The sequence below is a fragment of the Bradyrhizobium sp. USDA 241 genome (assembly GCF_049739505.1).
GTDB classification, from domain to species: Bacteria; Pseudomonadota; Alphaproteobacteria; order Rhizobiales; family Xanthobacteraceae; genus Bradyrhizobium; species Bradyrhizobium liaoningense.
Genome location: NZ_JBMGPZ010000004.1, coordinates 339,294 through 453,643 on the forward strand (window position 1 = coordinate 339,294; position 114,350 = coordinate 453,643).

The window sequence follows — 114,350 nt, forward strand, 5'->3', positions numbered from 1 at the left end:
CTCCCGGGCATTTCTGCCTATTTGTCCCGGTGACTTTATCAGCGGCGATCGCCTAAGTGGTCGTTATTGCGCACTGCAAACCGTCGATCAAAGTGAACGAGCAGCGAACGAGCAACACAAAACTGCGGGAAACGCCGCCGCGCGGGACGAATCATCGGTCAAAGGCGCGTTCTCTCCACGAATTTGCAGCCCTGCGATGGTTTACGGGAGATTGATATCACTCCTTCGCTTTGAAACGATGGCACCCAACAAGCAGCCTGTCACGGGCACCAAGCCGAGGGAACGCCATGCCGCGGACGTCTACTATCCCGGTGAGATCGAGGGCTTGCGCGAGCAGCAGCGCCTGCGCGACGGCATCGAGATCGAGGATGCCACATGGGAAAAATTGCGCGCTCTGGCGCGTGAGTACAGGCTCGACGCCGTGCTCGATCTGGCCTGACGGCATCAGGAGGACAGCAGCATGAATCGGCAGATGGTATTGGTCGGCTTCCTCCAGGCGCAGAACTGCACGAACCTGCCGAGCTCCTGGCGGCATCCGGACTCGCGCAGCGATTCGATGTCGGCGGACTATTATCAGGAAATCGCCAGGATCCTGGAAGCCGGCAAGTTCCACATGGCCTTCTTCGACGACCGCCTCGCGATGCCGGACCGTTACGGCAACGACCACGCCCACACCGTCGAATACGGCATCCGCTGCGTGAAGATGGATCCGCTGATCGTGCTGACCACGATGGGCATGGTCACAGAGAAGCTCGGCCTGGGCGCGACCTGCTCGACCACCTACTATGAGCCTTTCGACGTGGCGCGCCGCTTCGCAACGCTCGACCTGATGTCGGGCGGGCGCGCCGGCTGGAACGTCGTCACCTCGCTCAATGACGGCGAGGCACTCAACATGGGCCGCGACTCCCACCCCGAGCATGATTCCCGTTACGACCGCGCCGATGAGTTCATGGAGGTCGTGCTCGGCCATTGGGACACCTGGGAAGACGGCGCGCTGATCATGGACAAGCAAAGCGGTCGCTTCGCCGACCCTACCAAGGTGAAGCGGCTCGACCACAAGGGACCAGCCTTCAGGTCGCGCGGGCCGTTCACCGTTCCGCGTTCGCAACAAGGCCATCCCGTGATCATCCAGGCCGGCGCTTCGGGCCGCGGCCAGCGCTTCGCAGGGCGCTGGGGCGAGGTGATCTTCACCGCCGCGCGCAATCTCGCCGCCGCCAAGGACGGCTATGCCGCTGTGCGCAACGAAGCGGCGACGACCGGCCGCGACCCTGACAAGATGTTCCTGTGCAATCTGACCACGCCGGTCTGCGCTGCAACCAAGGCTGAGGCCGAGGACAAGATGGCGCTGATCGACAAGCTGCCGCTCCAGATCGACGCGCTGTCGCTGCTCGCCGAAGCACTCAACTACGATTTCGCCTCCAAGGATCTCGACGAGCCGCTGACGACGGAGGAACTGAAGAGCATGCAGGGCATCCTGGGCATCCGCGACGGCGTGCTGAAGGCGTCAGGCAAGAGCAACCCGAGCGCCCGCGACTTCGTCACCTTCTCCGGCCGCGGGCAAGTGCAGGACGCGATGGTCGGCGGTCCCAAGGAGATCGCGGACAAGCTGGAGGAGATGTTCGTCGAGCGCGGTTGCGATGGCTTCGTCATCGCCGCAACCTACGTGCCCGGCTCCTACGCCGATTTCGTCAAGCATATCGTACCAGAATTGCAGCGTCGCGGCCTGTTCCAGAAGGACTATCGCGGCAGGACGCTACGGGAAAATCTCGGGCTCGAGCGGCCTGCTGCCGGCGCCTGGAGAGTGCAGCCGCGCGAGGCTGCGGAATAACGGGGACATGACATGCGCTGGCTGAAATTCACCGCTTCGGGCAAGACGTCCTGGGGGATCGTTGAAGGCGACCGGGTGATCGCGGTCGATGGCGATCCCTTCGCCGGATGGCAGCGCACCTCGCGGATGCTGCCGTTGTCCGAGGTCAAGATCGAATTGCCGCTGATCCCGCGCACCTTCTATTGCGTCGGCTTGAACTATCTGAAGCACCTCAAGGAAGCCGCCGACAAGCGCGGCGAGGTGCCGGCCGTCCCGGACAGGCCCGAGATCGGCTATCGCGCGCAGAACGCACTGATCGCACATGACGAGGCGGTCGTGATCCCCTCCTTCGCGACGGACAAGATCCACTACGAGGGCGAACTCGTCGTCGTCATCGGCAGGAAGGTGAAGCATCTCACCGAGCAGAACGCGATGGATTGCGTGTTCGGCTACACCATCGGCAACGACGTCAGCGAGCGCAGCTGGCAAAAGGCGGATCGCAGCCTGTGGCGCTCCAAGAACGCCGACACGTTCAAGCCGATGGGGCCGTGGATCGAGACCGAAGCCGATCTCGAAAAGATGGAAACCATCGTCCGCGTCAACGGCAAGGAGACCAACCGCTTCGCGACCGCCGACATGATCTTCGGCGTGGTGCCCTTCCTGGTCGAGCTGACCAGGTATTTCACGCTATGGCCCGGCGACGTGATCTGGATGGGCACCGACGGCGCCTCGCCGGATATCAAGCACGGCGACGTCGTGGAGGTCGAGATCACGGGCGTCGGGACGTTGCGGAACAGGTTCGTGCGGGAGGAGCGGTAGGCTGACCTCCCCTGCGGCACTTCCCGCAAGTCAGAACGGCAACGCCACGCCCGTCTTGATCTCCTTCAGCACAACATTGCTGCGGACGTAGCGGATGCCGGGGATACGGAACATGAACTCGTCGAGGAAGCGGTTGTAGGCCGCCATGTCCTGCACGACGACGCGCAGATGATAGTCGGCGTCGCCCGTGGTCGCAAAGCACTCCAGCACCTCGCGGCGCGTCGTGACCCTGGCCACGAACTCGTCGACGAACTTCGCGTCATGCCGCTCCAGCGAGACGTGGAGGATGGCCGACATCGCAAAGCCCGCCTGCTCTCGCGCGACCAGCGCCGCATAGCCGCGAATGACGCCGCTTTCCTCCAGTGCCCGCACCCGGCGCCAGCAGGCCGAGGTGGACATGCCGACCTCGTCGGCCAGCTGCTGGTTGGTGGCACGGCCGTCCCTTTGGAGATGGGCGAGAATCCTGGTGTCCTGCTCTTCGATCATGCACATCCTCAAGACGACAGTTTCTACCAGAAACGGGCACCTAGAGCTGGCCCCGGTTGTTTGGACAGCGCCCCGCTGGATTTAAGTGGATTCCTGCCGGGTTATGCTGAACGCGGGGCTTTACGGTTTTGTCGTTGCGTCGGGAGGGCGTAGCCCGACCAGAGCGACGACAAAACCGTCGGCGACGGTCATGCGGCCATCACCATAGCTTGCGTGCCGAAGTAAGCCTCGTCGGGCGTGCGCCCGTCAAGGCTCGAGTGAGGGCGTCCCTGATTGTAGAAGGCCAGATACTTGGCAATTGACGCTCGCGCCTCGGACACGCTGTCGTAGGCGCGGAGATAAACTTCTTCGTATTTGACCGTGCGCCAGAGCCGCTCGACAAACACGTTGTCGCGCCAGGCGCCCTTGCCGTCCATGCTGATGGCGATCTTCGCGTCCAGCAGCACATCGGTGAACTCGAGGCTGGTGAACTGGCTGCCCTGATCCGTGTTGAAAATCTCGGGCCTGCCGTGCTTCGCCAACGCCTCCTGGACCGCTTCGACGCAGAAGGCCGCCTCCATTGTGATCGAGACGCGATGGGCCAGGACCCGTCGGCTGAACACATCGACGACCGCCGCGAGATAGACGAAGCCACGCCGCATCGGAATGTAGGTGATGTCCATTGCCCACGCATGGTCGGGCCGCTCGATCTTCAATCCGCGCAACAGGTACGGGTAGATCTTGTGACCCGGAGCCGGCTTGCTCGTGTTCGGGCGACGATAGACCGCCTCGATCCCCATGCGCTTCATCAGCGTCGCGATGTGGCGGCGACCGGCGTATACGCCCTCCCGCCGCAGCAACGATCGCAGCATACGCGCTCCCGCGAAGGGATAATCGAGATGCAGCTCATCGAGCCGACGCATCAAGGCAAGGTCCTCGGCCGAAACTGGCCGAGGTTCATAGTAGACCGTGCTGCGAGCCAGCTTCAGGACCTTCGCCTGGCGCACGATAGAAAGATCATGATCGCGGTCGATCATCGCTTTGCGCTCAGCAGGCCCGCCTTGGTGAGCGCGCCGGACAAAAAATCGTTTTCCAACGCCAGCTCGCCGATCTTGGCATGTAACGCCTTCAAATCGACCGGCGTCTCGGCCGATGTCTTGTCATGCCCAAACACGCCGGCGGCGCCTTCCAGGAGCTGGTTTTTCCAGATCGTGATCTGGTTCGGATGAACATCAAACAGTTGCGCCAGCTCCGCCAGTGTCTTGTCGCCTTTGACCGCAGCCAAAGCAACCTTCGCCTTGAATGCCGGAGAATGCGTCCGGCGGCTCTTCTTCGTCATCTTCGCTCCTGATTCGCAGCAAGAATCCTCGCCGCTGTCAGGCAGAAAATCCACTCAAGCTACTGTCCGAATTTGCGGGGCCAGCTCTCCTGATGCAAAATTCTACCGAATTATTCATCTGTGTGGGATAAATAGGTAAGACCTACCAGCGGCCTAGGCATAACCTTCCATCATCCGGCAGGATGCCGCGCGAGGTCCGCCATGGACGCCATTCCGTCACTCGACAGTTACGAGCTCTCCGACCGCTACGAGCGCCAGGAGGGCCGCGTCTTCCTCACAGGCACGCAGGCCATCGTCCGCATCGCACTCGATCAGGCGCGTCGAGACCGTACGGCCGGGCTCAATACCGCCGGCTTCATCTCCGGCTATCGCGGCTCTCCGCTCGGCGGCGTTGACCTCGAACTGTGGCGCATCCAGGAACGGCTCAAACGGGACCGCATCGAATTTCTTCCGGCCGTCAATGAAGACCTTGCGGCAACAGCGGTGCTGGGCTCGCAGCAGGTCGAAACGCAAGCCGACCGCGAAGTCGATGGCGTGTTCGGGCTGTGGTACGGCAAGGGCCCCGGCGTCGATCGATCTGGCGATGCGCTCAAGCATGGCAACGCCTATGGCTCCTCGCCGCATGGCGGCGTGCTGGTGGTCGCAGGCGACGACCATGGCTGCGTCTCCTCTTCGATGCCGCACCAGTCCGACGTCGCCTTCATGAGCTGGTTCATGCCGACGCTGCATCCGGCAAGCGTCGGCGAATATCTGGCATTCGGCGAATATGGCTATGCGCTGAGCCGTTTCTCCGGCATGTGGGTCGGCTTCAAGGCGATCTCGGAGATCGTGGAATCAGGCGCCTCGGTCGCGCTGCGCCCGCCGCGCGCTTTTCTCACGCCCGACTTCACGCCGCCGCCCGGCGGCCTGCACTATCGTTGGCCCGACCTGCCGGGCCCGCAGATCGAGGAACGGCTGGAGGCGAAGAAGCACGCGGTCTACGCCTTCGCCAAGGCCAACCCGATCGACAGGCACATCTACGACATTCCGAACGCCACCTACGGCATCGTCACCACTGGCAAGGCGCATCTCGATCTGATGGAAGCACTGCGGCTGATGGGCCTCGACGAAGCAGCCTGCCGCAGCATCGGCATCGACGTCTACAAGGTCGGCATGGTCTGGCCGCTGGCGCTGCATGATGCGATGGACTTCGTGAAGGGCAAGCGCGAGATCCTGGTGGTCGAGGAGAAGCGCGGCATCATCGAGAGCCAGTTCAAGGAGTATTTTTACGACTATCCCGGCAGCAAGCCCGAGCGGATGGTCGGCAAGCACGACGAGACCGGTGCACGGCTAATCTCATGGATCGGCGAATTGTCGCCCCGCGCGCTCGCGAACGTGCTCGCGCGCCGGCTCGATCCGATGTTTCCGGGTCTCAATCTCGCCGCGCGCGCGGCCGCCCTGATGCCGGAAGCGGCGCGCACCATCAACGTCAGCGGCGCGACGCGTACGCCCTATTTCTGCTCGGGATGTCCGCACAACACGTCGACGAAAGTGCCGGAGGGATCCAAGGCCCTCGCCGGCATCGGCTGCCACTTCATGGCGAGCTGGATGGACCGCGAGACCTCCTCGCTCATCCAGATGGGCGGCGAAGGCGTGAACTGGGCGGCATCGTCAAGATTCACCGGCAACAAGCACGTTTTCCAGAATCTCGGTGAAGGCACCTATTATCACTCCGGCTCGATGGCGATCCGGCAGGCGATCGCAGCCGGGGCCAACATCACCTACAAGATCCTGTTCAACGATGCCGTCGCGATGACCGGCGGCCAGCCAGTCGACGGCCCGGTCAGCGTGCGTGCCATCGCCCACAGCGTCCGCGCCGAAGGGGTTGAGCGCATCGCACTGGTTTCGGATGATCCCGCGCAATTCAGCCCGGCCGACTTGCCCAGCGGCGTCACCATCCATCCCCGCGAAGAAATGGACGGCGTGCAGCGCGAGCTGCGCGACGTCTCCGGCGTGTCCGTCCTGATCTATCAGCAGACCTGCGCCACTGAGAAGCGACGCCGTCGCAAGCGCGGGCAGATGGCCGATCCCAAACGTTTCGCCTACATCAACGACCTCGTCTGCGAAGGCTGCGGCGATTGCTCGGTCGAGTCCAACTGCCTCAGCGTCGAGCCGAAGGAGACGCCGTTCGGCCGCAAGCGGCAGATCAACCTGTCGGCCTGCAACAAGGATTTCTCCTGCCTCAACGGCTTCTGCCCGAGTTTCGTCACCGTCGAAGGCGCGACGCGCCGGAAGAAAAGCGCGAACCAGATCGACGCGGTCGGCCGCGCGGCCGCGCTACCCCTGCCCACGCCCGCAACGCTCGAGCGACCCTACGATCTGCTGGTGACCGGCGTCGGCGGCACCGGCGTGATCACGGTCGGCGCGCTGATCGGCATGGCTGCGCATCTCGAACGCCGCGGCGTCTCGGTCCTGGACTTCACCGGCTTCGCGCAGAAATTCGGTCCCGTGCTGAGCTACATCCGCCTCGCCGCCAGCTCCGACACGTTGCATCAGGTCCGCATCGACCAGGGCGCGGCCGACGCGATGATCGGATGCGATCTCGTCGTCAGCTCATCGCCGAAGGCGTCCGGAACCTACCGGAAGGGCACGCGCGCTGCGCTCAACACCGCGGAGATGCCGACCGGCGACGTCGTCCGCTTCCGCGACGCCGATCTCGCCTCGCCAGCCCGCCTGCGTGCGATCGGCCACGTGATCGGCGAGAGCAATCTCGGCGCGATCAATGCCAATGCGCTGGCCGAACGGCTGCTCGGCGATGCCGTCTATGCCAACATCATCATGCTCGGCTACGCCTGGCAACGCGGACTGGTGCCGGTCTCGCTGCAATCCCTATTGCGTGCGATCGAGCTCAACGGCGTCGCGATCGAACGCAACAAGCAGGCCTTCGCCTGGGGCCGGATCGCCTCGGCCGATCCGGATTTTCTGCCGAGCACCGGGGCTGCGCCCGAAGCCGAGACGCTCGACCAGCTCATCGCCCGGCGCGTGGATTTCCTGACCACCTATCAAAGCGCGGCCTATGCGGCGCGCTACCGGAAGATCGTCACAGAGGTCCGCGACGCCGAAGCGAATCTGAACAGCGAGGCGTTGACCGAGGCCGTCGCGCGCGCCCTGTTCAAGCTGATGGCCTACAAGGACGAGTACGAGGTGGCGCGGCTGCACATGCAAAGCGGCTTCCTCGACGAGCTGAAGCGCGAATTCGAGGACGGCTTCAGCATCCAGTATCACCTCGCCCCGCCGTTCCTGCCGTCGCGGCGCGACGCACGTGGACGTCCGCGCAAACGCGCCTTCGGTCAGTGGATCCAGGTGCCTCTGACCGTGCTCGCGCGCTTGAAGGGGTTGCGCGGGACGCGGTTCGATCCGTTCGGCTATGCCGCGGAACGGCGCGTCGAGCGCGAACTGATCGGCTGGTATGAGGGCCTGATCGAGCAAGTGCTCGGCCGGCTGGACACGGCGCCTCTTCCGAACCTGATCGCGATCGCAGGAGCTCCCATGGAGATCCGCGGTTATGGCCCGGTGAAGGATGCCGCGATCGGGAAGGTGAAGTCCAACATCGAGCGGCTGCTCACCGAACTCCCCACGCCGTCGCCGGCAAGGATGCGCGCCACCGGTTGACGCGGCGCCGGCGAGGCTTCAGCCTCTGAACCTGAAGGGACGCCCTGATGGCTCCCGCGATCGGGTGACGCCTCATGAATTACGACGAGTTGACCTTGACCCAGGCCACGGCTGACCTCCGTGCCGGGAAAATCACGAGCACCGCGCTCACGACGGAAGCTCTCGCCCGCGCCAGGGCCAACGCCGATCTCAACGCTTTCATCACGCTGGACGAGGCCGGCGCCATGAAGGCCGCCGCGGCGTTCGACGCCAAGGGCGACAGGAGCAAGCCGCTCGGCGGCATGCCCGTGGTGATCAAGGACAATATCGAGGTGGCCGGGCTGCCCTGTAGCGCCGGCACCCCCGCGCTGAAAGATTACATTCCAGGGGCCGATGCACCTGTCGTGGCAAAGCTGCGCGCCGCGGGAGCGATCATCATCGGCAAGACCAGCATGCACGAGCTGGCCTTCGGCATCTCCGGCTACAACACCGCGTTCAAGACCGGCGCCGAGTTCGGCGTGCGCAATGCCTATGATCGCGCGCGGATCGCCGGCGGCTCCTCGTCCGGGACAGGCGCCGCGATCGGCGCGCGGATCGTCGCGGGCGGGCTCGGCACCGACACCGGCGGATCGGTGCGCGTGCCCGCCGCCCTGAACGGGTGCGCCTCGCTGCGGCCAACAGTCGGGCGCTATCCGCAAGAGGGCATCGCGCCGATCTCGCACACCCGCGATACCGCGGGTCCGATGGCTGCAACCATGGCCGATGTCGCGCTGCTCGACCGCGTCATTGCGGGTGGCGATCCGATCCTGCCTGCGGATCTCAGGCTGGTCCGCATCGGCATCGCCAAGGCGATGCTGGCCAATCTCGACGGCGACACCGAGGCCGCCTTCCATGGGGCAGTCGCGCAGATGAAAGCCCAGGGCACGGTCGTGGTCGAGATCGAAATGCCCCAACTGGCGGAGCTCAATAGCCAGGTCAGCTTTCCAGTCGCGCTATACGAGGCCTATGACGATCTGGTCGCCTATCTCGCACACACCGGCACCGGCCTCAGCATCGAGGCGCTGGCGCAGGAGATCTCCAGCGCCGACGTCAAGGGTACCTATGAGGGCCTCGTGATCCCGCGAAAGCTGCCTGGTCCCGGCGACACGCTTGTCGACGCCAAGCCGATCTACGACGCCGCGGTCAAGACCGCACGGCCCGCGCTTCAGGCGCTCTACGGCAACACGTTCTCCGGAAACAAGCTCGACGCCATCGCCTTTCCGACCACGCCGCGCGTCGCCATCCCCTCCAACCCGGACTCCAGCAGCCTGGAGAATTTCGCGCTGTTCATCCAGAACACCGACCCTGGCAGCAATGCCGGCATTCCCGGCATCCAGATCCCAATCGCACTCGGCGCCAGCAGCAGACTGCCGATCGGGCTTGAACTCGACGGCCCCGCGGGAAGTGATCGTCGTCTGCTGGCGATCGGCATGGCAATGGACAGCGTGTTTGGCCGGTTGCCGCCGCCGCGGCGCTCATGAATAAGGGTTGATCAGCTTCTGCTGCTCGGCGCTGTGGTGCGCGAGCAGGTCGATGAAGGTCCTGACCTTCGCCGACAGATGATGGCGATGCGGATAGACCGCGTTCATGGACAGCTCGACCGTCCGATATTCCGGCAAGAGGCGCACGAGGCGGCCGGTCTCGAGATCGTCCTGAATGAGAAACCCCGCCATCAGGCAGACAGCAGCGCCCTCCAGTGCGACCTTCCGAAGCGCTTCTCCGCTATTGGTGACGAAGCTGCCCGAGATGCGAACGGAGGCTGGAGTGCCTTTGCGGTCAAGGAAGCGCCATTCGTCGCCAAACGGATAGTTCAAGTGCCGGCCGCAATTGTGTCCGGTGAGCTCGTCGAGCTTCTGCACCCGGCCGTGCTTCTCGAGATAGTCGTGCGAGCAGCACAGCACGTGACGCCAGGTGGCAAGTCTCCGCACGATCAGGCTCGAATCCGGCGGCGGGATCATGCGCAGGGCAACGTCGTAGCCCTCCTCGATGAGATCGACATCGGCCTCGCCCATGCGCAGATCGATCCTGAGTTCCGCATAGGTCGACAGCAGCTTCGCCACGATCGGCGCGACAAGCGGCACCATGTGCGTGGCGACGTGAATGCGCAGCGTGCCGCGGGGCACCGACTGCAATTCGCTCGCGATGTCGTCGGCCTGTTCGAGATCTGCGAGAATCTGGGTTGAGCGATCGTAATAGGCCTTGCCGATTTCCGTGAGGCTCACCTTCCGCGTGGTGCGGTTGAGTAGCCGCACGCCGAGCCGGTCCTCCAGCGCCTGGACGTGGTTGCTCACCATGGTCGTCGACATGTTGAGGCGGCGGGCGGCGGCGGAAAAGCCACCGTTCTCGACCACGTGGACGAAGGCGGTGAGGCTGGTGAAGCGATCCATGGCCCAAAGCTCCAATTATCCGCGATTACTGGATAATGCTTCAAATAATTCCGGGATTATCACAGCGGCCGGGACAACGCATCTTCTCCTCGTCAATGCGCGCCCTTCGAACGGGCGACCGGGAATTCCGAGGATGTCATGTCGAACGCTTCTTATGTCTCTGAAACGACTGCAAAAATCGGCCTACGGCTGTCTCGACGGACAATCAATCGGGCGGCCATCGGCCCTGGCGCTGATCCTCGGCGTCGCGGTGGCCGGCGACTATGGCTACGACTATTTGAAGACCGGCCGGTACCTCGAATCCACTGACGACGCCTATGTGAAGGCCGATTCCACGATCGTCGCGCCGAAAGTGTCCGGCTACATCGCCAAGGTGCTGGTCGGTGACAACGAGAAGGTCAAGGCAGGCCAGCTGCTGGCCAAGATCGACGACCGCGATTTCAGGGCGGCGCTCGATCAGGCCCGCGCCGACGTCGCGGCTGCCGAAGCCTCCGTGCGCAACATCGATGCCCAGCTCGAGCTGCAACAGCCGATCATCGAGCAAAGCACGGCTGACGTCGCTGCTGCGGACGCCAACCTGAAATTCGCACAAGAGGAGCGCGCCCGCTACGACGACCTCATGAAGACGGGCTCCGGCACGATCCAGCGCGCGCAGCAGACCGACGCGGCGCTGCGCGCCAGCAGCGCGCAATTGCAGCACGCGAAGTACGGCCTTCTGGCTGCGCAGCGCAAGATCGACGTGCTCACCAGCCAGCGCGCCCAGGCCGCAGCCCAGCTCGAACGTGCCCGTGCGGTCGCGCAGCAGGCGACGCTGAACCTGTCCTATACCGAGATCACCGCGCCGGTGGATGGCACGGTCGGCGCCCGCAGCTTGCGCGTCGGCCAGTACGTGCAAGCCGGCACGCAATTGATGGCTGTGGTGCCGCTCGATGCGGTCTATGTCCTTGCCAACTTCAAGGAGACCCAGCTCACACATGTGCGGCCCGGCCAGCCGGTCGAGCTGTACGTCGACAGTTTCCGCAATCGGGCCCTGCACGGCCATGTCGACAGCCTGTCGCCGGCGAGCGGGCTGGAATTCGCATTGCTGCCGCCCGACAACGCCACGGGCAACTTCACCAAGATCGTGCAGCGCGTTCCGGTGAAGATCGTGCTCGACGACCACAGCCTCACCGGCCTGCTTCGCCCCGGCATGTCCGCGGTGCCGACCATCGACACCAAGGCGACCGTGCTGGCCGAGCGCGAGACGGCCAAGCGTCTCCGACAACATGCTCCGGCCGAACGGCGGCTGACCCTGCGCCGGCAGGTTTGTCAAACCCTGCCGGAAGATCGCTCCAGAACGTCGTCGATTGTCGAAATCATCCGCATCCTGTCTCCGTACCCGAGACGAGGCCTCCATGAGCACGCTTCAACCCACCCTCGACGCCACATCCGCCGCCGCCATTCCCGCACCCGCCGCTCCGTCGGTATCGGCCAAAACCTGGATCGCGGTGATCGGCGCAACGCTTGGCGCCTTCATGGCGGTGCTGAACATCCAGATCGTCAACGCCTCGCTCGCCGACATCCAGGGCGCGATCAGCGCCGGTATCGACGACGGCGGCTGGATCTCGACCTCCTATCTGATCGCCGAGATCGTGGTGATCCCGCTGTCCGGCTGGCTGGCGCAGGTGTTCTCGATCCGCATCTATCTGCTCACCAACGCGATCCTGTTCCTGGTCCTGTCCGCGGCCTGCGCACTGGCGCATGATCTGTCGCAGATGATCGTGCTGCGCGCCATCCAGGGCTTCACCGGCGGCGTGCTGATCCCGATGGCCTTCACGTTGATCATCACCCTGCTGCCGCGCGGAAAGCAGCCGGTGGGCCTTGCGCTGTTCGCGCTGTCGGCGACGTTCGCACCGGCGATCGGCCCGACCATCGGCGGCTATCTCACCGAGAATTTCGGCTGGCAGTACATCTTCTACGTCAACCTCGTGCCGGGCGCGATCATGGTCGGCATGCTCTGGTACGCGCTCGAGGCCAAGCCGATGAAACTCTCGCTGCTGCGCGAGGGCGACTGGGCCGGCATCATCACCATGGCAATCGGCCTGTCGGCGCTGCAGACCGTGCTCGAGGAGGGCAACAAGGACGACTGGTTCGGCTCACCCTTCATCGTCAAGCTGTCGGTGATCGCGGCGGTGGCGCTGACCGCCTTCCTGATCATCGAGCTCACGGTGAAGAAGCCGCTCTTGAACCTGCGCCTGCTGGTACGCCGCAATTTCGGCTTCGGCATGCTCGCGAACTTCCTGCTGGGCATCGCGCTCTACGGCTCGGTGTTCATCCTGCCGCAGTATCTGTCCCGCATCCAGGGTTACAATGCCGAGCAGATCGGCATGGTGCTGGCCTGGACCGGACTGCCGCAGCTGCTGCTGATCCCGCTGGTGCCGCGCCTGATGCAGCGCTTCGACGCGCGGATCATCATCGGCATCGGCTTCGTGCTGTTTGCGGCGTCCAACTTCATGAACATCTACATGACCAACGACTACGCCGCCGACCAGCTGCTGTGGCCCAATGTCGTTCGCGCGATCGGGCAGGCACTGGTCATGGCGCCGCTGTCGGCGGTGGCAACCGCCGGCATCGAAGCCGAGAACGCAGGCTCGGCGTCGGGCCTGTTCAACATGATGCGCAACCTCGGCGGCGCGGTCGGAATTGCGATCTTGCAGACCGTTCTGACCAAGCGCGAGCAGTATCACTCCAACGTGCTGATGCAGTCGGTCTCGATATTCGAGCAGGCGACGCGCACGCGGCTGGAGCAACTCACCCAGTATTTCGTCAATCACGGCGTCCTCGACCAAGCGGATGCCGCGCATCGCGCCTATGTCGCGATCAGCCGCATCGTGCAGAAGCAGGCCTATATCCTCGCTTTCAGCGACACCTTCTATCTGCTCGGCATGGCGCTGATCGTGGCGCTGATCGCCGTCCTCTTCCTGAAGAAGTCCGGCCAGACCTCGGCCGGTGGCGCCCACTGACCTCAACCCAAGAAGCAAGGAGACGATCATGAAGCCTCGCATGAACTACTTCCAGGCCGCGCCCGATACGATGAAAGCGCTGATGGCGCTGGAGGAGCAGATCCAGTCGACCGGCATCGAGAAATCGCTGATCGAGCTGATCAAGATCCGGGCGTCGCAGATCAATGGCTGCGCCTTCTGCATCAACATGCACAGCGAGGACGCGCGCAAGCGCGGCGAGACCGAGCAGCGCATCTACCTGCTCAATGCCTGGCGCGAATCCCCGGCCTATACTGAACGCGAACGCGCCGCGCTCGCCTGGACCGAGTCGGTGACGCTGATCTCGCAGACGCATGCGCCGGACGACGTCTACGAACAGGTCCGCGCGCAGTTCTCCGATGAGGAGACGGTGAACTTGACCATGCTGATCGGCGCCATCAACGCCTGGAACAGGCTCGCGATCGCGTTCCGCGCGGTGCATCCGGTAAAAGTGAAGGCTTCGGTAGCGTGAGGGATCCGCAACTGTCATGCCCCGCGAAGGCGGGGCATCCAGTACGCCGCGGCCCATCGGGCCTATCACTGCCGTCACGGCGTACTGGATCGCCCGGTCAAGCCGGGCGATGACAGCGGTGGGCGTGCCTCAAACCGCCGTCGCCTTGGCGAACTCGACATAGATCTCGCGAAGGCGCGTTGCGATCGGACCGGGCTTGCCGTCGCCGATTGTCTTGCCGTCGATGGCGACCACCGGCTGCACGAACGAGGACGCGCTGGTGATGAACGCCTCCTTGGCAGCGAGCGCCTCGGCGACCGTAAAGGACCGTTCCTCGACGCGGAGCTGGCGCTCCTCGGCAAGCGCGATCACGGCCTTGCGCGTGCAGCCGGGCAGGATCGCGTTGGAATTCTTGCGCGTGACGATGACGTCGTCCTTGGTCAGGATGAACGCCGACGACGAGCCGCCCTCGGTGACGTAGCCATCCTGCAGCATCCAGGCCTCGCCCGCGCCGGCTTCGGCCGCGGCCTGCTTCGCCAGCACCTGCGCCAGCAGCGCCACGCTCTTGATGTCGCGGCGTTCCCAGCGGATGTCGGGCACCGTAATGACATTGATGCCGGTCTTCGCCGCCGCCGCGTTGATGATGTCCTTCTCGGATGTGAACATCACCAGGCTCGACTTGACGTCCTCCTTGGGGAAGGGGAAGTCGCGCCCCTTGTCGGCGCCACGCGTGACCTGGAGATAGACGAGACCGTTCTGGAGCTTGTTGCGCGCGATGAGCTCCTTCTGGAGCGCGGTGATGCGCTCGATCGTCTCCGGCAGCTTCAGCTTGATCTCCCCGACCGAACGCTCCAGCCGGGCCAGATGCGAGGCATTGTCGACCAGCTTGCCGTCCAGCACGGCCGAGACCTCATAGATGCCGTCGGCGAACAGGAAGCCGCGATCGAGCACCGAGATCTTGGCCTCCGAGAGCGGGACGAATGAGCTGTTGACATAGGCGATCGGGTCCAAGGCAGGTCTCCTGGCGAGATGGGGAATTTGGCGCGCTTATACGCCAGTTAGGGGGACGGATCACCCCTCTATTCGTCATTCCGGGGCGGCGCGAAGCGACGAGCCCGGAATCCATTTCGCCCCGCGTTACGCCGCCTGATGGATCCCGGACTCGCGCTACGCGCGCCCCGGGATGACGACCGGTTAGTGGGAGAGAATCTTCGACAAGAACTTCTGCGCGCGGTCGCTGCGCGGCTTGCCGAAAAAGTCCTCCTTCGCCGCGTCCTCGACGATCTCGCCGCGGTCCATGAAGATGACGCGGTTGGCGACCTTGCGGGCAAAACCCATCTCATGGGTGACAACCATCATGGTCATGCCCTCATGAGCGAGATCCACCATGACGTCGAGCACCTCGCTGACCATTTCCGGATCGAGCGCGGAAGTCGGCTCATCGAACAGCATGACGATCGGATCCATGGCGAGCGCACGGGCGATCGCAACGCGCTGCTGTTGGCCGCCGGACAGGTTCGCGGGATACTTTTGCGCCTGTTCCTTGAGGCCGACGCGCTCCAGCAGCTGCATGCCTTTCGCCTTCGCCTTGTCGCGCGACCGGTCGAGCACCTTCTCCTGCGCGAGGCAGAGATTGTCGATGATCTTCAGGTGAGGAAACAGCTCGAAGTGCTGGAACACCATGCCGACGCGCGAACGCAGCTTCGGGAGGTTGGTCTTGGGATCATTGACCTTGATGCCGTCGACCAGGATGTCCCCGCTCTGGAACGGCTCCAGCGCATTGACGCATTTGATCAGCGTCGACTTGCCCGAACCCGAGGGGCCGCAGACGACGACCACCTCGCCCTTGGTGACGTTGGTGGTGCAGTCGGTCAGCACCTGGAAGCTCGGGCTGTACCATTTGTTGACGTGGCTGATTTCGATCATGAGCGGGGAGCCCTAGCGAATGATGGCGATGCGCGCCTGGAGGCGGCGGACGCCATAGGACGCGATACAGGAAATGGTGAAGTAGACGACTGCTGCGAACAGATACATTTCGACGAGGCGCCCGTCGCGCTGCGCCACCTTGCTGGCCGCTCCCAGGAAGTCCGTGATCGACAGGACGTAGACCAGCGAGGTGTCCTGGAACAGCACGATGGTCTGCGTGATCAGAACCGGAAGCATGTTGCGGAAGGCCTGCGGCAGCACGACGTAACGCATGCTCTGGGCGTAGGTCAGCCCCAGCGCGCTCGCCGCGGCCGGCTGTCCGCGCGAGATCGACTGGATGCCGGCGCGCATGATCTCGGAGAAGTACGCCGCCTCGAACATGATGAAGGTGATGAGGGAGGAGGCGAAGGCGCCGACGCTGATCGGCCGCGAGGCGCCGGTCACCCACTGCCCGATATAGGGCACCAGGAAGTAGAACCAGAAGATGACCAGCACCAGCGGCAGCGAGCGCATGAAGTCGACATAAATTCCGGCGATGCGGCCGAGGACCTTGAAGCCGGAGAGCCGCATCAGCGCGAGTGCAGTGCCGAAGACGAGACCGCCAAGGGCCGCGAGCCCCGTCAACGTCAGCGTGAAGGTCATGCCCTCGTAGAATAGATAGGGCAGCGCGCGGCGGATGACGTCGAAATCGAGATTGTCGAACATCGCTTATTTCCCCGTGATGTAGCCGGGGATCGCGACCCAGCGCTCGAGAAAGCGCATTCCGGTCACGACGACGGCGTTGACGAGGAGGTAGAGGATGGTCGCAGCGGTGAAGGCCTCGAACACCTGGAACGAGAATTCCTGCATCGAGCGCGCCTGTCCGGTCAGCTCGAGCAGGCCGATCGTGATCGCGACCGCCGTGTTCTTGATGGTGTTGAGGAATTCAGAGGTCAGCGGCGGCAGGATGATGCGGAAGGCCATCGGCAGCAGCACGTAGCGATAGGCCTGTACCGTGGTCAGGCCCAGCGCGGTTGCGGCCATCTTCTGCCCGCGCGGCAGCGAACCGATGCCGGCCTGCAATTGCACGGCAACGCGGGCCGACATGAAGAAGCCGATACCGATCGCGGCCGTCCAGAACGGCGCGTTCGGGAGCTGCTTCAGCCAGGTGCCGGCAGTTTTTGGCAGCAGCTCCGGCAGCACGAAGTACCACAGGAAGAGCTGCACGAGCAGCGGCATGTTGCGGAAGAATTCGACATAGGCAAAGCCGAACCAGTTCGCCCCCTTCGACGGCAGCGTACGCATCACGCCGACGAGCGAGCCGGTGATCAGCGCGATCACCCAGGCCAGCGCTGCGGTCTTGAGGGTCAGCACCAGGCCCGACAGCAGCATGTCGAGATAGGTGCCGGTCCCCATCGGGTTCGGCTGGAAAAAGATTCCCCAGTTCCAGTTGTAGTTCACGTGTCCCCCGCGCGAACGCGCCAGTCATGGATGTCCTGAGCGCCTATGCAAATGTCTGGCCACCCTGGTGTCAAGAGTGGCCGGACATGATCCCGATCGAAAGATCGAGGTTTTATCTTACTTGTAGTCGTCCGGGTTCGGCGAATCCGTCGGCTTGGCGAACTCGTTCTTCAGCTCGGCCGAGATCGGCGTGTTGAGGTTCAGGCCCTTCGGCGGGATCTTCTGGGTGAACCACTTGTCGTAGATCTTCTGGGCTTCGCCGGACGTATAGAGCGCCGCCGTTGCCGCATCGACCGCCTTCTTGAAGGCGGGGTCGTCCTTGCGCAGCATGATGCCGTAGGGCTCGGGCTTGGAGAACGCATCCTTGGAGATGACGTAGTCGTCGGGGTTCTTCGAGCCGGCGACGAGGCTGGCGAGCAGGATGTCGTCCATGACGAAGGCGACCGCGCGGTCGGTCTCGACCATCAGGAAGGCTTCGGCATGGTCCTTGGCCGGGATGATGTTGGCGCCGAGGTTCTTCGCGACGTTGGCCTCGGTGAGCTGCTTGATGTTGGTGGTGCCGGCGGTCGAGACCACGGTCTTGCCCTTGAGGTCGTCGATCGACTTCAGGCCGCTCGACTTCTTGAAGACATAGCGACTGGCCGTCAGGTAATGGGTGTTGGTGAAGGCGACCTGCTTCTGGCGCTCGGCATTGTTAGTGGTCGAGCCGCATTCGAGGTCGATGGTGCCGTTGGCCATCAGCGGGATACGCGTCGCCGAGGTCACCGGGTTGAGCTTGACCTCGAGCTTGTCGAGCTTGAGCTCCTTCTTCACGGCGTCGACGATCTTGTAGCAGATGTCCATCGCGAACCCGACGGGCTTCTGGTTGTCGTCCAGATAGGAGAACGGAATCGAGGAGTCGCGGAAGCCGAGCGTGATCGCGCCGGTGTCCTTGATGTTCTTTAGCGTGCCGGTCAGCTCCTGGGCCCCGGCCTGGCTGACGACGAAGGTCGCGGCGAGCGCGAGCCCGATGCTACGGAAATGTTTCACTTTCTTCTTCCCCTTTCAGGATGATGCGGCCGGATGCAAGCACAAATCGGGCCGGATTAGAATGTGACTTTCGGCTGGACCGATGCCTCAGGTTAACGGACCTGTCAGTGGTCCTGGCAATTCCCCGAGATCCCAGAACAGCCCGGCCATCACCGTCAAGGCCTCTTCGGTCAAGGGCAGCAGGATGTGCTCATTGGGCGCATGCTGGGAGCAGCCGGGATAGGAGTGCGGCACCCAGATCGTCGGCAGGCCCAGGATCTCGGAAAACACGTCGTTCGGCAACGAACCGCCGAAATTCGGCAGCACGGCCGGCGCCTTTCCCGTGGTCTCCCTGACCGAATCCGCCGCCCATTTGATCCAGGGGCTGTCGAAATCGGTGCGCGATGCAGCAAAGCTCTGCGCCGCCCGCACCTCGACCATGGGAAAACCCTTTGCAACGAGATGCGCGCGGATTGCCTCGATCAGGCCCTCGACCTTCGTCCCGACCACGAAACGCAGTTGCAGCACGGCATTGGCGTGACCGGGAATGGCGTTCGCCGGCTTCTCGATATTGCCCGACGACATCGCCAGCACTTCGAGCGTGTTCCAGGCATAGAGCCGCTCGGCCGCCGACAGCCCCTCCTCGCCCCAGTTCTCCGCGAGCGCCGGCTCGTCCGCGGTCGGCACCACCTGCACGTCAGCGAGATAGCTGCGGATCTGGTTGGTGAGCCGCGGCGGCTTCAAGGCATCGAGCAGGAGACGGCCGTGGCCGTCGACCAAGGTCGAGATCGCGTTGACCAGGATGGTCGCGGGGTTGGCGAGCACGCCGCCCCAATTGCCGGAATGGTGGCCGCCGTCGCGCAAGTTCACGTCGAGATGAATACGGATGCCGCCGCGGCAGCCGAGAAAGAGCGTCGGCCGGTCGGCGGACAGGCGCGGCCCGTCGGAAGCCATGAACAGGTCGGCCTTGAGCGCGTCGCGATTGAGATCGCAGACCTTGCCGAGATCCGGCGAGCCGATCTCCTCGCCCATCTCGACGATGAACTTCGCGTTGAAGCCGAGTTTGCCACCGCGAGCGTCACGCACCGCGCGGAGTGCCGCCATATTGATGCTGTGCTGGCCCTTGTTGTCGGCGGTGCCGCGGCCGTAGAGGCGCGTCCCCGCAACCGCCGTGCGCCAGGGATCGCGCCCCTCGCGCCATTCGCCCTCCATGCCGTCGACGACGTCGCCATGGCCGTAGATCAGCACGGTCGGCGCAGACGTGCTCTCGTGATGTTCGGCCAACAGGAAGGGCGCCTTGCCGCTCGGGGATTCGACGATACGGCTGGAAAAATCGAGCGCGGCGAAGGCCGGCTGCATCTCCTGCTTCAGATAGGCGCGCAGCTCGGTGCCGCGCGACGGATTCTGGCTTTCGGTCTTGAAAGCTACGCGGCGGTCGAGTTCAGCGAGGAACGCGCCGGATTTGAAGTCGTCCCGGGCGCGGGCGATGGCGTCGGCTCTGGTCATTGCTTTCGTTTTCAAGGTTTTCGACGCGGGCGAACGTAGCGGGCTACATAGGCCATCGAAAGTGGCAGGGGGCTTGGGAAGTTTCTTGGAGTTTCTCTTGTGGTTCTCTTGGGATTTCGTTCCTGCTCACTTGAGATTGGCTTGCCAGGCGCGGCCGCACCGCTGATTTGACCTTGCCAATACCAAGACATATGCAAGAACTTCGCCAAGTTGGGGCGCACATCTATCATTCGAAGAGCGCTCAGTACAGGGCGCCGAGGGGACCAGCATGGCCAAAGAGATCAGGCTCAACGCCTTTGCGATGAATTGCGTCGCACACCAGTCACCGGGCCTGTGGACCCATCCGCGCGACCGCACTGCCGACTATAACCGCCTGCCCTACTGGATCGACCTCGCCCGAACCCTGGAACGGGGCCGCTTCGACGGGCTGTTCCTGGCCGACGTGCTCGGAGTTTACGACGTCTATGGCAACAGCCCTGACGCAGCCTTGCGCAATGCGGCACAGACGCCTTCGAACGAGCCGCTGCTGCTGCTGTCGGCGATGGCAGCCGTGACCCAGAATCTCGGTTTTGGCGTCACCAGCAATCTGTCCTTCGAGCCGCCCTACCCGTTCGCGCGGCGGATGTCGACGCTCGATCATCTCACCGAGGGGCGGATCGGCTGGAACGTCGTCACCGGCTATCTCGACAGCGCCGCGCGCGGCGCCGGCAAGGACAAGCAGACCGGCCATGACGACCGCTACGACATCGCCGACGAATATATGGAGGTGGTCTACAAGCTCTGGGAAGGGAGCTGGGAGGACGATGCCGTGCTGCGAGACCGGACGCGCGGCATCTTCACCGATCCTGCAAAGGTTCATCGCGTCAATCATGAAGGCGCGAACTTCCGCATCAACAACACCATTCATCTCAGCGAGCCCTCGCCGCAGCGCACGCCGGTGCTGTACCAGGCCGGCACCTCGCCGCGCGGGCGGCAGTTCGCGGCAAAGCATGCCGAATGCGTGTTCATGTCGGGACCGTCGGCCAAGGTGATCGCGCCGCGCGTCTCCGCGATTCGCCAGGAGGCCGCCGCGCTCGGCCGCAACCCGGCTGAAATCCTGATGTTCTCGATGATGACGATCATCCTTGGGCGGACCGAAGCCGAGGCGAAGGAGAAATACGCCGACTACCGCCGCCACATCAGCCCCGAGGGCGCGCTCGCCCTGATGTCGGGATGGACCGGCGTCGACTTCTCCGGCTACGATCTCGATCAGCAGGTCCGCCACGTCCGGAACGACGCCGGCCGCAGCGCCATGGACAACGTCACCCGCGCCGATCCGGACCGCGTCTGGACCGTGCGCGACGTCATCGAGCATGTCGGCATCGGCGGCGCCGGGCCGGTCGTGGTCGGCACGCCGGAGATGGTCGCGGACAAGATCGAGCAATGGTTCGAGGCAACCGACGTCGACGGGCTCAACGTCGCGTTCGCGATCTCGCCCGGCGATTTCGAGGACATCGCCGACATGCTGGTGCCGGAGCTGACCCGGCGCGGACGGTACAAGAGCGAGTATGCTAAGGGCACACTGCGGGAGAAGCTGTTCGGTCAGGGCCGCGCGCGGTTAGGTGCGCCGCATCCGGCGACGGGATATCGGGTGGGGAAGAAGGGGTAGCTGCCACGCGCTCGCTGTCATGCCCCGGCTTGACCGGGGCATCCAGGGCGGATTCAAGCGGTCGTCGCAACACCAAGAAGTTGGAGGTTGCGATGAAAGTTTTAAGTCGACGTTCGGCCCGGTCAGGACGGGCGCCATTGCCATCGCCAGGCCGGTCGTCTGCGGCTGGACGCGATGAACAGAATAGATTTTGGAAGGCGATTGCCTCAGGGCAAAGCAGCGAAGATGCTGCGCTTGCGGCCGGACTATCGCAACCTGTCGGAAGCAGATTGTTCCGAAAGGCAGGGGGCACGCCACCAGCGATGTTCAGATCTTCGGCCAAGGCTCTCTCCGGGCGCTACCTTTCATTGGCTGAACGCGAGGAAATCGCCCTACTCAGGGTGCAGGACCATTCTATACGGGAGATCGGGCGCCGCTTGGGGCGGGATGCTTCGACGGTCTCCCGTGAACTGCGGCGGAACGCGGCCACCCGCGGCGGTGGGTTGGAGTATCGGGCAACAACTGCCCAATGGCATGCGGATCGATCTGCCCGCCGGCCCAAGTCGACCAAGCTTGCGCTCAATGCAACCTTGCGCACTTATGTAGAGGAGAGACTTGCCGGCGGCGTCGTAGCCCCGAGCGGGGCTCATGTTCCTGGTCCGGCCGTTCCGTGGAACGGCCGCCGACATGGCCGGCGAAAGGATCGACGATGGGCCAAAGCCTGGAGTCCTGAGCAGATTGCCCGACGCTTGCCGATCGACTTCCCGGACGACAAGACGATGCGCATCAGCCACGAAGCTATCTATCAAGCTCTCTTCGTTCAGGGCCGTGGGGCGCTGCGCAGCGAGCTGACCGCCTGCTTGAGAACCGGGCGTGTATTGCGGATGCCCAGGGCGCGCATACGCAGGCGAGGCAAGGGCTTTGTCTCGCCGGAGATCATGATCAGTGAGCGCCCTGCTGAAGCTGCCGATCGAGCAGTGCCGGGACATTGGGAGGGAGACCTCATCCTCGGTCTTGGCAGCTCGGCAATCGGCACGCTGGTCGAGCGCACGACGCGCTTCACGATGCTATTGCACCTTCCCCGATTGGTGGGGCATGGCGAAGCTCCGCGCGTGAAGAACGGACCTGCGCTCGCGGGACACGGAGCCGAAGCCGTGCGCGACGCGATCTCGCGCACCATCATCAATTTGCCCGAAGAACTACGTCGCACGCTGACTTGGGATCAAGGAGCCGAAATGGCTCAGCACGACCGCCTCAAGATCGATGCAGGCATCCAGGTCTACTTCTGCGACCCGCAAAGCCCTTGGCAGCGCGGCACTAACGAGAACACCAACGGGCTGCTGCGGCAGTACTTCCCGAAAGGCACAGACCTGAGCGTCCACAGCGCCGACGAGATATCCGCTATAGCAGCGGCCCTCAATGCCCGACCGAGAAAGACGCTGGGCTGGAAAACGCCGGCAGAAGCGCTTGACGAACTACTGCCTTGAGTGAAAAACAATTTGGTGTTGCGACGACCGCTTGAATCCGCCCAGTACGCCGCAGCGTCTCGACTCGATCACCGCCGCCTCTGGAATACTGGATCGCCCGGTCGAAGCCGGGCGATGACAGCGAGTGTGTGGAAACTCGATCGCGCCTCAGACCTTCCCGTCCACCATCACCTCAATCAGCTTCGTGCCCGGCCGACTGAAGGCCGATGCCAGCGTCGCCTTCAGTTCGCGAGGGTCGCTCACCTTGATCGCCTCGCAGCGTCCAGTGCCTTGGCGACGCCGGCGAAATCGACGGGCGGATCGACGAAGTCCATGCCGACGTAATTGTCGTCGCCATGGAAGGCGAGCAGGCGCTGCTTGATGATGCGGTAACCGCCATTGTTGGCGATGACGACGTTGAGCGGCAGCTTGTGGTGCGCCGCTGTCCAGAGCGACTGGATCGAGTACATCGCGCTCCCATCGCCCGAGAAGCACACGACGGGCCGATCGGGATTGGCGATGCTGGCGCCGACCGAAGCCGGCAGGCCCCAGCCGATGCCGCCGGAGGCAAGGCCGTGGTAGTCGTAGCGATCGCGGTGCGGCCGCAGCGCCGTCACCTGGCGGCTCGACGTGAGGCCTTCGTCGACCAGGATGGCATTGTCAGGCATGGCCTCGACCATTTGCAGCACAAGAAAGTCCGGATCGATCGGCGCGCGGTCCAGTTCTTCGGCGCGAGCTCGGCAAGGCGCCGCTTCGCGCGTCGCGCCAATGCCTCGCCACCCATCTCCTTCAGCACAGGGATCAAAGCGCGCAGCGTTTCCTTGAGATCCGCCTTCAGCGCGATCTCGGCGCCGTAGTTCTTCGCGATCTCCCAATCGGCGAGGCCGACCTGGACGATGCCAAGGCCATCCGGCAACGCATCGACCTCGCTATAGACCGACATCCGCAGGGGGTCGCCGCCGAGCGCGATCAGGAGATCGTAAGGCGCCAGCGTATCGCGCGCGACCTTCTGCACGCGCGCGAGCGTGCCGACGAAACTCGGGCTTTCGGAAAGGAAATGCGCGCCATAGGGCGTGGAGGATTGATAGGCCGCCGCACCCAGCAGCTCTGCGAGCTCCGCCGCTTCCTTCAGCGCGTCGCTCTTGACCACCTCGTCCATGGTGACGATCACGGGACGTTCGGCCTTGAGCAGGCGGGCGGCGAAAGCCTTCAACGATTCATCCGATGGTCTTGTCCGCGCATCGATGCGGGTGGACCGGCCGAGATCGATTCCGGCTTCGCTGTTGAGGATGTCGCCGGGCAGCGAGATGAACACCGGTCCGGTCGGCGGCGTGGTCGCCACCTTGGCGGCGCGGCGGACGATGCGCGGCAGGTCTTCCAGCCGCGTCACTTCGACCGCCCATTTCACCAGCGGCTCGGCCATCCGCACCAACGGGCCATAGAGCACCGGCTCCATCAGGCCATGGCCCTGCTCCTGCTGGCCGGCCGTGAGGATCATCGGCGTGCCCGTGAACTGGGCGTTGTAGAGCGAGCCCATGGCGTTGCCGAGGCCGGGCGCAACGTGCACGTTGCAGGCGACGAGCTTGCCCGAGGCGCGGCTGTAACCGTCGGCAATCGCGACCACCAGGCTCTCCTGCATCGCCATCACATAGGTGAGGTCAGGATGGTCCTTCAGCGCATGCATGATCGGCAGCTCGGTGGTGCCGGGATTGCCGAACAGATGCGTGATGCCCTCGTCCTTGAGCAACGCGAGAAAGGCGGAGCGGCCGGTGATCTTGTTCTTCATGTTTCCTCCAGGAGCGGGCATTGCCGCAAGGACTGAAGGCATGATGGCCGAAGTCCTGGGAGGCACGCAAGGAAGCGCGGTCATGGCTGCGTTGCGCGGGAGAGGCAAACTGCGCTCTCGTGTCCCGGACGCGACGCAACGTGCAACGTTGCGGCGCAGAGCCGGGACCCACCTTTAGCGAGGTTGCCCATGCATGGTCCCGGCTCAGCAGCGCACCGCCGAAGAGGCGCTGCGCTGCGTCCGGGGCACGAGAGCTGAGTGCGCGGCCCGCGCTACATCTCCTCCCGCCCCAGCTCGAACGGATCCTCGCCTCTCGCCCGCTTCTTCTTTTTCGAGCGCTGCCACACCACGCCCGGAAAACCCTTCAGCGGCACCAGCGGCTCGCCGGTATAGGCCCATTCCTGCAGCTCTTCGATGGCGATGTGATAGAGCGGCTGGCGGCCGGTGCGCTCTGTGAACAGGGCGCGGGGGATGTTGACCATGTGCGGACCCCGCGGACGCTCATAGGCGATCGGCGTGCCGCAATGCGAGCAGAAGCTGCGCGTGGTCTTCGTGGCCTTGTCCTCGTAGCGCGTGAGCGCAGTCTTGCCGGATGTGATACGAAAGCGCTTCTTCCAGCTTCCGACATAGGTGGCGTAAGCCGCGCCATGGGCGCGGCGGCTGGCGGCCGAGTGATCGTGCCAGGCCCAGCGCGCGGGAACGTCGATCTCGAAGGCGATCTTGCCGCAGAGGCATTGGCCGGTGGCTATCCCTGCGGCGACTGCGGCTTTGGCCATTGGGGCTCTCTCCGTCGTCATTGCGAGCGCAGCGAAGCAATCCAGAGTGCCTCAGCGGAGAGATACTGGACTGCTTCGCTGCGCAATGACGGAATTTGTGGTGGCGGTCGCGCAACAAATCAACGTCGTCATTCCGGGGCGATGCGAAGCATCGAGCCCGGAATCCATCCCACGTCTAGGTAATGCGGCCCGATGGATTCCGGGTTCGCGACTTCGTCGCGCCCCGGAATGACAGATCAGGCCGGCGTCAGCTCGTCATAGACAGGATAGTCCGTATATCCCTTCTCCTCACCGCTATAGAACGTCGCGCGGTTGTACGGCGTGATTGGATAGTCGTGCTGAAGCCGGCGGGGAAGATCCGGATTGGAGATGAAGATGCGGCCGAACGCGATGATATCCGCATGGCCGTCGGCGATTGCCGCATTTGCGGTCTCGCCGGTGAAGCCGCCGGCGGTCATCAGCACGCCGCTGTAGAGCGGGCGGAACAGCACCATTGCCGAGGGCACGTTGTCCCAGTGGACGTCGGCGCGGCCGGCGCCGCTGGAGCGCGGTTCGATGAAATGCAGGTACGCCAGGCCAAGCTTGTCGAGCGCCTTCACGACATGGGTGTAGAGCGGCATCGGATCGGGCTCGCCGGAATCATTGGCGATGCCGTGCGGCGACAACCGCACGGCGACGCGGTTCGCACCCCAGACGTCGATCGCGGCCTGCGTGACTTCGAGCAGAAGGCGCGCGCGGTTCTCGATCGAGCCGCCATACTGATCGGTGCGCTGGTTGCTGCGCGACTGCAGGAACTGCTCGAGCAGATAGCCGTTGGCGCCGTGGATCTCGACGCCGTCGAAGCCCGCGGCGAGCGCGTTTTTCGCACCCTGCCGGAACGCCTCGACGATGCCCTTGACCTCCTCGGTCTCCAGCGCGCGCGGCGTCTCGTAGTCCGCAATCTTGCCGTCGGCGGTCATCGCTTTCATGCCTTCCGCCTTGATCGGAATCGCCGAGGCCGACACCGGCAGCGCGCCGCCGTGGAAGGAGGAGTGCGAGACGCGGCCGACATGCCAGAGTTGGAGGAAGATGATGCCGCCCTTGGCGTGCACGGCATCCGTCACCTTGCGCCAGCCCGCGATTTGCGCCTCCGAATAGATGCCGGGGGTCGCCGGGTTGCCGCGTCCGTGCGAGAGCACCGGCGAGGCCTCGGCGACGATCAGGCCGCCTTGCGTTGCACGCTGGCCGTAATATTCGGCATTGAGCGGCCGCGGCGCAAAGCTCTCGCGCTCCGCCCGCATGCGCGTGAGCGGCGCCATCGCGACGCGATGCGCGAGCTTGTACGGACCGACCTGCAACGGTTTGAACAACGCCGGAAATTTCATGCTGGCCCCGATTTTCTTTGGAAGGATGCTGATCATATAGCGCGGGGCGGCCACCGGAAAGGCGCCGCCCCATACGAGGCAGATATTCCCCCTCGCGGAACGCGACGAGGGACAGGCCTTACGCCGTCTTGATCCAGACGGCTTTCACGTTGAGATACTCCTCGACGTGCTGCTTGCCGGACTCGCGGCCGTAGCCGCTCATCTTGTAGCCGCCGAACGGCACGGCCGGGTCCATCGCCTGGTAGCAGTTGACCCACACCGAGCCGGCGCGCAGGCGCTTCGCCACCGCATGGGCCTTGCTGACATCGCGCGTCCACAGGCCGGAGCCGAGGCCGAACGTGGTGTTGTTGGCGCGCTTGACCAGCTCATCCATGTCCTTGAACGCGATCGCGGAGATGACGGGACCAAAAATCTCCTCCTGCGCGATGCGCATGTTGTCCTCAACGCACGCGAACACCGTGGGCGAGACGAAGAAGCCCTTCGACAGCGCGCCTTCGGTGACGCGTCCGCCGCCGGCGAGCGCCTTTGCGCCCTCCTTCTGGCCGATGTCGAGATAGCCGGTGACGCGCTCGAGCTGCTGCTCGGAGACGAGCGGTCCGATCTGCACGTTCGGATCGAGGCCGTTGCCGACCTGCAGCTTCTTGCCGAACTCGGCGACGCGGCCGACGAATTCGTCATAAATCGACTGCTCGACGAAAAGGCGCGTACCGGCGCTGCAGATCTGCCCCGAATTGGCGAACACCGCCATCGCCGCACCCGGCACGGCTGCGTCGAGATCGGCATCCGCGAACACGATGTCCGGAGACTTGCCGCCGAGCTCGAGCGAGACGCGCTTGAGGTTGCCGGCGGAGGCACGGATGATCGACTGACCCGTGACATGCGAGCCGGTGAAGGCGACCTTGTCGACGTCGTGATGCGAGGCGAGCGCGGCGCCAGCGGTTTCGCCATAGCCGGGCACGACGTTGATGACGCCGGGCGGCACACCCGCCTCCATCGCCAGCTCGGCAATGCGCAGCGAGGTCAGCGGAGCCTCTTCCGCCGGCTTGAGCACCACGGTGCAGCCGGTCGCGATCGCAGGGCCGATCTTCCAGATCGTCGCGGTCAGCGGCCCGTTCCAGGGAATGATGGCGCCGACGACGCCGATCGGCTCCTTCAGCGTGTAGGAGAAGATCTCGCCGGGCAGCGAGTTCTCGATGGTCTCGCCGTGGATCGCCGTGGTCTGGCCGGCGTAATAGCGCAGCATGCCGACGGCGCGCAGGCGATAGGCGCGAGTGCGGCTGAGCGGCGCGCCCATGTCGAGCGTGTCGAGCTGCGACAATTCGTCGAAATTCTTCTCGACGAGGTCGGCGAGCTTCAGGAGCAGGTTCTGCCGCTCGAACGGCTTGACCTTGCTCCAGGAGCCCTCGAAGGCGCGGCGGGCGGCAGCAACCGCACGATCGATGTCTTCCTTGTCGCCTTCGGCGACGGTCGCGAGCAGCTCGCCTGTGGCGGGATTGTGGGTCTCGAAGCGCTTGCCTGAGGCTGCATCGACCCACTTCCCGTCGATCAGCATCTGCTTGTAGGATCCATTTGCAAACGGATGGCGCGTGATCGGAATAGCTTGCGACACAGCCATGGCTGCACTCCCTGTCAGGTGATTGATTGGTTCGATCTGGGCGGGATCGTTCGATCAAGGATACAGCCGGGCCGGTTGGGCGTAAAGGCAGCGCAGAACGAAGACCTCCCATGCCGACTTGTGCAGGGTCGGACTGCCGCCATGTTATAGCTCGACCGAGGCCCTCCACGGAGACGATCCATGCCACATCCCGCCATCGTCAAAGACAATGTTGCCGTCATCACGGGCGGTGCATCCGGCATCGGATTTGCCGCCGCCACCGCCTTTGCGCGCGCTAGGATGAAGGTATGTGTCGCGGATGTCGACGAGGCACGGTTGGCGGAGGCTGCAACAAAACTGTCATCCGTCACGGCTGCCGCAAACGTGATGACCTCCGCCGTCGATGTCAGCAAGGTCGAGAGCGTGACGAAACTGGAACGCGTGGTGCGCGAGCGGTTTGGCGGCACCGACATCCTCATGAACAATGCCGGCATCCAGCCGGGCAGCACGCTGTTCGGCGAACCCGACAATTGGCAGCGCATCATCGACGTCAACATGTGGGGCATCATCAACGGCTCGCGGATCTTCGCACCCCGCATGATCGCGCGCGGCAAACCGGGCCTCATCATCAACACGGGTTCCAAGCAGGGCATCACCACGCCGCCGGGCGACCCCGCCTATAATGTCTCGAAGGCCGGCGTGAAAGCATTCACCGAGGCGCTCCAACACGAGCTGCGCAACACGAAGGGCTGCCACATCACGGCGCATCTGTTGATCCCGGGCTTCGTCTTCACCGGCCTGACCGCAAAGGGACGCACCGAGAAGCCGGCCGGCGCCTGGACACCGGATGAGACGGTCGATTTCATGCTGGCACGGCTGGAAGCCGGCGATTTCTACATCCTCTGCCCGGACAACGACGTGCCGCGCGCCCTCGACGAGAAGCGCATGCTCTGGGCCATGGGCGACATCGTCGAGAACCGCCCGCCGTTGTCGCGCTGGCACCCGGACTATGCCGATGCGTTCAAGAGGTTCGTGGAAGGACAGTGACTGTGGTGAGAAGCGCGGAAACGCGCTTCTCGGAACCATGCCGGCCCCGCTCATGGGCTCGGCCCACGATCCTTCGAAACGCCGCGCGAAGAGCGCGGCTCCTCATGACGAGGAGCCGGAGCGCGACAGCACGGTGAATCAGGGGGCCCGGCTACAACGTCTCTTGCTTATGTCCACACTGCTTGCAGGCGAACTTGACGCGGGTTTGACCCTTCTCCGCCTGCACCCGGTTCGGCGCGCCGCACTTGCCGCAGACCGCCTCGATGCGGGTCGTGCCCTGCTTGACGACGATGGTCTTCTTTTCCATCGATTCGCGGATCAGGCGTTCAGCCTCCTCGCGCAGGGATTGTTTCGACAAAGCTCGTCTCCGCCTCAGGAAAGCGCGAGAGCCATATCGCACCTGCGTTCGAAGCACAATGCGTGATGAGACGGCTGGCCCCATCGACCGCATGCGAGGGGTCCCACAGCCGCGGGGGAGCGGGGGAGGCCCATTGCTCCGTCGCTACTCTATTGCCGGGACGGGCTCAAGCCGCCCCGCCAGACCAATCTGGAACGAAATCCGAATTTTGAGATGACTAGTACCCGGAATCAGAGCTGAGTGATACGGCGGCCTTTGAAACGGCGTTGACGGACCTTTTTCTTGGTCCAGACGAAGGGCTCGGCTCTGTCGTTGTATGCGTTGACGTAGGCATCGATGTGTTCCTGAAGCTGCTTGAGGCTCGTGAAGGAGGTGCCGCTGAGCGACTGCCCCTGCAAGATGGAAAACCATACTTCGACCTGATTGAGCCATGACGCACTTGTCGGCGTGAAATGAAATTGCACGTTGGGGTGGGCCTTGAGCCAGTCCTCGTTCTTTTTATGGGTGTTGAGGTTGTCGAGGATGACGTGAAGCTTGCGGTTCGGAAAAGCCGCGGTGACGCTGTTCATGAAATCGAGAAACTCGACGCGGCGCCGGCGTTTTGAATGGGTCGCGATGATCTTTCCGGTGGCGACTTCGAGCGCCGCAAACAATGTTGTGGTGCCATGCCGCTTGTAATCGTGGCTTTGGCCGGTCAAGGCGCGGCCATTGGGCAACTTCAGATAACCCTGCGCTCGCTCCAAAGCCTGGATCGAGGGCTTCTCGTCCACGCACAGCACAATGGCCTTCGCCGGCGGCGCGACATAGAGGCCGACAACATCGGCGGCTTTGGCCGTAAAGTTCGGGTCGTTGCTCTCGCACCAGGACTTGCGAGCCACCAGGTCAATCTTGTGGCTGCGCAGGAACCGCCAGACATATTGGACATCGACATCGCCCAGCGCCTCGGCCAGCAGGGGGCCGGTCCAGCGCGCAAACCCTTGCGGTGGCGGCTTATCCAGCAGCTTCAGAATCCGCTTGTCGGTCGTCTTCGTATAGATCGGCTGCTTGCCAGGCCGCGGCTTGTCTTGCAGCCCTTCAAGGCCATGGTCGGCATAGCGATGCCGCCAAAGGCTGACAATCCGCGGCTGGACCCCAACTTCCTTGGCGATCGACCGGGTGCTGCGCCCATCCGCCGCCAACAGAACTATCCGCGCCCGCTTCAAATCGCGCTGCAACGTCACCGGTGAGCGACAGCACGCCTCAAGCACCTTGCGATCTTTCCTCGAAAGGTGGACTTCTCTTGCTTCGGGTATCATCCCGACCTTGAATCACGACTCACGTTCCAAGAAAAGTTGGTACTAGGAACGAACATTCCAAGGGCCCGTTGTCGCCGTAGTTTCCCTCATAGCGCGAGCCGTCCCATGTATCACCACGTCAAGAAGCTGATGTTCACCGTGCGCGTCGACGAACCCGATCCGCGCTTCGGCAATATGCTCCTCGAGCAGTTCGGCGGCGCCAACGGCGAACTTGCGGCCGCGATGCAATACTCGATTCAGGGGCTGAACTGCGAGGATCCCGACCGCAAGGACCTGTTGATGGACATCGGCACCGAAGAGCTCAGCCATCTCGAAGTCGTCGGTTGCCTTGCCCGGATGCACCTCGCGCCTTCGAAGAACGACCGCCAGGCGGCCGAAGCCGATCCGCTGATTGCGATTGCCGGCGGCGGCGGCGTCAATCTGTTCAATTCGCAAGGCAATCCCTGGACTGCCGACTACCTCAAGATCACCGGCGAACTCGACGTCGATCTCCGCAGCAACATCGCCGCCGAAGCACGGGCAAAGATCGTCTACGAACGACTGATCAATTTCTGCGACGACGTCGGCAGCAAGGACGCGCTGCAGTTCCTGATGACACGCGAGATCACGCATATGAAGGCGTTCGCGCGGGCGCTCGAAAGCCTGTCCAAACCAGCCTTCAGCATCGGCCGGATCGCGCCGACGCCGGGCCTCGTGAACCAGTATTTCAATGACTCCACCGGCAGCGGCGACCACGGCGAAATCGACACCCGTGGTCCCTGGAACGAGGGAGAAGACTGGGTGTTCACGGAATCGCCTGCGCTCCAGTCTTCCGATCCAGGCGCACCCCCATCGATCGTCACGGAAAGTTCGCCACTCGTGGACGAGTCCGGTCTGACTGAGCTCCTGCTCCATGAGCTGCGCGACATTCTCCATGCCGAGAAGCAGCTGACCAAGGCGCTTCCCAAGATGGCGCAGGCCGCGCGGTTCGATCAGTTGCGGGAGCTGTTCGAGCAGCATCTGGCGGAGACCGAGGGCCAGGTCGAGCGCATCAACGAATGCTTCGAGCTGCTCGGCGAGAGCGCTCGCGCCAAGCCGTGCAAGGGCATGATGGGCCTGATCGAGGAAGGCCAGGAAGTCATGAAGGAAGGCGAAGAGAAGGAGGACGCAGCGGCCGACCTCGCGCTGATCTCGGCGGCTCAACGCGTCGAGCACTACGAGATGTCCGGCTACACCACCGCGCGCAACCTTGCGCAGCAGCTCCGGCACAGCGCCATCGTCGCGCTGCTTTCGAAGTCGCTCGCGGAAGAGGAGAACGCCGATCTCCTGCTCAATCAGGTGGCGCGGTCGCTGATGTCGGTGGCGAAGATGCCCGCAGCGCTGGAGCAGGCAGAATAGACCGCGCCCGTCACGACGCGCAGACGCGCAGAGATCAACCGCCCCGCGCCATCCAGCGCGGGGCGGAAGGCATAACTATCCCAAGCGTGCTTCCATCAAGTGTGGCGGCTCCGGCCTGCGCGGCCGGCGAGCGCAGTTCCAACCGCGCCGCGCTCGCGCGCAGCATCGCCGCGTCGAGCCTGCCCTGACGCGATGCATCCAGAGCACAGGAAAAGACCCGATAGAATTGCGCGGCGTCATAGGCGACCAGCAACATGTCGACGCCGGCGTTGATCGCCTCCACCACGGCCTTGCAGACGTCGTTCTGGTAGATTGCGCCCATGACGAGATCGTCCGTCATCACCACGCCCTGGTAAGCCCACTTCCCACGAATGATTCCCTCGACCACGGATCGACGGCGGTGAGCGTGACATGGCCGACCATCAGAGCGCTCCGCGAGTGCGACAGCACCTCGCGGAACGGGAGCCAGTCGGTCGCCTCCAGTTCCTTCACCGGCGTATCGAGACTGGCGCTGAAATGATGCGTGTCATCGCGCACACGCCCGATGCCGGGGAAATGCTTGAGCGTGGCACCGACGCCCGACTCTTCCAGCCCCCGGACGTAGGCGCTCGCGATCGTGCTGACGACCGCGGGATCGGCCGCGATCGCGCGCTGGCCGATCAGCGTGTGAAAATCGAGGCGATTGCGGCGAACCGGCGGCTTCAGGTCGAGCACCGGCGCGAGATTGAGGTTGACGCCGAGATCGGCAAGCTCTCGGCCATGGATGCGGCCGAACTCTTCCGCCCTGGCCTGCTGGTCGCCGGGCGCGAGCCCGGTGAGCGTCGCCAGCGCCGGCACCTTAGTCAGCGGCGGCGCGAGATGCCCGACGATGCCGCCCTCCTGATCGGCCGCGACGACCAGCGGCGGCAGGCCTGCGGCGCGCCTCTTGTCCTGAAGCGCCGCGATCTCGGCCCGCAGCGCCTCGACCGTCCGTCCCCGGATGTTGTGCCGGGTGACGTAGACGCCGCCGATCAATCCCTGCTCGGCGAGACGCGCAACCTCCGGAAAGGACGAATATCCGACCATGAAATGTGGTCCGAGCTGGCGAGCCTCAGCGGCGCTGGCGCCGAGGACATCATGCTTGCGCAGCTCGAACCTGACATGCGCGGCCGACATCAGAACCGGCGGCAGGCACCAGAGCAAGACGAGGAGCATGCCCGTAATGCTGCGCCAATGCCCGCGACGCAGCAGGACGATGACGACCAGGATGCTTGCGACGACAAGGGCGATATTTCCGGCGCCACGCAGCACGAGCAGATAGGGATCATTCTTGTTCACAGCCGCGAATGCGGCGAGCGGCGCGGCCAGCCAGAGCAGGACGAAGCAGAGGCGATTGAGGAATTGCATGATGCAGCACACGCGATTGGAGCGATGCTTCGCAACTATCAAAGCGGTTGACGCTGCGCGAGAGACAAACTCGGGTCTGCACGAAAACTGCAAAGGACTCCTGAAACCGTGCTGACGATGATCCCGGCTTCTGCACAAGCGCCGTCCAGAATTCGTGATGTACCCATCACGGAGAATCTTCTGGACATGACGAGCCTGGCTTCGACGTCGACGACGGACATTCCACCGATCAGGCCTTCGGCGCTGTCGGCCAAGCTCGCAATGGCACTGCTGCTCGCCGCACTTGCCGACTTTCTGCTCTACGGCCGGCGGATCGGACTGTCGCTGGTGATCCTGGCCGTCGCGATTGCCTGCGCCTCGCTGCTTGCCAACCGTGCGGCGCTGGACTTTCGCCGCGCAGTGACCGGCGGCGCGATCGTTGCACTCGGTCTCGTGCCGGCCGTAGAAGAGCTCAACGCGCTTTCGTTTCTGATCCTCGTCGCAGCGCTGGCCATCGCCTTGTTGCTCGCAACCAATCCGGAGACGACCAGCCTCGCGGACCGCGTCCGCGCGCTGCGAAACCTTGTCCTGTTCGGTCCCTTCAGATTCTTCCCCGACGCGCTTCAGGTCTTCAGCATGTCGGCGTTCACCCGCAGCATCGCGCTCTGGCTGATGCCGGTGGTGCTGAGCACCGTGTTCGTGGCGCTGTTCGCCGCCGCCAATCCGGTGATCGAGCAATGGGTGTCGCTGCTCAATCCGAAAGTCATCCTCGAATATGTCAGCGTCTGGCGCGTCCTGTTCTGGACCTTGATGCTAGCGCTGGTCTGGCCGTTCATCCATGTGCGCTGGCGGCGCAAGAAGGTTGCCGCCGCCACCGAAACGGACGTCGCGGAGCCGGCGCCGCTCTTCGCGTCGCCGGAGTTTCTGGGCCCCTCCACCATCCTGCGCTCGCTGATCCTGTTCAATCTGCTGTTCGCGGCACAGTCGATTCTCGACGGCATCTATCTCTGGGGCCACGTCGCGCTGCCCGACAATGTAACCTATGCATCCTACGCCCATCGCGGCGCCTACCCGCTGATCGCGACCGCGCTGCTCGCCGCCGCCTTCGTCCTGGTCGCGATGCGACCGGGCGGACCGGCCGAGAAATCGAAGGTGATCCGGCCACTGGTCTATCTCTGGATCGGGCAGAACGTGCTTCTGGTCGCCTCGTCCATCCTCCGCCTCGATCTCTACGTCGACATCTACATGCTGACTTACTGGCGCATCGCGGCCTTCATCTGGATGGGGCTGGTCGCGCTCGGACTGGTCCTGATCGTGACCCGGCATCGCCCTCAACCGGTCCAACCAATGGCTGATCGGCGCCAACCTGATCGCGTTGACGATCGTGCTGTACGGCTGCTCGCTCGTGAACTTCGACGCCTTCATTGCCGACTACAATGTCACCCACAGCCGGGAAGCATCGGGCCAAGGCGTGCAGATCGACATCAACTATCTCCTGACGCTCGGGCCGCAAGCGCTGCCCGCCATCGACAGGGCGATCGCGCTGCGGCCCGGCGCCGGCGAGGGCTGCCTTGTGTCACAGCGAGACAGGCTTGTAGAACAGCAGCGCCAGGACCTGGCCTGGCGGAGTTGGGGCTTCCGAAGCTGGCGGCTCCAGCGCAGGCTGGACGCCCAGGCGGAAGCCAGGTCCGGCAGCCGGTTGGCGGGCTGACGAGGCAACGGAGAATTTCTTGGCGCATCGCATTCTCATCGTCGACGACGAGGGGCACATCCGCGAGGTCATCCGCGTCGCCCTGAAGAAGGCCGGCATGGACGTGATCGAGGCGCGCGACGGCAAGGAGGCGCTCAGCCGCTTTGCCGCCGACAGGCCCGATCTGATCGTGCTCGACATCGGCATGCCCGAGTTCGACGGCCTCGACGTCTGCCGCGAGATCCGCAAGACGTCCGACGTACCGATCCTGTTCCTGTCGGCGCGCGACGAGGAGATCGACCGCATCCTCGGCCTCGAGATCGGCGGCGACGACTACGTGACCAAGCCGTTCAGCCCGCGCGAGCTGGTGGCGCGGGTCAATGTCATCCTGCGCCGCCTCAACCCGCGCAATGGCGAGGCCAAGGCCGTTCCTACAGCGCTGGCGCAAGGGGGCCTCCTGATCGATCCCGAACAGCACGTCGCGTCCTTTGCCGGGACGCCGCTGAAGCTGACCGCGATCGAGTTCGGCATTTTGCGCGCCTTCCTGACGCGACCGACCTCGGTGTTCAACCGCGAGCAGTTGATGCGGGCGGCCTATCAGCTCAACATCCAGGTCTCCGACCGCACCATCGACAGCCACATCCGCAACATTCGCGCCAAGCTCGCGGCGCTGGCCTGCGACAACGTCATCGAGACCATCCACGGCGTCGGCTTCAAGCTCGGGCGCTGCGAGAAAGAGGCATGAGCGCGGCGCCTGACAAATGGCGGCCGTCGCTTGGGCTCGTCATCTTCACGGTGTTGGCCACCGTCGCCATCCTGCCGCTGGTTGGCCTCTTCTTCTTCCGCCTCTACGACAACCAGCTCATCCGCCAGACCCAGGCCGAGCTGATCGCACAGAGCCGCGTACTGGCGACGATCTATGCGCAGGAGGTCACGGCGAGGCTCGACAGCGGCCTGACGCTCGGCGCCGAGGTGCCGCCTGGCGTGCTGCCCGATCCCGGCGACCCGGTCACGCCGATCCGCCCTGGGCTCGACCTCACTGCAAACGATCTGCTGCGGCGGCGGCCGGATGCCCAGGCTGCAGCCCGGCCGGCGCAGCCCGCCTATGTCGAGATCGGCGCAAAACTGACGCCGATCATCCGCGAAACCCAGAAGGTGACGCTGGCGGGCTTCCGCATCCTCGATCCGCGGGGCGTGGTGATCGCCGGCCGGCAGGAGGTCGGGCAATCCCTTGCGCATATCGAGGAGGTCGCGGACGCGCTGCACGGGCAATACCGCGCTACCTTGCGCAACCGCGTGCCGGACAAGCCGCCGCCGCCGATCTATTCCTTCAGCCGCGGCCTCGGCGTGCACGTGTTCTCGGCGATGCCGGTCATCGTCGACAATCGCGTCGCGGGGGTGATCTACGCCACGCGGACACCGAGCAACATCTTCGACCACCTCTACCAGGAGCGGGCCAAGTTCGTGCTGGCGGGGCTTACGGTCATCCTCGGCACGATCGCGATCGGGCTCGTGTTCTCACGCACCATCACGCTGCCGATGCGCGAGCTGATCGATCGCGCCGCGAGAATCGGCCGCGGTGACCGCGAGGCGTTCCGGCCGCTCCGGCACTACGGCACACGGGAGTTCGCCCAGCTCTCGCACAGCTTCCTCGGCATGGCCGAGCAGCTGGCGCGGCGTTCGGACTACATCGCGACGTTCTCGGCACACCTCACCCACGAGCTGAAATCGCCGCTGACCTCGATCAAGGGCGCGGCCGAGCTGTTGCAGGATTCACTTCAGGGCAAGGCCGAGGGCCTGACGCCGGCCGAGCAGAAGACATTCATCGCCAACATCCTGTCCGACACCCAGCGGCTGGAGGCGATGGCGCAGCGGCTCCGCGAGCTCGCCCGCGCCGAAAGCCTGCCGCAGAACGAGCGCACGGAGCTCGCGCCCGTGATCGCCGACCTCAGAAACAGGTTTCCGGCAAGCTCCATCGAAGCCAGCGGCAGCCTCGACCGGCCGATCGGCATGTCCGGCGAGAAGGCGGTGATCGTGCTGTCGCATCTCGTCGACAACGCGGTGCGGCACAAGGCGAGGACCATCAGGCTGGAGGCCGCCGACGAGCGCACGACCCTACGGCTGACAGTGAGCAACGACGGCGAGTTGATCTCGGCGCCCAACCGCGACAGGATTTTCGACGCTTTCTTCACCACCCGCCGCGACCAGGGCGGCACCGGGATGGGGCTGGCGATTGCGCGTGCGGTAATGGCGAGCCATGGCGGCGCGATCAGGCTCAAGCCGGCCGACGACGGCGTCGCCTTCGAGCTCCAATTCCCTGTGGCCTAGATCGCGAACACCCAGGCGGCGACGATGGTGCCGATGGTGACGAGACCAGCGATGGTCCAGCCCGCGGCATATTCAAGCTCAGGATGACCGGTCGCCCGCATGATCTCTATCGGATCGGCGGTATGCTTCTCTGCCATGACAGCCTCGCACGTTTCTTCCCGCGTCATAGATAAGTCGCATCAGCCGCCATTAGGTTCCATCACGGAAATGCGAGGCATGACGCAGCTTGGTTTGTTCGCCGAACCGGAAGCGGGCCCTGCGGGGCTTCGCTATACGGACAACTTCATCGATGCCGCGGTCGAGCGAGGACTTGATCGACCGCATCGCAGCATTGCCGCTGCAGCGCTTTCAGTTCGGCGCCTTCGAAGGCAACCGCCGGGTGGCATCATTCGGCTATCGCTATGACTATTCGCTGCAGCGTCTGGCCGAGGCGGAGCCGATCCCGGACTGGCTGCTGCCCGTCGCGCGGCAGGTCGAGGCATGGGCGCACCTGCCGGCGGGCAGCGTCCGGCAGGTGCTGTGCACCGAATATGAAGTCGGCGTCGGCATCGGCTGGCACCGCGACAAGCCGCACTTCGACAAGGTCCTGGGCCTGTCGCTCGGCTCGCCCTGCAAATTCCGCTTCCGCCGCCGCCACGGCGCCAAGTGGGAGCGCCACACGCTCGAGGCCCTGCCGCGCTCGCTCTACATGATGGAGGGTGAGGCGCGGTCGCAATGGGAGCACAGCATTCCGCCGGTCGAGGCGCACCGCTACTCCATCACATTCCGGACGATGAAGCGGGCCTGACAGGCCGGCCCAACAAAAAATGCGAAAACAACCCCATGCACAGTAGGAAGCCATTTCCGGTGCGGGGCTGGGTGGCGCCGGGCAACGGCTTGACGGACCGACATAAAGTGGGCCGCGCCGCGCAATCGTCGCGCGGCCCGCGAACCTGCGGTCCAATCGCGGCTCCTTGCCAGACTGAGGCCTGCTCCACGCAGGCCGCCTGCCGAGCGAAGGTGCCGTGAATTCGCCTCAACATCATCCAACTAATGAGGCGAATTGAAAAGACAGGCCAAATCGGCAAGCCAATATCGGTCCGCGAGGCCGGCATCACCATGAAGAATTACCTGGCATTTTTCCTGCTTTTGACCATGACCGCGGCCTCCGCACACGGAGTTTTGCCGGCGCGGCTGTCGCCGCCCACCGGGCTCGTCCAGGCGGGCCTCACCGACAACGACACCACCGCCGGCGGCACCGCCCGGCTGTGCGAGCAGGTCACCTTCTCGCGCGGTCTGCGTTATGGCGAGAGCGAGGCCAACGTTCTTGACGTCGCAACCAGCGCGACCAAGGCGGATACGCCGCGGCCTGTGCTGCTGTTCGTGGCGGGCGACACCTTTACCGGCGACCGCGCGGCGCCGGAGCTGTCGCGTCAGATCCAGGACCAGGCCATGTGCTTTGCCGCGCGCAACGACATGATCGGGGTCCGCGTCAACTATCGCCTGGCGCCATCGGCGACCTGGCCCGCCGGCGCGTCCGACGTGGCGGCGGCGCTGTCCTGGGTCCACGGCAATATCGACCTGTTCAACGGCGATGCCCGCGAAATCGTCGCAGTCGGCTACGGCGCCGGCGCCTTCCATGTCGCCACCCTGCTGGCCCATCCCGAGCTGCAGACCGACGGCGCCGACGTCGCCGGCGTCGTGCTGGTGTCCGGGATCTACCGCGTCGGCAAGGAGGCGAGCGACAGCGAGAAGGCCTATCTCGGCACCGACCCCACCCAGTACGACAACCGATCGGTCTTCCCCGGCATCCTCAATGTCGATGTGCCGATCGTGCTGGCCTGGGCCGCGGACGATTCCTCCGGCCTCGTGGCGCAGGGCGAAACCTTGAAGAAGACGCTCTGCGGCGCCGGCCACTGCCCGCGCAGCACGCTGCTGCGGAGCCGCGAAGGTATCGCGAGCGCCTTCGGCCTCGACGGCTCCGGCGAGAGCCTCGCCGAGCCGACGCTGCTGCTGGTGCGTCAGCTCGAGGCGCGCGGGCTGCCGTAGCGGCGTTGCGGCAGCGCGCTTATTACTCCGACCGTTTGCTGGGCCACCCCTTCCCCCACCCTCCCCCTCAAGGGCAGGGCAATCGCATATGAATTTTGCAGAGGTCGTCATGCCCGGGCTTGTCCCGGGCATCCACGTTCTTTGCGCTACGTGGAAAGGCGTGGATGGCCGGGACAAGCCCGGCCATGACGCTGTGGAGACAGTCGGAGCCCATAGCCACATCTCATATGCGATAGCCCTGCCCGCAAGGGGGGGAGGGAGCGCAGCGGCGCGCTCGGCTGCACTGTGGGCTCATCACCGGCACGCTTGATGAATCGAGCCCATTCGCCACAAGGAAAGTGCGTTCCCTCCCCCCTTGCGGGGGAGGGCTAGGGAGAGGGGTGCCACACGGCGCGCGCTCTCGCTCGTCGGCGCGTCAGCACGACTGCCGCTTTCCTACGCGCCAAGAGCTGCACTGCGTCGAAGCGCGCCACCCAGCCATACGATTGACAAACGCTTGACCTAGACGGAGCGGTCTTGGTGTGGGGCCAACGACAAAGGTGTCGAACATGCGCGTCACCGGCAGACTGCTGCTCGTGTTGATCGCCGCCTCCGCCTCGCTCGGCGCGATGTCTCAGCAACGTGCCGAGCAACCGGCAAGCAACGAGGAAATCCGCATCGGCAATGTCATGCCGTATTCGGGACCGCTCTCGGAGTTCGGTGCCATCGGCCAGGCGGAGGCCGCCTATTTCAACATGATCAACGCGCGTGGCGGGATCAACGGCCGCAAGATCCGCTTCATCACGCGCGACGACAATTCCGATCCGGCGACTGCGCTGGAGCTGACGCGCAATCTGGTCGAGACCGAGGATGTGCACCTGATGTTCGGCTCGTTCGGCACGCCCGGTAATCTCACCACGCGCTGGTACCTGAACGAGAAGAAGATTCCGCAGCTCTTCGTCGCCTCCGGCGACGAGGAGCTGAGCCAGCCAAGCGCGTTTCCCTGGACCATGGGCTGGCAGCCGTCGTTCAGGTCCGAAGGGCGCATCTACGCCAACTACATCCAGGCCTACTACCCCGAAAAGAAGATCGTGGTGCTCTGGCAGAACGACCAGTTCGGGCGCATGCTCTACAAGGGCATCCAGGAAGGCCTCGGCGATCTCAACCGTCATGTCCTCGTCGACATCGCCTTCGACATTGCCGATGAGCATCTCGACGGGCACGTCTCGATCCTCAAGCGCGCGGGCGCCGACATCTTCGTCTTTCTCGGCGTGCCGTCGACGGCATCCAAGGTGATCAAGCTGGCGGCGTCTTTCAACTGGCATCCGGTCTTCATCGTCAACGATGCCTCCGCCTCGATCGCCAATGCGATGGCGCCCGCGGGCCTCGAGAACTCCGCCGGCGTGATCTCGGCGGCTTTCCTGAAGGATCCGAGCGATCCCGCCTGGAAGGACGATCCCGCCATGAAGGACTGGTTCGCCTTCATGGACAAATACCATCAGGTCGAAAGCACCAACAACAGCGCCGCACTCTATGGCTACGCCGCGGCCGAGGCGCTGACCCAGGTGCTGAAGCAATGCGGCGACGACTTCTCGCGCGAGAACATCATGCGCCAGGCGGCTTCGCTCAGGGGGTATCCCCCCTCCGTTGCGCTGCCCAACATCCGGATGAATACCTCGCCCAGCAACTACCTGCCGATCAGGCAGATGCGGCTGGTCCAGTTCGACGGCCGTTCCTGGCAGCCGTTTGGCGAGGTGATCGAGACGGCCTTCACCGAAGGCGCGGCGCGGTGAGAGAGCTGGCCCCGGTTGTTTGGACAGCGCCCCGCTGGATTTAAGTGGATTCCTGCCGGGTTATGCTGAACGCGGGGCTTTACGGTTTTGTCGTTGCGTCGGGAGGGCGTAGCCCGACCAGAGCGACGACAAAACCGTCGGCGACGGTCATGCGGCCATCACCATAGCTTGCGTGCCGAAGTAAGCCTCGTCGGGCGTGCGCCCGTCAAGGCTCGAGTGAGGGCGTCCCTGATTGTAGAAGGCCAGATACTTGGCAATTGACGCTCGCGCCTCGGACACGCTGTCGTAGGCGCGGAGATATACTTCTTCGTATTTGACCGTGCGCCAGAGCCGCTCGACAAACACGTTGTCGCGCCAGGCGCCCTTGCCGTCCATGCTGATGGCGATCTTCGCGTCCAGCAGCACATCGGTGAACTCGAGGCTGGTGAACTGGCTGCCCTGATCCGTGTTGAAAATCTCGGGCCTGCCGTGCTTCGCCAACGCCTCCTGGACCGCTTCGACGCAGAAGGCCGCCTCCATTGTGATCGAGACGCGATGGGCCAGGACCCGTCGGCTGAACACATCGACGACCGCCGCGAGATAGACGAAGCCACGCCGCATCGGAATGTAGGTGATGTCCATTGCCCACGCATGGTCGGGCCGCTCGATCTTCAATCCGCGCAACAGGTACGGGTAGATCTTGTGACCCGGAGCCGGCTTGCTCGTGTTCGGGCGACGATAGACCGCCTCGATCCCCATGCGCTTCATCAGCGTCGCGATGTGGCGGCGACCGGCGTATACGCCCTCCCGCCGCAGCAACGATCGCAGCATACGCGCTCCCGCGAAGGGATAATCGAGATGCAGCTCATCGAGCCGACGCATCAAGGCAAGGTCCTCGGCCGAAACTGGCCGAGGTTCATAGTAGACCGTGCTGCGAGCCAGCTTCAGGACCTTCGCCTGGCGCACGATAGAAAGATCATGATCGCGGTCGATCATCGCTTTGCGCTCAGCAGGCCCGCCTTGGTGAGCGCGCCGGACAAAAAATCGTTTTCCAACGCCAGCTCGCCGATCTTGGCATGTAACGCCTTCAAATCGACCGGCGTCTCGGCCGATGTCTTGTCATGCCCAAACACGCCGGCGGCGCCTTCCAGGAGCTGGTTTTTCCAGATCGTGATCTGGTTCGGATGAACATCAAACAGTTGCGCCAGCTCCGCCAGTGTCTTGTCGCCTTTGACCGCAGCCAAAGCAACCTTCGCCTTGAATGCCGGAGAATGCGTCCGGCGGCTCTTCTTCGTCATCTTCGCTCCTGATTCGCAGCAAGAATCCTCGCCGCTGTCAGGCAGAAAATCCACTCAAGCTACTGTCCGAATTTGCGGGGCCAGCTCTGAGAGTTGGGACTCTTACCCTCCCCCTCCAGGGAGGGTCGGCTCATGTTGAGCAAAGCGAGACATGAGACGGGGTGGGGTGACGGTCTCTCCGCACGAAGCACTGCCCGGGTGGAGAGATCACCCCACCCCGCTCGCGCTGCGCGCGATCGACCCTCCCCCTCCAGGGGAGGGTGAGAGAGAGCCCTCACGCCGGCTTGAGCGAGGCCAGCGCGTTTTCCAGCAGCGAGCGCACGCGTGCGGCATCGCCTGACTTCACCACGGCGGGGTCGAGATAGAGTTCGAGGCCCGGGGCGCGCTCGGTGATGATACCGCTGTTCTCCGCCGCCTCGTTCAGCGCGTCCACCGAGTAGGGAATGACCTCCCGGCTGATGCCCTTCATGGTGATCGCCGGCAGCGCATGGGCGCGGACGATATCGCGGACGAGTGCAAAGGTCTCGTAGCTCAGCACGATGCCGCCGGGCTCGGCGATCGATTGCAGGCGCGCAGCGAGGTTCGCCTCCGCACCGATGATGGTGTAGTCCATGCGGTCGGCGCTGCCGAAATTGCCGACATTGCAATAGCCCGAGTTGATGCCCATGCGCGAGCGGAACGGCTGCTCGATGCCGGAGGCGCGCCATTTCGCGTTGAGCTCGGCGAGGCGCTGCTGCATGCGCCAGGCCATCTGCAGGCAGGCCTGCGCGTCGGCGCGGTCGCCCCTGGTCTCGGGGTCGCCGAAGAAGATCAGCATGGCGTCGCCGATGAACTTGTCGATTGTGCCGCCATATTCGTGGGCGATCGCCGACATTTCCGTGAAATATTCGTTGAGGAGCTGCGTCAGTTGCTCCGGCTGCAGCCGCTCGGCGGTCGCAGTAAAATTCTGGATGTCGGAGAAGAAGATGGTGAGCTTCTTGCGCTCGGTGTGAATGGTGACGTCCTTCTGGCCGGAGAAGATGCTCTTGTAGACCTGGGGCGGGATGTAGCGCGAGATCTTCATCGAGAGCGAGGCGAGGAAGTCGTTGGCGGATTCGAGCTCCTTGTTCATGCCCTTGATGCGGCGCGCCTGGCGCCGCTGCAGCGAGAGGAACGACAGGCCGCTGCCGGCGGCGATCACGAAATAGGCCAGCAGGAACTTGAACGAGAAGATGTTGGCCGCGATCGGCTGGGCGATGATCACCTCCTGGATGCCGCGGACATCCCCCACCTTCCAGTCCTTCTTCGGGCTTTCGGGATGGCTGTTGTGGCAGCTCACGCAGGCCGGCCCCATGGTGACGGGGGCGACCAGGCGAACCTTGTCGTTGAACAGCGAGGTCTCGGTCTCCACGATCTTCTGCTCGGGGTCCTTCCGCAGCGCATCGAGAGCGTCCTTCTCGAACTTGTCGAGCTGGTGCGGGGCACGGTTCTGGAACGGGAAGTCCGAGACGAAGCGGTAGGTGATATTCTCCTGCTGCGCTCCGATCACCCGGCCGAGCTCGAGCGACAGCGTTGCCGGAATCGGGATCGCGCCGGGGATGGATTCGTAATTGTGCACCACCCGCGTCGTGCCGTTGGGATTGGCCAGCACCCGCCCGACCACGTTGGTCGCATAGTAGCTGCGCACGCTCGTGATCACCGAGTTGAGATCGATGGCCTGCCGGCGCAGCGCCGACTTGCTGAGCTCGGTCAGGTCCAGCCACACCGCGAGCGGCAGGGCGAGGAGCAGGAATGCGATCACGGCGCCCGTGAGAATGCCGCTCTTGCGCTGATCTTCGGCGATCTCTTGTTCACTCTGTGGCTCCGCTGTGTGCGATTTTGTCGCAAATCCGTCGGGATCTGCGGCAAAGAATGCGGCAGCACAGAGCCAACAATTGCGGGCCCGCGCAACCCCATTTTATGGTGGTCGGGCCAAGCGCCTTTTCGTTTCATCACGGATGTTTAAGATCGGCCGCGTCTGCATCCGCTCCGCCGGGAGATCCCATGACCGAGACCATCCGCATCAAACGCTTCCACGCGCGCCCCGTGATCGTGCCGATGAACCTGCCGCTCCAGACCTCGACCGGGGCAATCGCCAAGGCGCCGCTGGTGCTGATCGACTGCGAGACTGACCAGGGCGCGATGGGCCACGCCTATCTGTTCTCGATCACGCCCTCGGCCTTGAAGCCGCTGACGGCGATGGTCACGGAAATGTCAGACTTGCTCGCCGGCGACGAGCTGCTGCCGGTCGAGATCGAGCGCAAGCTGACCCAGCGCTTCACGCTGCTGGGCCTCGCCGGTCTGCAACGGCTGGCCCAATCCGGCATCGACATGGCGGCCTGGGACGCGCTGGCCCGCACACGCGGCCTGCCGCTGGCCCGCCTGCTCGGTGGCGCGCCGAAGCCGGTCAGGGCCTACAATTCGAAGGGGCTCGGCATCATGCCCGCCGGCGCCGCGGTCGAGGAAGCCCACGGGCTGCTGGCCGAGGGCTTTCGCGCGGCGAAGATCCGCGTCGGTCGGCCCGATGCGCGGGAGGACCTCGCCGTCGTCCGCGCGGTGCGCAAGGCGGTCGGCGACGAGATCACGCTGATGTGCGACTACAACCAGGCCCTGACGGTGACCGAGGCGATCCGCCGCGGCGAGATGCTCGACGATGAGGGCTTGAGCTGGATCGAGGAGCCGATCCGCCATGACGACTATGCCGGCTGCGCCCGCATTGCCGACGCGCTGCGTACGCCGGTTCAGATCGGCGAGAATTTCGACAGCGCCTTCTCGATGCAGGCGGCGCTCTCGGCGGAAGCCTGCGACTACGTGATGCCCGACGTCCAGCGCATCGGTGGCGTGACCGGCTGGCTCCGCGCCGCCGCGCTGGCGCACGCCGCCGGCATCGAGATGTCGACGCACCTGTTCTCGGAAGTCAGCGCGCATCTGCTGTGCGTGACGCCGACCGCGCATTGGCTGGAATATGTCGACTGGGCCGACGCGGTGCTGGCGACGCGGCTGAAGATCAAGGACGGCTTTGCGCTGCCGGGCGAGGAGCCGGGGAATGGCATCGAATGGGACGAGGCGGCGGTGAAGAAATATCTGGTGGCGTGATCACGGGCACAACACGCATCGTTGCATTCAAACGAAACGTGGCGGGAACGGAAAGGGGACTGACGCCCCATGATCACCCGTTCGTCGAGACGCCGACGACTTCGGTTGACAGGCGCGACGCTCTCAAGCAACATTTCGCCAGGTAGATACCGCCTGCCGCTTGCGCCCTTCGGGGTATGGTGAAGTGTATCGGAACGCCGCCCGCTTCCTTTGCTCACGCGAACGGGTCAGTAACGCAAGCCCTGACATTCTCCGTTCATATTGCAAAGGAACAGAGTATGCGCGATTACCGCGACGCCAAAGCCATGGCGCAGACGCTCCGCGAATCCCTGAACACCCGATCGGTCTCCCTCACGGTCAGTGAGAGCCTCGAGCTCGTCGCGAGGTTATTCCGGTTGGCCGATTGGAACGTCCTGGCGGCCCGAATCCGCTCTGCGGAGCGGGCCGGCTCGGGCCGGAGCAACGAGGAAAGCACCAAGACCGATGCTGCGGATCAGGTCCGCTCGAGAGCCAAAGAAATTCAGCTCCCACAGGCAGTGCTGGATCGTTATGCCGGAACATACCAATTCCATAGCGCCGTGTTCACCGTGACGCGTGAACAGGACCACCTCTCCGGACGGCTCAGCGGTCAAAGCTCGGCGCAATATTACGCGGTGGGCGAAACGGAATTCGCCACGCGGGAGATCGATGTCGAGCTACGGTTTACGCTCGGGCCGGATGGGATGCCGACCGCCGTGATCCTGCGCCAGCACGGCAACGATCACACCATGCCGCGCATCGACGCGAGCGCGGCGCAAGAGCCCCAGCGCGCGATCGAGGTTCGCATGAGCAGCCGGTCCGCCAATCCTGGCACCGTAGCGGCGCTTCGCCGCCTGATCGAGAGCGTCGCATCCGGCCGGCCCAATTACGGCGAGATGAGTGCGGATTTGGCCGAGGCGACACACAAGCAATTGCCACGCCTGCAGTCGGGCCTTTCCGAACTGGGTCCGATCACCTCGATGGAATTCCTCGGTGTAGGCGCGCAGGGGCAGGACGTCTATTCCGTCTGGCACCAGGGCGGCGCTTCGCACTGGCACATCACGCTGGGCAATGACGGCACGATCATCTCGGCGTTCGTCACCCCGGGGCCGTGACATTGGACGAGGCCCGAAAATCCGATTAACGATGCGCGATGACCCAGTGGCGCCCGCATCCCCACATCCGCGTCGTCGCGATCGGCCTGCACTGGCGGGACGGGCGCCTGCTCGCGGCCGAGGTCCGCGACGACGCTGGCCGGATCAAGGGCGTGCGGCCGCTCGGCGGCGAGATCGAGTTCGGCGAAAGCTGGCGGGCTGCCCTGGTGCGTGAGTTCAACGAAGAACTCGGCATCGAGGTCAGCCTCAAGGGCGAGCCCTTGATGCTGGAGAACATCTTCGTGCACGAGGGAGCAGCCGGACACGAGGTGATGTTCATCTCGGAGGTCGAGTTTCCCGATGCCGCCTTCCGCGATCAGGAGCGCATCGACTTCAGGGAGGACAACGGCGTCCACATCGTCGCGCGCTGGTTCGACCTCGCCGAGCTCGATGTGGACGGTGCCCCGAGCCTGTTTCCGACCGGGCTGAAGGGCTTGCTGCTGGGCACGGCAAAGCACGGCAGCATGTAGACGACGCTTCATTGCCGGAGGAGACAAGTCGCGCGACGGAAGGCCGCCCACAGCCCGGCTGCCTACTTCATCAGCCTGAAGCGGCCTCCTTCCACCTTGATCAGGAATGCCGAATGCTCGTCGTAGCAGTTGTGATCGGTTGCGCTCATCGTGGACAGGCCGTTGTTCAGATACACGTCCTTGACCCGCTCGGGCTCGTCGCGAAGGGCGGCGCGAAATGCAGCGGTGCCGCGTTTCGCCGTCTTCAATGCGTTCGGTATCGCCTGCTTGAGAAGCGCCATCGAATCCCACAGATGCGCCGCGAAGATGTTCGGCTTCTGCCCGTTCGCCTTCTCGTAGGCGGCCGCGAATTGATCTCGAATCTGGCGGAACGGATCGTCCGCCGGCAGGTCGCCCGGCGCGTGTTCATTGCTTCTGCAACACCGCCGGCAACACCGAACCGTCGTTCAAGATCGAAAGAACCTCCCGGGAGGACAGATGGGCGACGGCCTCCTCGAAAGTATCGCTCGCATCGACCTTCGCACGACCGACCGCCAGGTTCGCGTCGACCGTGTCGGGCCGGACGGCGCGTGGAAGCGGCAGCTGCGCGACATGGAAGGCTAAGAGCCTGGCGTCTTCGCGCAGCTCCAGCAACGCGGGTCTGATCCCTACCTCCGCCGACTCGCTCAATTGGTTCGCTCGACGTAGCACCGAAGGCGGCGCTCCTTCTTCGGGCGTGGCGAACAATTTGCCGGACGCGGGCCTGGCGGTCAGCGCGCCTATGGGAACGGCGAACAGCAGCCCAACGACGACCGGCGACATCCAGAGCAGAAGGGGCAGCGAAACCGCGTACGCGCTTGCCGCCATCGCAACGCCGCACAAGGTTGGGACACCGTATTTCCGATAGAGCTCGCGACGCTCCACTGTGCCGTCGTCCCGCCTTTGCGTCTGCCAGCCCGCATCGCGGCCGGCCAGAATTTCGACCACCGCGATTGACTGAAAGATCATCATCACGGGCGCCATCAACGCGGATACGACGATCTCTGCGAAAACTCCGGCCGAGGCACCCAATGCGCCGCCGAATTGGCGTCGCACCGAGCGCCGCATCCAAAGGAGGACCAGGCTGAGCAGCTTGGGCAACAGCAGCAGCCCCATGGTGGCGACGAACACCCAGATGGCGAGCACGGGATCCTGGGCCGGCCACGTCGGAAACAGGGAGAAGCCCTTCGGAAAATACTCCGGACGCGCGAAGCGGGCCTGCAGCGAGATCAGCATTCCCAGCAGCAGGAACAGCAGCCACAGCGGCGCCGTCAGATACGCTCCGATTCCCACGATGAAATGCAGGCGCGACATCCAATGGAGGCCCCGCGCGGGTACGACAGCGAGATGCTGAAGATTGCCCTGACACCAGCGTCGGTCGCGCGCGGCGAAATCAAGCAGCGAGGGCGGCACCTCTTCGTAGCTTCCGCCGAGCATCGGCAGCATGTAGATGCCCCACCCGGCTCGCCGCATCAGCGCAGCCTCGACGAAATCGTGGCTGAGGATGTGTCCGCCGAAGGGCTTGCGCCCGCGCAGCTGCGGCAGCGCCGCCGCTTCGGCAAACGCCCTCACCCGGATGATCGCGTTGTGGCCCCAGTAGTTGCCTTCGGAGCCGTGCCACCAGGCGACGCCGGCGGCGATCATCGGTCCGTACAGGCGGCCCGCGAATTGCTGGACGCGGCTGAACAGACTTCGCGCGTTGACGATCATGGGGAGCGTCTGGACGAGCCCGGCGCTCGGATTGGTCTCGATGGCATGGACCAATCGGACAACGGTCTGCCCGCTCATGAGACTGTCGGCGTCGAGCACGATCATGAAGTCATAGACGCCGCCGAACCGTGTGATCCATTCGGAAATGTTCCCGGCCTTCCGCTCCGTATTCTCGGCTCGGTGGCGATAGTACAGCCGTGTTCCGACGGCCTGTCGCAGCGCGAGGAGCGCTTTTTCTTCGGCAACCCAGATGTCCGGATCGGTGCTGTCGCTCAGAACGAACCAGTCGAACAGCTTTCCGTGCGAGGTCGTCTCCAAGGATTCGATCATCGCACGGAGCCGCGCCGTCAATCGGTGCGGGTTTTCGTTGTAGATGGGAAGCAGCATGGCGGTGCGGCTTGCGATGGCGGGCAGTTCCGCGCCGGAGGCAAAGGCACCCTCGTCCGGACGATGGTTCAGCAGCACAACAAAGCCTGCCACGGCTGAGGCGAACGAAAACGCGACCCAGGCGAGCAGGACCAGAAAGAGCGCCAGCACCATGCCTTCGAGGACGGTCACGCCGCCGACCTGCAGCACGCGATACATCTCATAGCCGCCCGCCCCCGTGAGCGCCGCCGTCGAGAGCATGATGAGGCCGCGCCGCCAAACCATCGTGGGGGCGACCGGCGCAGGAACACGCTCCGATACCCGGTTCTTTCCGAGGTCGCCAGGCGCCATCGGAAGGGGAGACTCGTGCGGCAGCAGGCGTTGCCTCGCGATTTCGGCGGCAACCGGCCGCGGTGCCGTGCTCAAGGGGCCCATCGGTAGACCCAGACTTCCGACAAGAGCTTGTCGCCTTCGGCCAGAAACGCCCGCAGTTCGATCGGCGCCCCCTTCACCTGGCACTGGAAGCTGAGCCGCCAACCGCCGGTGTAGGGATTGGGTTGCGTGACGATGTTCTTGATCTCGGATTTATCCGCCGTCACCACGCCTTTGACGCCCGCAGGATCAATGCCCTTCAGGTTGTCGCCGAGCAGGTCGAGCACGAAGAGCCGCGCGTCCTCGCCCCTCGCCCCTATCCCGCTTCGCGTGAATCTGGCGCGCGAATGTGCTTTCGGGCTATCCGGCCCCCAGTGCAGCCGATAGGTGTAGTTGTGTTCGCCCTTGGCCTGCAGCGGATTTTTAGGCTGCCAGAATGCGGCGATGTTGTCGTGGACCTCCTCCTTGGTCGGGATCTCGAACAGCTTGACCCCGCCCTCGCCCCAATCGCCGATCGGCTCCATCCAGAGACTTGGGCGTTTTTCGAAGCTGGATTCGATGTCCTGGTAGGCGAAGAAGTTTCTCTCCCGCTGCATCAAGCCGAATCCGCGCGGATTGAGATCCTGGAAGGTGCTGATCTGGAGGTCGCGGGGATTGCTGAGCGGCCGCCAGAGGCTTTCGCCCTTCCCGTTGAAGATCGCAAGACCGTCGGAATCGTGGACCGACGGACGGAAATCGTCGATGTCATTGCGGTCGTTCGGACCGTAGAAGAACATGCTGGTCATGGGCGCGAGTCCGGTCCGCTGCATTTCGACGCGCGGATAGACCGACATTTCGACGTCGAAGACCGTCGTGTCCCCTGGCCGCACCGTGAATCGATAGCTCGCTGCGCAGCTTTTGCTGTCGAGCAGAGCATGGATCACCAACGAGGTCGCACCCGGCGCCGGCCGCTCGAGCCAGAAGGCCTTGAAGAGCGGAAATTCCTCGCCCTTGGCTTCGCCAGTATCGATCGAAAGTCCCCGGGCGGAAAGCCCGTACGTCTGTCCCTTGGCCACGGCGCGGAAGTAGCTCGCGCCCAGGAAGACGCAGACTTCGTCGTAATAGTCGGCGCGGTTCATGGGCGCGTGTATGCGGAAGCCTGCGAACCCAAGATCGACGTCCTCGAACGCCGGAACCTTCTCGCCGAACGAAAAGTCTGCCTTGCGGTACTTGAGCTCGGTTGCCTTTCCGTCCGCGACCTCGAAGATGTTCACTCTGTTCTTGTAGAAGAAGCCGCGATGGAAGAACTGCGCTTCGAATGGAATATTCTTGCCGCGCCAGAGCGCGCGCTCGGGCAAATAGCGGATCGAACGATACTGATCGTAGTCGAGGTCGTGCAATCCACTCGGCAGCTTCTCGTCCGGCGCCTCGTAAGGCTTACCCGCTAGCGTACGGGCAAGGTCCCTCACCGCGGACGACCCGAATGCGTCCTCCGACGTGCGAGCGGCGGCGAAACCGCTTCGCGATGCGAGCAGCAACGCCGGCAGCACTGCCGACCCTTGAACAAGCTGGCGTCGGTTCACGCGCTCTCCTACTCGCTGTTGCTGCCGCGGCCAAGCAACGACCGCCGCGCCCGCGAGTTCCACCGCCCGGCCATCATTGGCGCAGGGGCAAGTGTTGCAGCGGCAATGGACCACAAGACAGACGGAATTTGAGAGCCGCGAGCTTCCTCCGCCGGGCCGGAAACTCCGACCGCCCCCGGAAAGTTTTGGCTTCGAAACGTGCTGTTGACGGAAGAAGCGCTGCGCGTGGACACTGTTCACGCACGCTGTTTCCAGTCGCATCGAGCGCGCTCGATGCGAGATAGAGAAGTGCGGCTACGGCCGAAGCGACGATCGAGAAGAGCAAGCAGCCTTCTGCGTTACCTTCGGAGTAACGCCCGCATTTGGGCACCAGCCCAATCTGGGTGGGGAAACCCGCGCCGAAATGGAAATCTCGGGGAAACCACCCCTTCAACCCTCAGGCACGGGGCGCCTAAATCATTGAAGAAGATGGTGGGCACGACAGGGATCGAACCTGTGACCCCTACCATGTCAAGGTAGTGCTCTCCCGCTGAGCTACGTGCCCTAGAGGTCATTTCATCGGTGGGGTCCCTATAACGGCTCAGGGGACCCGGCGCAAGGACGGAAGGGGGCCGATTTAGGCAGCCAGCATCTTGTTCACTTCGCTGACCAATTCGCGCAGGTGCACGGGCTTGGACAGTACCTTGGCGTTCTTGGGGGCGTCCGAATCCGAGTTCAGGGCGACCGCGGCAAAGCCGGTGATGAACATGATCTTGATGTCGGGATCGAGTTCCGAGGCGCGGCGGGCGAGTTCGATGCCGTCCATCTCCGGCATCACGATGTCGGTGAGCAGCATCTCGAACGGCTCTTCCCGCAACCGCTGATAGGCGGCCATGCCGTTGTCATGGGACGAGACCTGGAAACCGGCGTTTTCCAGCGCCTTGACCAGGAAACGGCGCATGTCGTTGTCGTCTTCGGCGAGCAGGATTTTTGCCATGGCAGGAAACGTCGAATCCCCAGAGGATATCAGCAGAGGTCACTAAGCCCGACAGAGGGTAAATTTGGGGTGAAAATCTTTACCTTGGGCCGGCTGCGCTGCCGGCTCTTGTGAACCGGAACGGGCTCCGAATCAATCGAGCCGGACCGACCGGTCCCCGCCACGATGCCCGCACGGTTAAGACATGTTCCAGCGTCCATCACATCTTTTCGCTTGGCAGAATGGTTGCGATTCCGGACAATGACGACACATAAGAGCCGTTCGACCGGCCGAATCATTGGATCCGGAGCTTGTCCGGATCGTGCGGCGCCAAGGGGGCGAAGCCTGAGTTAGGGACGAAGCTTGAGAAGATGACCCGGTTTGACGGCGACATGTCGCCAGCCTTCGAGATCTTCGAGCCCGCCGAATGGCGCGCGCCTGTCATCTTCAACTCGCCCCATTCGGGCTCGACCTATCCGGACGAATTCCTGGCGGCGTCGCGGATCGACCTGCCGACGCTGCGGCGGTCGGAAGATTCGTTCATGGACGAACTGATCGGCCATCTGAGCGAGCGTGGCTTCCCGACGGTGCGGGTCAGCTTTCCCCGCTCCTATGTCGACGTCAATCGCGAGCCGTATGAGCTCGACCCCCGCATGTTCAGCGGACGGCTGCCGAGCTTTGCCAATACCCGCTCGATGCGGGTCGCAGGTGGCCTCGGCACCATTCCGCGTGTGGTCGGCGACGGCCAGGAGATCTACCGCGACCGCATCCTGGTCGACGATGCGCTCGGGCGGATCGAGACGCTGTACAAGCCCTACCACCGCGCGCTGCGCCGGCTGATCAACAAGGTGCACCAGATGTTCGGCACCGTGGTGCTGGTCGACTGCCACTCGATGCCCTCGGTCGGTGTCAGCAGGGACGAGCCGCGACGGCCCGACGTCGTGATCGGCGACCGCTACGGCACGAGCTGCACGCCGCTGCTTTCAGATCGCGTCGAGGAGACCATGACCGGCCTCGGCTATTCGATCGGCCGCAACAAGCCCTACGCCGGCGGCTTCATCACCGAACATTACGGCAATCCCGCAAGCGGCCTGCACGCGGTACAGCTCGAGCTCAACCGCGCGATCTACATGGACGAGCGGCGGCGCGAGCGGAGCGCACGCTTTGCGCAAGTGGCCTCCGACTTCGGCGTTCTCGCCGACGTGCTGGCCAGCACGATTCCGTTCGCCGATCTCGGCCCGTTCCAGGCCGCGGCGGAATAGGCGAAGGCGCCGGCTCTTCTTCGTACGATCATTACGATCATGTTGTCTGCGATTGGAGGCGAAAGCGCGCTCGCTTCGCTACGCACCTCGAAGCAAAAAAGAGGCGCACAGAAAAAAGGGCCGCTTCTGATGAAGAAGCGGCCCAAGTCTAGGGAGGAAACGCCCAAGGAGGGCAGCGGTAACGCAAAGCGCTACCGCACCGCAACAATATGCGACCGCGCCGCACAAAGTGCAAGGCCTTTTGAGCCATTTCCCATGCAATTCACACATGGCTCAGTTGCTTCTAGAGAAACCCAGATTCAGTTTCTTTGATAAGGAAATTCAATGGGTTGATAGTCATTTGCATACCAACGAGGAAACTTCGGAACGAAGTTTTCAACCTCCGTGATCGATATTTGGCCAGCAGATGACTGGGATGAGGCAGCGGGCCTCGGCATCCAAAATACCAGGGAGCAAATCAAGACAGCGCTGCACGCGGGGGAGGAATTGAGCTAGGCAGGAGGCCAGCTTCACCCAACCTTCGCTTCGAGGATTCCCGTGACGGTGATCGACTTCTCCGCCTTCATCGGACGGCTCGCCACCGCCTCTGGCGAAACCATCCTACCGTTCTTCCGCACCTCGCTGTCGATCGACGACAAGAGCAAGACCAAGGATTTCGACCCCGTGACGGAGGCCGACCGCGCCGCGGAGGCGGTGATGCGGCGGCTGATCAGGGCGAATTTCCCTCAGCACGGCATCGTCGGCGAGGAATTCGGTAATGAGCAGGACGATGCCGACTATGTCTGGGTGCTCGACCCCATCGACGGCACCAAATCCTTCATCGGCGGCTTTCCGATCTGGGGTACGCTGATCGCGCTGCTGCACAAGGGCGCGCCGGTCTACGGCATGATGCACCAGCCCTTCATCGGCGAGCGCTTCTCCGGCGACAACGGCTCGGCCAACTACAAGGGGCCCTCCGGCGAGCGCCGGCTCCAGGTCCGCCGCTGCGCTTCGCTCTCGGAGGCCACGACCTACACCACCAGTCCCCTGCTGATGAACGAGAGCGACCGCGCCATCTTCGGCCGCATCGAGCGGGGCGCGCGGCTGTCGCGCTATGGCGGCGACTGCTACTCCTACTGCATGCTCGCCGCAGGTCATGTCGATCTCGTGGTCGAGACCGAGCTGAAGCCCTATGACATCGCGGCCCTGATCCCGATCGTGACCGGCGCCGGCGGCGTCGTCACCACCTGGGAAGGCAAGCCGGCCCAGGGCGGCGGCCGCATCATCGCGGCCGGCGACGCGCGGGTTCACGAAGAGGCCTTGAGGCTCTTGAACCAATAAACTCTCACACAGGCGACTCCTTGGACGAAGGAGATCAAGCGGGAGAGGGAGCGCACCGCCTGCGTGGAAGCCCTTCACATCGCCTCCGCCCTCAAGTGCTCCACCAGCATCTTGGCCGGGCGCGGCAGCGTCTTGAAGCTTCGCGCGCAAATCACGAGGCGGCGGTTGGCCCAGGCATCGCGCAGGCGGACCATGGCGAGTGGCATGGTCCTGGCGCAGCGCCGCGCGGCGGCTTCCGGCACCAGGGCAATGCCGACATCGGCGGCGACCATCTGGCAGATCGCGTCGAAATCGCGCAGGCGCGCGCGGAAATGCGGGCGCAGGCCGAGCCGCGCGGCGTGCTTGGAGATGTGCACCTGCAGCGCGGTGGCGCTGGTCAGGCCGACGAAGTCGCAGGCCCCGGCCTCCTGGAAGTCGATCTGGCGCCGGCCGGCGAACGGGCCACGGCGCGAGGTCACCAGCGTCAGGCGGTCCTCGCTGAAGATGAAGCGCTCGATATGGTCGGGCAGCGCGTGCTCGGCGGCGAAACCGAGATCGGCGGCGCCCGTCGTGATCGCCGCCGCGATGTCGGTGCTCTCGCGCTCCTCGATGTCGACGGCGACGTCGCGATGCGCGCGCAGGAAGCCGGCGAGCGCCTTCGGCAGATGCTCCGAGAGCCCCGAGGTGTTGGCGAGCAAGTGCACGCTGGCGCGCAAACCGCTGGCAAAGCCGGCAAGATCGCCGCGCATGGCCTCGATCTGGTGGATGACGAGCCTGGCATGATCGAGCAGGCTCTCGCCGGCCGCGGTCAGCTCGACGCCGCGGCGTCCGCGCTTCAGCAGCGCGACGCCGAGCGCATCCTCGAGCCCCTTGATGCGCGCGCTGGCGGAGGCCAGCGCCAGGTGCGAGCGCTCGGCACCGGCCGTGATGCTGCGCTGGTCGGCGACCGCGATGAAGAGCTGGAGGTCGACGAGATCGAAGCGCATGCCGTGTCTCCCAGCCTTCGCTCCAGACGAAGGCTCTCTCCGTAACCTCCAGATTGTGCCGGATCGCAGCTTCGGTCAATGTGCCGACATGATCGCCCCGCTTCTCATCGTGATCGCTGCCGTCTTCCTGCTCGCCGGATTCGTCAAGGGCGTGGTCGGGCTCGGCTTGCCGACGGTGTCCATGGGCCTGCTCGCGGTGAGCATGGCCCCGAGCCGCGCCATCGCCATCGTCATCGTGCCCGCCATCATCACCAACATCTGGCAGACCTTCGTCGGCCCCTATCTGCGCGACATCCTGAGGCGGCTGTGGCCGCTGATGATCGGCACCGTGGTCGGATGCTGGCTGAACGCAGGCGCGCTGACCGGGCCGCATGCGCGCTACGGCACGATCGTGCTCGGCGTGCTCCTCGTCATCTACGCCGTGATCGGCCTGAACAAATTCCAGTTCCGCGTTTCACGCGGGAACGAGAAGTGGGTCGGTGGCGTGGTCGGGGTCGTCACCGGCGTGATCTCGGCTTCGACGGGCGTGCAGGTGATCCCCTCGATGCCGTTCATGCAGGCAATCGGCATGGAAAAGGACGAGCTGATACAGGCGCTCGGCGTGTTCTTCACGACGGCGACGATGGCGCTCGCCTTCAACCTGACCGCCGTCGGATTGTTGACGCCCGCGAATGTCGTGCCCGGCGCCGTGGGCCTCGCCATGGGCTTTGCCGGCATGTTCATCGGCCAGTCGGTCCGCGCGCGGATGCCGGCCGAAGCGTTTCGCCGCTGGTTCCTGATCGCGATGATCCTGCTCGGCCTCTATCTCACCGGCAGCGCGCTGGTGAAGGAGCTGGCCTGAGGGACGCTACCGTGTCTCCAGCATGGCGACGCGGATGCCGAGATAGATGAAGAGGCCGCCAAGCGCGCGATTGACCCAGGCGATGGCGCCCTCGGATTGCCGCAGCCGGTGCGCGGCCTTGGCCGCGAACGCGGCCAGCACCAGGCACCACAGCGTCCCCGTGAAGATGAAGATCAGGCCGAGCGTCAGGAAGGCGAGCGGCTTGTGCGGCGCGTCGGCCGCGACGAATTGCGGCAGGAAGGCCAGGAAGAACAGCGCGACCTTGGGATTGAGCGCGTTGGTGAAGACGCCCTGGAGGAAGACCCGCCGCAATGAGCTCCGCACCGGCTCGTCGATCGCCGACGCCGGCACCGGGCGCGACAACAGCATCTGGAGCCCGGTCACGACGAGATAGGCCGCGCCGACCAGCTTCAGGATCGAGAAGGCGGTCGACGAGGCCATCAGCAGCGCCGAAAGCCCGATCGCCGCGCCCGCGACATGGACAAGGCAGCCGCAACTGATGCCCAAGGCGGCCGCGGCGCCGCCCCGCCAGCCCATCTGCATGCTGCGGCCGATCACATAGACCGAATCCGGCCCCGGCGTGATGTTGAGCAGCACGCCCGACAGGATGAAAAGCCCGATCTCGTGAATGCCCAGCATGCAAGGTCCCCCGCCGCCCGTCCGGGCGTGTTGGTTCCGCTTAGTCGGTTCGCCCCTCCCCGTCCACCGCCGGAATCGCTTAGGATTTGCCTCGAATTTGCAATGCGGATCGGGCTTCCGCTCGGCTTCATCTGCTTTATAAAGGGAGGGTTCTCGAAATGCGGGACTCGAGGCGACTGCCACGCCGTGGCCGGTCCCCTCTCCCTTGGAGCTTCGCGGATATGGAAAGACGTCTGGCCGCCATCGTCTGCGCCGATGTCGCCGGCTATTCGCGCATGATGGGCAGCGACGAGGCCGGCACCCATGCCGCCTTCAAGGCCCATCGCGCGGCGATCCATCCCATCATCCTCAATCACGGCGGCCGCGTCGTGAAGAACACCGGCGACGGCTTCCTGCTCGAGTTCCCCTCGATCGTCGGCGCCACCGAGGCCGCGATCGCGATGCAGACGCTGATGGCGGAGCGCAACCGCCACCTGCCGGCCGACCGCGCCATGCAGTTCCGGATCGGCATCCACATGGGCGACGTCATCGCCGACGAGGACGAGGTCTTCGGTGACGATGTCAACATCGCCGTCCGCCTGGAATCGGTGGCGAGCCCCGGCGGCTTCGCGATCTCGGCCAAGGCCTACCGGGAGGCGAGCAAGCATCTCTCGGTGCCGCTGGTCGATGCCGGCAATCATCGCTTCAAGAACATCAAGGATGCGATCGAGGTCTGGACCTGGACGCCCGACGGCGCGCCGGCGCTTGCCCCCGAGCTCCGGGAGGCTTCGGCGCTGTCGCAGCAGTACCGCACCGCGATCGTCGGCGTGCTGCCCTTCGCCAATCTCAGCGACGCCCAGGACGAATATTTCTCCGACGGCCTCACCGAGGACTTGATCCATGCGCTGTCGCTGCAATCCTTCTATCGGGTGCTGAGCCGCAACTCGACCTTCGCCTTCAAGGGCAAGAACACGAGCACCCGCCTGATCGCGCGCGAGATCGACGCCACCTATCTGATCCAGGGCTCGGTGCGGCGCGCCGGTGCCAAGATCCGCGTCACCGCCGAGCTGATCGCGCCGGAGACCGGCGAGCAGCTCTGGACCGGCCGCTACGACCGCGACATCGGCGACCTCTTTGCGATGCAGGACGAGATCACGACCAGCCTGTCCGCTGCGATCGCGACGGAGATCGTCCGTGCCGAGGCCTCGGCGCCTGCGCGGCTCTCGACCGACGTGAGCGCCTGGGATCGCTTCCTCAAGGGGCTGTCGCACTACTACCGGCAGACCAAGGAGGATCTGGCAGTCGCCGTCGACCTGTTCCGCGAGGCCATCAGGCTCGATCCCAAACTGTCGATCGCACATGCCTATCTGGCCACGATCCAGATTCAGAGCATTCAGTTCGGCTGGGTCAAGGGCACGCGCGAGATGTGGGCCGAGGCGATGAACCTCGCCGAAACCAGTGTCCGGCTCGATCCGCGCTCATCCTTTGCGTTCTCGATCCTGTCCTGGGCCCATGCGATGGAGGGACATCACGAGGCGGCGCTGGACGCCGCCAAGCGCGCGGTCGCGCTCAACCCCTACGACAATGGCGCGCGCGGCGTGCTCGGCATCTGCCATTTCATGATCGGCGAGCACCGCGAGGCGATCGAGCTGTTCTCAATGGCCGCGCAACGCGACAACAGCGACCCACGCTACCAATGGGCCGCGCTGAACGCGTTCAGCCATTATCTGTTGCGCCAATATGACGCGACCCTGTCCTGGGCCCGCGAGCAGCTCTACATCAATCCGAACCACATGCAGGCGCTGGCGATCCGCGCCGCGGCGCTGGCGCAACTGGGCCGGACCGACGAGGCGAGCGAGGCCGCCGGCGTGCTCATGGGCAACTATCCGACCCTCAACGTCGATCGTCACTTGCGCAACTTCCACTGGAAGCGGCCCGAGGACATCGCCCATTATCGGGATGGGCTGCTGAAGGCCGGCGTGCCGCTCGGCAAGCTGACCCTGGTTCAGAGCGGCGTCAAACGCGCCGCCGAATCCTGAGAAACTGCCCGCGCCAGTGCCGTCCGGCACCGGCTTTTATTGACAGGACAGTGAATTCAGCCACACTTCGTGGCACGCTGAAGTAGTATATCCTGCTGTCGTTTTGTTAGGACTTTCCGCGCTCTAACAACTCGCCTGCTTTTTTGCGATTCGCTGCTTTCAGGATTTGGGCCATGCATCACCCCGCTTCGAAGCCGCCCTTCGATCCCTCGATTCCGGTCTCGCCGAACAATCCCTGCCCGTTCCTGCGCGGCCTTGTCGGCGAAGGTTTCGTCGACGGCGGGACCGTCCCGCTCAACACGCTGTCGCAGACCATCGCGAATGCGAGCGGTGAGACGGGGCTGAAGAAGGTCTCGGCCCGCATCCAGGTCCGCGGCGTTGCGCTCATCGCCAATGGTATCGGTCACATCCTGAAGAGCATCTGGTCGGGTGCGCAGCTCGACGCGCTGCGCGGCGGTCCGCTCGACAAGCGCGGTGCCGGCTCGCGCATCCTCGGCGTCGACGGCAAGGTCAACGAGGACGAGATCGCGCGGCTCGCGAGCTTCGGCCGGGCCTACACCGACCCGAACACCGGCGGCAGCGAGCCCGGCCTGAACGCCGCGGAAATCAAGACCTTCATGCGCGACAACCTCAAGCGCGCCGGCAGCGCCGCGCGCTGGTACTACCCGCTGCTGATGAAATTCGAATGGCCCATCCTCTTGAAGATCATGGGCAAGGGCAAGCAGGACGAGGAGCGTTATCTCAGCGTGGCCGACGTGCGCACGCTGTTCGAGGAGCGCAAATTCCCCGAGCGTATCAACCAGCGGATCTTGTCGCAGCCGCTGTTGTCAGCCTGCCAGCTCCGCTTTCGCTGGGCGGTCGCGGTCACGGCGTTGGTCATCGGCCTTGGCCTCGTCGCCCTGGTGGCCGTGGCCGAATTCCCCAATCAGGTCCGCGCCGTTCTGCCCCAGAAGGGCGTGCTCGTGAACCTGCTGCCGCCGCCCTTGCCAGCCGTCCCCGAAACCAAGGCGGCTTACTGGCTCGAGCAGAACTGGTCGCTGAAGGACCGCCACTGGTTTCACCATGCCAGCCAGGGCACCGCGACCTTTCCGGTGCCCTATGAGTGGTTCGTGGCGTTGGAGCAGCCGCAGCTTCGTCTGTTCTCGAAGCCCGGCATGATCAAGGACAGCGCCTATCTCGAGCGCTTCGGCTTCATCCCGAGCCCGCAGACGATCCAGGTCGACACGGCGACGCTGCGCCGCTTCGGCTACGCCAATGTCTACGAGACGACGCAGGTGTCGGACCGGTCGACGAGATGGACGCCGGCGGAGAATGTCGACGGCCTGCCGGTCGGCTTTGCGCGGATGACCGGTGTTGTCGACCCCGCGACGGGCCGCCGCGAAGAGGACAAGATCGGACTGACCTGCGCCGCCTGTCATACCGGCCAGATCCACTACCAGGGCGTCGATGTCCGCTTCGACGGCGGTGCGGCGATGACCGACCTGAAGAAGCTCGAGCTCGCGACCGGCCTGTCGATTGCCTACACCCTGTACGTCCCGTTCCGCTTCCAGCGCTTTGCCGATCGCGTGCTCGGCCCTGAGGCCAGCAAGGCGGACCGCGCCGCGCTCAAGCAGAAGCTCGGCGCGACCGGCAACTTCCTGATCGACTGGGCCAAGAATTACGAGAAGACGATCGAGGGCAAGAAGACCTGGGACGGCAAGCAGCAGCAGGACACGGAGGAAGGGTTCGGCCGCCTCGACGCCCTCAACCGCATCGGCAACCAGGTCTTCTCTCAGGACCTCGCGATGAGCGGCATCAAGGGATTCGAGAAGAACCTGCACGCCCAGGACGCGCCGGTCAGCTACCCCGCGATCTGGACCGTGCCGTGGTTCAAGTTCGCCCAGTACGACGCCTCGATCGAGCAGCCGCTGATCCGCAACGCCGGCGAGGCCCTCGGCGTGACGGCGTTGCTCAACCTGTCCGACGCCTACCCGGAAGACAGGCTGTGGCGCTCCTCGGTGAACATCAGGACGCTCGGCTGGATCGAGGACATGCTGAGAGGCCCCGATCCATTCAAGGCGGCCGATCCGTCCAGCGGTCCGAAGTTCGGGGGCCTGCTCGCGCCGAAATGGCCCTCGCAGATTCTCGGCGACGCATGGAAGCTGAAGCCCGATCGCGTCGAGCGCGGCCGGGCCATCTACACCGAGATGTGCTCCGGATGCCATCTGCCGGCCATCGACACCCCGGCCTTCTGGTCGTCGAAGCATTGGGAGCCGAACGGCGACAGCAAGGTGCTGAACGCGGTGACGATTCCCCTCGACGAAATCAAGACGGATCCCGAGCAGTCCCTTGTTCTCAGCAAGAGGATCGTCGACGTGCCCGGCTTCCTGAAGGTCAACACGGCCGACCTCCAGAAATGGTGGCAATGCGAGGTCCCGACCGCGAGCACTTCGCCCAACGAGATGGTCTATGCGCTCGGCCTCATGACGGTGGTCGATCTCGTCGCCCGCAAATGGATGGACGATGAGAAAATCCCGGCGGCCGAACAGGCGCAGATATGGAATCTCGCGCGCAAGAACTGTCTCAATCCGGCGCCTGATCCGCGCTATCGCGCGCGGCCGCTGAACGGCATCTGGGCCACGGCACCTTACCTGCACAACGGTTCGGTGCCTTCGCTGTACTGGTTGCTGAAGCCAGCGGGCGAGCGCCCACAAAAATTCTGCATGGGCCGCCGCGACTATGATCCTGACACCGTCGGTTTCGCAGTCACCGCCAACGACCGTTGCAAGACGGGCGAGACGGAGTTCTCTGCGACGGGATCTGACGGCAAGCCGATCCAGGGCAACAGCGTGCTCGGCCATTCCTTCGAGCTCAGGGAGGGCGAGCCGAAACGGCCGGGCGTCATCGGCCGCATGTTCAAGGACGATGCCGAGCGCTACGATCTGATCGAGTATCTGAAGACGCTTTGACGCGACCAGAGTTCTTCGTCGTCATGGCCGGGCTTGTCCCGGCCATCCACGAACTTTCCCCCCGCACAAGAACGTGGATGCCCGGGACAAGCCCGGGCATGACGAGTTCGTGGCACGATGCCTCGCTCAAGCGCTCACTTGAACAGCGGCGTGCCCGGGACGAAGGCGTCGAAGGCGGCCCAGAACTGGGAGCGGTAGCGGTCCTGCTCCTGCAGGATCTCGTGCTTGGAGCCGGCGATCACGAGATGGGCGCCGGCGCGCAGGTGATAGGCGAACTCCTCGATCGCCGCGGTCGAGACCACGGTGTCATTGGAGGCCGCCAGCATCAGGATCGGCTGGCGGATCTGGGAGGGGTAGTTCACGCGCTTGAAGGTGTGCATCGCGCGGAAGGCGGTATCGGCCCAGGCGACCGTCGGTGACGCCAGTCCGAGCGTCGGATCCTCCTCCAGGATCGCGGCATTGCGCGCATAGCGCACGGGATCGCTGGTCAGGGGATTGTTGATGAAGGGATCGAGCCCGGTGAGGCGGTCGCTGCCGCCGGGAACGTAGCGGCCGCCCTGCCCGAGCAGGCGCATCGTCTTGAGCAGCGCACGCACCGGGAACGAGGTGGTACGTCCCGGCAGGTCGATCATCGGGGCCGACAGCACCATGCGGTCGAACCAGCGCTTGCCGGCATGCGCCAGCCGCAGCATCACCGTGCCGCCCATGGAGTGGGCGAGCGCGAAGAAGGGCGGCGGGCAATCCGGGAGCACCACCTGCTGCACGAAGGTCTCGACGTCGATCTCGAAATCGGAGAAGTCGCGCACATAGCCCTTGCGCGGATCGCGGAGGCGGCGCGAGGAATGGCCCTGCCCGCGCCAGTCGATCATCGCCACCGCAAAGCCGCGGTCGCGCAGGTCGCGCACGGTCTCGAAATATTTCTCGATCTGCTCGCTGCGCCCGGTGAAGACGCAGACGGTGCCCTTGCGGTTCGCCGGCGGCGCCCACCGCGCAAAGCGCAACTCGGCACCATCGGGGGTCTTGATGGTGCCGCTGACGACGTTTTCGGGAACGGGATTGGACGGGATCGAGACCAGCGTCATAGGCGGGAAGTACTGCAAATCAGGGGGCTAAAGCGCCGAAAAGGCCCAAATGCCGCCCTCTTGAACGCCGTCTCGTTCCACCCATATCATTTTCGTGCAGGCCGCTACCAGTGTTTCGGAACCGGAACATCAGGCTGCACACAGACGAAAGCCCGGCCCGATGGCGGGCGGGTTGCCTAACAGTCGCTCAATGGAGGACTTGACCATGCGTACCTACGATCTCACCCCGTTCTATCGTTCCACCGTCGGCTTCGACCGCCTCTTCAACCTGCTCGACCAGGCCGGTTCGGACGGCAGCCCCGGTTACCCCCCCTACAACATCGAGCGTACCGGCGAGAACGCCTACCGCATCACCGTTGCGGTCTCCGGCTTCTCCAAGGATGAGCTCTCCATCGTCGCGAAGGAAAACACGCTGACGATCAAGGGCGAGAAAGTCGCCAACGAGAACTCGAAGTCCGAAGTGCTCTACCGCGGCATCGCCGCGCGCGCTTTCGAGCGGGCCTTCCAGCTTGCCGACTTCGTGCAGGTGAAGGACGCTTCGCTCGAGAACGGGCTGCTTCACGTCGATCTCGTACGCGAGATTCCCGAGGCGAAGAAGCCGCGCCAGATCGCGATCAACGCGGGCGCCAAGGCGCAGGTGATCGAGAACTCGGCCGCGCAAGCCGCCTAAGCAGAACGCGACTTCCAGGTTGCGAAAGCGCCCCGGTGCCCCGGGGCGCTTTTTCGTCATGCATCGCATCACAGAGCGGTGAAGCCGCGTAACGCCGCCATCGCTCCCTCCGTCCTTCGGGCATCGAACCCAAACAAGATGGAGAAGATCATGTCACTCTGGCGCAGCCTTTTCGTCGCTGCGGGCCTTCTGGCGGCTCCCCTCGGCCTTGCTCATGCGCAGACACCTGCGACGGTCAAGGCGAAGAACGTCGTGCTGGTGCACGGCGCCTGGGCCGACGGGTCGAGTTGGTCGGAGGTGATCCCGATCCTCCAGGCTGCAGGCCTGCATGTCACCGCCGTGCAGAATCCGCTGTCGTCGCTCGCTGACTCCGTCGAGGCGACCAGGCGTGCGCTGGCCGAGCAGGACGGGCCGACCGTGCTGGTCGCGCATTCCTGGGGCGGCACTGTGATCAGCCAGGTCGGCACCGACCCGAAGGTCACCGGGCTCGTCTACGTCGCCGCCCGCGCGCCCGATGCGAACGAGGATTTCGTGGCGCTGTCGAAGCAATTTCCGACCGGGCCCGCGCGCGCCGGCATCGTCGAGCGCGACGGCTACACCAAGCTCTCGGAAGAGGCCTTCCTGAAATACTTCGCCAATGGCGTGAAGCCGAAGCAGGCCAGGGAGCTCTATGCGGTGCAATGGCCGACCGCAGCCTCGATCTTCGCCGGCCGCACCACGGAAGCGGCGTGGCACTCCAAGCCGAGCTGGTACGCAGTGTCGAAGAACGACTACACCATCAACCCCGATTTCGAGCGCTTCCTCGCCAAGCGCATGAACGCCACCACGATCGAGCTCGATGCCGGACACCTCTCGCTGGTATCGCATCCGAAGGAGGTCGCGAATCTGATCCTGGACGCGGCGGGGTATCCGCGAAGCTGAGGTGATTGCTGTGAATGTAAAAGGCGCCTGAGGTCTCAGGCGCCTTTCGTTTTGGCCAACTCTCTCCCCGATGCCGTCCCCGCGAAGGCGGGGACCCATAACCCCAGGGAGCGGTTTGGCGATGACTAGCCCGTCCTATTCGTGAGAGTGCGGCTTTTGGGCCCGATTGATGCGGCCGCACATCTTGTCTGACGAGGCGCACAGGATTGCCTTCGGCTTTTCGCCGCCTGACGACCGGTACTTTACAACGCGCTTGAGGGATGGGTTGGGCGAACGGGGGCGGACGCCCCGCCGGTCAAGGACCGAGCGGCAGCAGCGCGCCGGGCAAGCCGCAGATCAGGTCGGCTTCGGGACATGCCGCGGCAAACGCAAGGCGAATGCGGCTCGTGGTCTCGACGACACGGGCGGCGATTTTCAAGAGCCGAAGACGCAGCGTCGCGAACTCGGCAGCGGCCAATTCCCGGGCTTTGGGAATGGCGTCGCGCACGGTCAGCATCAGCCAATAAGCGGCCGTATGGAGCACGAGACGGACCTGGTTGGCGAGCGCCGAACGGCAGCTGGTGCGATCGGAGGCGAGCTGCGTCTTATGCAGCTTGATCAGATTCTCGGCTTGGCCGCGCGCGCAATACAGGCTGTCGTAGATCCACTCGGCCGAGCCGACATCGAGGCTGGTGACGACGAAGCGGATGTCGAGGCCGAGCATCGTCGCCTCAATACGGGCGACAGTGCGCCGTTCGCGATCCCAGGACTTTGCCTTGTGGCGCGTCTCGGTATAGCCACGCAGAACCGGCAGGTTCTCGATGGCGCGTCGCGTGCGGATGTCGTCGGCGACCTCGTCGACTTTTCTGGCGAGAGGCTTGGTGCCGGACAGACCGAAGATGTAGTCGATGCCGTTGGTCTCGCACCACGCCATTGCCTCCGGCCGGGCATAGTGCCCGTCGCCACGGAACGTAATTTGCGTGTTGTGCCATCGCGTCCGGATATGCCGTACCAGGCGGCGCAGATGGGCACGCACCTCGACGCCGCCCGGCGTCTTGCCGGGCCGCAGCACGACGGCCACGGGCCGGCTCTTCTCCGTGTCGTAGACGTGGATCGGCAGGAAGCAGCGTTCGTCATAATGAGCGTTGAACAGCGAGAGCTGCTGATGGCCGTGGACGACGTCGCAGGTATCATCGATGTCGAGCGTGACGGATGCCGGCTCGCGCGGGTAGCTATCCATCCATGCGTCGACCAAAGTGTAGGTCAGCCGGATCACGTCGCGCAGGCGCGGAGCATTCTCCAGCCGCGACAGCGTCGGCTGGGAACACAAATCCCGGCCCGTGTCCGGTAGGCGACCGCAGGCCAGCTTGAATGCCGGATCGGACCTCAGATGATCGAGGTCGTCGGCGTCCTCGTAGCCGCAGCAGATCGCGAACATGCGAGCGCGGAACATATCGACCAGGCTGTGCACGACCCGCGTCGGATCGCGCCGATCCGGGAACACCCGGGCCAGATTGTTGGCCAAACCGAGACGCCGCTCGGCCATCGCCAGAAGCATCACGCCCCCGTTCGAGGTTAGGCGCCCACCATCGAAGGCAGCTGTGACTTTCTTGGCGTGAACGGCTGGAAACGAGAAGGGCGGAATCGTATCGTCGGTCATGGCGGGCGTGGCGTTCGCGGTTGGAGGTGATGGGGTTGGCTTCGCAACCGAATCCTACGCCGCATCAGCGCTTTACCCCTCAGGCGCACTCTTACGAATAAGACGGGTTAAGTTGAAGAAAGATTGAGTGACTCCCGATCATTTCTGTGCCGAAACGTGGAGTCGCGGTCGTGCCGCGTCCAAAGAAACCGGCGCGAGCGGCCTATTAGACGCGGTAGGTGCTCAGCCTCCGAAACGAGACTATCAAGCATGAAGAGATCGAGCGCGAGGCAGAGGTTTTATTTGTGTTGAATTCTTGCTTCTCGATAGTGGTCTGAAATCGTATCATCGGTCATGGCGGGCGTGGCGTTCGCGGTTGAAGGTGATGGGGTGGCTTCGCAACCGAATCCTACGCCGCATCAGCGCTTTACACCACGCTCGCCAGCCTCTCAGGCGCCCTCTCGCGAATAAGACGGGCTAGGAGTCCGGTACTCGCACCTCATCCCCACCGATAGATCACGCGGTATGGGTCCCCCCGCGGGGACGACAGCGAGGGTGTGATGGGCACTGTCGCGTCAAACTCGCGTCGCCCTAATCCAGCCCCTGCGCGGCGGGCATGTCCTGCGTCGGCAGGATGGTCAAGGCCGGCTTGGCTTGACCCACGGTCGGCACGGCAGCTTGCGGGGCTGCATCGGCGGGCTTGGCCTGCGCGGCGGCCGCTTGCTGCGAAGGCTGGGCCTGCGGTGCTTGAGCCTGCTGCGCGACCGGCTCGGCCGGCTTCGCGGCAGCGACCGGCGTCTCGGCGCGCCGCGGGGCGGCCTTGGGCAGCGGCACGGCGCGGCTTGCCACATGCGGGATCGGAGCCGGCGGGCGCGGCGGGCCACTACGGATTGCGGTCGGCGGCGGCAGCGCGCTTTGCGGTCCGTAAGGCGCGACCGCGCGTTCGTCATAGGCGGGCGCCATGCCGTAGGCGTCAGCGGCGGGCATGAAGCGGATGATCCGCCCGTCGCGGGCGTCGATCACCAGCCGGCCGTCGTCGCCGCGGCGGTCGATCACCGCGATGGTGTAGACGCTGCCGCGCAGGCGCGGGATGCCGAGCGGCAAGAAGCCGTTTTCGCGCAGCACCGCGTAAACCTCGGTTGACGGCAACAATACCGGCGCCGGACCGCGTTCCTCGTAGCCATAGCCGTAACCGTAACGCGGTGGCGGCGGGGCAGCCTCCGGTGCGTAGGGTCCGTCGAAATCCGACACCGCGACGATGGCTCCGCTCGCGATACCGCTGGCGGGAACCTGGGCGTGGCCCGCACTTGCAGCCAACGCCAGCGCGGCGGCGGCCACACATCCTGTGAAAAACTTCATGGTCGAGACGCTCCTGTCAGGCCCCCCGATGGCCGCCCTCTTTCGCTTCTCGCGGCGTGGCGCGCCTTCCGAAGGGTTGATCCGAAGCTTCATTGGGGATTCCGGCGCGCGCGGGGCCGGATCAGGGCGCGTTTGCTTCAAAACCGGGGCCGCGCAACTTTTGGAAAGCGATTGATTGACATATCGGGAATCGGGACTTCCGCGCGCTTGTGTGCTAGACAAAAATTTGGCAAGGTGATGTTTAGGACAGGAAGACTGTCTCAATTTTGCGTGCGGTTCCGGCACAGGGATTGCAGCGAAAACCGGTGCTCTCGAGCGTCGGCAAGGTACCAGGCAAAGCCGTTCTCGGGGACGAAGAGCGCCTAGGCCTGAATCTAAGAAAATGCGGCTCGCAGCGGACGAGCGGTGGCCCAGGAGCGGGTGCCGCGGGACACCCAAGGTGCGCCGAAGTTGGCGGTGAGACAGCTTGCCGCATGGAGAGGACAGAGCAATGAACGGGTCGCAATTCGAGCGCGCAAACATCGTGGCAGAAGAGCTGTCGGCGACGGTCGCCTCGAAAACGACCGACCCGATTCAGGAACACAATTCGCGTCCCAAAGCCGAGGGCCTCTACGATCCGAGCCTGGAGAAGGATTCCTGCGGTGTCGGCTTCATCGCCAACATCAAGGGCAAGAAGTCGCACGAGATCGTCTCGGACGCGCTGAGCATCCTCTGCAATCTCGAGCATCGCGGCGCCGTTGGCGCCGACCCGCGCGCCGGTGACGGCGCCGGCATCCTGGTGCAGATTCCGCACGCCTTCTTCAGCCGCAAGGCCAAGGAGCTCGGCTTTGCGCTGCCGGGTCCCGGCGAATATGCCATCGGCGCGCTGTTCATGCCGCGCGACACCGCCTGGCGCAACGTCATCAAGAGCATCATCGCCGACCAGATCAGGGAAGAGGGCCTGACCCTGCTCGGCTGGCGCGACGTGCCGACCGACAATTCCTCGCTCGGCGTCACCGTGAAGCCGACCGAGCCCGCCTGCATGCAGGTGTTCATCGGCCGCAACGGCACCGCCAAGACCGAGGACGAGTTCGAGCGCCGGCTCTACATCCTGCGCAAGTCGATCTCGCAGGCGATCTACCAGCGCCGCGACCGCGGCCTTGCGGGCTATTATCCCTGCTCGATGTCCTGCCGCACCGTGATCTACAAGGGCATGTTCCTCGCCGACCAGCTCGGCAAGTACTATCCCGACTTGCACGAGCAGGATTTCGAGAGCGCGCTGGCGCTGGTGCATCAGCGCTTCTCGACCAACACCTTCCCGGCCTGGTCGCTGGCGCATCCCTACCGCATGATCGCGCATAACGGCGAGATCAACACGCTGCGCGGCAACGTCAACTGGATGGCAGCGCGGCAGGCCTCGGTGAGCTCCGAGCTGTACGGCAAGGACATCAACCGGCTCTGGCCGATCTCTTATGAGGGCCAGTCCGACACCGCCTGCTTCGACAACGCGCTCGAATTCCTGGTGCAGGGCGGCTATTCGCTGCCGCACGCAGTGATGATGATGATTCCGGAGGCGTGGGCCGGCAATCCCTTGATGGATGAGAAGCGCCGCGCCTTCTACGAATATCATGCCGCGCTGATGGAGCCGTGGGACGGCCCCGCCGCGATCGCCTTCACCGACGGCCGCCAGATCGGCGCCACGCTCGACCGCAACGGCCTCAGGCCCGCGCGCTATCTCGTCACCAAGGACGACCGCATCGTGATGGCGTCCGAGATGGGCGTGCTGACGATTCCCGAGGACCAGATCATCACCAAGTGGCGCTTGCAGCCCGGCAAGATGCTGCTGGTCGACCTCGCGCAGGGCCGCCTGATCCCCGACGACGAGATCAAGGCCGAGCTCGCCAGGAGCCATCCTTACAAGGAGTGGCTGGAGCGAACCCAGATCGTGCTGGAGGAGCTGCCGAAGGTTGCGACCACCGGCGTGCGCTCCAACCTGTCCCTGCTCGACCGCCAGCAGGCGTTCGGCTACAGCCAGGAAGACATCACCATCCTGATGACGCCGATGGCGGCCACCGGCGAGGAAGCCGCGGGCTCGATGGGCAACGACACGCCGATCTCGGCGCTGTCGGACAAGGCCAAGCCGCTGTTCACCTACTTCAAGCAGAACTTCGCGCAGGTCACGAACCCGCCGATCGACCCGATCCGCGAGGAGCTGGTGATGAGCCTCGTCTCGATCATCGGGCCGCGGCCGAACCTGTTCGACCTGCAGGGCATGGCCACGACCAAGCGCCTCGAAGTGCGCCAGCCGATCCTGACCGACGCGGATCTGGAAAAGATCCGCTCGATCTCGGAAGTGGCGGAGTCGCACTTCAAGTCGCGCACGCTGGACACCACCTTCCACGCCGGGCTCGGCGCGGCCGGCATGGACCAGGTGCTGGACGAGCTCTGCGCGCGCGCCGAAAGCGCGGTGCGCGAGGGCGTCAACATCATCATCCTGTCCGACCGCATGGTCGGCACAGACCGCGTGCCGATCCCCTCGCTGCTGGCCTGCGCCGCCGTGCATCATCACCTGATCCGCACCGGCCTGCGCACCTCGGTCGGCCTCGTCGTCGAATCCGGCGAGCCGCGCGAAGTGCATCACTTCGCCTGCCTCGCGGGCTACGGTGCCGAAGCGATCAATCCCTATCTCGCGTTCGAGACCATCATCGCGATGAAGGACCGCCTGCCCGGCTCGCTCGACGACTATGAGATCGTCAAGCGCTACATCAAGTCGATCGGCAAGGGCCTGCTCAAGGTGATGTCCAAGATGGGCATCTCGACCTACCAGTCCTATTGCGGGGCGCAGATCTTCGACGCGGTCGGTCTCAAGGCCGACTTCGTCGGCAAGTTCTTCGCCGGCACGCATACCCGCGTCGAGGGCGTGGGTCTGGCCGAAATCGCGGAAGAAGCGGTGCGGCGCCATGCCGACGCGTTCGGCGAGGCGCTGGTCTACAAGAGCGCGCTCGATGTCGGCGGCGAATACGCCTATCGCAGCCGCGGCGAGGACCATGCATGGACCGCCGAATCCGTGTCGCTGCTCCAGCACGCCGCGCGCGGCAATTCGCAGGAGCGCTATCGCGCCTTCGCCAAGATCCTCAACGAGCAGTCGGAGCGGCTGCTGACGCTGCGCGGCCTGTTCCGGATCAAGAACGCGGAGGAAGAGAAGCGCAAGCCTGTGCCGCTCGACCAGGTCGAGCCGGCCAAGGACATCGTCAAGCGCTTCGCCACCGGCGCGATGAGCTTCGGCTCGATCTCGCGCGAGGCGCACACCACGCTCGCGATCGCCATGAACCGGATCGGCGGCAAGTCGAACACCGGTGAAGGCGGCGAGGAAGCCGACCGCTTCAAGCCGATGCCGAACGGCGATTCCATGCGCTCGGCGATCAAGCAGGTCGCCTCCGGCCGCTTCGGCGTCACCACGGAGTATCTCGTCAACTCCGACATGATGCAGATCAAGATGGCGCAGGGCGCCAAGCCCGGCGAAGGCGGCCAGCTGCCTGGCCACAAGGTCGATGCGACCATCGCCAGGGTCCGGCATTCGACGCCGGGCGTCGGCCTGATCTCGCCGCCGCCGCACCACGACATCTACTCGATCGAGGACCTGGCGCAGCTGATCTACGACCTGAAGAACGTCAACCCGACGGGCGACGTCTCGGTCAAGCTCGTCTCCGAGATCGGCGTCGGCACGGTGGCCGCGGGCGTCGCCAAGGCGCGCGCCGACCATGTCACCATCGCGGGCTTCGAGGGTGGCACCGGCGCTTCGCCGCTGACCTCGATCAAGCACGCCGGCTCGCCCTGGGAGATCGGCCTCGCCGAAACCCATCAGACGCTGGTGCGCGAGCGGCTGCGCAGCCGCATCGTGGTCCAGGTCGACGGTGGCTTCCGCACCGGCCGTGACGTCGTGATCGGCGCGCTCCTGGGTGCCGACGAGTTCGGCTTTGCCACTGCGCCCTTGATCGCCGCCGGCTGCATCATGATGCGCAAGTGCCACCTCAACACCTGCCCGGTCGGCGTCGCGACGCAGGACCCTGTCCTGCGCAAGCGCTTCACCGGTCAGCCCGAGCACGTGATCAACTACTTCTTCTTCGTCGCCGAGGAAGTCCGCGAGATCATGGCAAGCCTCGGCTTCCGTACCTTCAACGAGATGGTCGGCCAGGTGCAGCTGCTCGACCAGACCAAGCTGGTCGCGCATTGGAAGGCCAAGGGCCTCGATTTCTCCAAGCTCTTCGTCAAGCAGAAGGAAGAGAAGGGCCAGAAGATCTATCACTCCGAGCGCCAGAACCATCATCTGGAGGCCGCGCTCGACCGCACGCTGATCGAGCGGGCGCAGCCCGCGCTCGACCGCGGCGCGCCGGTGAAGATCGAGGCTGCGATCAACAGCACCAACCGCTCCGCCGGCGCCATGCTGTCGGGCGCGGTGGCCAAGATCTACGGCCATGCCGGCCTGCCGCACGACACGATCCATGTCAGCCTCAAGGGCACCGCCGGACAGGCCTTCGGCGCGTGGCTCGCCCACGGCGTCACCTTCGAGCTCGAGGGTGAAGGCAACGACTATGTCGGCAAGGGGCTCTCGGGCGGCAAGATCATCGTCAAGCCGCCGAGGAACTCCGCGATCGTGCCGGAAGAGAGCATCATCGTCGGCAACACCGTGATGTACGGCGCGATCGAGGGCGAATGCTACTTCCGCGGCATCGCCGGCGAACGTTTTGCCGTGCGCAATTCCGGCGCCGTGGCGGTGGTCGAAGGCGCGGGCGATCATTGCTGCGAATACATGACCGGCGGCATCGTCGTCGTGCTCGGCAAGACCGGGCGCAACTTCGCGGCCGGCATGTCCGGTGGCATTGCGTATGTGCTGGACGAGACCGGCGACTTCGACCGGCTGTGCAACATGGCGATGGTCGAGCTCGAGCCGGTGCTGTCGGAAGAGCTGATCAACGCCGGCACCTATCACCATTCCGGTGACCTCGAGGCGCACGGCCGGGTCGACGTGTTCAGGAACCTGCTCGCCTCCGACGTCGAGCGCCTGCACGTGCTGATCTCGCGCCATGCCAAGGCGACCGGCTCCAAGCGCGCCGCCGACATCCTTGCCAATTGGAAGGAATGGCTGCCCAAGTTCCGCAAGGTGATGCCGGTCGAGTACCGGCGCGCGCTGCGCGAGATGGCCGCCAACGCGGACGCCGAGCCGAAAATCGCGATCGGGGCGTAGCAACAGCCCTCATGGTGAGGAGCGCGAAGCGCGTCTCGAACCATGAGGTCACCATGTGGGCCTCCATCTTTCGAGACGCGGCGCGAAGAGCGCGCCGCTCCTCGGGATGAGGAGTGAGAGAACAAACGACTAAGCGGCAGGGACTTCGGGTTTAATGGGCAAGATCACGGGTTTTCTGGAAATCGAACGGCACGACCGCAAGTACACCCCGGTCGCCGAGCGCGTGAAGCATTACAAGGAATTCGTCGTTCCGCTGTCCGAGAAGGAAGTGCGCGACCAGGCCGCGCGCTGCATGAACTGCGGCATTCCCTATTGCCACGGCACCGGCTCGGTGGCACCCGGCACGCCCGGCTGCCCGGTCAACAACCAGATCCCGGATTGGAACGACCTCGTCTATCAGGACAATTGGGAAGAGGCCTCGCGCAATCTGCACTCCACCAACAATTTCCCGGAGTTCACGGGCCGCATCTGCCCGGCGCCGTGCGAGGCGTCCTGCACGCTCAACATCGACGACAACCCCGTCACCATCAAGACCATCGAATGCGCGATCGTCGACCGCGCCTGGGAGAACGGCTGGCTGAAGCCGGAAGTGGCGACTGAAAAGACCGGCAAGAAGGTCGCCGTGATCGGCTCGGGTCCCGCCGGCATGGCCTGCGCGCAGCAGCTCGCCCGCGCCGGCCACGACGTGCATCTGTTCGAGAAGTACGCCAAGGCCGGCGGCCTGCTGCGTTACGGCATCCCCGACTTCAAGATGGAGAAGAGCGTCATCGACCGCCGCGTGGCGCAGATGGAAGCCGAAGGCGTCACCTTCCACTACAACAGCCATGTCGGCGCGGAGGGCAATGTCGATCCGCGCGAGATGCTCAACGAGTACGACGCGGTGGCGCTGACCGGCGGCGCGGAAGCCCCGCGCGACCTGCCGATCCCCGGCCGCGACCTCGCCGGCATCCACTACGCCATGGACTTCCTGCCGCAGCAGAACCGCCGCGTCTCCGAGGAGCCGCTCGGCGGCGTCCAGGAGATCCTGGCCGGCGGCAAGCATGTCGTCGTCATCGGCGGCGGCGACACGGGTTCGGACTGCATCGGCACCTCGCTGCGCCAGGGCGCGCTCTCGGTGACCCAGCTCGAGATCATGCCCGCCCCGCCGGAGCGCGAGAACAAGGGCCTGACCTGGCCGAACTGGCCGCTGAAGATGCGGACGTCCTCCAGCCAGGCCGAAGGCGCGGTGCGCGAATACGCCGTGCTGACGCAGAAGTTCTCGGGCGAGAACGGCAAGGTCAAGAAGCTGCACTGCGTGCGCGTCGACGACAAGTTCAAGCCGATTGCCGGCACCGAGTTCGAGCTCGATGCCGATCTGGTCCTGCTCGCGATGGGCTTCGTCCATCCCGTGCACGAGGGCCTGCTCAAGCTGCTCGCGGTCGACCTCGACCCGCGCGGCAACGTCAAGGCCAACACGCTCGACTACCAGACCTCGCGCCCGAACGTGTTCACCGCCGGCGACATGCGCCGCGGCCAGTCGCTGGTGGTCTGGGCCATCCGCGAGGGCCGGCTGTGCGCCCGGTCGATCGACACGTTCCTGATGGGGAAGACGGATCTGCCGATGTAGTTTTTTTACTCCACCGCCAAATCAGCAAAAGGTGTCATCGCTCGGCTTGACCGGGCGATCCAGTATTCCAGAGACGGTTGTAATTGAACGATAGGCCTCGGCGTACTGGATGCCCCGGTCAAGCCGGGGCATGACAGCTGAGTGAATGGTTGGAGAGAGGCTTCACTCCAAGACGTGCGGGAAGTGCTGCGCGTCCCACTCGTCAAGCCGGAACAACACCTTGCCGTATTCAAGAAGCCTGTCGTTCGGTCGATAGCGTCGCGTCGAAACTTCGACATCCGACGGGACTTCACTTGGCATCAAGTGAAAATGCTCGTTGGTCTCGCTCAGAGCCAGTAGTTTCTTGACGAGAAGGTCTCGACCTTCTGGATTGAGCCATAGCTCGAATTCGCCAGCCGAATTGATGTTCAAGGTAATTCGAGCAGCCATGGTGGCCTCTCAATTCTGCAGCCTCACCCCGACCAGCATCACCGTCCCCTGCGAGCTCGACCCGGCCTGGTTCGAGTCCAGGATGTCGTGGCGGAGCGTGCCCTTGATCCAGATGTTGCGGTTGAGCTTGTAGATCAGATTGCCTTCGAGCGAGTAGGTCTTGTCGTTGCGATTCTGGCCCTGGTAGTCGTAGGTGCCGTAGGTGAACTTGCCGACCGCCGTGAGCCAGCGGCGGAAGTCGTGGTCGACTTCGGCGGCGTAGGTGCGCACCAGGACGCCGGAGGAGCCGGGGATCGTGGTCTCGTTGATCTGCGTGTCGGTGAAGAATTTCACCGTGGTGAGGCCGCTGGCGTTCCAGATCAGGGAGCCCGTGGTGAGGAAGCCGGCGAGCTGGCTGAGACGCGGATCGGTATAGTTGCGCGCGGAATAACCGACCGAGATCTCGCCGGTGAGGATGCGCGAGAACTCGAAGGACGAGCCGACCTTGGCATAGCCGCCATTCGAGTCGCGGAAGTAGCCGTTGCGGTCGGCGGCCTGGTCGTGCACGCGGGTGTCGCCCTCGATCTCGACGAAGGGCTTCAGGCCCGGCTTGAGATCATAGGAGAAGCGACCGACGCCGCCATATTGGTTGAAGTCGCGGTCGGTGTTGGGGAAGACCGAGCCGTCGGTGAGTTTCGAATCCGTGTAAGCTGTGCGATCGACAGTGGCGCCGGCGGCGACCTGGAAGCGATTGAAGGTCTGGTCGAAGCCGATGGTCGTGCCGTAGGCGGCATAGACAGGGTATTTCTGCAGGCCGGCCTGCACGTTGGGGCTTCCGGGATTGTCGGTGGCGAGCCGCAGGCGGAGCTGCGAGAGAAGCTTGAAGTCGCGGGTGACGTCGAGCCGGCCATCGACATGGCCGTTGAAATCGGGCCGATTGGCCTCGACCGGCGATGGCGAGGCCAGGCCGTTGATCGTCGCCGGCATGTCGTTGGTGTAACCCGAGAACGAGCCGCGCAGATCGGCGACCAGCGCATGGCGCTCCCAATCGGACACCACGAGCAGATCGGGCGCGATCACATAGGCCGGCGAACCGACAGGCTTGTTGAGGCGCGTCGGATTGGTGTCGTAGCCCGCGGAGAGCTCGAGCCCGCCCTTGATCAGGAAGCTGCCGGCATAATCGCCGACGGCACCGAACGGATCCTCATCGGCCCTCAGGCGGCGGCGCAGCGGCTGGCCAGGCACGTTGCCCGCCATCGCCGGCGGCACCGGGACCTTGTGCGCGGTCTCGGAGGGCGGCGACGCGATACGCGGCGGAGTGAGCGTGCGTTCCGGTGTTGCCAGCGGGGCCTTCGAGCCCGGACCGGCCGCGCGCTTCGGCTTCGGCTGGCCGGGATAAAGCTTTGGCTGCTGCCGCTTGCGGTTCAGCGAGTCGTAGCCGGAGCTGCTCGCGCCGGTGGCGGCGGGCAGGCCGTAGGTCGGGACCTGACCGATGCGCGAGGTCGCCGGCGTCTCGCGGGCCTTGCGCGGATCGGCATTTGGATCGGGCAGCGCCGGCAATGAATCCGATGGTGCCTGCGGCACGCCCGCCGTGCGGCGCGTCGGCAACGGGTCGGGCGAGGCAAAACCGCCGCGGTTGGGATTGAACAGGTCGGGCGTAAGGCTCTGGGCGGACGCCGGGGCGCTTCCGAGGGCCGTCAGCGCGAGGCACGGCAAAGCCGCGCGCAGGAAATGCGCGCGTTTGCTCCGGCCATTGCCTGGAGACGGCACCACGATGGAATAACCCCAACGAAATCAAACACTTTCACGACCATCCCCACCGGCTGGCAGGAACCATCGTTAATGGAGTTAAAACAATTATGGTTAATGACCCGTTGAGGGTGTCGGGGCGCTCGTCGCCTCGCTGGTCGGGGCGTGCTAAGCAGGCGCCAACGGACGAACGCCCCTTCTCCCTGGACCAGCCCATGCCGAGCTCGAAACCGCTGATGACCGCATCATCCGGCCCCATCCCTGACAGCGTCGAATCCGCGCTCCGCACGCTGGAGACCGAGAGCGGCGGCATTAACGCGCTCGCCGCAGCTCTGCGCGGCCCACTGGGCGCGACCTTCGCGAAGGCCGTCGACCTGATCCGCAACGCCAAGGGCCGCGTCATCGTCACCGGGCTCGGAAAGTCCGGACATATGGGCCGCAAGATCGCGGCGACGCTGGCCTCGACCGGCACGCCCGCCTTCTTCGTGCACGCCGCCGAAGCCGGCCATGGCGACCTCGGCATGATCACCACCGACGACGTCATCATGGCGCTGTCCTGGTCCGGCGCGCAGCCGGAGATGAAGAACCTCGTGAACTATTCGGCGCGCTTTGCGATTCCCATGATCGCGGTGACGTCGAACGCCGCGTCCTCGCTCGGCCAGGCCGCCGATCTCGTCATCGAGCTGCCGAAGGCGCGCGAGGCCTGCCCGCACAATCTGGCGCCGACCACCTCGACCCTGATGCAGGCCGCGATCGGCGACGCCATCGCGATCGCGCTGCTCGAAGGCCGCGGCTTCACCGCGCTGGAATTCGCGCATTTCCACCCCGGCGGCAAGCTGGGCGCGATGCTGAAATTCGTTCGCGACTACATGCGCACCGGCGCGGAGATTCCGGTCAAGCCTGAAGGCACCAAGATGTCGGAGGCGGTGGTCGAGATGTCGGCCAAGGGGCTCGGCTGCGTCTGCATCGTCAACGCTGCGGGCGAGGCCGTCGGCATCATCACCGACGGCGATCTGCGCCGCCACATGCGGCCCGACCTTTTGACGGTGACGGTCGATGAGATCATGACGAAGCAGCCCAAATCCGTGCCGCCCTCGATGCTCGCGACCGAAATGATCGAGGTGCTGAACACCCGCAAGATCACGACGCTGCTGGTGACGGAGGCGGGCAAGGTGGTCGGCATCGTGCATCTGCACGATCTGCTGCGCGCGGGGGTGGCGTAGGGTTTGCGCGTCATCCCGGGGCATCGCGAAGCGATGAGCCCGGGATCCATCGTGCAGCAGAGTTTGTCTCGCTATGGATTCCGGGCTCACGCCAAGTGGCGCGCCCCGGAATGACAGTGAGAGTGTGGCCCGTGCCTGCCTCCCCCTCGTCATTGCGCTAGGGTCTGTACTCAATAGGGATTGAACGAAGCCGCTGCCGCGGCGTGAGGGGCAAGGTGGCGTAGATCGCCTCCTGGCTGAGAGGATGTGGGTGTTAGAGCCCACCCCCTCAGACAGGAGTATGAGATGGCCGATTTGAGCCCTCTTCGCCGCCGCATGATCGAAGACATGACCGTCCGCAATCTGTCGCCGGCGACGCAACGATCCTACATCAGCGCGGTTTCGAAGTTCAGCCGCTATTTTGGCCGATCGCCTGACCGGTTAGAGCTGGAAGACGTCCGCGCCTTCCAGATGCATCTGGTCTCGACCGGCATCTCATGGCCGGCGCTGAACCAGATCGTCTGTGCGCTACGGTTTTTCTACGGCGTCACGCTCGGCGAGGCACTGATCCCGGAGCGCATTCCCTATGCGCGAGAACCGCGCAAGCTGCCGGTCGTGCTCAGCGCCGACGAAGTGGTTCAGTTCCTCGAGGCCGTGTCCAGCCTGAAGAGCCGCGCCGCGCTCACCACGGCCTATGCGGCCGGACTCAGGGCCTCCGAAGTCGCGGGACTGCGGATCGAAGACATCGACAGCGCCCGCGGCGTCATCCAGGTGCGCCACGGCAAGGGGGCGAAGGACCGCAACGTGATGCTGTCGCCCCAGCTGCTGGGTATCCTGCGCACGTACTGGCGGCTCGCCCGGCCGCGGCTTTATCTGTTCCCTGGTCGTGACGAAGATCATCCGATCGATCAGACCGTGTTGCACGCCGCCTGTCGGTCTGCGGTGAAGGCTGCGGGCCTGACCAAGCGCGTCACGCTCCACACGCTGCGCCACAGCTTCGCGACGCATCTTCTCGAGAACGGAACCGATATCCGGATCATCCAGGTCTTGCTCGGGCACAATAATTTGTCGTCGACAGCGCGCTACACGCAGGTCGCCACCGATACGATCCGGGCGACGCAGAGCCCGCTCGATCGCCTGTCGCTGGCCGCGGCGGGATGCGGGTGATGATCCGCCCCGACAGCCGCTGCAACAGGCCCGCCATCGAGATCGCCGATATTCTGCGCCGGCATGGCGACACCTATCGCCGTGTACATGCCGGTCATCTCGGTCGGGTCGAGCGGCGCGTGATGAGCGCGATCGTGGCGTGCCGGACCGAGGCGCTCGGCGGCCACATGGAGGCTTGCGACGACTGCGGCATGACGCGGATCGCCTATAATTCCTGTCGCAACCGGCACTGTCCGAAGTGTCAGGGGCCAGCCCGAGCCGCGTGGCTCGCCGCGCGAGAAGCCGACCTGCTGCCGGTTCCCTATTTCCACATCGTCTTCACACTGCCGGCTCCGATCGCCGCGATCGCCTTTCAGAACAAGGCCATCGTTTATGCGATCCTGTTCAAAGCCGCCGCCGAGGCAATGTCGACGCTCGCCGCCAATCCACGCCGGCTCGGCGCCGGGATCGGCGTCGTCGCCGTCCTCCACACCTGGGGGCAGGCGCTGACGCACCATCCCCACGTCCACTGCGTCGTGCCGGGCGGCGGCCTCTCGCCCGATAGCGCGCACTGGATCGCCAGCCGACCAAACTTCTTCCTGGCCGTCAAACCGCTCGCCCGGCTGTTCAGACGCCTGTTCCTCGAACGTCTGACCGCCGCCTTCGACGCCGGCACCCTGAACTTCTTCGGCGATCTCGCATCCCTGGCCGAGCCTGCCGCCTTCGCAGCTCACCTCGTCGCTATGCGGCGCATCAGCTGGGTCGTCTACGCCAAACGGCCGTTCGGCGGCCCCGCGCAGGTGCTGGCCTATCTCGGCCGCTATACCCATCGCGTTGCAATCGCCAACAGCCGGCTCGTCGCCCTCGACGAGGATCACGTCGCCTTTACCTGGAAGGACTACCGCCAGAATGGCGCGACAAAGATCATGAAGCTCAAGCCCGACGAGTTCATCCGCCGCTTCCTTCTTCACACGCTGCCCGATGGCTTCCATCGCATCCGCCACTTCGGCTTCATGGCCAACGGCCATCGCGCTGCCAAACTTGCTCTTTGCCGCAAACTTCTCGATCGTGAGCGGACACCGCCAAACGATGGCGAGCCGTCGCCTGTGGATTCGGACGCTCTGACGTGGGCCAAGGCTCCCGCCTGCCCTGATTGTGGTGGCGTCATGCGCATCATCGAGCGCTTTCGACACAGCTTCAGCTGTTCCGGCGCTCCCACCCAATCGTACCGGTGCGACACATCGTGAGCCAACTTATACCGTGCACGAAGATCGTCATTCGTCATTATGATCCCATCGTCTCGATCATCGCAGACGCTGCCGAATCCGTGCGGCCAAACAGCGCGATGGAAATTGTTCGATGCAGCGGGCCATCGATCGCTACAGCCGGTAAAATGCTCTCTGTCTCAAGTTGCCGCCATTGCGCAACCAAAACGTCGCCGCGTCAGCTCCGCAGTCTGCCGATAGCAACCCGCGATCTCAAACTATCCCCATAGCCGCACCACCGTGCATATTCTCCCGCGGCTTCGTTCAATCCGGCTTCAATGAGGTCGCGTTACAAGCGCTTGCCGCGCCCTCGCGTGAGCGCGACCTCACAGAACCCTCCAGATTCCATCTGGAATTGGACTGTGATTCAAGCTTCTCAGCGGAAGGGAGGCTTGAATGGCAAAGCAGGTCTACTGGCTCAGCGATGCGGAATGGCGGCGGATTGAGCCGTTGTTGCCACGAGGGCGCAAGGGAGCGCATCGGGTCGATGATAGACGCGTGATCAGCGGCATTATGCACATGCTGAAATCTGGTTCGCGCTGGCGCGATTGCCCGGAAGTCTACGGCCCCTACACGACGGTCTACAACCGCTTCAACCGCTGGAGCCGACAGGGGATTTGGACGGATATTTTTTACGCCCTGACCGGATCGACCGGCATGTACGGATCGATGTCGGTGGATTCCAGCTACATCAAAGCCCATCGCTCCGCGGCCGGCGCAAAGGGGGGGCCTTCAACAATGCGATCGGCCGCTCACGCGGCGGGCAGACCACCAAAATCCACGCGCTGACCGACGATATCGGCCGTCCGCTTGCCTTCTTGATTACCCCTGGCAACACCCACGACTTGGTCGGTGCACGCGGTTTGATCAGCATGGTTCGTACCCCGCGCCGTCTGTTGGCTGATCGTGCCTACGATGCCAGGAGCTTGCGCGACGAACTGGCCGCACGCCGCATCAAGGCTGTGATCCCGCCAAATCCGACCCGCAAGCATCCGCATCGCTACGATAAGACCGCTTACAAAGGGCGCAACGTCATCGAGCGTATGTTCTGCCGTCTCAAGGACTTCCGCCGGATCGCAACCCGATACGACAAGCGTGCAGACATCTTCCTGTCTGCAATCCTTCTGGCCGCTGCGATCACTTGGTGGATCAATTGAGTCCGGACCCTAGAGCGGCGCTGGAAACCGCGCCGCGTTCTCCTCCAGAGGCAGTCGCAGCCCGTTCGCCAGATACGACACGGTGCGATAGAAGCCGCACAGGAGCATGATCTCCAGGATCTGTGCCTCGTCGTGATGCGCCGAGAGTGCGACGAATTCCTCGTCGCTCAACGTCGCGCGGTGATGCAGCGCGTCGACGGCTGCGATCAGCGCCTGCTCGCCCGGTGACCAGAATGTTGATGCTGCGTCGCCCTGCACCGTCGCACGCACTTCATCCTTGGTGAGCTTTGCCGGTCCGGCAAAGATCGCGACATGCACGCCCCATTCGTATTCGCATCTGTTCAGTGCGCAGGTGCGGTCGATGACGATCTCGCGCTGGCGCAAGGAGAGCGGGCCGGGATCGAGCAGGCCGCCGGCGCGAAACTTGTCCCAGGCGCGGCCGTGGCCCGCCAGCACCCGGAACAGCACCAGCGGCGGCGCGCCGCGCATGATGCGGTCGAACTGCGCCTGGATCTCCGGGGGATAAGGTGGCGTGAGCGGGGCGATGCGCGGTGCGGCTTCGGACATGGGCCGGTTCCTGTGCTACATTTATAGTAGCAGCACGCTACATTATTTGTAGCACGACGCAAGAGGCGACGATGGCGAAACAGGCTGGCTCGAAGACACGCAGCGTCCGCGGCTCGCGCACCGGGCGGCCGATCATGGCGTTGCTCGACCTGCTCGGCCGGCGCTGGACCTTGCGGATATTATGGGAGTTGCGCGAAGAGTCGCTCACCTCGCGCGCGCTGCGCAGCGCCTGCGACGAGGCCTCGCCTACGGTGCTGCAAGCGCGGATGACCGAACTGCGCGAGGCTGGGTTCGTGGAGCTGGGCGACGGCGGAGGCTATGGGCTGACGGCGCTGGGGCGGGACTTATGCGAAACGTTCATGCCGCTGCACAAATTTGCGGAGAGGTGGAAGAAGTAGAGCTTTCTCCTACCCTCCCCTGGAGGGCGGGGGAATCGCATGTGCACATTTTGCAGAGGTCGTCATGCCCGGGCTTGTCCCGGGCATCCACGTTCTTGTGCTGCGTGGAAACGCGTGGATGGCCGGGACAAGCCCGGCCATGACGCTGTAGAAACAGTCGGTGCCCCACAACTCACACCTCACATGCGATGGCCCTGCCCTCCAGGGGAGAGTAAGAAGCTACGCGACAGCGACGGTCAGGTTCGCACCGTCAACCTGCACCACCTTGACCCGCGTCCCGGCCGGCGTATCCGGACCGGCAACGCGCCACACCGTGTCGCCGATACGCATGGTGCCGCTGCCGTCGATGATCGGCTTCTCCAGCGTGAACTCGCGCCCGAGCAGCGCTTCGCTGCGCTTGTTGAGGAAGGGGCTCACGCTCGCGTCCGGCCTGGGCCGGGCGAGGCGGCGCCACACCGGCACGGCGGCCGCGGCGAAGACCGCGAACATCACGAGCTGGAGCTGCCATGACACCACGACCGCGAACGAGATCAGCCCGACCAGCAGCGCGGCGAGCCCGAGCCAGAACAGGAAGATGCCCGGCGCCAGCACCTCCAGCGCCATCAGGAGAAAGCCGAGAATCAGCCAGTTCCAGGTGCCGAGCGAGACGAACATGTCGGTCATGACACGACCTCTATCAATTGGCGCATGTCCTCATCGGAAGGCCATGCGCTATCACTATCCCTGCCGCGGCGGCACCGCCGGCGGCGTGTTGCCAGTCATCGGCACCGAGCCACGGCGGGCGGCCGCGGACACCGCGCCTTCGCCGAATGTTGCCTTCGCAATCTCGCCGATGCCGGCGAGCGAGCCCAGCATGCTCATCGCTTCGACCGGAAGCATGATCACCTTCTGGTTCGGCGAGTCCGCCAGCTGCCCGAACGCCTTGATATACTTGTCGGCGATGAAATAGTTCAATGCGGCGACGTCGCCCTTGGAAATCGCTTCGCTCACCATCTGAGTGGCCTTCGCCTCGGCCTCCGCTGAACGTTCGCGTGCCTCGGCGTCGCGGAACGCCGCTTCCTTGCGGCCTTCCGCCTGGAGGATCTGGCCCTGCTTGGCGCCCTCGGCGCGCAGGATTTCCGACTGGCGTTGGCCTTCGGCCGCCAGAATGTCGGCACGCTTGACGCGCTCGGCCTTCATCTGCCGGCCCATGGCCTCGACGAGGTCGGCCGGCGGCACGATGTCCTTGATCTCGATGCGGTTGACCTTGAGACCCCAGGGCGAGACCGCGGCATCGACCACGCGGAGCAGGCGCTCGTTGATCTCGTCGCGATGCGACAGCACCTGGTCGAGGTCCATCGAGCCCATCACCGACCGGATGTTGGTCATGGTGAGGACCGTGATGCCCTGGTTGAGATTGGCGACCTCGTAGCTCGCCTTTGCGGCATCGAACACCTGGTAGAAGGCGACGCCGTCCACCGTCACGGTGGCGTTGTCCTTGGTGATCACCTCCTGCTCTGGAATGTCGATCACCTGCTCCATCATGTTGATCTTGCGCCCGACGCGATCGAAATAGGGCACGATCAGATTGAGGCCGGGGCTCAGCGTCTGCGTGTATTTGCCGAACCGCTCGATGGTCCAGTCATAGCCCTGCGGCACCGTCTTCACGCCGGCCACCAGCGTGACGATGACGAGCAACACCAGAACAATAGCGAAAATGTCGAAACCGCTCATATCTCCTCCAAGCCGGGAAAACCCCTTTCCGGCGCTGTCATTGGTCGGCATCACGATCCTACCGGTTCAGCGGTCGCGCGTAACGTCGATATGGGTGCGATTCTGCACAAGTGGCGCGGAGAGGGAATGCTCGCGATATGTATTTGCGGCAGGCTCTTGAAAGCGAGCGGCGCCCACCTACCGACAGATATTAACGCATCCGGCCTGCCGTCCGCGGCGGGCGGCGTCATTCGATGACGTCGTTCGCGATTGCCAGGAGGCCCGCAGAAAGCGTGACACCAAGCTCTTTGGCCGCCTTCAGGTTGATCGTCAGCTCGAACTTGGTCGGGTTCTGGACCGGCAGATCGGCCGCCTGCGCACCCCTGAGGATGCGGTCGATGTAGTCCGCCGCGCGCCGGAGCTGCTCGGCGCTGTCGGTGCTGTAGGACATCAGCCCGCCCTCGTCGACGAAGGTGCGGCTCCAGAATACCGCGGGCACGCGCGCCTGTGCGATCGCCGAGAGCAGTTGCGCGCGGTTGGCCATGGTGAAGAAGTCCGGCAGGACCAGGATGGCGCCGTCTTTGCGCGAAGCCAGCGCCTCGATCGAGGCGGCGTCATGGACCGGCGCGGGCTCGACCGTCACGTGCAGCGTCCGTGCGGCATCCTCGATGGTGCGCAGCATCAGGGGCGCGAACGGCGCAGTGGCGGGATTGTAGACGACGAGCACGCGGCGGACGGGCGGCGTGACCTGGGTCAGCATCTCCAGCCATTTGCCGGCGAGCGGACCATCATAGTCGGTGAAGCCGGTGATGTTGCCGCCGGGATGCGCGAGATTTTCGACAAAACCCTGACTGACGGGATCGGTGACGACGGCGAACACGATCGGGATCGTCGTGGTACGCCGGCGCAGCTCCTCCACCGAGGGCGTGCCGACCGCGAGCATGATGTCGGGCTTGAGCGCGATCAGCTCGTCCGCAAGCTGCGCGATGCGGGCGCGGTCGCCGCCGCCGCTGCGCCAGGCGATCTTGAGGTTGTCGCGCTCCTTCCAGCCAAGGCCGGCGAGCGCCTCGACCAGGATCGTGCTGCGGGCCTGCCCGATCGCGTCATCGGCGGCCGTGACCGAGAGCACGCCGAGCCGCCGGGTCGCGTGCGGCGGCTGCCCCAATACCGGGGCCGGCAGCGCCACGATCATCCCGAGAAGCGCCAGGCACTCACGGCGGTTCATGGGGCGCCCATCAGATCCAGCCCTGAAGCTCGCGCAGCACCAGGGTGCGGATCACGTCCATGCCTGATACGCTATCGTTGAGACACGGGATCGCGGAAAACTGCTCGCCGCCATTGTGCTTGAAGATCTCGGCGTTCTCCTGCGCGATCTCCTCCAGCGTCTCCAGACAGTCGGCGGAAAAGCCCGGCGTCACCACCGCGATGCGGCGCACGCCTTCCTTGGCGAGCCGCTCCATGGTCTTGTCGGTGTAGGGCTGGAGCCACTCGTCATTGCCGAAGCGCGACTGGAAGGTCAGCAGCAGCTTTGTCTTGTCCATGCCGAGCCGGCGGCGCAGCGCCTGCGTCGTGGCAATGCAGTGCTGCTGGTAGGGATCGCCCTTCTCGACATAGGATTTGGGCATGCCGTGGAAGGACGCCACGATCAGCTCCGGCTTGAACGACAGCGTCGCCAGATGCGCCTCGATCGAGGTCGCGAGCGCCTCGATATAGGCCGCGTCGTCATAATAGGGCGGCGTCACCCGCAGCGTCGGCTGGTTACGCAAGCGGGCCAGCACGCGGAACACTTCGTCGCAGACGGTCGCCGAGGTCGAGGCGGAATATTGCGGATAGAGCGGCACGGCGAGAATGCGCTCGCACCCTTTCGCGATCAGCGTGTCGATGCCCGCTTTGATCGAGGGATTGCCGTAGCGCATCGCCCAGTCGACAACGACGTGGTCGCGGCCCGACAAGGCTGCTGCGAGCTTGTCGCTTTGCGAGCGCGTGATGGTCTTCAGCGGCGACTCGTTCCGCTCGGTGTTCCAGATCTTCTGGTAGTCCAACGCCTTGGTGCGGGGACGGCTGCGCAAGATGATCCCGTTCAGCACCAGCTTCCAGATCAGGCCCTGGTCCTCGATGACGCGGGCGTCACTGAGGAACTCCTTGAGGTAGACCCGGACGCCCGGCGCATCGGCGGTGTCGGGCGTTCCGAGATTGACCAGGAGCACGCCAACGCGCGGCAAGGCGGATCGGGTGGCCGGTCTCGTGGTCTCGATGGGGACGACACTGGTCATGGCTCTGTGGGTCGCGCGTTGGTCCGAACTTGTCAAGATGAGCCGGGGTTCGCTAGGGTCGCACCCAAGCGGGGGGAGGCAAGATGACGCTCGCGGAATGGTGCGTATTCGGAGCGCTGCTGCTGTATCTGGCGACGATCGCCTCGGTCAAATGAATCAGGTTCCGCCGCTTCGACAATTCCCGGCCGCGCGATCCCGCGTTCTATGAGGACGCCCTCTCGCAACGCGCTCTGGGCGCGCACCAGAACGGCATCGAGACCTTTCCGTTCTTCGCCTTCGCGGTGCTGCTTGCCGAATACCGGGACTCCCCGCAGCGCCTGATCGACGAGCTCGCGGCGCTGTTCCTGATCGTGCGCCTCGCCTATGTGCTGACTTATCTCGGCAACCGCCCGACCCTGCGCTCGATCCTCTGGAGCATCGGCTTTGCGATCAATCTCGCGATCTTCTTCATGCCGGCCTTGAAGCGGTTCCTGCCGGTGTGAGCTTCTCTTCTTCCTTCTCCCTTGTGGGAGAGGGGAAGAATTCAGAAACACGTCGTCCGTTCGGCGGCGATGTAGCCGAACAACAGGCCGACGCCGAACAGCAGCACGAGGCCGGCGGCGCCGAATTCGATGCCGCGCATGAAGAGGGCACCGCCGCCGTCGCGCCCGGCGCTGAGGCGGGCGGCGATGTCCTTGGCGGAGACGGCGACGATCGCGATGGCCGCGACCGTGATCGCGGTGCCGAGACCCATCAGGAAGGTTGCGGCGACGCCAGCCCAGAACAGGCCCTGCGCCAGCGCAAACACCAGGACCAGGATCGCGCCCGAGCAGGGACGGATGCCGACGGTCAGGATCGCAGCGAACCCGCGCCGCCAGCCACCGGGCCCGGCCAGCTCGCCGGGAGTGGGGCCGTGGGAATGGCCGCAATGCTCGTCATGGACGTGACCATGCCCGTGGTCATGATGAGCGTGGCTGTGGCCATGGTGGTGATCCTGCCCGTGATCGTGGTCACGATGAGCATGGACATCACGATGATGGTGATGATCGTGATCATGATGGTGCGGCACGCCCGCAATCGCCGGCACCGGCTGGGCGGCCTGAAGCGCGCGGATGAAGGTGCCGCCCTTGACCCAAACCAGGCGCAGGCCGAACAGCGCGATCAGGGCGTAGCTCGCGATCTCGATCACCCCTTCCGCCTTGCACATGGTCTTTGCGGTCGCATTCAGGATCCAGGCCGAAATGCCGACGATGAGGATCGCCACCAGCGACTGCATCAGGGCCGAGGCAAAGGACAGCGCAATGCCGCGCCGCGCGGTCTCGCGGTTGGCGACCAGGTATGAGGCGATCACCGCCTTGCCGTGGCCGGGACCGGCGGCGTGAAAGATGCCATAGGCAAACGAGATGAACAGCAGCGTCCACACCGCCGAGCCGTCCGACTTCGCGGCCCTGATGGTCGCCGACATCTGCCGATAGAATTCCGACTGCTTTGCCAGCAGCCAGCCGATGACGCCGCCGGCCTCAGGCTGGGCCGCCTGCGCCGGTCGCGGCGCGCCGAACGGATTTTGCGCGAGCAGATCATGGAGCGCGGCATCGGCCACGGCCGCGACAAGCAGAACGGCGGTGCAGGCGAGCAGCCCGCGCGCAAGCGGAGAGAGTTGCGGCTTCAAGGGCAATCCACCGTGATCTTGTTGGCGAACATCATGCCGAAATTCGAGTTCTCGCCGTTCAGGAAGGTCTGCTCGTTCAGCTTCTGCGCGCTCGCGGTGCCGTCGTTCGGTCGCTCCAGCTTCATCTGGCAGCCCGCGGGCGCACCGACCAGCTTGACCGGATTGTCCTTGGCCATCTGGAAGTCGATGAAGAAGGAGCGGTCGAACACTTCGAGCACCAATTGCCTAGGCTTGACCGGGTTCTTCAGCGGCAGCGTGAAGTGCAGGGTCAGCACCGTGTCCTTGTAGTCGAGGAAGTAGTCGACCGGCTCCTGGAATCTTTCCTTCTTGCCGTCGGCTCGCGCAAAGGTGAAGTAGGCATATTCCTTCAGCGACTCGACATTGGTCTGCGCCAGCGGCGTCAGCTCCTCGCGCGTATAGGCGCCCTTGGTCTTGCTCTCGAGTCCCTGCACCGCATAGGCCGAGAACATGTCGTCGAAGGTCCAGGCATGGCGCACGCCGGTGATGCTGCCGTCCGCCGCGTAGAGCAGCTCGCTGGTCGCGGTGATCCAGACATGCGGATGCGCCTGCGCCGCTCCCGCCGCAAGCGTGAGGATGGCGGCGAGCAGCCATCCGTAAAGAGTGCGCATCTCCATCAGGCCGCCTTTGCGTCGTCGAGCAGGCCGCGGCGGCGGAGCAGCGCGTCGGGCTCGGGCGGGCGGCCGCGGAAGGCCTCGTAGGCAGATTCGGGATCGACCGATCCGCCGCGCGAATAGATGTCGTCGTGCAGGCGTTTTGCCACGGCAGGATCGAAGATGTCCCCGGCCTCCTCGAAGGCGCCGAAGGCATCGGCGTCCATCACCTCCGACCACATGTAGCTGTAATAGCCCGCGGCATAATGATCGCCGGTGAAGATGTGGCCGAACTGCGTGGGCCGGTGCCGCAGCGCGATCTCCTCGGGCATGCCGATCTTCTCCAGCTCGCGTCTCTCGAAGGCGCGGACATCCTGCGCGGCGGCGGCCGGCTGGGTGTGGAATTCGAGGTCGACCAGCGCCGAGGAGACGAACTCGACCGTGGCGAAGCCCTGGTTGAATTTTCGCGCGGCAAGGAACCGTTGCAGCAGCTCGTCCGGCAGCGGCTCGCCGGTCTGGTAATGGCGGGCGAACTTTTGCAGCACCTCGGGCCGTTCCTGCCAGTGCTCGTAGAGCTGGGAGGGCAGCTCGACGAAGTCGGTGAACACGGAGGTGCCCGACAGCGAGGGGTAGGTCACGTTGGAGAGCATGCCGTGCAGGCCGTGGCCGAACTCGTGGAACAGGGTGCGGGCATCGTCGGGCGACAGCAGCGAAGGCTCGCCGCCGGCCCCCTTGGCAAAATTGCAGATGTTGAGAACGAGCGGCGCGACTTCGCCGTCGAGCTTCTGCTGGTCGCGCAGCGAGGTCATCCAGGCGCCGGAGCGCTTGGACGGCCGGGCGAAGTAGTCCCCATAGAACAGCGCCTTGTGCTTGCCGTCCCTGCCCTTCATCTCCCAGACCCGGACGTCCGGGTGCCAGACCGGAACATCCTTGCGCTCCTCGAAGGTAACGCCGAACAGGCGCGTGGCGCAGTCGAATGCGGCGGCAATCATGTTGTCGAGCGCAAGATAAGGCTTGATCGCGGCGTCGTCGAAATTGGCGCGCTGAAGGCGCAGCTTCTCGGCATAGAAGCGCCAGTCCCAGGGCGCGAGCTTGAAATTACCGCCCTCTTCCGTGATCAGCACCTGCATCTCGTCGCGGTCCGCGAGCGCGCGGGCCCGCGCCGGCTTCCACACCCGCTCCAACAGGCTCCGCACCGCATCCGGCGTCTTGGCCATGGAGTCCTCGAGCCGGTAGGCGGCGTAGGTCGGGTAGCCCAGGAGCTTGGCGCTCTCCTCGCGCAGCTTCAGGATCTCGACGATGGTCGCGTTGTTGTCGTTGGCATTGCCGTTGTCGCCGCGCGCGATGAAGGCCTTGTAGACCTTCTCGCGGAGGTCACGCCGCGCCGAGCTCTTCAGGAACTGCTCGACCGAGGAGCGCGACAGCGTGACGATGGCCTTGCCTTCCATGCCGCGCTCTTCTGCCGCGGCCTTGGCGCTGGCGACAAAGCTCTCCGGCAGGCCCTGGCGGTCGGCCTCCGCCAACTCCATGAACCACTCCTGCTCGTCCCCGAGCAGATGGTGGCTGAAGCCGGTGCCGAGCTGGGCCAGCCTCTCGTTGATCTCGGCCATCCGCGCCTTGGCCTCCTCCGAAAGACCGGCGCCGGAGCGGTGGAAGCGGGTGTAGGTGCGCTCGAGCAGGCGAAGCTGCTCGGGCGTGAGCCCAAGATCGGCGCGGTTCTCGTGCAGCTGGGCGATGCGGCCGAACAGCACGGCGTTCATCATGATCGGATTCCAGTGCCGCGCCATCCGCAAGGAGACCTCCTTGTCGATCTCCAGGATGGCCGGGTTGGAATGCGCCGAGACGAGGTCGTAGAAGACCGCCGCGACCTTGCTCAGCAGCTTGCCCGAGCGCTCCAGCGCCGTGATGGTGTTGGCGAAGTCGGGCACCGCCGGATCGTTGATGATCGCCGCGATCTCGGCGGAGTGGTCGGCGAAGGCCTGCTCGAACGCCGGAAGGAAGTGCTCCGGCTCGATCTCGTCGAAGGGCGGGGTCGCAAATGGCGTCGTCCAGGCCTTCAGCAGCGGGTTGGTCTCGGCGTCCGTAGTTTGGCGGGTTTCTGACATCACAAGTCCCGAATTCGTGGCTCGATTGTTGCGGCCAGCTATAGCACGCGATGGGGCTTTTTTGGGCCATTTGCCCTTGCTCCCGGCCGCCTTTTCGGGGAGATTGCGCCCCTTCGAAGCTACGGATCCTGAGCTCATGAACGCGCCTTCTTCATCTTCCCGTCAGATCGCCTGGCCGAGCGTCATCACCGTCATCAGCGCCGCCATCCTGATCGGCGCCGAGGTGTTCGGCGCGGCCTTTGCCGGCGGCTGGGCGCTCGCGATCCTGTTCGGGCTCGGCGACCAGGGCGCCCACATCCTCCAGGCCGTGCTGTTCGCACTCGGCGTGCTGGTGATGACCGCGTTCATCCGCGGAGCGCAGCGCGTCGAGCCGTTCACGAAGCGCGGCTGACGCTCACGCGCGACAGACGCGCGCGCTGCACGATGAAGCTTAACGCGCGTTCATCTTCCGCGTCGCTCGCGCAACACTGCGCAAGCAGATGTTAGGCAATTCGGTTGCCAGCCTAAAAAAATTCTTGCGAAGCAGAGTCAAAACGCTTATGTGCGGATTTGCCCAATTTCGCACGTGCCTGTGGTCGTGTGTCAGTCGGTAGGTATCCGGACAAGAGGCCGGACAGCCGCCAAGGGGTGAAGAAGCCGAGGGGCTCTTCGGAAGTGCAGAAGTCGGAAGACCGAAGGTCGGACGACAGAGCAAACCCGGAGCGCCCAGCATCTCTCTCAAAGAGGTGCCATGTCGAAGGTGACTTTACTCTTTGCAACCGTGACTGGCAGCCGGAGGCGAACCGGCGCACCCCGCTCTCAACGGGGGACGCGACTTAAAGCAACGACGGATCGGGCTTTTTTGGTCTCTACCGGCAGTCCAACGCCGGCGCGGGCTACTGAAAAGGCTTGTCCTTCATTGCCAGGTGTGCGGGCGGGAACACTCCCAACCAATCCACGGCAGCACAGTCTGGTTTGAGTCTCGTGGCTTCGTCGCGCCTCCATCGCGCGATCCGGCCAGAGCACTCTTATCCGGCGTCATGTTTTGAACGGGCCCGTCGCTGGGCCGTTTGGGAGAGTGCCATGACCGAACGTATCCAGGAATTCCTGCGCAACCGCCGCAAGGATGGCCTCGACACCGAGCCGTGCCTCGTCGTCGACCTCGAGGTCGTGCGCGACAACTACCAGAGCTTTGCCAAGGCGCTGCCGGACAGCCGCGTGTTCTACGCCGTCAAGGCGAACCCGGCGCCGGAAGTGCTGGCCCTGCTCGCCTCCATGGGCTCCTGCTTCGACACCGCGACCGTCGCCGAGATCGAGATGGCGCTGGCCTCGGGTGCGACGCCCGACCGCATCTCCTTCGGCAACACGATCAAGAAGGAGCGCGACATCGCGCGCGCCTTCGCGCTCGGCATCCGGCTGTTCGCCGTGGACTGCGCCGCCGAGGTCGAGAAGGTCGCCCGTGCCGCCCCCGGCGCGAAGGTGTTCTGCCGCATCCTCTATGACTGCGCCGGCGCCGAGTGGCCGCTGTCGCGCAAGTTCGGCTGCGACCCGGAGATGGCTGTCGAGGTGCTCGATCTCGCCAAGCGCCGGGGGCTGGAGCCGTGCGGCATCTCGTTCCATGTCGGCTCGCAGCAGCGCAAGGTGAAGGCGTGGGACCGCGCGCTGGCGATGGCCTCGCAGGTGTTCCGCGACTGCGCCGAGCGCGGCATCAACCTGTCCATGGTCAACATGGGCGGCGGCTTCCCGACCAGGTACCTGAAGGACGTGCCGCCGGTGGTGACCTACGGCCGCTCGATCTTCCGCGCGCTCCGCAAGCACTTCGGCAACCAGATCCCGGAGACCATCATCGAGCCGGGCCGCGGCATGGTGGGCAACGCCGGCATCATCGAATCCGAGGTCGTGCTCATCTCGAAGAAGAGCGACGAGGACGAGGTCCGCTGGGTCTACCTGGACATCGGCAAGTTCGGCGGTCTTGCCGAGACCATGGACGAGTCGATCCGCTACGCCATCCGCACCCGTCACGACGGCGCGGACATGACGCCGTGCGTGCTCGCAGGTCCGACCTGCGACAGCGCCGACGTGCTGTACGAGAAGAACCCGTATCCGCTTCCCGTCACGCTCGAGATCGGCGACAAGGTGCTGATCGAAGGCACCGGGGCCTATACGTCGACCTACTCGTCGGTGGCGTTCAACGGTATCCCGCCGCTGAAGACGTACCACATCTGATCCGCCTCCCTGTCTGAGGCCTGACGAACCCGGGAGCCGGTCCGCCGGCTCCCTTCCTGACATTGCCATTCTGACGACGCGCGAATCCGCGTGCCCCTGACGCACGGATTCGAGCGAGGACTGACGTGCCATGACTGCTCCTCGGAAGCCACAGATCGCCCTCTCTTCGAAAGCCGCTCCGTTCGCGATCCGCAACGAGCGCGCTGCCGACGTCGCGACGCGTGAAGCGCTGCTCGATGCCTGCTTTGGCGAGACCCGCCACGGCCGCACCTGCCAGCGCCTGCGCGACGGGCGCGCACCTGCCGCCGGCCTCGCGCTGGCCGCCGTGCGCGAGGGCAAGCTCGTGGGAACCGTGCGGCTGTGGCATGTCAGCGCCGGAGGCAGGCCCGCTCTGGTCCTCGGACCGCTGGCGGTCGACCCTGCCTGCCGCGAGCTCGGGATTGGCGCCGCGCTGATGCATCAAGCGCTGGCCGCCGCCCGGGCGCGCGGGCATGCCGCCCTGATCCTGCTCGGCGACGCGCCCTATTACGTCCGCTTCGGCTTCTCGGCGGAGAAGACCGGCGAGCTCTCGCTGCCCGGCCCGTTCGAGCGCGACCGCCTGCTGGCGGTCGAATTCACCGATGGTGCGCTCGATGGCGCGGAAGGGATGATCGTCCCGACCGGCGCGGCCCTGCCCAAACGGAGGGCGGTTCGCGCCCTCCAGGCGCACGCGGCCTGAGAGATCGCCTTTATAGCGAAGAGCGAAGTAGTACTGAGCGGCAGCGCACGGCCGTGCCTGCGCTGGCTTCCTTTGGGGTTGCGCAGGCGCGAGAAACGCCCTTTAACCCCGCGAAACACCGCATCCGTCGAGGCCCATGACCATGTCCCGTCGCCTGATCTCCACCGGCTCGCCCCTCGAGAAGACCGTCGGCTACAGCCGCGCTGTGATCGACGGCGAGTTCGCCTTCGTCGCGGGAACGACCGGCTATGACTACACGACGATGACGATGCCGGCCGATGCCACGAGCCAGTCACGCAACTGCTTCAAGACCATCGAAGCCGCCCTGAAGGAGGGTGGATTCGAGATGGCCGATATCGTTCGTGCGACCTACTACGTCACCGACGCCAGCTACATCGATGACCACTTCGCCGTCTGCGGCGAGGTTCTCGGCGACATCAGGCCGGCTGCGACGTTGCTTGTCGTCACCGCCCTCGCCAAGCCCGAGATGAAGGTCGAGATCGAAGTCACCGCCAAGCGCCGCAGCATCTGACAAGCGCCGCAGCGCCTGATCCACCCCACCCTTTTGTCTGCCAGCACTTTCCGGAGAAACCATCCCATGAGCCCCGCTTCGCAGATCTACGCGAAGATCACCGGTCCCATCGTCATGGTCGGCTTCGGCTCCATCGGCAAAGGCACATTGCCGTTGATCGAACGGCATCTCGACTACGACAAGTCGCGCATCACCGTGGTCGATCCCAAGGACGAGGGCCGCAAGGCGCTTTGCGAGAAGCACAATGTCAGGTTCATCCAGAAGGGCCTGACCAAGGACAATTATCGCGAGGTGCTGACCCCGCTGCTCACCGAGGGCGGCGGCCAGGGCTTTTGCGTCAATCTGTCGGTCGATACCGGCTCGACCGACATCATGGAGCTCTGCAACGAGCTCGGCGCTCTCTACATCGACACCGTCAACGAGCCCTGGCTCGGCTTCTATTTCGATCCTTCGAAGGGGCCCGAAGCGCGCTCCAACTACGCCCTGCGCGAAACCACCCTGGCCGCCAAGAAGGCGCGCCCGGCGGGCTCGACGACGGCCGTCTCCTGCTGCGGCGCCAACCCTGGCATGGTCTCCTTCTTCGTCAAGCAGGCGCTGCTCAATGTCGCCGCTGATCTGAAGCTCAATGCTCCCAGGCCGAAGACCAAGGCGGAGTGGGCGGATCTGATGCGACAGGCCGGCATCAAGGGCATCCACATCGCCGAGCGCGACACCCAGCGTTCCAAGACGCCGAAGGAGCCCGATGTCTTCGTCAACACCTGGTCGGTGGAAGGCTTCCTGTCGGAAGGCATGCAGCCGTCCGAACTCGGTTGGGGCACCCACGAGAAATGGATGCCCGAGAATGCACATGGCCACGAAGCCGGCTGCGGCGCCGCCATCTACCTGATGCAGCCCGGCGCCAACACGCGCGTGCGCACCTGGTGCCCGACCCGCGGCGCGCAATATGGCTTCCTCGTCACCCACAACGAGTCGATCTCGATCGCGGATTACTTCACCGTGCGCGATGCAGCCGGCACGGCGGTCTATCGGCCGACCTGCCACTACGCCTACCATCCGGCTGATGATGCCGTGCTATCGCTGCATGAAATGTTCGGCCGCGCCGGGAAGATGCAGGAAAAGCACCACATCCTCGACGAGAACGAGATCGTCGACGGCATCGACGAACTCGGCGTGCTGCTGTTCGGCCATGACAAGAACGCCTACTGGTTCGGCTCGCAGCTCTCGATCGAAGAGACCCGCAAGCTCGCGCCCTATCAGAACGCCACCGGCCTGCAAGTGACCTCCGCCGTGCTCGGCGGCATGGTGTGGGCGCTGGAGAACCCGAACGAAGGCATCGTCGAAGCCGACGAGATGGATTTCGATCGCCTGCTCGAAATACAGATGCCCTATCTTGGCCCCGTGAAGGGCTTCTACACCGACTGGACGCCGCTGACTGATCGTCCTGGACTGTTTCCTGAAGACATCGACACCAGCGATCCCTGGCAGTTCCGGAACGTTCTGGTGCGGTGACAACCAAGCCGCCATGCCTGGGCTCGTCCCGGGCACTCACGAACCAACTTCGTGCGGCTCCAAGAACGTGGATGGCCGGGACAAGCCCGGCCATGACGCTGCACTGCGAGCTTCTTCTACTTCTCCTTGATCGGCGGCGCGATCTTCTCGGCCGGCGCCGGCGGCAAGGCCGGCTTGGTGGCAGCACCCTGCGTCTGGGAATCCGGTCGCGCGGGCTCAGGGGCCGGCGTGGTCGGCCGGTCACCGCCGGGCTTCGACTCCGCGGGCGTCCTGTTCTGATCGTCGGGCGGAGTGCCCTGGAGCGGTTGCGTCGCCTGGGCCAGCTCCATCCGGCTTTCGGCGCGGATTTGCGCGAGGGATATCACCGACACCACGACGCCTGCTGCGAACAACGCGCCGGCAATTGTCAGATCGAGCTTCAGTCTGCGCTTCTCACCTTGGCCGGGCATATCGATCACCGCCTTTGTCCGCGGAATCAACGAAACCGAGGCCCGCCGGTTCCAGGGCCGAAGAAGCGGGAACCCGCCCCTTGCGCGCCAAAACGCCGCGCTCAATCGGTCGTGCTGACCTCCCAAGTGGCGTGGCGCACGCCCGGCAAATGCTGGAGATCTGTCGCCACCGCGTTCAGCTCGTTCGGATCGACCGCGGTCGCAACCAGCCGTGCGGCGATCTCGAGAACGTCCTCGCCGATTTCGGCCACGTCGATATCGGCCACCGAATATTTCGCGGCCTCAAGCTTCTCGACGAGCCGGTCGCGCATATCCGGAAGAGCGTCTGCCGCAACCGCAAGCTTGAAGTAATAGGTCGCCTCCGAGGTCTTCTCGTTCATGGGAATGCGATTGATGGCATTGACCAGCGGGCGCAGCATGGTGTTGCCGGCGATGACGAAGACTGTCAGCGCGGCCGCCTGCGCAATCATGTCGGCACCGGCGCAGGAGCCCACTGCGGCCGACGCCCATAGTGTCGCCGCGGTGTTGAGCCCCCGCACGTCCATGCCCTGCTTCATGATGACGCCGGCGCCCAGGAAGCCGATGCCGGAGACGACATAGGCGATCACCCGCACCGCGCCATCGGCGCCGTCCAGCTGCATGGCGAGATCGACGAAGGCGGCCGCGCCGACCGCGACCAGCACGTTGGTGCGCAAGCCCGCGGTGCGCTGGCGGTACTGCCGCTCGGCGCCGATCAGCGTTCCCAGCACGAAGGCCGTGGTCAGGCTGATCAGCGTGTCGCCGAAGTCGGCAAGCTGGAAGGTCGTCAGAAACCGCATGGCCACCTATACGGCCAGAACGATGACAGATTAAAGCTCCAGCAGGCCGCCATCCCCATTTTCATCGGCGAAAGCCAGCAGCGTGCCCTTCGCATTCCAGCCGATCGCGGCGACAGGGGGCGTGCCGTTGCGGCGGACCAGGATCTCGGCGCCATCCTCCAGGCGTACCATCAGCACGGTGCCGTCGCTGTAGCCGGCGGCGAGGATATCATTCTTCGGATGGCAGGCGACGACCGACACGCGCGCCTGCAGCGGGGCGAGCATTGCGGGCTCCTTGCCCATCGGGCCGTCCTTGCTGCCGAACGGCCATACGATGACGGTGTCGGCCCCCGAGGTCGCCAGCCCCTTGCCGCCCGCGCTCCAGGACATCGAGCGGACGCGGCCGGGATAGCCGGTCATGCGCATGTGCCGGTTGTCGGCAAGCCGCCAGCCATGCAGCGCCGGCTCGTGCATCGCGGTGACCAGGAATTTGTTGTCCGGGCTGAAGCTGACGCCATGATGCGAACCGGCCCAGGGCAGGAATTCGGCTGATCCCGCCATGTTGGGAAACCACAGCGTCACGCCGTTGTAATGCGCGATCGCGAGCCGCAGGCCCTTCGGCGCGAAGGCAAGGCCGCCGACGGTCGAGGGCACCTCGAGCGACTTCTCCTCGGCCTTGCCGCTCTTGACGGTGGCCGTCTTGCCGGCCGACCAGGCGAAGGCACCGTCGGCGTGCAGCGCCACCGCATCGATCCAGCGCCGCTTCGGGTCGGTGGCGAGCAGCGTCACCTCGCCCTTGGCATCGAGCGAGACGACCTTGCCGTCGTCGCCGCCCATCACGAGGCGCTTGCCGTCGGACGCGGTCGAGAGAATGCCGCCGCTGTGCACGGCAACCGTGGCGATCTCGCCTTTGCCATCGACGAACGCAACATTCTCCTCGCCACCGACGAAGGCAGCGCGGGGGCCGAGGAAATGCACCGAGGTCACGGCCATGCCGAGCGCGATCGGCTTGACGCGGTCGGTGACGGAGACGATCGAGGCGGAATCGGGAGGCGGCGTGAACTCTTTCATCACGAGACGATGCAGCTCTCGAAACCCTTGCGGATGGCCTCTTCCGGCAATTCGCGGCCGATGAAGACGAGGCGGCTCTCGCGCGGCTCACCCTCCTTCCACTTCCGCTGGTGGTTGCCCTCCAGCATCATGTGGACGCCCTGGAAGACGTAGCGGTCATCATCGTCGTGGAAGGCGAGGATGCCCTTGGAGCGCAGGATCTTGCCGCCCTCGACCTGCACCAGGTTCTGGAGCCAGGGCATGAACACGTTCGGATCGAGCGGCTTGTCGGTCTTGAGCGAGAGCGACTGCATCTCCTCGTCGTGATAGTGCTTCAGGCCGTGGCCGTGATCATGGTGGTGATGGTCGTGGCCGTGATGGTGATGATCATGGTCGTGGTCATGATCGTCGGCCTCCAGGAAGTCCGGCTCGATGTCGAGGATGCGGTCGAGGTCGAACGCGCCGCGGTCGAGCACGTCGGCCAGGGCGACCGAGCAGCGCTCGGTGCGGTGAAGCTTCGCATAGGGGTTGATGCCGCGAATGCGGGCCTCGACCTCGGCGAGCTCGCCCTTGGAGACGAGGTCGGTCTTGTTCAGGACGATCACGTCGGCAAAGGCGATCTGGTTCTTGGCCTCGGGTGCATCCTTCAAACGGTCGGACAGCCACTTTGCGTCGGCGACTGTGACGACCGCGTCGAGCCGCGCGTTCTTCTGCACGTCCTCGTCGACGAAGAATGTCTGGGCGACCGGCGCCGGATCGGCGAGACCCGTGGTCTCGACGATGATGGCGTCGAACTTGCCCTTGCGCTTCATCAGTCCGTCCATGATGCGGACGAGGTCGCCGCGCACGGTACAGCAGATGCAACCATTGTTCATCTCGAATACTTCCTCATCGGCGCCAATGATGAGGTCGTTGTCGATGCCGATTTCGCCGAATTCGTTGACGATGACGGCGTATTTCTTGCCGTGGTTTTCGGACAGGATGCGGTTCAGGAGCGTGGTCTTGCCGGCACCGAGATAGCCGGTCAGGACAGTCACGGGAATCTTCTGGGAGGTCGCTTCAGACATAACAACTCCGGACTTCGGGCTTGTCGCGCGACGCGAGGCGGGGTGGCCCCTGCCTAATGGTCAAGCGCGCTGGTCAGGGCCTTTATATTGTGCCTGACCATGTCAATGTAAGTGGGTGCAGGCCCCTTTTCGCCGGTCAAACCGTCCGAAATCAAGGTCCCGCCGACCTTGGCGCCACTCTCGGCCGCGATCCGGCGGATCAGGCGGTCGTCGCTGATATTTTCCAGGAACACAGCCGGAATTTTCTGGGCCTTGATCTGGCTGATGATGGCCGCGATGTCGCGCGCGCTGGGTTCGGTTTCCGTGGAGACGCCCAGGGGGGCGATGAACCGGATACCGTACTCGGCGGAAAAATAGCCGAAAGCGTCGTGGGTGGAGATCACCTTGCGCCGCTCCGGCGGGATCTTCGCCACGGCGTCGCGGACATCGCGGTCCAGCGTTTCGAGCTTTTCCAGATAGGCCTTGGCCTGGGTGCGGAAGAAGTCCGCCTCAGCCGGGAGGGCGGCGGCCAACGCATTGGCGATGTCGGTCACGTAGATCCTGGCGTTCGGGACAGACTGCCAGGCGTGGGGATCCGCGGCTGAGCCAAGCTTCAGAGGCGCGATGCCGGCGCTGGCAACGACGACCGTTGCCTTGCTGCCGGAGGATTGGACGAGACGCGGCAGCCAGCCCTCGAGGCCGAGTCCATTGACGATGACGAGCCTTGCATCCGCGACCCGCTTCGCGTCGGCCGGGGCCGGCGTGTAGACATGGACGTCGCCGTCCGCGCCGACCAGCGTCGTCAGATTGATGCGGTCACCACCGACGTTGCGGACGAAATCGCCGAGGATCGAGAAGCTCGCGACGACGTTGAGCCGCTCGGCGGCATGCAGCGGCGCGGCGATCAGCAACAGCGCACAAAGAAGGATGAGTCGCATCGTCATGCTTCCAGGTGCCGGCCGGGAAACAGTTGCCGGACGATGCCGCCGACGCGGCCGAACAGGACGGAGACGATGTAGAGCATCGTCGCCACGAGGATGATGGCCGGGCCTGACGGCACACGGGTCTGGAACGACAGCACGAGCCCCGCATAGCCCGAGACCGCGGCGGCAACGACGGCGATGCAGATCATCGTGGTCAGATCGCGCGACCAGAACCGGGCGGTACCCGCGGGCAGGATCATGAGTCCGACCGCAAGCAGCGTGCCGAGCGCCTGAAAGCCATTGACGAGGTTGATGACGACGAGCGCGAGGAAGGCGAGATGCGCGGGGCCGCCGGCGCGGCTCACGGTGCGCAAAAACAAGGGATCGACGCTCTCGATCACCAGCGGGCGATAGATCACCGCGAGCACCAGCAGCGTCACGGTGGCGTTGAAGGCGACCACCAGCAGCGTCTGATCGTCCATTGCAAGGATGTTGCCGAACAGCACGTGCAGCAGGTCGATATTCGTGCCCTTGATCGAGACGATGGTGACGCCGAGCGCAAGCGAGGCCAGATAGAAGGTCGCAAGCGACGCGTCCTCCTTCAGCCCGGTCGAGCGGGCGACCACGCCGGCGAGGATCGCGACGGCAAAGCCGGCGATCAGGCCGCCGGCCGTCATCGCGAACAGGCTAAGGCCCGAGAGCAGGAATCCGACGGCCGCGCCGGGCAGGATCGCGTGCGCCATGGCATCGCCGACGAGGCTCATCCGTCGCAGCATCAGGAATACGCCGATCGGCGCGCCCGCCAGCGCCAGCGCGATCACGGCAGCGAGCGCCCGCCGCATGAACTCGAATTCGGTGAACGGACCGATCAGCACGTCATGGATCATCGGATATCAAGCCGCCCGTGAGCTGACATCATCGGCCGCGCAGGCGGCGGCGCTGTCGTCGAAGGCCTCGCACATCCGCATCGCGACGATCAGGTTTTCCGGCGTCAGCACCTCCGCGGTCGGGCCCCATGCCACGGGGCCGCGCGCCAGCACCAGCGTGTCGCTGAAATGGTTGCGCACCATCTCCATGTCATGCAGCGCGGCGAGCACGGTGCGGCCTTCGCCATGCCATTGTTTCACCAGCGCGAGCAGGTCGGCCGTTGTCTTGGTGTCGATGGCGTTGAAGGGCTCGTCGAGCACGATCAGGCTCGCATCCTGGAGCAGCACGCGCGCGAACAGCACGCGCTGCATCTGGCCGCCCGAGAGCGTGCCGATCGGGCGGTTCTCGAATCCATTGAGGCCGACGGATGCGATCGCGCCCAGGATCTTCTCGCGGGCAGCCCTGCCGATGCCACCGAACAGACCGGTCGCGCGCCACAACCCGGTGCCGACGAAGTCGAACACCGAGATCGGGAAGCTGCGGTCGATCTCCGCGCTCTGCGGCAGATAGGCGATGTCGCGGGCATCGAGACCACCGAGATGGATGCTGCCCGCGAGGGGTTTGAGGATGCCGACGATGCCGCGCAGCAGGGTCGACTTGCCGGCGCCGTTCGGGCCGATCACCGCGACAAGCGCACCCGGGGCGACCTCGCCGCTGAGATGGTGCACCGCCGGATGACGGTCATAGCCCAGCGTGACGTTGTGGAAATGCAGCGCCGCCATCCTCACCTCATCGCCAGAAAAACGATGCCCCAGAGCACGGCACAAACGGCGGCCGCGGCCGCGAGGCGGCCTGCCACGGTCATGCGCAGGATCGACCAGCGCGCCGCCTGGGCCGGATGCGGAGACGTCGCATCATGAACATGGGCATGGCTGTGGTCGTGCCCATGCGAATGCCCGTAGCCAAGGGCGTGGCCCTGGACATGGTCATGATGCTGGGCGCGGGATGCGGCGGGAACCATGCCGAGAACGTTATATTATAACACTCGCGCTGTCCACGCCGGGCTCAGGGCTTGCCGATCACCATCGCGATCACGGCGGCCACGAACGGGAATGGCACGGATACGGCGCAGCGGAACCAGACGAAACGGGCCGGCATGAACGGGATTTCCCACAAGATCACGCGCTGAAAGGCGAACAGCGCCCAGGCGACGACATAAGCAACCACCTGGGGTACCCCGCCACCGGACTTCAGCGCCACCGTACCGATGGAGAAGCCGATCACGGGACCGCCGGGCGTGGCCGCGCCGGCGACCACGGCGGTTGCGACCCCGAGCCAGCCGCTGTCCGGCCCGAGCCAGCCGGTGATCACCTCCTGCGGGATGATGGCGGCGATGTAGCCGGAGCCGATCACGCCCAGCGCAATCCGCGGCACGATGTTGATGAAGTCCATCGAGCCTTCGCGGAGCGAGGCCATGAACACGGGAGGGCCGCGGCGGAACGCGATCAGGCCGACGCCCAGCACAGAGCCCCACAACAGGATGTCGATCAGAAGCGCCGCGCTCAATTCTCGTCGTCCTTCGCGAGCGGCCTCGGATAGAGCCTGACATAGACGAAGCGGCCGAGGGCACCCGCCAGCACCGGCAGCGGCAGCGAGATGACGATCCGCCACAGCGTGAAGTCGGTGCCCATGATCGGGATCTCCCAGACGACCGCCCGGCCGTAGCCGATCAGGGTCCAGCTCACGACCATGGCGATGGTGGCGCCGAAATCGGCGCCGACCGCGAGCAGCGCGCTCGCCACGGGATAGGCGGTGAAGGGGCCGCCCGGCAGGATCGCGCCGAAGGCGGTGCCGATCAGAAGACCCATCAGGCCGGATTTCGGCCCCAGCGAGCGCGAGACTTTCTCGTGAGGCAGGATCTCGGAGATGAAGGCGCCGAGCAGGCAACCAGCCAGCACGCGCGGCAGGATGCCGCCGAACAGCGAGAGATCGTGGGTGAGAATGTCGAGGACGCCGTCGGCACCGTCACGCCGCCAGACCAGTCCCGCACTCACCGCCACCAGGACCGCAATGATGATGGTCGACCAGCCGATCGGCTTGCGCACGCGCCCCGGCCGCGGCTCGGAGTCTGCGTCCTCGGCAGGCGCCGGGTCTTTCGGGGAAGGTTCTGACAACGGGCTCGGGTCGGATCGAGGGGATGCCCGTTCTGATTAGGAGCGCCGGCCGGGCGTTGCAAACGGAACGATCACAGGTCGATACGCGCCCCGTGCAGGGCAATTCCGCACAGCAAAAAAGGCGGCCGCAGATGCGACCGCCTCTTTGTCATTCCGGGGCGGCGCATCAGCGCCGCGCCCGGAATCCATCGGGCGTCACCCGAACGGATAAATGGATTCCGGGCTCGCGCTTCGCGCGCCCCGGAATGACACTTAGGCCTTCTCGAACAGGGACTCCACGTATTCCCAGTTCACGAGGTTCTCGACGAACGCCTTGAGATAGTCGGGGCGACGGTTGCGATAGTCGATGTAGTAGGAGTGCTCCCAGACGTCGCAGCCGAGGATCGGGGTGGCGCCGTGCACCAACGGATTCTCGCCATTCGGGGTCTTGGAGATTTCGAGCTTGCCGTTCTTGACCTGGAGCCAGCACCAGCCGGAGCCGAACTGGCCGACGCCGGCCGCCTGGAAGTCGGTCTTGAACTTCTCGAAGCCGCCGAGGTCCTCGTTGATCTTCTTCTCGAGCTTGCCCGGCAGCTTGGTGCCGCCGCCATTGGGCTTCATCCAGCTCCAGAAGTGGATGTGGTTGTAGTGCTGGCCGGCATTGTTGAACACCGCAGGGTTCTTGCCGAACGAGCCCTTGACGATCTCTTCAAGGGACTTGCCTTCCCATTCGGTTCCCTTGAGCGCGTTGTTGCCGTTGGTGACGTAGGCCTGATGATGCTTGTCGTGGTGATATTCCAGCGTCTCCTTCGACATGTACTGGCCGAGGGCGTCATAGGCGTAAGGGAGTGGGGGCAGCGTAAAGGTCATGGGTTCTTGTCCGCAACTGGTGGGGAACGAGTTCTAACGGTCACCCCTTATAGAAGGTTCCGTGGCCGTTAAATACCTCAGAATTTCGAAAACGCGCGGCGAGGACGCTTGGCTCGATTGCATAAAATCGTCGCAGCACGCGAAGATCTCCGCAGTCCTGGTGGCTCGATGCAAAATATCATTGCCTTTGAGGCGCTTATGGCAGAACGAATGCCCTGCGCACCGACGTTGCGAAAGACAGAACCATGAGCATTGAGATCGACATTTTGAACGGCGACGCCTCGTGGCCGATTGCGGAGCCGCTGCATCAGGCGGTCTGGGGACCACAGACGATCGCGGACAAGCCCTGGGCTCACGTCAAATGGGCCAATGCGGATCTGCGCGTCCTGATCGAGACCCCCGAGGACGGCCTGGTCTGCCATGTCGGCATCTACTTCCGGACCGTCACTTGGAACGGGCAGAAGGTCCATATCGGCGGCATCGGCGGGGTCTGCACCCGCGAGGACCGGCGCGGCCGCGGCTATGCGACCGTGGCGATCGACGCGGCCGTTCACACCATGCGCGCCAACGAGGCCGTTCGCTTCGCGCTGCTGTTTTGCGAGCCGCACAATTTCTCGTTCTACGAGACCCGGAGCTGGCTGCCCTTCAAGGGAGAGGTTTATTGCGAACAGCCGGAGGGGCGGATCCGCTTCACCCACATGGCGCCCTACGTCTTCAACATCGTCCGCGCCCCGACGCTGGGCACGATCGACCTATGCGGCCTGCCGTGGTGAGCCCTGCGTGAGCGAGGGCTGGCCGGCTGCCGCACGCTCTATAATATGTCGGCCATCATTTAATATTCCGCCCGGTGAACATGACGATCGACGCCCCAGCAGACGCCGTCCCGCCGGTTGCGCCGGTCGCCTCTCCCATCGCCAGCCTCCTGACCGCGCCGATCCTGCCGACGCTGCTGCAACTCGCGATTCCCAACATGATCGCGATGGTCGGCAGCACGCTGGTTGCCATTGCCGAGACCTCCTATATCGGCCGGCTCGGCACCATTCCGCTCGCTGCGATCGCACTGGTGTTTCCGTTCGCGATGCTGACGCAGATGATGAGCGCGGGCGCGATGGGCGGCGGCGTCTCCTCCGCGATCAGCCGCGCGCTCGGGGCGGGGGATCGCGACCGCGCCGCGACGCTGGCGCTGCATGCCGCCATCATCGGCCTCTGCGGCGGGCTGTTCTTCACGGTGACGATGCTCGTCTTCGGCCGCTCCTTCTTCGCGCTGCTCGGCGGGCGCGAGCAGGTGCTCGAGGAAGCCAGCGGCTATTCGCAGGTGCTGTTCTCCGGCGCGGTCGCGATCTGGCTCGTCAACACGCTGGCCTCGGTGATCCGCGGCACCGGCGACATGCGCCTGCCCTCGATGATTCTGATCGGAGCGAGCGTGCTCCAGATCGTGCTTGGCGGCACGCTCGGGCTCGGCCTGTTCGGCGTGCCGCAATTCGGCATGCCGGGTGTCGCGAGCGGCCAGTTGATCGCGTTCAGCTGCGCGGCGATCTTCTTCCTCTGGTATTTGTTGTCCGGGCGCAGCCGGCTGCCGCTCGATATCCGCGCGTTTCATTTCGAGCGCGCGATGTTCCTGGACATCCTCAAGGTCGGCGCGGTGGCCTGTTTGTCGCCGCTCCAGACCGTGCTCACCATCCTGATCTTCACAAAAATCCTCGCGACCTTCGGCACCGAGATGCTGGCAGGCTATGGCATCGGATCGCGGCTGGAATTCTTGCTGATCCCGATCACCTTCGCCTTCGGCATCGCCTCGGTCCCGATGGTCGGCATAGCGATCGGCGCCGGACATGTGAAGCGCGCGCGGCGTGTGGCCTGGACGGCGGCTGCGGCCTCCGGACTCACGGTCGGCCTGATCGGCCTCGCCGTCGCGCTCGCGCCGTCGCTGTGGGTCGGGCTCTTCACGCGGGATCCCGGCGTCACCGCCGCCGCGCACAGCTATTTCCACTGGGCAGGTCCGACCTTCGTGTTCTTCGGCATGGGCGTATCGCTATACTTCTCGTCACAGGGCGCGGCGCGTGTCGGCGGGCCCGTGCTCGCCTCGACGGCGCGGCTCCTGATCGTCGCGATCGGCGGCGTCGGACTCATGACTGCGCAAGCTCCGGCCTGGACCCTGTTCGCACTGGTCGGCGGCGCCATGGTGGTGTTCGGGCTGTCGACCGCGGCCTCGGTCGCGTTCGTGCGATGGGGCAAGTGAGCGCAGGCAGGTGAGCACGAAATGAACGCAGGAATGTGATTCCGGCCGGCGTTGCACAATCCTGCCGGGCTGCTATTGAGGCGCTCCATTTTCGGGGGCGCCCTCTCCATGATTTCCAGATTCGCAGCTCTCATCGTCCTCCTCGCCCTGCTGCTTGGCGCATCTATCGCTCGTGCGCAGAACGCCGACGGGACATGGCTCACGCAGGCCGGTGATGCGCGCGTCAAGATCAGCAAATGCGGTGGCGGCATCTGCGGCCACATCGTCTGGCTGCGCCAGCCCTACGACACCTCGACCGGTCAGCCCGCCACCGACAGCAAGAATCCCAATCCCGCGCTCGCAAGACGTCCGATGATCGGCCTGCCATTGTTCAGCGACATGCAGTCCGCAGGTCCGAACAAATGGTCGGGCCAGATCTACAATGCCGACGACGGCAGCACCTATGCCAGCAACATCAGCTTGATATCAGCGGACTCGCTGCGGGTCGAAGGCTGCGTCGGCGCGCTCTGCGGCGGCGAGACCTGGACGCGCACGGGGCGTTAGGCCGCAGCCGCCGTCATCGCCTTCAGCGCCGTCGCGGCCGAGGCATACCCGCCCCGCGCCCCATCGATGAAGTGGACGTGATCGCTGCGCAGCGCCGACGGCGCGAAGCAGGTCATCATGGCGGCGTCCTGGCGATGGAGGCCGTAACGCACGATGCCGGCTCGCGCGGCCGCGGCGAGACGATCGCTGAGGGCGCGCTCGAGCTCCGGTGTGCAGTCGAGGATCATGCGCAGGCCGTCGTCATATTTCCTGAAATCGGAGTTTTCGACCACCTGGCGCCTGTAGACGTTCGGCACGAAGCCGCCGACCTTGAGATCAAAGCGCATGATCAGATAGGCGAACAGCGTATAGGCCAGCACCCCCGCGCGGCGCACGAGCAGCGGACCTCCGCGCCTGGTGCAGGCTTCATAATCCACCCCCTGCGGCGGCCATTTCAGCGGCGGCCCCTGCGGCGGCACCGGACGAGCGCCATCCGGGCTGCGCTCGACCAGGTGAATGACGTCCTCGATCGCCTTGCGGAAGGCACGCGGATCGGCGTCGCGCGCCGGCATCACCAGCACGGAGAGGATCAGTCCGCGCGAGGCCGGCATCACCTCGAAGCGGCAGGACAGGCCGGACAGATCGGGCTGCGTCCCGGCGGGCGCCTCGGCGACCGCAAATTCGCCGCGCTTCATCGCGGCATCGGCCCAGGCAAGCCCGCCGCCGGAGAACATCGCGTAGGACAGGTTCGGCGACGGACCGAAACGGGCGACGCGCACGTCAAGGCCCCGTGCACGGATGGCGCTGACCGGCACCAGCGCGATGCGCATCCTCCGATCGAGATCCTCCCGCACCCAGGTCGCGGTTGCAGCCAGCGCCGCACGGGCCAGTTCCAGATCATGGGGCGCGACCGCGAAGCCGGCACCGTCGCCGCCGAACACGAAGGGGAATTCGCGCCCTCCCAACGCATTCGTCACCGCCGCGATCACGGCGGCTCCGGCCATGTTGACTGCCTTGTAGCGCTGCGCCGCGATCGCCCTGGTCGAATCGACGATGTCGGCAATGCCGATGCTCCAGTCCTCCGGCAGCGGCGAATACAGCGCCGGGTCCATCAGGCTGGTGAAGCCTCGGAAGACGGGAATGCCGCCATAGAAGGATTCGCCTGAGGTCATCGGGGTTGCCGGATGGTTGGAGTACGAAGCAAATACGTGGCAGGATCGATCCGGGTTCGCCGAACGGCGCCCCCAAATTCAATCATTGGCCGAAACCGACCCGGACAACAAGATACGGCCCCGCTGCAATGCCGCGGCGGAGTCATTGATCGGCATCAAACGACGGCCCGGGGAGAACGGCTATCGTCGGTCGGCTCCAAGGGTTGCATGGGATGATCGAGGTGCCCGACTTCGGCAACAAGGAACTCCACCTCTCCGGTCAGGCGGCGCACGGGCATCGCTCCGATCAGCGCCGTGAAGATGCCCGAAAGACTGACGGCGGCCGTCGACGCCTGGGCCGAATCTCATCAGCTGACCCGCTCGGATGCGATCTGCAAGCTGATCGAGCTGGGCCTGAAGACCGCATCCCCGATCCTCACGCCGGTGCACCCGCTCGAATCGGACGCCACCAGGATCGAAGAGATCGCAGTCCACGAGATCGAGACGCTGCTCGATCCCGCATTGCCGGAGGACGAACGCGAGCGCCGCATCCGCCGCCTCACCGAAGGCCCGCCAGAATTCTCACACGAGCGAATTGACCTGCCGAAGGACTCGCCGAAGCAGCGGACGTGATCGGCTTAGTGCAGCCGCTCATCCTGACGCTTGCGCAAGGCATCGAGAGGCTCATGGCAGCCGACCAGGCGGACGAATTGCTGCGGGTACATTTCATGCCCGTGACTGCCGGAATTCTGATGTGTCATCGGCGGGCAGTGGACATCGTCCGGTTTCGCAGGGGATTGCTCCGTGCGGGCCTGATTTGAAGCGGTCATGTTTGACGCCGTCATGGACTGCTCCCTGTCGATTAGGGCAGATCGATTGACGTAACCCAACCGATTGCGGGGCATCTTACGACCAAATCCGGCTGAATGTCATTGTGCCGAATCAATGCAATTGTGGCCGTAGAGTTCCGCTTATGCCGTATTCCCCGCGTCGACAGTGAACACCGTCCCGGTGACATTGCGGCCGCCCTCCCCCAGCAGATACTCCACCATGCGCGCGACGTCGTCCGTCTGCGGCAGGCGACGCAGCGCACTGCGACCGGCGATGCGCTTGCGGCCCTCGTCCGAGAGGTTGTGCGTGAGTTCGGTGTCGATGAAGCCCGGTGCGACCGCGTTCACGGTGATGCCGAGATTGCCGACCTCGCGCGCGAGCGAGCGGGTGAAGCCGGTGGCGGCGGCCTTGGTTGCGCCGTAGACGGACAGGCCATTGTAACCGGTGGTCGCGATGATCGAGGAGATGTTGACGATGCGGCCGGCGCCATCGGCCATCATCTGCCGCGCGACATATTTGGTGAGAATGATCGGCGACAGCACGTTGAGCTGCACCAGGGCCGCGATCTCGGAATTGTGCATGGTAGCGAGCAGGCCTTCGGTGCCGAGGCCGGCATTGTTGACGAGGCCGTAGATCGGGCCGAATTCGTCGCGAACGAGTTTTGCGAAGGCCGGGATCGCATCGATCACCGCAAGATCGCAGGCGCGGAAATGCAGCCGCCCCTCGGACCGGACAATCGCCGCCTTGAGCTCGTCGCTCTCGCGCCGCGCCGCCGCGATCACGTTGAAGCCACCTCCGACGAGGCGCGTTGCAATGGCAAGACCGATACCGCGGCTGCCGCCGGTGACGAGAACGTTATGCATCGGTGCGCGCCAGTTTGCCGGCCGGGGTGACGTCGAGCGCCTCGACGAAACGGATCACCGCCGGCACCTTGTGGGACGCGAGCTGGGCGCGGCACTGATCCAGGATCTGGTCGCGAATCTCTTTCGCGCGCGCCGCATCGGTGCCGTCGGCGAGGATCACGTCGGCGACGACGATGCCGCCGGTGATCGGGCTGCGGCGCGACTTGGCGCGTGACATCCGCACGTCGGGATGGCGATTGATCACCGCCTCGATCTCCTCGGGATGGACCTTCAGCCCGCCGATATTGATGATGCCGCCGCGACGGCCGACGAAGTAGTAACGGTCGCCGCGCAGCTCGACGATGTCGCCGCTGTCGACGAAGCCGTTGGCATCGGTAAGCGCCGCCGCGTCGCGGCCGACATAGGCATGCGCCGTGCGTGCCGAGCGAATCCGCAGCGAGCCGTCGACGACCTTCATCTCGACGCCGTTGCGGTTGCCGAGATAGTCGGCTGGAAAGCCCTCCAGCCCGTCATTCACGGCAAAGCCGACGCCGGCCTCGGTCGAGGCGTAGGCGTGGCCGACGGAAGCATTGGGGAACGCCGCCTTCAAGCCGTCGAGCACGGCCTGGTCGGCGATCTCGCCGGAGAGACGGACGTAAGCCGGGGCGAACTGCGCGGCCGCGCCGCTCATCAGGAGCTTGCGCCAGTGCGACGGCGTTCCCGAGATGTGCGAGACGCCGCGCGCATTCAACCGCGCGATGTGATCGCCGAGCGCTTCATGCGGATCCGACAGCACCATCGAGCCGCCGGACAGGATGGCGCGGAGGAAGATCTGCAGGCCGCCGTAGCGGCGAATGTCGTAGAACGTCGCCCATACCGGCGCCGGACCGCGCGCCGGACCTTCGGCAACGATTGCCCCGGTCAGCGCCTCCAGCGTATGGCCAGCGATCTTTGGCACGCCCGAGGTACCCGAAGTCAACATCAACCATTCGGTCGCACGCTCGCTCGTGACCGGCACGGTGGCTTGAAGCGGCAAATGCGCGGTGACGACCAGCGAAACGCCGGTGCCGGCCCAGCGATCGGGCTCGTCGGTGACGACGGCATCGATGCCGGCATCAGCGATCAACGAGTCAAGATGCGCCGGGTTGAGATCCGGCGGACACAGCAGCATGCGGCGGGCGATGCCGTCGAGCTCGATCATGGCAAGGCCTGACCGGAGCTGGTCTGACAGTTTCAGCAGCACCGCGCGGCCGGACAGCTCGCGCAGACGGCCGCCCAGAACCGTGTGCGACAGGACGTCGGTCAGCGACACGACATCGTGCGCATCGGAAATCGTGCGGCCTTTCAGCTCCGCGCCGAGATGGTCGCGAAGCGCAAAGATCTCACGCGGGGACATTTTCGTAGGCCCGCACGAAATCGCCGACTGTGGCGGGGAACGCAGCGTCCTCGGAAATGGTGAATGGGTCGACGCCGGTCTCGTCCTCGAGGCGCGCCACAAGAATGGCGAAGGCGAGCGAGTCGAAACCCGTCTCGTGCAGGGACAGATCGTCCGAGAGTGCGGGAAGCGTGACGTGCTGCTCTCTGGCGATCTGCTGGATCGCTTCGATGACCTTTGACCTTACCGACATGGCTGGCTCGCTTTTCGTTATCATTCGTGTTGCGGCGGCTCTTGATGACCGCCTCCCAATGACCCTCTGTCTACCCGACAGAGGTAAATGGCCTCTTGGACAATTCAGATAAAATTGGACCCATCTGGCGGATTTTGTTGCCGTTACAGCCGGATCGTGCCGTCTACGATTCCGGCAAATGTACTGGAATCGAGCGCGACATAGGCGCCGGATTTCGGGTCGAGCATGAACAACGGATCGGAGATCGCAGCCGGATCAAATCCCTCGCGCGCGAGATCGCCCTTCTTCTGCTTGAACGTCTCGGTCGCGTCGAGCTCGCGCGAGATGCGGACGAAGACTGGCCGGGCGTAAGCCGGCAGGCGCCGCGCGAGATGCGCAGGCAGCGCGGCGATGTCAAAGCCCTCGTTCACGACGATCGCGCTCATGCCGGCGCGGCCGTCGGCGCCGGGGATGGCGACGCCGTAGGTGGTGGCGTCAACCACGCCGGCAAAATCGCGCACGGCGTCGTTCACCTCCGAGGTCGCGACGTTCTCGCCCTTCCAGCGGAAGGTGTCGCCGATGCGGTCGACGAAATGGAAAAAGCCCTTGTCGTCGATCCGCATCAGATCGCCGGTGCGGAACCAGGCATCGCCTCTGGCAAAGACGTCGCGCAGGATCTTCTTCTCGGTCTCACCGGCATCGGTGTAGCCCTCGAAGCGCCCACCGCCCTCGTCCGCGGTGCCGATGCGGCCGATGGCTTCGCCGGCCTCGCCGCGGGCGCAGGCGATGCAAAAGCCCTCATCATTGCGCAGCGGCACGCCGCTGCCGGGGTCGAGCTTGACGAGACTGGCGGGAAAGCGATGTGCGAGCAGCGGCGGAATGCGCCCGATCGCACCCGGTCGCCCCTCGACATTGAACAGCGAAAAATTGCCTTCCGTCGCCGCGTAGAATTCGAGGATGCTCGGAATGGAAAAGCGCGCCTGGAAATCTTCCCAGACATCGCCGCGCAGGCCGTTGCCGCAGACGAGCCGCAGGCGGTGCCGGGTCTCGTATTCCGACGGCGCCGCCTTCAGCAGGTAACGGCAGAGTTCGCCGATATACTGAAACATCGTGCAGTCATGCCGGACGATGTCGGACCAGAAGTGAGAAGCCGAGAATTTTTCCGCAATGGCGACCGACCCGCCGGCAGCCAGCATGCTGCACGGCGCGACGATGCCGCCGACCGAGTGGAACAACGGGAGACAATCGTAGAGCCGGTCCTGCGGAGTCGCGCCGGTGAGGCCGGCGAACCAGAAGCCCCAGTTGAGGATACGGCGGTGGCTGATGCTGGCCGCTTTCGGCAGGCCCGTGGTGCCCGAGGTGTAGATCAGCAGCGCGCGGTCATCGATCGTGACGTCGCCATGTTCGTCCGACGAGAGCGGGCCGTCGTCGAGGACGGCGAGAGCGACATCGATCGCGCGCTGGCTGCGGGCATCGCCGTGGGTCCAGACCTTGGGCTGCGCCTTCAGATGCGGCGTTGCGCCCTCCAGCATCTCCGTCAGCTCGTGCGCCAGGATAATGTGCGCCGGTCTTGCGACGTCGATGCAATGCGCAAGCGACTGTCCCACCAGCTTTGTATTGAGCAGCGCCACCACGCCTCCGACGCGGCTGATGCCGAGCCAGGCCGCGAGATAGTCGATACCGTTCGGCATGATGAGGGCCACGGTATCGCCCTTGGCTAGCCCGACCGAGCGCGCCCAGCGCGCGTAGCGATTGATGCGATTCGACAGCCCTTGATAGTCGAGACTTGTGTCAGCTATGACCAGCGCGACGCGGCCGGGCTGGCGTTGCGCCCAATCGTCGATGACGTCCGCGAACAGACGCCCGGGCAATGCCTCGATCCGCGCAGTGAGCTCGATTGCCTTCAGCCAGATCTTCGAGGCCGACGGTGCGTATACGGTTTTCGGCTGCTCGATGACGCCGGTGGTCATATTGTTCACTCTTTCGGGCCGTCTGCTTGTGTCCGGCAGCTTAGCCCGCGCGCACTGCCCAGGTGTTAAGAGACAAGGTAAAACTCCGTTAGTGCGCGATTAACTCTAGCGATCCTTCAGGCCGGCGGGATCGGCGTGCAGCCCGGTGCCATTCTTGCGACAGCGAAGTAGCGAAGCCGAGCGGGAAGCTTCCCCTCTCCCTCGACGCCGGGCGGAGCCACCGACGTGCTGTCGCGGCTGCTCTGCCAGCGCCCCTCCGACCGGCTCGGCCAGACTTTCGTGGTCGAGAACAAGCCGGGCGCCTGCAGCAACATCGGGACACAGGTCGTAGTGCACAGCAATGCCCATGAGTTCGGCAGCATGCTGATGGCGGAAACCGATCGCTGGCGCAAAGTGGTCGAGCTATCGGGCGTGAGGAAGGAGCAGTGGGAGGCGCTGGGCGGCCTTCGCCAAGCAGGAAATTCCTTGCTCTACCATCCCTTGTGCTGACCGCTTCGCCTGTGACGCGGGTGCGGCGCGTTGACCGGGTAGTACGGATTGAGGTCACAGGTCGCGGCGCGTCCCGAGGCGGTCGCGCGGCACTGCGGCAGCGAGGTGAAGGAGCAGTCGTACCAGTCCCCGCCACCGCCATTCGCTCCGGAATAGACGT

92 protein-coding genes, 1 tRNA gene and 10 pseudogenes (1 of these 103 only partly in view) are annotated in these 114,350 nt (G+C 64.7%); 46 read left to right on the plus strand and 57 right to left on the minus strand.

Annotated elements, in window-relative coordinates:
* Window positions 1-295: 295 nt before the first annotated feature.
* The 3 genes and pseudogenes from ABIF91_RS11345 to ABIF91_RS11355 form a co-directional block, all read left to right on the plus strand.
* Window positions 296-439: pseudogene (locus ABIF91_RS11345) on the plus strand (Ldh family oxidoreductase); the annotation flags it as partial.
* A 21-nt stretch (window positions 440-460) separates the two neighbouring features.
* A complete protein-coding gene (locus tag ABIF91_RS11350) occupies window positions 461-1,828 on the plus strand; it encodes an LLM class flavin-dependent oxidoreductase (RefSeq protein ID WP_035676260.1) in 1,368 nt (455 codons plus the stop codon).
* 12 nt (window positions 1,829-1,840) lie between these two features.
* Window positions 1,841-2,626 carry a fumarylacetoacetate hydrolase family protein gene (locus ABIF91_RS11355; RefSeq protein ID WP_028181128.1) on the plus strand — a complete coding sequence of 262 codons (786 nt, stop codon included), beginning with the start codon at window positions 1,841-1,843 and terminating at the stop codon, window positions 2,624-2,626.
* Window positions 2,627-2,656: 30 nt separating this feature from the next.
* On the opposite strand, the gene ABIF91_RS11360 is transcribed toward ABIF91_RS11355, so the two are convergent.
* Both ABIF91_RS11360 and ABIF91_RS11365 read right to left on the minus strand, forming a co-directional pair.
* Window positions 2,657-3,112: an Lrp/AsnC family transcriptional regulator gene (locus tag ABIF91_RS11360; protein WP_028181127.1), complete on the minus strand. Its 456-nt coding sequence runs from the start codon at window positions 3,110-3,112 to the stop codon at window positions 2,657-2,659.
* 188 nt (window positions 3,113-3,300) lie between these two features.
* Window positions 3,301-4,430, minus strand: a protein-coding gene (locus ABIF91_RS11365; protein ID WP_129557670.1) for an IS3-like element ISRj2 family transposase whose coding sequence is annotated in 2 segments (ribosomal slippage) — window positions 3,301-4,178 and window positions 4,178-4,430 — 1,131 coding nt in all. Because the reading frame shifts where the segments join, the coding sequence is not laid out codon by codon here.
* A gap of 201 nt (window positions 4,431-4,631) precedes the next feature.
* Between ABIF91_RS11365 and ABIF91_RS11370 the strand changes: the two genes are divergently transcribed.
* Window positions 4,632-8,081, plus strand: a complete 3,450-nt coding sequence (locus tag ABIF91_RS11370) for an indolepyruvate ferredoxin oxidoreductase family protein (RefSeq protein WP_424579155.1) — start codon at window positions 4,632-4,634, stop codon at window positions 8,079-8,081.
* 74 nt (window positions 8,082-8,155) lie between these two features.
* Window positions 8,156-9,580 carry an indoleacetamide hydrolase gene (gene iaaH, locus ABIF91_RS11375; RefSeq protein ID WP_028180578.1) on the plus strand — a complete coding sequence of 475 codons (1,425 nt, stop codon included), beginning with the start codon at window positions 8,156-8,158 and terminating at the stop codon, window positions 9,578-9,580.
* On the opposite strand, the gene ABIF91_RS11380 is transcribed toward iaaH, so the two are convergent.
* Window positions 9,575-10,486, minus strand: a complete 912-nt coding sequence (locus ABIF91_RS11380; protein ID WP_028180577.1) for a LysR family transcriptional regulator — start codon at window positions 10,484-10,486, stop codon at window positions 9,575-9,577. The genes iaaH and ABIF91_RS11380 overlap by 6 nt on opposite strands.
* A 138-nt stretch (window positions 10,487-10,624) precedes the next feature.
* Between ABIF91_RS11380 and ABIF91_RS11385 the strand changes: the two are divergent.
* From ABIF91_RS11385 to ABIF91_RS11395, 3 genes and pseudogenes are all read left to right on the plus strand, one after another.
* A pseudogene (locus tag ABIF91_RS11385) lies at window positions 10,625-11,775 on the plus strand (HlyD family secretion protein).
* Window positions 11,776-11,880: 105 nt separating this feature from the next.
* A complete protein-coding gene (locus ABIF91_RS11390) occupies window positions 11,881-13,488 on the plus strand; it encodes an MDR family MFS transporter (RefSeq protein ID WP_284280925.1) in 1,608 nt (535 codons plus the stop codon).
* Window positions 13,489-13,516: 28 nt separating this feature from the next.
* Window positions 13,517-13,978: a carboxymuconolactone decarboxylase family protein gene (locus ABIF91_RS11395; RefSeq protein WP_028180575.1), complete on the plus strand. Its 462-nt coding sequence runs from the start codon at window positions 13,517-13,519 to the stop codon at window positions 13,976-13,978.
* Window positions 13,979-14,107: 129 nt separating this feature from the next.
* Here ABIF91_RS11395 and ABIF91_RS11400 read toward each other — a convergent pair whose 3' ends face one another.
* From ABIF91_RS11400 to ABIF91_RS11425, 6 genes are all read right to left on the minus strand, one after another.
* The gene (locus tag ABIF91_RS11400) at window positions 14,108-14,968 is read right to left on the minus strand and encodes a D-amino-acid transaminase (protein WP_424579156.1); all 861 of its coding nucleotides are present in this window, start codon (window positions 14,966-14,968) and stop codon (window positions 14,108-14,110) included.
* A gap of 183 nt (window positions 14,969-15,151) precedes the next feature.
* The gene (locus ABIF91_RS11405; protein WP_028180573.1) at window positions 15,152-15,883 is read right to left on the minus strand and encodes an amino acid ABC transporter ATP-binding protein; all 732 of its coding nucleotides are present in this window, start codon (window positions 15,881-15,883) and stop codon (window positions 15,152-15,154) included.
* Between the two features lie 12 nt (window positions 15,884-15,895).
* Window positions 15,896-16,588, minus strand: coding sequence for an amino acid ABC transporter permease (locus ABIF91_RS11410; protein WP_028180572.1), 693 nt, complete (start codon window positions 16,586-16,588; stop codon window positions 15,896-15,898).
* Window positions 16,589-16,591: 3 nt separating this feature from the next.
* Window positions 16,592-17,323 carry an amino acid ABC transporter permease gene (locus tag ABIF91_RS11415; RefSeq protein ID WP_028180571.1) on the minus strand — a complete coding sequence of 244 codons (732 nt, stop codon included), beginning with the start codon at window positions 17,321-17,323 and terminating at the stop codon, window positions 16,592-16,594.
* 117 nt (window positions 17,324-17,440) lie between these two features.
* A complete protein-coding gene (locus ABIF91_RS11420) occupies window positions 17,441-18,352 on the minus strand; it encodes an amino acid ABC transporter substrate-binding protein (protein ID WP_028180570.1) in 912 nt (303 codons plus the stop codon).
* A gap of 87 nt (window positions 18,353-18,439) precedes the next feature.
* Window positions 18,440-19,837, minus strand: coding sequence for a M20 family metallopeptidase (locus tag ABIF91_RS11425; RefSeq protein ID WP_028180569.1), 1,398 nt, complete (start codon window positions 19,835-19,837; stop codon window positions 18,440-18,442).
* A gap of 268 nt (window positions 19,838-20,105) precedes the next feature.
* Here ABIF91_RS11425 and ABIF91_RS11430 point away from each other — a divergent pair, with 268 nt between their 5' ends.
* Together ABIF91_RS11430 and ABIF91_RS11435 are read left to right on the plus strand one after the other, a co-directional pair.
* Window positions 20,106-21,485 carry an LLM class flavin-dependent oxidoreductase gene (locus tag ABIF91_RS11430; RefSeq protein ID WP_028180568.1) on the plus strand — a complete coding sequence of 460 codons (1,380 nt, stop codon included), beginning with the start codon at window positions 20,106-20,108 and terminating at the stop codon, window positions 21,483-21,485.
* A 92-nt stretch (window positions 21,486-21,577) separates the two neighbouring features.
* Window positions 21,578-22,986 (plus strand): annotated as a pseudogene (locus ABIF91_RS11435) (IS30 family transposase).
* Between the two features lie 112 nt (window positions 22,987-23,098).
* Here the strand turns inward: ABIF91_RS11435 and ABIF91_RS11440 are convergent.
* The 4 genes and pseudogenes from ABIF91_RS11440 to ABIF91_RS11455 form a co-directional block, all read right to left on the minus strand.
* Window positions 23,099-24,716, minus strand: a pseudogene (locus tag ABIF91_RS11440) (thiamine pyrophosphate-binding protein).
* A gap of 272 nt (window positions 24,717-24,988) precedes the next feature.
* A complete protein-coding gene (locus ABIF91_RS11445; protein ID WP_028180478.1) occupies window positions 24,989-25,492 on the minus strand; it encodes a GFA family protein in 504 nt (167 codons plus the stop codon).
* A 236-nt stretch (window positions 25,493-25,728) separates the two neighbouring features.
* Window positions 25,729-26,856, minus strand: coding sequence for an alkene reductase (locus tag ABIF91_RS11450; protein WP_028180479.1), 1,128 nt, complete (start codon window positions 26,854-26,856; stop codon window positions 25,729-25,731).
* Window positions 26,857-26,974: 118 nt separating this feature from the next.
* Entirely contained in the window at window positions 26,975-28,471 is a 1,497-nt protein-coding gene (locus tag ABIF91_RS11455; protein WP_028180480.1) for an aldehyde dehydrogenase family protein, read from the minus strand.
* A 180-nt stretch (window positions 28,472-28,651) separates the two neighbouring features.
* On the opposite strand from ABIF91_RS11455, the gene ABIF91_RS11460 reads away from it, so the two are divergent.
* Window positions 28,652-29,497 carry an SDR family NAD(P)-dependent oxidoreductase gene (locus ABIF91_RS11460; protein WP_028180481.1) on the plus strand — a complete coding sequence of 282 codons (846 nt, stop codon included), beginning with the start codon at window positions 28,652-28,654 and terminating at the stop codon, window positions 29,495-29,497.
* 151 nt (window positions 29,498-29,648) lie between these two features.
* Here ABIF91_RS11460 and ABIF91_RS11465 read toward each other — a convergent pair whose 3' ends face one another.
* Together ABIF91_RS11465 and ABIF91_RS11470 are read right to left on the minus strand one after the other, a co-directional pair.
* Window positions 29,649-29,855 (minus strand): hypothetical protein, encoded by a 207-nt coding sequence (locus ABIF91_RS11465; protein ID WP_028180482.1) that lies wholly within the window; start codon window positions 29,853-29,855, stop codon window positions 29,649-29,651.
* 230 nt (window positions 29,856-30,085) lie between these two features.
* On the minus strand, window positions 30,086-31,150 hold the full coding sequence (locus ABIF91_RS11470; protein ID WP_026192128.1) for an IS630-like element ISRj1 family transposase: 1,065 nt from the start codon (window positions 31,148-31,150) through the stop codon (window positions 30,086-30,088).
* Window positions 31,151-31,255: 105 nt separating this feature from the next.
* Here ABIF91_RS11470 and ABIF91_RS11475 point away from each other — a divergent pair, with 105 nt between their 5' ends.
* A complete protein-coding gene (locus ABIF91_RS11475) occupies window positions 31,256-32,527 on the plus strand; it encodes a DUF892 family protein (protein ID WP_028180483.1) in 1,272 nt (423 codons plus the stop codon).
* 34 nt (window positions 32,528-32,561) lie between these two features.
* On the opposite strand, the pseudogene ABIF91_RS11480 reads toward ABIF91_RS11475, so the two are convergent.
* Window positions 32,562-33,913 (minus strand): annotated as a pseudogene (locus ABIF91_RS11480) (glycoside hydrolase family 3 N-terminal domain-containing protein).
* Between the two features lie 186 nt (window positions 33,914-34,099).
* Between ABIF91_RS11480 and ABIF91_RS11485 the strand changes: the two are divergent.
* The 3 genes and pseudogenes from ABIF91_RS11485 to ABIF91_RS11495 all read left to right on the plus strand — a co-directional run bounded on the left by ABIF91_RS11485 (window position 34,100) and on the right by ABIF91_RS11495 (window position 37,910).
* Window positions 34,100-35,603: pseudogene (locus tag ABIF91_RS11485) on the plus strand (DUF4153 domain-containing protein).
* A 19-nt stretch (window positions 35,604-35,622) separates the two neighbouring features.
* Complete coding sequence (locus ABIF91_RS11490; RefSeq protein WP_028180485.1) at window positions 35,623-36,327, plus strand: response regulator; 705 nt, start codon at window positions 35,623-35,625, stop codon at window positions 36,325-36,327.
* A complete protein-coding gene (locus ABIF91_RS11495) occupies window positions 36,324-37,910 on the plus strand; it encodes an ATP-binding protein (protein WP_028180486.1) in 1,587 nt (528 codons plus the stop codon). The genes ABIF91_RS11490 and ABIF91_RS11495 overlap by 4 nt, the downstream gene beginning before the upstream one ends.
* Here ABIF91_RS11495 and ABIF91_RS11500 read toward each other — a convergent pair.
* On the minus strand, window positions 37,907-38,047 hold the full coding sequence (locus ABIF91_RS11500) for a hypothetical protein (protein ID WP_162832037.1): 141 nt from the start codon (window positions 38,045-38,047) through the stop codon (window positions 37,907-37,909). The genes ABIF91_RS11495 and ABIF91_RS11500 overlap by 4 nt on opposite strands.
* A 79-nt stretch (window positions 38,048-38,126) precedes the next feature.
* Between ABIF91_RS11500 and ABIF91_RS11505 the strand changes: the two are divergent.
* From ABIF91_RS11505 to ABIF91_RS11515, 3 genes and pseudogenes are all read left to right on the plus strand, one after another.
* A pseudogene (locus ABIF91_RS11505) lies at window positions 38,127-38,697 on the plus strand (alpha-ketoglutarate-dependent dioxygenase AlkB).
* A 311-nt stretch (window positions 38,698-39,008) separates the two neighbouring features.
* Window positions 39,009-39,938: an alpha/beta hydrolase gene (locus ABIF91_RS11510; RefSeq protein WP_028180488.1), complete on the plus strand. Its 930-nt coding sequence runs from the start codon at window positions 39,009-39,011 to the stop codon at window positions 39,936-39,938.
* Between the two features lie 548 nt (window positions 39,939-40,486).
* Window positions 40,487-41,710 carry an ABC transporter substrate-binding protein gene (locus ABIF91_RS11515; RefSeq protein WP_424579359.1) on the plus strand — a complete coding sequence of 408 codons (1,224 nt, stop codon included), beginning with the start codon at window positions 40,487-40,489 and terminating at the stop codon, window positions 41,708-41,710.
* Between the two features lie 147 nt (window positions 41,711-41,857).
* Here the strand turns inward: ABIF91_RS11515 and ABIF91_RS11520 are convergent.
* Window positions 41,858-42,987 (minus strand): IS3-like element ISRj2 family transposase gene (locus ABIF91_RS11520; RefSeq protein ID WP_129557670.1). Its coding sequence is split into 2 segments (ribosomal slippage): window positions 41,858-42,735 and window positions 42,735-42,987, totalling 1,131 coding nucleotides; the frame shifts between segments, so codons are not numbered across the junction.
* 274 nt (window positions 42,988-43,261) lie between these two features.
* The gene (locus ABIF91_RS11525; protein WP_424579157.1) at window positions 43,262-44,767 is read right to left on the minus strand and encodes an adenylate/guanylate cyclase domain-containing protein; all 1,506 of its coding nucleotides are present in this window, start codon (window positions 44,765-44,767) and stop codon (window positions 43,262-43,264) included.
* Window positions 44,768-45,009: 242 nt separating this feature from the next.
* Here ABIF91_RS11525 and ABIF91_RS11530 point away from each other — a divergent pair, with 242 nt between their 5' ends.
* From ABIF91_RS11530 to ABIF91_RS11540, 3 genes are all read left to right on the plus strand, one after another.
* Window positions 45,010-46,101: an enolase C-terminal domain-like protein gene (locus ABIF91_RS11530; protein ID WP_028179804.1), complete on the plus strand. Its 1,092-nt coding sequence runs from the start codon at window positions 45,010-45,012 to the stop codon at window positions 46,099-46,101.
* A 278-nt stretch (window positions 46,102-46,379) separates the two neighbouring features.
* Window positions 46,380-47,234, plus strand: a complete 855-nt coding sequence (locus ABIF91_RS11535) for a glyoxalase superfamily protein (protein WP_424579158.1) — start codon at window positions 46,380-46,382, stop codon at window positions 47,232-47,234.
* Between the two features lie 38 nt (window positions 47,235-47,272).
* Entirely contained in the window at window positions 47,273-47,743 is a 471-nt protein-coding gene (locus ABIF91_RS11540) for an NUDIX hydrolase (RefSeq protein WP_028179806.1), read from the plus strand.
* 62 nt (window positions 47,744-47,805) lie between these two features.
* Here the strand turns inward: ABIF91_RS11540 and ABIF91_RS11545 are convergent.
* The 5 genes and pseudogenes from ABIF91_RS11545 to cpdR form a co-directional block, all read right to left on the minus strand.
* Window positions 47,806-48,135, minus strand: a pseudogene (locus ABIF91_RS11545) (ABC transporter substrate-binding protein); the annotation flags it as partial.
* 13 nt (window positions 48,136-48,148) lie between these two features.
* Window positions 48,149-50,272 (minus strand): glucans biosynthesis glucosyltransferase MdoH, encoded by a 2,124-nt coding sequence (gene mdoH / locus ABIF91_RS11550; RefSeq protein ID WP_035673789.1) that lies wholly within the window; start codon window positions 50,270-50,272, stop codon window positions 48,149-48,151.
* Window positions 50,260-52,032, minus strand: a complete 1,773-nt coding sequence (locus ABIF91_RS11555) for a glucan biosynthesis protein G (protein ID WP_424579159.1) — start codon at window positions 52,030-52,032, stop codon at window positions 50,260-50,262. Before ABIF91_RS11555 ends, mdoH begins: the two co-directional genes overlap by 13 nt.
* Before the next feature lie 208 nt (window positions 52,033-52,240).
* A tRNA-Val gene (locus ABIF91_RS11560) sits at window positions 52,241-52,315 on the minus strand.
* A gap of 72 nt (window positions 52,316-52,387) precedes the next feature.
* Window positions 52,388-52,747, minus strand: coding sequence for a cell cycle two-component system response regulator CpdR (gene cpdR / locus ABIF91_RS11565; RefSeq protein ID WP_028179810.1), 360 nt, complete (start codon window positions 52,745-52,747; stop codon window positions 52,388-52,390).
* 350 nt (window positions 52,748-53,097) lie between these two features.
* Here cpdR and ABIF91_RS11570 point away from each other — a divergent pair, with 350 nt between their 5' ends.
* Together ABIF91_RS11570 and hisN are read left to right on the plus strand one after the other, a co-directional pair.
* A complete protein-coding gene (locus tag ABIF91_RS11570; RefSeq protein WP_424579160.1) occupies window positions 53,098-53,988 on the plus strand; it encodes an N-formylglutamate amidohydrolase in 891 nt (296 codons plus the stop codon).
* A 537-nt stretch (window positions 53,989-54,525) separates the two neighbouring features.
* A complete protein-coding gene (gene hisN / locus ABIF91_RS11575; protein ID WP_028179812.1) occupies window positions 54,526-55,308 on the plus strand; it encodes a histidinol-phosphatase in 783 nt (260 codons plus the stop codon).
* 74 nt (window positions 55,309-55,382) lie between these two features.
* On the opposite strand, the gene ABIF91_RS11580 is transcribed toward hisN, so the two are convergent.
* Window positions 55,383-56,273, minus strand: a complete 891-nt coding sequence (locus ABIF91_RS11580; RefSeq protein WP_028179813.1) for a LysR substrate-binding domain-containing protein — start codon at window positions 56,271-56,273, stop codon at window positions 55,383-55,385.
* Window positions 56,274-56,361: 88 nt separating this feature from the next.
* Here ABIF91_RS11580 and ABIF91_RS11585 point away from each other — a divergent pair, with 88 nt between their 5' ends.
* On the plus strand, window positions 56,362-57,114 hold the full coding sequence (locus tag ABIF91_RS11585) for a sulfite exporter TauE/SafE family protein (RefSeq protein WP_424579161.1): 753 nt from the start codon (window positions 56,362-56,364) through the stop codon (window positions 57,112-57,114).
* A gap of 6 nt (window positions 57,115-57,120) precedes the next feature.
* Here the strand turns inward: ABIF91_RS11585 and ABIF91_RS11590 are convergent, their stop codons facing one another.
* Window positions 57,121-57,753: a LysE family translocator gene (locus ABIF91_RS11590; protein WP_028179814.1), complete on the minus strand. Its 633-nt coding sequence runs from the start codon at window positions 57,751-57,753 to the stop codon at window positions 57,121-57,123.
* A 221-nt stretch (window positions 57,754-57,974) separates the two neighbouring features.
* Between ABIF91_RS11590 and ABIF91_RS11595 the strand changes: the two genes are divergently transcribed.
* Entirely contained in the window at window positions 57,975-59,771 is a 1,797-nt protein-coding gene (locus ABIF91_RS11595) for an adenylate/guanylate cyclase domain-containing protein (protein ID WP_028179815.1), read from the plus strand.
* Between the two features lie 173 nt (window positions 59,772-59,944).
* On the plus strand, window positions 59,945-62,719 hold the full coding sequence (locus ABIF91_RS11600) for a di-heme-cytochrome C peroxidase (protein ID WP_028179816.1): 2,775 nt from the start codon (window positions 59,945-59,947) through the stop codon (window positions 62,717-62,719).
* 134 nt (window positions 62,720-62,853) lie between these two features.
* On the opposite strand, the gene ABIF91_RS11605 is transcribed toward ABIF91_RS11600, so the two are convergent.
* Window positions 62,854-63,801 (minus strand): alpha/beta fold hydrolase, encoded by a 948-nt coding sequence (locus ABIF91_RS11605; protein WP_028179817.1) that lies wholly within the window; start codon window positions 63,799-63,801, stop codon window positions 62,854-62,856.
* 205 nt (window positions 63,802-64,006) lie between these two features.
* Here ABIF91_RS11605 and ABIF91_RS11610 point away from each other — a divergent pair, with 205 nt between their 5' ends.
* Together ABIF91_RS11610 and ABIF91_RS11615 are read left to right on the plus strand one after the other, a co-directional pair.
* Window positions 64,007-64,471, plus strand: a complete 465-nt coding sequence (locus ABIF91_RS11610) for an Hsp20 family protein (RefSeq protein ID WP_028179818.1) — start codon at window positions 64,007-64,009, stop codon at window positions 64,469-64,471.
* Window positions 64,472-64,621: 150 nt separating this feature from the next.
* A complete protein-coding gene (locus tag ABIF91_RS11615; protein WP_028179819.1) occupies window positions 64,622-65,392 on the plus strand; it encodes an alpha/beta fold hydrolase in 771 nt (256 codons plus the stop codon).
* 295 nt (window positions 65,393-65,687) lie between these two features.
* Here ABIF91_RS11615 and ABIF91_RS11620 read toward each other — a convergent pair whose 3' ends face one another.
* Window positions 65,688-67,031, minus strand: a complete 1,344-nt coding sequence (locus ABIF91_RS11620; protein ID WP_208086440.1) for an IS1380-like element ISBdi2 family transposase — start codon at window positions 67,029-67,031, stop codon at window positions 65,688-65,690.
* A gap of 570 nt (window positions 67,032-67,601) precedes the next feature.
* Window positions 67,602-68,369 carry a hypothetical protein gene (locus ABIF91_RS11625; RefSeq protein WP_028181275.1) on the minus strand — a complete coding sequence of 256 codons (768 nt, stop codon included), beginning with the start codon at window positions 68,367-68,369 and terminating at the stop codon, window positions 67,602-67,604.
* Window positions 68,370-68,859: 490 nt separating this feature from the next.
* Between ABIF91_RS11625 and gltB the strand changes: the two genes are divergently transcribed.
* Together gltB and ABIF91_RS11635 are read left to right on the plus strand one after the other, a co-directional pair.
* Entirely contained in the window at window positions 68,860-73,593 is a 4,734-nt protein-coding gene (gene gltB / locus ABIF91_RS11630) for a glutamate synthase large subunit (RefSeq protein WP_028181276.1), read from the plus strand.
* A 154-nt stretch (window positions 73,594-73,747) separates the two neighbouring features.
* Window positions 73,748-75,199, plus strand: a complete 1,452-nt coding sequence (locus ABIF91_RS11635) for a glutamate synthase subunit beta (RefSeq protein WP_028181277.1) — start codon at window positions 73,748-73,750, stop codon at window positions 75,197-75,199.
* Between the two features lie 162 nt (window positions 75,200-75,361).
* On the opposite strand, the gene ABIF91_RS11640 is transcribed toward ABIF91_RS11635, so the two are convergent.
* Both ABIF91_RS11640 and ABIF91_RS11645 read right to left on the minus strand, forming a co-directional pair.
* Window positions 75,362-75,628, minus strand: a complete 267-nt coding sequence (locus ABIF91_RS11640) for a hypothetical protein (RefSeq protein ID WP_028181278.1) — start codon at window positions 75,626-75,628, stop codon at window positions 75,362-75,364.
* Between the two features lie 9 nt (window positions 75,629-75,637).
* Window positions 75,638-77,380, minus strand: a complete 1,743-nt coding sequence (locus ABIF91_RS11645; protein ID WP_035673810.1) for an outer membrane beta-barrel protein — start codon at window positions 77,378-77,380, stop codon at window positions 75,638-75,640.
* Between the two features lie 191 nt (window positions 77,381-77,571).
* On the opposite strand from ABIF91_RS11645, the gene ABIF91_RS11650 reads away from it, so the two are divergent.
* The 4 genes and pseudogenes from ABIF91_RS11650 to ABIF91_RS11665 all read left to right on the plus strand — a co-directional run.
* On the plus strand, window positions 77,572-78,579 hold the full coding sequence (locus ABIF91_RS11650; protein WP_424579162.1) for a KpsF/GutQ family sugar-phosphate isomerase: 1,008 nt from the start codon (window positions 77,572-77,574) through the stop codon (window positions 78,577-78,579).
* A 285-nt stretch (window positions 78,580-78,864) separates the two neighbouring features.
* A complete protein-coding gene (locus ABIF91_RS11655; RefSeq protein ID WP_424579163.1) occupies window positions 78,865-79,725 on the plus strand; it encodes a tyrosine-type recombinase/integrase in 861 nt (286 codons plus the stop codon).
* A complete protein-coding gene (locus ABIF91_RS11660; protein WP_424579164.1) occupies window positions 79,725-80,951 on the plus strand; it encodes an IS91 family transposase in 1,227 nt (408 codons plus the stop codon). The genes ABIF91_RS11655 and ABIF91_RS11660 overlap by 1 nt, the downstream gene beginning before the upstream one ends.
* Window positions 80,952-81,365: 414 nt before the next feature.
* Window positions 81,366-82,057: pseudogene (locus tag ABIF91_RS11665) on the plus strand (IS5 family transposase); the annotation flags it as partial.
* Between the two features lie 78 nt (window positions 82,058-82,135).
* On the opposite strand, the gene ABIF91_RS11670 reads toward ABIF91_RS11665, so the two are convergent.
* Window positions 82,136-82,693 carry a carboxymuconolactone decarboxylase family protein gene (locus tag ABIF91_RS11670; RefSeq protein WP_028179203.1) on the minus strand — a complete coding sequence of 186 codons (558 nt, stop codon included), beginning with the start codon at window positions 82,691-82,693 and terminating at the stop codon, window positions 82,136-82,138.
* Between the two features lie 71 nt (window positions 82,694-82,764).
* Here ABIF91_RS11670 and ABIF91_RS11675 point away from each other — a divergent pair, with 71 nt between their 5' ends.
* The gene (locus tag ABIF91_RS11675; protein WP_028179202.1) at window positions 82,765-83,091 is read left to right on the plus strand and encodes a winged helix-turn-helix transcriptional regulator; all 327 of its coding nucleotides are present in this window, start codon (window positions 82,765-82,767) and stop codon (window positions 83,089-83,091) included.
* 219 nt (window positions 83,092-83,310) lie between these two features.
* On the opposite strand, the gene ABIF91_RS11680 is transcribed toward ABIF91_RS11675, so the two are convergent.
* The 4 genes from ABIF91_RS11680 to hemH form a co-directional block, all read right to left on the minus strand.
* Window positions 83,311-83,754, minus strand: a complete 444-nt coding sequence (locus ABIF91_RS11680) for an NfeD family protein (protein ID WP_028179201.1) — start codon at window positions 83,752-83,754, stop codon at window positions 83,311-83,313.
* 54 nt (window positions 83,755-83,808) lie between these two features.
* On the minus strand, window positions 83,809-84,804 hold the full coding sequence (locus ABIF91_RS11685; RefSeq protein WP_028179200.1) for an SPFH domain-containing protein: 996 nt from the start codon (window positions 84,802-84,804) through the stop codon (window positions 83,809-83,811).
* A gap of 226 nt (window positions 84,805-85,030) precedes the next feature.
* The gene (locus tag ABIF91_RS11690; RefSeq protein ID WP_028179199.1) at window positions 85,031-86,008 is read right to left on the minus strand and encodes an ABC transporter substrate-binding protein; all 978 of its coding nucleotides are present in this window, start codon (window positions 86,006-86,008) and stop codon (window positions 85,031-85,033) included.
* 10 nt (window positions 86,009-86,018) lie between these two features.
* Complete coding sequence (gene hemH, locus ABIF91_RS11695; protein ID WP_424579165.1) at window positions 86,019-87,056, minus strand: ferrochelatase; 1,038 nt, start codon at window positions 87,054-87,056, stop codon at window positions 86,019-86,021.
* Between the two features lie 83 nt (window positions 87,057-87,139).
* Between hemH and ABIF91_RS11700 the strand changes: the two are divergent.
* A pseudogene (locus ABIF91_RS11700) lies at window positions 87,140-87,538 on the plus strand (MAPEG family protein).
* Window positions 87,539-87,579: 41 nt separating this feature from the next.
* On the opposite strand, the gene ABIF91_RS11705 reads toward ABIF91_RS11700, so the two are convergent.
* From ABIF91_RS11705 to ABIF91_RS11715, 3 genes are read right to left on the minus strand one after another with little or no spacing between them, the layout of a single operon-like run.
* On the minus strand, window positions 87,580-88,704 hold the full coding sequence (locus ABIF91_RS11705; protein WP_028179196.1) for a nickel/cobalt transporter: 1,125 nt from the start codon (window positions 88,702-88,704) through the stop codon (window positions 87,580-87,582).
* The gene (locus ABIF91_RS11710) at window positions 88,701-89,339 is read right to left on the minus strand and encodes a DUF1007 family protein (RefSeq protein ID WP_028179195.1); all 639 of its coding nucleotides are present in this window, start codon (window positions 89,337-89,339) and stop codon (window positions 88,701-88,703) included. The genes ABIF91_RS11705 and ABIF91_RS11710 overlap by 4 nt, the downstream gene beginning before the upstream one ends.
* Window positions 89,339-91,420 carry a M3 family metallopeptidase gene (locus ABIF91_RS11715; protein ID WP_028179194.1) on the minus strand — a complete coding sequence of 694 codons (2,082 nt, stop codon included), beginning with the start codon at window positions 91,418-91,420 and terminating at the stop codon, window positions 89,339-89,341. The genes ABIF91_RS11710 and ABIF91_RS11715 overlap by 1 nt, the downstream gene beginning before the upstream one ends.
* 136 nt (window positions 91,421-91,556) lie before the next feature.
* Between ABIF91_RS11715 and ABIF91_RS11720 the strand changes: the two genes are divergently transcribed.
* From ABIF91_RS11720 to ABIF91_RS11740, 5 genes are all read left to right on the plus strand, one after another.
* Window positions 91,557-91,811, plus strand: a complete 255-nt coding sequence (locus tag ABIF91_RS11720) for a hypothetical protein (RefSeq protein ID WP_028179193.1) — start codon at window positions 91,557-91,559, stop codon at window positions 91,809-91,811.
* Between the two features lie 671 nt (window positions 91,812-92,482).
* On the plus strand, window positions 92,483-93,625 hold the full coding sequence (locus tag ABIF91_RS11725; RefSeq protein ID WP_028179192.1) for a type III PLP-dependent enzyme: 1,143 nt from the start codon (window positions 92,483-92,485) through the stop codon (window positions 93,623-93,625).
* 130 nt (window positions 93,626-93,755) lie between these two features.
* The gene (locus tag ABIF91_RS11730) at window positions 93,756-94,343 is read left to right on the plus strand and encodes a GNAT family N-acetyltransferase (RefSeq protein WP_028179191.1); all 588 of its coding nucleotides are present in this window, start codon (window positions 93,756-93,758) and stop codon (window positions 94,341-94,343) included.
* Window positions 94,344-94,485: 142 nt separating this feature from the next.
* Complete coding sequence (locus tag ABIF91_RS11735; RefSeq protein WP_028179190.1) at window positions 94,486-94,875, plus strand: RidA family protein; 390 nt, start codon at window positions 94,486-94,488, stop codon at window positions 94,873-94,875.
* 66 nt (window positions 94,876-94,941) lie between these two features.
* The gene (locus ABIF91_RS11740; protein WP_028179189.1) at window positions 94,942-96,384 is read left to right on the plus strand and encodes a homospermidine synthase; all 1,443 of its coding nucleotides are present in this window, start codon (window positions 94,942-94,944) and stop codon (window positions 96,382-96,384) included.
* A 116-nt stretch (window positions 96,385-96,500) separates the two neighbouring features.
* Here ABIF91_RS11740 and ABIF91_RS11745 read toward each other — a convergent pair whose 3' ends face one another.
* The 11 genes from ABIF91_RS11745 to ABIF91_RS11795 all read right to left on the minus strand — a co-directional run bounded on the left by ABIF91_RS11745 (window position 96,501) and on the right by ABIF91_RS11795 (window position 104,539).
* Window positions 96,501-96,833 (minus strand): hypothetical protein, encoded by a 333-nt coding sequence (locus tag ABIF91_RS11745; protein ID WP_028179188.1) that lies wholly within the window; start codon window positions 96,831-96,833, stop codon window positions 96,501-96,503.
* A 101-nt stretch (window positions 96,834-96,934) separates the two neighbouring features.
* Window positions 96,935-97,651 carry an MgtC/SapB family protein gene (locus ABIF91_RS11750; protein ID WP_028179187.1) on the minus strand — a complete coding sequence of 239 codons (717 nt, stop codon included), beginning with the start codon at window positions 97,649-97,651 and terminating at the stop codon, window positions 96,935-96,937.
* A 30-nt stretch (window positions 97,652-97,681) separates the two neighbouring features.
* Window positions 97,682-98,701, minus strand: a complete 1,020-nt coding sequence (locus ABIF91_RS11755) for a WD40 repeat domain-containing protein (RefSeq protein ID WP_028179186.1) — start codon at window positions 98,699-98,701, stop codon at window positions 97,682-97,684.
* Entirely contained in the window at window positions 98,701-99,747 is a 1,047-nt protein-coding gene (locus ABIF91_RS11760; RefSeq protein ID WP_028179185.1) for a CobW family GTP-binding protein, read from the minus strand. The genes ABIF91_RS11755 and ABIF91_RS11760 overlap by 1 nt, the downstream gene beginning before the upstream one ends.
* Before the next feature lie 53 nt (window positions 99,748-99,800).
* Window positions 99,801-100,664 (minus strand): metal ABC transporter solute-binding protein, Zn/Mn family, encoded by an 864-nt coding sequence (locus tag ABIF91_RS11765; RefSeq protein WP_028179184.1) that lies wholly within the window; start codon window positions 100,662-100,664, stop codon window positions 99,801-99,803.
* Window positions 100,665-100,666: 2 nt separating this feature from the next.
* On the minus strand, window positions 100,667-101,536 hold the full coding sequence (locus ABIF91_RS11770; protein ID WP_028179183.1) for a metal ABC transporter permease: 870 nt from the start codon (window positions 101,534-101,536) through the stop codon (window positions 100,667-100,669).
* Between the two features lie 6 nt (window positions 101,537-101,542).
* On the minus strand, window positions 101,543-102,298 hold the full coding sequence (locus ABIF91_RS11775; protein WP_028179182.1) for a metal ABC transporter ATP-binding protein: 756 nt from the start codon (window positions 102,296-102,298) through the stop codon (window positions 101,543-101,545).
* A gap of 2 nt (window positions 102,299-102,300) precedes the next feature.
* Window positions 102,301-102,537 (minus strand): hypothetical protein, encoded by a 237-nt coding sequence (locus ABIF91_RS11780; protein WP_035671698.1) that lies wholly within the window; start codon window positions 102,535-102,537, stop codon window positions 102,301-102,303.
* A gap of 44 nt (window positions 102,538-102,581) precedes the next feature.
* Complete coding sequence (locus tag ABIF91_RS11785; RefSeq protein WP_028179181.1) at window positions 102,582-103,082, minus strand: hypothetical protein; 501 nt, start codon at window positions 103,080-103,082, stop codon at window positions 102,582-102,584.
* Entirely contained in the window at window positions 103,079-103,690 is a 612-nt protein-coding gene (locus ABIF91_RS11790) for a permease (RefSeq protein WP_028179180.1), read from the minus strand. Before ABIF91_RS11790 ends, ABIF91_RS11785 begins: the two co-directional genes overlap by 4 nt.
* 252 nt (window positions 103,691-103,942) lie before the next feature.
* Entirely contained in the window at window positions 103,943-104,539 is a 597-nt protein-coding gene (locus tag ABIF91_RS11795) for a superoxide dismutase (RefSeq protein ID WP_027573470.1), read from the minus strand.
* Window positions 104,540-104,784: 245 nt separating this feature from the next.
* On the opposite strand from ABIF91_RS11795, the gene ABIF91_RS11800 reads away from it, so the two are divergent.
* The 3 genes from ABIF91_RS11800 to ABIF91_RS11810 all read left to right on the plus strand — a co-directional run bounded on the left by ABIF91_RS11800 (window position 104,785) and on the right by ABIF91_RS11810 (window position 107,321).
* Window positions 104,785-105,312 (plus strand): GNAT family N-acetyltransferase, encoded by a 528-nt coding sequence (locus ABIF91_RS11800; RefSeq protein WP_028179179.1) that lies wholly within the window; start codon window positions 104,785-104,787, stop codon window positions 105,310-105,312.
* A gap of 80 nt (window positions 105,313-105,392) precedes the next feature.
* Entirely contained in the window at window positions 105,393-106,778 is a 1,386-nt protein-coding gene (locus tag ABIF91_RS11805) for an MATE family efflux transporter (protein ID WP_028179178.1), read from the plus strand.
* A 108-nt stretch (window positions 106,779-106,886) separates the two neighbouring features.
* Window positions 106,887-107,321, plus strand: a complete 435-nt coding sequence (locus tag ABIF91_RS11810; RefSeq protein ID WP_028179177.1) for a DUF2147 domain-containing protein — start codon at window positions 106,887-106,889, stop codon at window positions 107,319-107,321.
* On the opposite strand, the gene ABIF91_RS11815 is transcribed toward ABIF91_RS11810, so the two are convergent.
* Window positions 107,318-108,472, minus strand: coding sequence for a DUF3095 domain-containing protein (locus tag ABIF91_RS11815; RefSeq protein WP_424579167.1), 1,155 nt, complete (start codon window positions 108,470-108,472; stop codon window positions 107,318-107,320). The genes ABIF91_RS11810 and ABIF91_RS11815 overlap by 4 nt on opposite strands.
* A gap of 300 nt (window positions 108,473-108,772) precedes the next feature.
* Between ABIF91_RS11815 and ABIF91_RS11820 the strand changes: the two genes are divergently transcribed.
* The gene (locus ABIF91_RS11820; protein WP_424579360.1) at window positions 108,773-109,084 is read left to right on the plus strand and encodes a hypothetical protein; all 312 of its coding nucleotides are present in this window, start codon (window positions 108,773-108,775) and stop codon (window positions 109,082-109,084) included.
* Window positions 109,085-109,089: 5 nt separating this feature from the next.
* Here ABIF91_RS11820 and ABIF91_RS11825 read toward each other — a convergent pair whose 3' ends face one another.
* The 5 genes from ABIF91_RS11825 to ABIF91_RS11845 form a co-directional block, all read right to left on the minus strand.
* A complete protein-coding gene (locus ABIF91_RS11825) occupies window positions 109,090-109,296 on the minus strand; it encodes a hypothetical protein (protein WP_035671707.1) in 207 nt (68 codons plus the stop codon).
* A 126-nt stretch (window positions 109,297-109,422) separates the two neighbouring features.
* The gene (locus ABIF91_RS11830; RefSeq protein ID WP_028179173.1) at window positions 109,423-110,145 is read right to left on the minus strand and encodes an SDR family NAD(P)-dependent oxidoreductase; all 723 of its coding nucleotides are present in this window, start codon (window positions 110,143-110,145) and stop codon (window positions 109,423-109,425) included.
* On the minus strand, window positions 110,138-111,520 hold the full coding sequence (locus ABIF91_RS11835) for a class I adenylate-forming enzyme family protein (RefSeq protein WP_028179172.1): 1,383 nt from the start codon (window positions 111,518-111,520) through the stop codon (window positions 110,138-110,140). The genes ABIF91_RS11830 and ABIF91_RS11835 overlap by 8 nt, the downstream gene beginning before the upstream one ends.
* Entirely contained in the window at window positions 111,507-111,752 is a 246-nt protein-coding gene (locus ABIF91_RS11840) for an acyl carrier protein (protein ID WP_008135396.1), read from the minus strand. Before ABIF91_RS11840 ends, ABIF91_RS11835 begins: the two co-directional genes overlap by 14 nt.
* Before the next feature lie 143 nt (window positions 111,753-111,895).
* Window positions 111,896-113,710: a long-chain-acyl-CoA synthetase gene (locus ABIF91_RS11845; protein WP_035671688.1), complete on the minus strand. Its 1,815-nt coding sequence runs from the start codon at window positions 113,708-113,710 to the stop codon at window positions 111,896-111,898.
* A gap of 216 nt (window positions 113,711-113,926) precedes the next feature.
* On the opposite strand from ABIF91_RS11845, the gene ABIF91_RS11850 reads away from it, so the two are divergent.
* Window positions 113,927-114,190 (plus strand): tripartite tricarboxylate transporter substrate-binding protein, encoded by a 264-nt coding sequence (locus ABIF91_RS11850; protein ID WP_028179304.1) that lies wholly within the window; start codon window positions 113,927-113,929, stop codon window positions 114,188-114,190.
* Here the strand turns inward: ABIF91_RS11850 and ABIF91_RS11855 are convergent.
* Window positions 114,172-114,350 carry the 3' portion of a DUF3551 domain-containing protein gene (locus ABIF91_RS11855; RefSeq protein WP_080659926.1) on the minus strand. Its footprint extends 124 nt past the window's final position, so only the last 179 of its 303 coding nucleotides appear in the window; its start codon lies off the right edge, out of view; it ends in the stop codon at window positions 114,172-114,174. The genes ABIF91_RS11850 and ABIF91_RS11855 overlap by 19 nt on opposite strands.

Excerpts from the sequence above, each read along its gene's own strand:
- ABIF91_RS11410 (WP_028180572.1), bottom strand. The coding sequence starts at position 16,588 with ATGTTCGACAATCTCGATTTCGACGTCATCCGCCGCGCGCTGCCCTAT.
- ABIF91_RS11810 (WP_028179177.1), top strand. The coding sequence starts at position 106,887 with ATGATTTCCAGATTCGCAGCTCTCATCGTCCTCCTCGCCCTGCTGCTT.
- ABIF91_RS11820 (WP_424579360.1), top strand. The coding sequence starts at position 108,773 with ATGCCCGAAAGACTGACGGCGGCCGTCGACGCCTGGGCCGAATCTCAT.
- ABIF91_RS11605 (WP_028179817.1), bottom strand. The coding sequence starts at position 63,801 with ATGACGCTGGTCTCGATCCCGTCCAATCCCGTTCCCGAAAACGTCGTC.
- ABIF91_RS11670 (WP_028179203.1), bottom strand. The coding sequence starts at position 82,693 with ATGTCCGAAGCCGCACCGCGCATCGCCCCGCTCACGCCACCTTATCCC.
- ABIF91_RS11840 (WP_008135396.1), bottom strand. The coding sequence starts at position 111,752 with ATGTCGGTAAGGTCAAAGGTCATCGAAGCGATCCAGCAGATCGCCAGA.
- ABIF91_RS11825 (WP_035671707.1), bottom strand. The coding sequence starts at position 109,296 with ATGACGGCGTCAAACATGACCGCTTCAAATCAGGCCCGCACGGAGCAA.
- ABIF91_RS11535 (WP_424579158.1), top strand. The coding sequence starts at position 46,380 with ATGCGCGATTACCGCGACGCCAAAGCCATGGCGCAGACGCTCCGCGAA.
- ABIF91_RS11655 (WP_424579163.1), top strand. The coding sequence starts at position 78,865 with ATGGCCGATTTGAGCCCTCTTCGCCGCCGCATGATCGAAGACATGACC.
- ABIF91_RS11795 (WP_027573470.1), bottom strand. The coding sequence starts at position 104,539 with ATGACCTTTACGCTGCCCCCACTCCCTTACGCCTATGACGCCCTCGGC.
- ABIF91_RS11830 (WP_028179173.1), bottom strand. The coding sequence starts at position 110,145 with ATGCATAACGTTCTCGTCACCGGCGGCAGCCGCGGTATCGGTCTTGCC.
- ABIF91_RS11635 (WP_028181277.1), top strand. The coding sequence starts at position 73,748 with ATGGGCAAGATCACGGGTTTTCTGGAAATCGAACGGCACGACCGCAAG.
- ABIF91_RS11355 (WP_028181128.1), top strand. The coding sequence starts at position 1,841 with ATGCGCTGGCTGAAATTCACCGCTTCGGGCAAGACGTCCTGGGGGATC.
- ABIF91_RS11595 (WP_028179815.1), top strand. The coding sequence starts at position 57,975 with ATGGAAAGACGTCTGGCCGCCATCGTCTGCGCCGATGTCGCCGGCTAT.
- ABIF91_RS11530 (WP_028179804.1), top strand. The coding sequence starts at position 45,010 with ATGACCGAGACCATCCGCATCAAACGCTTCCACGCGCGCCCCGTGATC.
- ABIF91_RS11720 (WP_028179193.1), top strand. The coding sequence starts at position 91,557 with ATGAACGCGCCTTCTTCATCTTCCCGTCAGATCGCCTGGCCGAGCGTC.
- gltB (WP_028181276.1), top strand. The coding sequence starts at position 68,860 with ATGAACGGGTCGCAATTCGAGCGCGCAAACATCGTGGCAGAAGAGCTG.
- ABIF91_RS11460 (WP_028180481.1), top strand. The coding sequence starts at position 28,652 with ATGCCACATCCCGCCATCGTCAAAGACAATGTTGCCGTCATCACGGGC.
- ABIF91_RS11450 (WP_028180479.1), bottom strand. The coding sequence starts at position 26,856 with ATGAAATTTCCGGCGTTGTTCAAACCGTTGCAGGTCGGTCCGTACAAG.
- ABIF91_RS11475 (WP_028180483.1), top strand. The coding sequence starts at position 31,256 with ATGTATCACCACGTCAAGAAGCTGATGTTCACCGTGCGCGTCGACGAA.
- ABIF91_RS11690 (WP_028179199.1), bottom strand. The coding sequence starts at position 86,008 with ATGAACCGCCGTGAGTGCCTGGCGCTTCTCGGGATGATCGTGGCGCTG.
- ABIF91_RS11455 (WP_028180480.1), bottom strand. The coding sequence starts at position 28,471 with ATGGCTGTGTCGCAAGCTATTCCGATCACGCGCCATCCGTTTGCAAAT.
- ABIF91_RS11425 (WP_028180569.1), bottom strand. The coding sequence starts at position 19,837 with ATGACCAGAGCCGACGCCATCGCCCGCGCCCGGGACGACTTCAAATCC.
- ABIF91_RS11770 (WP_028179183.1), bottom strand. The coding sequence starts at position 101,536 with ATGATCCATGACGTGCTGATCGGTCCGTTCACCGAATTCGAGTTCATG.
- ABIF91_RS11775 (WP_028179182.1), bottom strand. The coding sequence starts at position 102,298 with ATGGCGGCGCTGCATTTCCACAACGTCACGCTGGGCTATGACCGTCAT.
- ABIF91_RS11710 (WP_028179195.1), bottom strand. The coding sequence starts at position 89,339 with ATGGAGATGCGCACTCTTTACGGATGGCTGCTCGCCGCCATCCTCACG.
- cpdR (WP_028179810.1), bottom strand. The coding sequence starts at position 52,747 with ATGGCAAAAATCCTGCTCGCCGAAGACGACAACGACATGCGCCGTTTC.
- ABIF91_RS11780 (WP_035671698.1), bottom strand. The coding sequence starts at position 102,537 with ATGGTTCCCGCCGCATCCCGCGCCCAGCATCATGACCATGTCCAGGGC.
- ABIF91_RS11685 (WP_028179200.1), bottom strand. The coding sequence starts at position 84,804 with ATGAGCGGTTTCGACATTTTCGCTATTGTTCTGGTGTTGCTCGTCATC.
- ABIF91_RS11430 (WP_028180568.1), top strand. The coding sequence starts at position 20,106 with ATGGCCAAAGAGATCAGGCTCAACGCCTTTGCGATGAATTGCGTCGCA.
- iaaH (WP_028180578.1), top strand. The coding sequence starts at position 8,156 with ATGAATTACGACGAGTTGACCTTGACCCAGGCCACGGCTGACCTCCGT.
- ABIF91_RS11760 (WP_028179185.1), bottom strand. The coding sequence starts at position 99,747 with ATGTCTGAAGCGACCTCCCAGAAGATTCCCGTGACTGTCCTGACCGGC.
- ABIF91_RS11380 (WP_028180577.1), bottom strand. The coding sequence starts at position 10,486 with ATGGATCGCTTCACCAGCCTCACCGCCTTCGTCCACGTGGTCGAGAAC.
- ABIF91_RS11590 (WP_028179814.1), bottom strand. The coding sequence starts at position 57,753 with ATGCTGGGCATTCACGAGATCGGGCTTTTCATCCTGTCGGGCGTGCTG.
- ABIF91_RS11715 (WP_028179194.1), bottom strand. The coding sequence starts at position 91,420 with ATGTCAGAAACCCGCCAAACTACGGACGCCGAGACCAACCCGCTGCTG.
- ABIF91_RS11600 (WP_028179816.1), top strand. The coding sequence starts at position 59,945 with ATGCATCACCCCGCTTCGAAGCCGCCCTTCGATCCCTCGATTCCGGTC.
- ABIF91_RS11680 (WP_028179201.1), bottom strand. The coding sequence starts at position 83,754 with ATGACCGACATGTTCGTCTCGCTCGGCACCTGGAACTGGCTGATTCTC.
- ABIF91_RS11390 (WP_284280925.1), top strand. The coding sequence starts at position 11,881 with ATGAGCACGCTTCAACCCACCCTCGACGCCACATCCGCCGCCGCCATT.
- ABIF91_RS11625 (WP_028181275.1), bottom strand. The coding sequence starts at position 68,369 with ATGAAGTTTTTCACAGGATGTGTGGCCGCCGCCGCGCTGGCGTTGGCT.
- ABIF91_RS11500 (WP_162832037.1), bottom strand. The coding sequence starts at position 38,047 with ATGGCAGAGAAGCATACCGCCGATCCGATAGAGATCATGCGGGCGACC.
- mdoH (WP_035673789.1), bottom strand. The coding sequence starts at position 50,272 with ATGGGCCCCTTGAGCACGGCACCGCGGCCGGTTGCCGCCGAAATCGCG.
- ABIF91_RS11615 (WP_028179819.1), top strand. The coding sequence starts at position 64,622 with ATGTCACTCTGGCGCAGCCTTTTCGTCGCTGCGGGCCTTCTGGCGGCT.
- ABIF91_RS11675 (WP_028179202.1), top strand. The coding sequence starts at position 82,765 with ATGGCGAAACAGGCTGGCTCGAAGACACGCAGCGTCCGCGGCTCGCGC.
- hemH (WP_424579165.1), bottom strand. The coding sequence starts at position 87,056 with ATGACCAGTGTCGTCCCCATCGAGACCACGAGACCGGCCACCCGATCC.
- ABIF91_RS11370 (WP_424579155.1), top strand. The coding sequence starts at position 4,632 with ATGGACGCCATTCCGTCACTCGACAGTTACGAGCTCTCCGACCGCTAC.
- ABIF91_RS11580 (WP_028179813.1), bottom strand. The coding sequence starts at position 56,273 with ATGCGCTTCGATCTCGTCGACCTCCAGCTCTTCATCGCGGTCGCCGAC.
- ABIF91_RS11510 (WP_028180488.1), top strand. The coding sequence starts at position 39,009 with ATGAAGAATTACCTGGCATTTTTCCTGCTTTTGACCATGACCGCGGCC.
- ABIF91_RS11730 (WP_028179191.1), top strand. The coding sequence starts at position 93,756 with ATGACTGCTCCTCGGAAGCCACAGATCGCCCTCTCTTCGAAAGCCGCT.
- ABIF91_RS11350 (WP_035676260.1), top strand. The coding sequence starts at position 461 with ATGAATCGGCAGATGGTATTGGTCGGCTTCCTCCAGGCGCAGAACTGC.
- ABIF91_RS11745 (WP_028179188.1), bottom strand. The coding sequence starts at position 96,833 with ATGCCCGGCCAAGGTGAGAAGCGCAGACTGAAGCTCGATCTGACAATT.
- ABIF91_RS11470 (WP_026192128.1), bottom strand. The coding sequence starts at position 31,150 with ATGATACCCGAAGCAAGAGAAGTCCACCTTTCGAGGAAAGATCGCAAG.
- ABIF91_RS11540 (WP_028179806.1), top strand. The coding sequence starts at position 47,273 with ATGACCCAGTGGCGCCCGCATCCCCACATCCGCGTCGTCGCGATCGGC.
- ABIF91_RS11755 (WP_028179186.1), bottom strand. The coding sequence starts at position 98,701 with ATGAAAGAGTTCACGCCGCCTCCCGATTCCGCCTCGATCGTCTCCGTC.
- ABIF91_RS11445 (WP_028180478.1), bottom strand. The coding sequence starts at position 25,492 with ATGGCCAAAGCCGCAGTCGCCGCAGGGATAGCCACCGGCCAATGCCTC.
- ABIF91_RS11740 (WP_028179189.1), top strand. The coding sequence starts at position 94,942 with ATGAGCCCCGCTTCGCAGATCTACGCGAAGATCACCGGTCCCATCGTC.
- ABIF91_RS11555 (WP_424579159.1), bottom strand. The coding sequence starts at position 52,032 with ATGCGACTGGAAACAGCGTGCGTGAACAGTGTCCACGCGCAGCGCTTC.
- ABIF91_RS11495 (WP_028180486.1), top strand. The coding sequence starts at position 36,324 with ATGAGCGCGGCGCCTGACAAATGGCGGCCGTCGCTTGGGCTCGTCATC.
- ABIF91_RS11750 (WP_028179187.1), bottom strand. The coding sequence starts at position 97,651 with ATGCGGTTTCTGACGACCTTCCAGCTTGCCGACTTCGGCGACACGCTG.
- ABIF91_RS11610 (WP_028179818.1), top strand. The coding sequence starts at position 64,007 with ATGCGTACCTACGATCTCACCCCGTTCTATCGTTCCACCGTCGGCTTC.
- ABIF91_RS11620 (WP_208086440.1), bottom strand. The coding sequence starts at position 67,031 with ATGACCGACGATACGATTCCGCCCTTCTCGTTTCCAGCCGTTCACGCC.
- ABIF91_RS11735 (WP_028179190.1), top strand. The coding sequence starts at position 94,486 with ATGTCCCGTCGCCTGATCTCCACCGGCTCGCCCCTCGAGAAGACCGTC.
- ABIF91_RS11395 (WP_028180575.1), top strand. The coding sequence starts at position 13,517 with ATGAAGCCTCGCATGAACTACTTCCAGGCCGCGCCCGATACGATGAAA.
- ABIF91_RS11360 (WP_028181127.1), bottom strand. The coding sequence starts at position 3,112 with ATGATCGAAGAGCAGGACACCAGGATTCTCGCCCATCTCCAAAGGGAC.
- ABIF91_RS11650 (WP_424579162.1), top strand. The coding sequence starts at position 77,572 with ATGCCGAGCTCGAAACCGCTGATGACCGCATCATCCGGCCCCATCCCT.
- ABIF91_RS11515 (WP_424579359.1), top strand. The coding sequence starts at position 40,487 with ATGCGCGTCACCGGCAGACTGCTGCTCGTGTTGATCGCCGCCTCCGCC.
- ABIF91_RS11405 (WP_028180573.1), bottom strand. The coding sequence starts at position 15,883 with ATGATCGAAATCAGCCACGTCAACAAATGGTACAGCCCGAGCTTCCAG.
- ABIF91_RS11570 (WP_424579160.1), top strand. The coding sequence starts at position 53,098 with ATGACCCGGTTTGACGGCGACATGTCGCCAGCCTTCGAGATCTTCGAG.
- ABIF91_RS11800 (WP_028179179.1), top strand. The coding sequence starts at position 104,785 with ATGAGCATTGAGATCGACATTTTGAACGGCGACGCCTCGTGGCCGATT.
- ABIF91_RS11640 (WP_028181278.1), bottom strand. The coding sequence starts at position 75,628 with ATGGCTGCTCGAATTACCTTGAACATCAATTCGGCTGGCGAATTCGAG.
- ABIF91_RS11725 (WP_028179192.1), top strand. The coding sequence starts at position 92,483 with ATGACCGAACGTATCCAGGAATTCCTGCGCAACCGCCGCAAGGATGGC.
- ABIF91_RS11585 (WP_424579161.1), top strand. The coding sequence starts at position 56,362 with ATGATCGCCCCGCTTCTCATCGTGATCGCTGCCGTCTTCCTGCTCGCC.
- ABIF91_RS11805 (WP_028179178.1), top strand. The coding sequence starts at position 105,393 with ATGACGATCGACGCCCCAGCAGACGCCGTCCCGCCGGTTGCGCCGGTC.
- ABIF91_RS11660 (WP_424579164.1), top strand. The coding sequence starts at position 79,725 with ATGATCCGCCCCGACAGCCGCTGCAACAGGCCCGCCATCGAGATCGCC.
- ABIF91_RS11835 (WP_028179172.1), bottom strand. The coding sequence starts at position 111,520 with ATGTCCCCGCGTGAGATCTTTGCGCTTCGCGACCATCTCGGCGCGGAG.
- ABIF91_RS11765 (WP_028179184.1), bottom strand. The coding sequence starts at position 100,664 with ATGCGACTCATCCTTCTTTGTGCGCTGTTGCTGATCGCCGCGCCGCTG.
- ABIF91_RS11815 (WP_424579167.1), bottom strand. The coding sequence starts at position 108,472 with ATGACCTCAGGCGAATCCTTCTATGGCGGCATTCCCGTCTTCCGAGGC.